The sequence below is a fragment of the Curtobacterium sp. VKM Ac-2884 genome, from assembly GCF_015350945.1.
In the GTDB taxonomy this organism is placed as follows: Bacteria; Actinomycetota; Actinomycetes; order Actinomycetales; family Microbacteriaceae; genus Curtobacterium.
In genome coordinates this window covers 226,351-336,260 of sequence record NZ_JADKSA010000002.1, presented here as the reverse complement: position 1 = coordinate 336,260, position 109,910 = coordinate 226,351, and the positions used below count along the sequence as shown (strand labels likewise).

Below are 109,910 nucleotides of genomic sequence, written 5' to 3'. Positions count from 1 at the left end.
TCCGTTGCGTCGCACCTCGAACGGACGTTCCTGTCGGTACTCCGCGACTTCGAGGCCGTCGTGGGTCCGGAGCGCGGCGACGAGGTCTCGACCGCTCGAGGCCGGATCCACGACGAGGACTCGACGGGTCCCCGACCCCGTTCCAGCGCGATCAGCGGCCAAGACGTGCTCCGATCAGGGAGAACACGACGAGCACGGCCATACCGAACGCCAGAGCCGGCTGGAGGACCCCCGTCATGAACGATTCGCCGACGAGGACGACGGCGGGGAGCATCGAGATGACCAGCGCGGCGTGCACAGGCTCGGCGAGGGTGACGCCCCACTGGAGCAAGAGGATCGGGATGCAGATGCAGGTCACCCCCACGCCGGCAGCGAAGAGGAGTTCGCCCGGTCCGAAACTGCCCCGCACGATGACCGGCAGTCCGATGGCTGCCCCGAGCGCCCATGCCAGGTGGAATCGCACAGCGCTGATCCGCGCCGCGCTGACCCCCCTGCCAGCGATGCGGTGCGAGCTCAGCAGCACACCCGCAGCACAGGCGCCCGCGAGGATGCTCAGCGCCACCCCGAGTACGACTCCGCTCCCGGACGCCTCTTCGTCGTCGTGCAGCGCAATCCAGGCGATGACGATGGCGGCGAGGATGACGAGGCCGGGAACGACGAGCCCGTGCGCCCGTCGTCCGCCGTTGCGGACGAGGATCAGGACGATGATCAGCGGCCCCAGGCCCGTCTCGATCACGCTCGCCGCTGTGGACGGGATCAGCGTGGTCGCGATGTAGAACGCACCGAACGCGCCTGCGGTCACGGCGTTCATGACGAGCGCTTCTCGGAAGGTCGGCCGCTCCCGTGGCCGGAAGCGCCCGTGCTCCCGGGTGACGAGCACCAGGAGCGCGATGCTCGCAGCGCCGAAGAACGCAACGGCCGTGGTGAAGGTCGAGAGTGCCGGCGAGATCGTCGAACCCACGACAGCCGTGCCGATCCCCTGCCAGACCACGGCCACGGCCACGACCATCAGGCCGACTGATGGCCCCGGGCCCCGTCTGATCGCTTGCGCGTCCGTTACGGATGATGCCATGGTCGATGCCCCTTCGACGACAGGCCATCGTCGCTACCGGTGTCAGCGGGGCGGCCCAGGAGCAGCGTACTGCATTGATACTTTACGTGTGAACTTGAGATGTTCCGGACTCGGTGGTGGCGTGCGAATTCGGACGGATCAGCAGAGCGGGACGTTCACCGCGAGCCCACCCATGGCGGTCTCCTTGTACTTCGTCGACATGTCCGCCCCGGTCTGCCGCATCGTCTCGACGACCTGGTCGAGCGACACGTGGTGCACGCCGTCGCCACGCAGGGCCATCCGTGCGGCGTTGATCGCCTTGTTCGCCGCGATCGCGTTCCGCTCGATGCACGGGATCTGCACCAGGCCGCCGATGGGGTCGCAGGTGAGCCCGAGGTTGTGCTCCATCGCGATCTCCGCGGCGTTCTCGACCTGTTCCGGAGTGCCCCCGAGGACCTCGGCGAGCCCGGCGGCCGCCATCGACGCAGCCGAGCCGACCTCGCCCTGGCAACCGACCTCGGCGCCGGAGATCGAAGCGCGCTCCTTGTAGATCGACCCGACGGCACCCGCGGTGAGCAGGAACCGCACGACGGCGTCGTCCCGGTCGGCGGCGGTGATCGCGGGGACGTAGGTGAGCGCGTAGTACAGCACTGCGGGGATGATGCCGGCGGCGCCGTTGGTGGGTGCGGTGACGACCCGGCCGCCGGTGGCGTTCTCCTCGTTGACCGCCATGGCGACGAGGTTCACCCACTCCATGGCGAACAGCGGGTCGTGGTCGGGGTCCTCGCGGGTGAGCTGCTCGTGCCACGTGGCCGCACGACGCCGGACGTCGAGTCCGCCGGGCAGGCATCCGTCACGACGGACGGAGCGGTCGACGCACGAGTCCATGACCGCGTGGATGTCGAGCAGCCCGGTGCGGACGTCGGCGTCGGTCCGGGTGACCGACTCGTTGGCGAGCGCCACTCCGCTGATCGGCAGACCGGAGGCAGCGCAGGCGGCCAGCAGCTCGGCGCCACTCGAGAACGGGTACGGCACGCGGTCGTCGACCGGGATCGCCGCTCCCGCGACGACAGAACCAGCGCCGTCGTCGCGCGCGACGACTGAATCATCGCCGTCGCGCGCGATGAAGCCACCGCCGATCGAGTAGTACGTCTCGTCGGCCAGGTCGGCACCGGCTCCGTCACGGGCTCGCAGCCGCATGGCGTTCGGGTGCCGGGGCAGCATCGTGAGGGGGTGCAGCACGATGTCGGCGATCCGGAACGGCACGGTCACCCCACCGTCGAGCCGGAGCAGGCCGTCACGCTCGAGGGCGTCGAGCGCCGCGGTCATCGCGTCCGGGTCGACGGTCTCGGGGTGGGACCCCATCAGGCCGGCGACCACGGCGCCGAGGGTGCCGTGGCCCTGCCCGGTCGACGCCAGTGAGCCGTACAGGTCGACGGCGACGGAGGCGACGGGCAGCCCGGCCACCAGGGACGCGAACTCGGCGCCGGCCCGCATCGGCCCGACGGTGTGAGAGCTCGAGGGACCGACACCCACGCTGAACAGATCGAACACGGAGACCGGCACGCCGCCACACTAACCCGTCCGGACGGACCGGGCCTCGAGCTGGCCGCGCCGAGTCTCGGGCTGAGCGACAGATCACGGACTCACGAGCGCGAGAACTGTCGCTCACCGCGAAACTCGGCCCCCGGGCCCGGTCCCGTCCGGACGGACCGGGGCTCAGCGGCGGGTGTTGCCCTCCGCCGGCACCACGAACCACAGGACGACGTAGGCGATCCACAGCGGCCCGGGGAACAGGCTCAGGATCACCCAGCCGATGCGGACGAGGGTGCGGGACAGGCCGAAGCGATCGGCGAGGCCGGCGCAGACACCGGCGAGGATGCGGCCGTTGCGGGGACGGGAGAGTGTGCTCATGGGGACGACGCTACGCACCAGCGACGAGCCAGGGCATCCGGGCAGTACCCCGGAGCACGGTGGGGACAACCCCCGAACGACCCCTGAGCGCCCCCGGAACAACCCCCGAACGACCCCGGACGCCCGGGCCCCGACCACCGATGTCCGTCAGGGGATCAGCACGATCTTCCCGCGGGTGTGCCGCTGCTCCAGCTGCTCGTAGGCGTCCTGCACCCGGTCGAGCGGGAAGGTCGCCGCGATCGGCACCTCCACCTCGCCGTTCGCCACCTGCATCGCCAGGGCGCCGAGGATCTCCGGGTCGGCCGTGTCCGCGCTGCCGGAGGCCTTCGCACCGACCTCGGCGGCAGCCTCGAAGGCGATGATCGTCTCGATGCGGTCGACCGGCACACCCAGGGCGATCCCCAGGTGCACGTACTCCGGACCGTACGTGTCGATGACGGCGTCGATGCCGTTGGTGGCGAGCTCGGTGATGCGCTCCTGCAGGCCCTCGCCGTAGGCAACGGGCCGTGCACGCTTCGACCGGAGCCACTCGTGGTTCGCCTCGGACGCGATCGCGATCACGTCGATGCCCTCGTTCGTCAGCAGCTGCGTGACGAACCCGCCGACACCACCGGCGGCACCGGACACGACGACGGTCTCGCCGGGTCGGGGGTCGACGGCACGGACGGCTGCGGCAGCGGTCGTGGCGACGATGTCGAGCCCGCCGGCGACGGCCCAGTCGAGCAGTCGCGGCTTCTGCACGACCTGTTCGGCCGGCACCGAGACGTACTCGGCCTGGCTCGCGCGGTCCCACGACCACCCGAGGACCTCTTCACCCTCGTCGACGCCGTCGACGCCCTCGCCGACGGCCACGACGATGCCGGCGAAGTCGGTGCCCTGACCGGACGGCAGCGCGTCGGAGGACCCGCCGTCGAACAGCCCCTGGCGGATCGCCGACTCGCCCGGGTTGATGCCGGCGGCGCGGACCCGGACGAGCACCCGACCGGCTGTGGCCTCGGGGACGGGGACCTCGGCGACGTGCAGCACGGAGCGGTCACCCCACTCGTGGAAGCGGACGGCGCGCATGGTCTCCGGGATCTCAGTCATCGCGTCCGACGGTACCCCGAGCATGACGAACGGTCCGCGTGGACCGCTCCATCGGTACGACGGTGGGAGACTGGCCCCATGCCCATCCTCAACAAGGACATGCAGGTCTGCATGTCGCTCGCGGCCCGGCCGAGCAACATCGGCACCCGGTTCCACAACTTCCTGTACGACGAGCTCGGGCTCAACTTCCTGTACAAGGCGTTCACCACGACCGACCTGCCCGGCGCCGTGGCCGGCATCCGCGCCCTCGGCATCCGTGGCTGCTCGGTGTCGATGCCCTTCAAGGAGGCGATCATCCCGCTCGTCGACCACGTCGAGGAGTCCGCCGCCGCCATCCAGTCGGTGAACACGGTCGTGAACGACGACGGCGTGCTCACCGCATCGAACACCGACTACGAGGCGATCGCCGCGCTGCTCGGGTCGCACGACGTCGACACCGCGTCCCGGGTGCTGCTCCGCGGCTCCGGCGGCATGGCGAAGGCCGTCACCGCGGCGTTCCGCGGCGCCGGCTTCGACCGCCTGACGGTCGTCGCCCGCAACGACCAGACCGGCCCGGCGCTCGCGTCGCAGTACGGCTACGAGTGGGTCGCCGAGGAGCGCGAGGCGGGGGAGTCCGACCTGGTGGTCAACGTCACGCCGCTCGGCATGCGGGGCGACCAGCAGGACGCGCTCGCCTTCGCGCAGGACCGGATCGAGGCGGCCCACACGGTCTTCGACGTGGTCGCGTTCCCGTCGGAGACCCCGCTGGTCCGTGCGGGGCGGGACACCGGCAAGCACGTCATCACCGGCGCCGAGGTCATCGCGCTGCAGGCAGCGCGCCAGTTCGAGCGCTACACCGGCGTCGCCCTGACGGACGACCAGGTGGCGCGCGCCAGCGAGTTCTCGCGCGCCGAGTAGTCGACGCGACCAGAAGCCGGCCGGGCGGCCCGGGGCGGCGCCCCCCCGGGCCTCCCGTCCGGCTCGTGGGACGTCTCAGGCGTTCGTCGCGCGTCCGGCGGCCACCCACCCGAGGCGGCGCAGCGTCTCGTGGTTCCGGACCCAGATGAGCGGCTGCATGAGGAAGTCGGGGACGTAGGCGCCCGGACCGGCAACCGCGTTCTCGACGATCGTCACCTTGCAGCCCTTGCGGTGCGGCTCCACGGTCAGTTCCACGCGGGCCTCACCGATCGGCCACCCCTTCGGCTGGATCACCATGCGGTGCGGCGGGTCCCACACCAACGAGGTCGTGACGTCATCGATGACGAGCGGCCAGGCACCGAACGAGTGGTGCAGGTGCGTGCCGACCTGCGGCCAACCGGCCTCCTGCTTCCGCATGCGTGAGGCGCCGACCACCCAGGTCGTGTAGAGCCAGCCGTCGCCGAGCACGTCGAAGACGTCCTCGGGAGCACAGTGCAGGATGCGGACGTTCTTCGCCATGGTGATCAGCCTTCCGGGGTGAGGTCGACGTCGTCGGGCAGCCCGAAGGTGTGCCGGAGAGCGCTCTTCGCGGCACGCCAACCGGCCATGCCGTGCACGCCGGGGCCGGGCGCGGACGACTCGGAGCACAGGTACATGCCGCCGCCCATCCGCCACGGGTCGCTGGACAGCACCGGGCGCTTCACGAGCTGCCAGAAGCTCGCGGCACCCGCGGCGATGTCGCCGCCGACGTAGTTCGGGTTGTGGTCCGCCATGTGCGCGGCCGTCCGGCTCGACGTGTGCAGGATCGTGTCGCGGAACCCCGGTGCGAACCGTTCGACCTGGCGCGTGATCGCTTCGGTCTGGTCGACGTCGGACCCCGCCGGCACGTGCGCGTAGGCCCAGAAGACGTGCTTGCCCCGCGGCGCACGGGTCGGGTCGACGACGGTCGGCTCGGAGCCGAGCACGTACGGCCGTTCGGCGTGCTGGCCGCGTGCGACCGAGCCCTCCGCCGCGGCGATCTCGGCTCGTGTCCCGCCGATGTGCACCGTGCCAGCCCGCCGCAGCGCCTCGTTCGTCCACGGCACCGGGTCGGACAGCGCGAAGTCGACCTTCGCGGCCGCGTTGCCGAACCGGAACCGGCGGAGCGCACCGCGCTTCGGCGTGGGGATCTGCGAGCCGGCGATCCGCAGCATGCCGGGGACACTCGTGTCGAAGAGCACCGCCTTCGCCGGGGTGAGGTCACCGAGCGACCGGACCTCGTGCCCGGTGACGATCCGTCCGCCGTGCGCGACGAGGTCGTCGGCGAGCGCGTCGACGATCGCCTGGCTGCCGCCGATCGGCACGGGCCAGCCGCGGGCGTGCGCGTAGGCGCCGAGCGACAGCGCCGCGGCGGCCGTCGACAGCGAGGGCATGTGCTGGATGGAGTGCGCCGCGACCCCGGAGACCATCGCCGGGGCGGCGTCCTGCCGGAAGCGGGCGTTCCAGACGCTGCTGCCCTGCTCGAGTGCGCGCAGGCCGAACCGCAGCACCGTGAGCGGGTGCCGCGGCACGTGCAGGAGGGCGTCGGTGGCGAAGTCGGCGACCTGGTCGGCCGCACGGGCGAGCGGGCCCATCAGGTTCCGGAAGGCCGGGCCGTCCACACCGAGCTCGGCGGCCGTCCGCTCGAGGTCCTGGTACGCGATGCCCGCGCGCCCCCCGTCGAGCGGGTGCCCGTACTGCACCTCGGGCAGACGGAGCTCGATGCGCTGCTCCATCCGGAACAGCCGGAAGAACTCGGACTGCAGCGCCATCGGGTGCACGGCCGAGCAGACGTCGTGCAGGAACCCCGGCAGGGTGAGCTCGGCGGTGCGCGCACCACCGCCGATCGTGTCGTTCCGTTCGACCACCTCGACGGACAGGCCCGCACGGGCGAGCGTCACCGCCGCTGCGAGTCCGTTCGGTCCGGCCCCGATCACCACCGCATCAACCATGGTCCGAGCCTAGGGACTCGTGTCTGCGCGTGGCCCCGGTTCAGGGGCGGGCGACGTCGGGGTCGGCCGGGTCGGAGCCGTCCTCGTCGCCGTCGGCGTCGTCCGGCTCGTCGGCGTCGACCGGGGTCGAGCCGACGGGGTGCTCGGCCAGCAACGTCGCGAAGTCCTCGTCGAGCATTTGCTGCAGGCGGTCGTCACGGCCGATCTCGTAGTCGTCGGCCGGACGCTGGGCCCAGCCGAGGCGCCCGACGACCGTGGTGCCGATGTCGTCCCAGGCTCGGGCGCGGGCGGCGAGCACGATGCCGTCGACGAAGTGCTGGTCGTCACGGCGCTTGTCGAGCATCGTCGCGAGTTGCTCGTACGTCGCCTCGCGCGTGCGCAGCTTGAGGTCGTCACCCCGGCGGTAGTCGTGCTGGTGCCGTGAACGGCCCTTCGACTTGCTCGACGTCGACCGGATCTCCCGCATGCGCGCGGCGTCGCCCCGCTGCTCCTCGGCCATGCGGTGGAGTTCCTCACGCGCGGCCTCGGCGATCAGCGCGTGGTCGAAGTACCCCTGGTCGCGCAGCGCGTTGGTGATGATCCGGTTGCCGACCGCGATCGTGACCGCGGCCTTCGCGATGAGGAACCCCTCGTCGACGGCCCGCTTCAGTTCGACCTGGCTGATGGGTCGATCGCGCACGTCGTGGTTGCGTCGTCCGAACAAGGCCATGCTCCGACGATACCGGCGTCCGGTGACCATCCGTCGGCAGGTGGACCCGGATCACGCCCTGGAGGGACGACACGCCCCGCGTGGTTCCGTAGCGTCGGGTGCATGGTCACGTACACGGAGTCCCCCCGCACCGGTCTCGGCACCGCGAGCCTCGTGCTCGGGATCTGTTCGCTGCTCGCCGGTTGGACGTTCGTCGCGCCGATCGTCGGGCTGTGCCTGGGCGTCGCGTCGCGCAGCCGGGAACCGCTCGCCCGTGGTCGTGCGGGCTGGGGGATCTTCCTGAACCTCATCGCGCTCGCCGTCTGGATCCTGCTGCTCGTGCTGGCGGTCGTCGGCGGTGTGTTCGCGGTCTGGCAGGGGGCGACGCAGGGCTCCTGACGCACGCGCACGGGGGCGGCGGGGAGTCTCGCCTAGAGCAGCAGGCCGTAGACGGCGACGTCGGCGCGGACGGGCCCGAGCGGCAGCGCACCCCGCAGGGTCCCCTCAAGGGCGAACCCGAGCCGTTCGGCGAGCGCGCGGCTGCGGACGTTGTCGACGCCGGTCCGGATCTCGAGCCGTGCGGTGCCGCGTGCCCGCGCGACCTCGACCAGGACCTCGGCGGCTCGCCCCGCGACACCGCGGCCCTCGTGTCCGGCGTCGACCCAGTAGCCGAGTGACGCCTGGCCCAGGTACGGGTCGAAGGTCAGCGACGCGACCCCGACGATGCGGTCGTCGGAGCGGATGACGCAGGGGAGCGCGCGGTCCATCGCGAACTGGCCGAGCAGCCGTTCGGTGTGCAGTCCGATGGTGTCGCGGTCCTGCGGATCCCACGCCCACGGTTCGGCCGCCCGCAGCCGGTCCAGGTTCGCGCGCACGAGTTCCAGCACCGGGTCGACCGTCGTCAGGTCGCGCAGCGTCAGCGTGTACCCGTCGCCGAGGTCCCGCCCGAATGCCGCCACCCGTCAGAGACTATGCACGCCGGGCCCTACTCGTACCGGAGTGCCTCGATCGGGTTCTGCCGCGCGGCGCGGCGTGCGGGGAGGGTGCCGGCGAGGAACGCGATGAACATCACGACGAGGATGATCGTCGCCACCGAACTCGGCGCGAACTGCATGATCTGCAGGCCCGGCAGGTCCTTGAGCAGCGTGCCGGCGAGCACGTTCGAGATGCCGGTCCCGAGCAGGATCGCGACCCCGGCTCCGATGGCGCTGCCGAGGAACCCGATGAAGACCGCCTCGAGCGAGAACAGCGTGTAGACCTTGCCGCCGCCCATGCCCATCGCCTTCATCAGGCCGATCTCGCGAGTGCGTTCCTGCACGCTCATCAGCAGCGTGTTGATGATGCCGAAGCCCGCTGCCACCAGGGCGATGACGGCGAAGGCGTTCAGGACCCCGACGATGCCGCTGATGACGGTCTGGAACTGGCCGAGCTGGTCCTGGATGGTCTGCCCGAGGAACCCGGCGTCCGACAGCGCCTTCTTGACCGTGGTCGCGGAGGCCCCGGAGTCGAGCGTCGCGGTGGCGCTGGCGTACGAGGTCGCGATCGAGTCCGGCTTGCCGATCTCCTGCGCGGCCTGCATCGCGTCGGTGAGCGCGGCGTTCGCCCCGGCACCACCGCCGAACAGCGACTCGTTCTGCACACCGACCACCGTCGCGGTGAGGGTGTGCTCCTTGCCCTGGTAGTCGTCCACCGCGAAGGTGAGTTCCTCGCCGACGGCGGCCTTCGCGCTGCCGAGTCCGAGGTTCTCCAGGTAGTTCGTCGGCAGGATCACCTGGTTCGCGTCGGTGTCGTCGTCGAGCTGCTTCCCGCTCGCCAGGTCGGCGTCGAGCTCACCCGCGTTGGCGGTGAGGGAGACGACGTACTTGCCGTCGTCGCCGTGCTCGGCGTACTTCGGCGCCAGGGCGACCGCCGGACGGATGCTCTTGATGCCGTCGATCGCGCGGATGTCGTCGACGTCGGACTGCGACAGGTACGAGAACGACGCCGGACCGCGGTCGACGCTCTGGCCGGACTCGTCGGGGTCGTACTTGGCCGGGCCGCTGTCGGTCGACGCGGTGTCGACGGCTTTCGTGATGGTCAGGGAACCGGTGTCGCCGATCGACGAGACCTGGGTGTCGATGTAGTTGCTGACCCCCGTGCCGATCGCCGAGGTCAGCGTGATCGTGAAGGCGCCGATGAAGATCGCGATGACGGTCAGGGTCGTGCGCAGCTTCGACCGGAAGGTGTTCGAGACCGCGGTGCGGACCAGGTCGAGGAAGTTCATGCGGAGTGCCTTCCGTGCGTGGCCTGCTGGTCGACCGCGGCACCGGCGGTGGGCGTGCCGTCCGATCCACCGACGATGAGTCCGTCGCGGACGTTGACGCTGCGGTCGCAGCGGGCCGCGAGTTCTTCGTCGTGCGTGACCACGACGAGCGTGATCCCGCGTTCGCGCTGCAGGCCGAAGAGCATGTCCTCGACCACCTGCCCGGTGTTCGTGTCGAGGTTGCCGGTCGGCTCGTCGGCGAAGATGACGCTCGGCTCACCGACCAGCGCGCGTGCGATGACCACGCGCTGCTTCTGCCCGCCGGACAGGTCGTTGGCGTCGTTCTTCGCCTTGTCGGCCAGACCGAGGGAGTCGAGCGCCGCCATGCCGCGGCGCTTCCGTTCGGCTCCGGAGACGCCCGCGATCTTGAGCGGCAGCACGACGTTGTCGAGGACCGAGGTCTTGGGGGTCAGGAAGAACTGCTGGAACACGAACCCGAAGGTGCTGTTGCGCGTGCGGTTCACCTGCCGCGCGCCGAGGGTCGCCGCATCGGTCCCGTCGAGCAGGACCTGCCCGGTCGACGGCTTGTCGAGCAGTGCGAGCAGGTGCATGAGCGTCGACTTGCCCGATCCGGACTTGCCGACGATCGCCAGGCTCTCGCCCTGGTGCACCTGGAGTGACACCCCCTTGAGCGCGTCGAACCGCGTCGGGCCTCGGCCGTAGGTCCTGGCGAGGTCACGGGCCTCGAGCACGGGAGTGGTCATTGCCCCACCGTAGTGTCCGCTGCACGACTGCAAGTTTGCGTTTGCTGTAGATCATGTGACGTTCCGGTTACAGTCGGGCCATGCCCGACACCGCGCCCGCCACCGAGATGGGTCTGCGCGACCGCAAGCGCATCGAGACACGCCACCGCATCGCGGAGGCGGCTCGGTCCCTCGCGCTCGAGCAGGACATCGACCACACCACGATCGAACAGATCGCCGCACGCGCCGAGGTGTCGCCCCGCACGTTCTTCAACTACTTCGAGAGCAAGGAGGACGCGGTCCTCGGGCACACCGAGCTCGACCTGGACGCCGAGACCCTGGCAGCGCACCTCGAGACCGTCGCGGGGGAGCCGGCTGCGCAGGCCGTGGTCGACCTGGCGTTCCTGGTGTTCGGCTCGTCATTCGGCGACGAGCACGAGCGGCTCGCCCGGAAGGAGGTCATCGTGCGCTTCCCGCAGCTCATGCGCCGCCAGGTCAGCCGGATGACGACCGTGGCCGAGGCGATGACGGGTGCGGTGCGCACGATCCTCGAACGCGATCCGGCGTGGGGGCCGGACGCCGCGACCCCGCAGGCCGCCGAGATGCTGCTCGGCATGTGCATGACCGGCCTGCGGAGTTCGGCGCGGCACGAGGGTTCCGACCCGGAAGAGGTCCGTGCCCGCGTCGTCGCGTCGATCCGCGACACGGCTGCGCGCATCGCCGTCACGGCTTCGTGATGAACCCCTCCTTCACCATCCAGTCGAACGCGACGTCGGCCGGCTCGCGCCCCTCAACGTCGACCTGACGGTTCAGCTCCTGCAGCACCGCGTCGGTGAGCTTCGGCGAGATCTGGTCGTAGACGTCTGCGAGCTGCGGGTACTCCTTGAGCGTGGCCGAGTCGAGCACCGGCGCGACGTTGTACGCCGGGAAGAAGCCCTTGTCGTCCTCGAGCACGGTCAGACCGAGCGACTTGATGCGGCCGTCGGTGGTGAAGACCTCGCCGAAGTTGCACTTGCCCCGGTCGGTGGCCGTGTAGACCGTGCCGGTGTCGAGGATGCTGACGTTGTCGCTCGGGATCCCGTTGTCGCCCGAACCGCCGAGCTCCAAGCCGTACTTCTCGAGCATCGGCTTGAACCCGTCGGCACGCGAGTTGAACTCCGACTCCACGCAGAAGGTGCGCTGGTCGACGGGGAGCTTCGCGATGTCGGACAGGGTCGTGATGTCGCCGAGCTCCTTGACCGCCTCGTCCCGCACCGCGAACGCGTAGGTGTTGTTCATCGGCGCCGGGTTCAGCCACGTGAGCCCGTTGCCGGCGTCCTCCTTCTTGACCGCTTCCCACTGCTCGGTCTTGTCCGGGATCCCCTCGGCGTGGCCCATGAAGGTCAGCCAGGCGGTGCCGGTGTACTCGTACGTGAAGTCCGCACCGTGCGAGGTCATCAACTCGCGGACGGCGACGCTGCCCGGCACGTTGGTCTCGTCGGTGACGTCGAACCCGGCGGCCTTCGCGGCGAGCACGGCGATCTTGCCGAGCACGAGCTGCTCGGTGAAGTTCTTCGACGTCACGGTGATGTGGGCACCGTCCGGCAGGTCGTCGATGCGCTCGATGGTGCCTGGGCCGGCCTCGGGGACGAAGGACGTCGCGGGCTGCAGGCCGCAGCCGGCCAGGACGAGCGCAGTGGCACCGGCGAGTGCGACGGCGGCCCCGCGGCGGAGGCGGCGGGTACGGCGGTTCATCGGAGTCCCTTCGGACGTGCGACGGTCTCGACCACGCGGCCGAGCCAGTCGATGGAGAGGGCGAGGAGCGCCACGAGCAGCGCACCGGCGACGAGCACCTTCGGCAGGAACAGCGTCACGCCCGTGGTGATGAGGAGACCGAGGCCGCCGGCACCGACGAAGGTGGCCAGGCTCGCGGTGCCGACGAGCAGCACGAGCGCCGTCCGGATGCCGGAGAGCATGACCGGCACCGCGAGGGGCAGCTCGACGCGCATCAGGACGCTGAACGCGCTCATGCCCATGCCACGGCCGGCCTCGACGAGGCGTGAGTCGACGCTCTGCACGCCGATCATGGTGTTCCGGAGGACCGGCAGGATCGCGTAGAGCACGAGTGCGACCACGGCGGACCAGCTGTTCAGGCCGAGCCACGCGGCGAGCAGCACGATCAGGCCGACAGCGGGGGCCGCCTGCCCGAAGTTCGCGACGGCGAGCACGTACGGGCTCGCCCGGCGGAGGGGACCGCGCGTGAGCACGATGCCGAGCGGGATGCCGATCACGAGCACGAGCACCGTCGCCTGCAGGGTCAGCACGAGGTGCTGCCCGGTCAGGTCGAGGATGTCGGCCGGGTTGAGCGTCGTGCGTTCGGTGGGCGTGAGGTCGGCCGCGGCGAGCCAGACCGCGAACCCGGCGAGCACGACCAGGATCGCGATCGGCTGGAACAGCAGGCCCTTCCAGGACGTGCTGGCGCCGGTGGCGGGTCCGGCGGTGACAGCACTCACAGGTCTTCCCCGGAGGGCGCGATCACGGGCGCGGCCGGCGAGGACGGCAGCGTCTCGATCTGGTTGGTGTTCGTGCCGACCGGCGTGTACGCGCGGTCGTCGGCCGCTGCCGCACGCGACCGGGTGATGGCCTCCATGACTACCTCGACCGTGATGACACCGCGGAACGCCTCGCCCCGACCGGTGACCAGTGCGGCCCCCGCGCTCGAGACGAGCATGGTGTCGAGGGCGTCGTTGAGCGTCGAGGCCTCGCCCACGATGGGCAGCTCCGGGTCGAAGCCGTCCGGAATCCGGTCCAGGCGCTCGAGCTGCCGGCGGGACGGCCAGCCGATCGGCCGCTGCCGACGGTCGACCACGACGGCGTGCCCGTGACCCCCGGCCTCCTGCATGCGCTGCAGGACGGCCTTCGCCTCTTCGCCGGGGGAGCAGGTCACCGCGGAGACGACCTCGACGTCGCGGACGCGGTTCAGGGTGAGCTGCTTCAGCCCGGCGCCCGATCCGATGAAGTTCTCGACGAACTCGTTCGCCGGCTCCGCCAGGATCCGCTCCGGGGTGTCGTACTGCACGATGTGGGCGCCCTCGGTGAAGATGACGATCCAGTCGCCGAGCTTCACGGCCTCGTCAAAGTCGTGGCTGACGATGACGATCGTCTTGTGCAGCTCTTCCTGGATGCGCAGGAGCTCGTCCTGCAGGCGCTGCCGGGTGATCGGGTCGACCGCACCGAACGGCTCGTCCATCAGCAGGACGGGCGGGTCCGCGGCGAGCGCCCGGGCGACGCCGACGCGCTGCTGCTGCCCGCCGGAGAGTTCGCGGGGGTAGCGGTCGCGGTAGGTGGCGGGGTCGAGCGAGACCAGGTCGAGCAGCTCGTCGACGCGCGCCGCGATCTTCTCCTTCGACCAGCCGAGCATCTTCGGCACGATCGCGATGTTCGCTGCGACGGTCATGTGCGGGAAGAGCCCGCCGGCCTGGATCACGTAGCCCATCCGGCGGCGGAGCTCGTCGGCGTCGATGCCGGTCACGTCGTCGTCGCCGACGACGATGCGGCCCTCGGTGGGCTCGATCAGGCGGTTGATCATCTTGAGGGTCGTCGTCTTGCCGCAGCCGGACGGGCCGACGAGCATGACGATCTTGCCGGCCGGGATCTCGAGGGTGATGCCGTCGACGGCGGGCTTCGTCTGTCCGGGGTACCGCTTGGTGACCTCGTCGAGCAGGATGCTGCGGCCGGTGACGTCCCCGTCGGGCGCGGTGGTGGTGGCGGAGTCAGTGCTGGACACGGATACCTCTCGAGATGGTCAGGCGGCCGAGGCCGAGGAGGAGCAGGTCGAGGACGAGGGCGAGCAGGACGACGCCGACCACCCCGACGACCACGGAGTACAGGGCGTTCGCGCCGCCGAGGCGCGAGAGTCCGGAGAAGATGAAGCCGCCGAGCCCGGGGCCGAGCGCGTACGCGGCGATGGCCGCGATGCCCATCACCATCTGGGCGGACACGCGGACGCCGCTCAGGATGATCGGCCAGGCCATCGGCAGTTCGACCTGCACGAGGGTCCGGAACCGGCTCATGCCGATGCCGCGCGCGGACTCGACCACGCTCGGCGGGATCTCGGCGAGGCCGACGACCGCGTTGCGCAGGATCGGGAGCGCGGCGAAGAAGACGACCGTCACGACGGACGGCAGCACGCCGAAGCCGAGCGGGACGATGAGCAGGCCGATGACCGCGAAGGACGGCAGGGTGAGGCCGATGGCGGACACCCCGTTCGCGACGGAGGTCAGGCGGGGACTGCGGTAGACGAGTGTGGCGAGCACCACGGCGATGACCGTGGCGAGCACCGTGCACTGGACCACCAGTGAGAAGTGTTGCCACGACGAGAACCAGATCTGGCTCCATCGCTCCACGACGTACTGGAACACGGGTGGGCGCTCCCCTTCCGGTCGGCCGAACTGCCCACGGGTCGGGGCACAAGCTGCGCCAAAGCTACGCAGGGCACGGACCGGTCGCACGACGAGGCGCAGCGGAGACGATCGATTCCTGTGCAGACAGCCGAGCGAGAACCCCTGGTCAGCGGCCAGTTCGACCGTCGAGCCTGAGAGAACGGTAACGATCGTGAGGGGCCATCGGCTACATGGCCAAGCCCCGGAGGCCGGACCGCTCGGCGATGTCGACGAGCTGCTCGCGCCAGAGGACCCACTCTTCCGGGCTCTTGTCGGCCAGGTTGCCGTCCCCGTCGCCCGCCAGTCCGTCGAGCATCTCGCGGACGATGTCGGCGTGCCCCGCGTGCCGGGCCGTCTCGTACGCCATGTGCACCAGGATGCGGTGGAGCGTCACCTCGCGGAGCTCTTCCGGCCACCAGGGGACGGTGCCGCGGGCGTCGAGGTCGAGCGCTTCGATGGTCGCGTCGGCGTGCGCTGCGCTGCGCTGGTGGAAGGCAACGACGTCGTCCAGGGTCTCGTCGAGCGTCGCGTACATGTCCTCGCCGTCCTCCGATTCGAGCCAGGCGGGCGCGTCGGGCAACGGCCGACCGAAGACCTCACCGAAGTACCCGGCCTGCACACCGGCGACGTGCTTCACCAGCCCGAGCACGTTCGTGCCGGTCGGGGTCACCGGCCAGCGGGCCTGCCGTTCGGCCAGGCCGTCGAGCTTGCCGAGGAGCGCGGCGCGGTGCTTCTGCAGGTACCGGTGCAGCGTCCGCTTCACCGCAGCGGCCGAGGCCAGGGGATCGGTGTCCGACGACGCGCCCTCGTCCGACAGGGCCGAGTTCCCGCTGGACGCGAGGCCGGTGGTCGTCGCGGGGTGGACCTCGGGGACGGCGTCGGTGCTGCTCATGCCCTCGATCGTGCCACCACGACGTCCTGCAGGCGTGCCGATTCCTGCACGGCCACCCGCTCGGCGGTGAGCAGCAGCCCGGCCACCTCGGCCGAGGTGCGCGCAGGGGTGTCGTTCCAGCTCGTCAGGTCGCGCACGCGGCCCATCCGGACGTCGGGCGCCGGACACCAGAGCACCGGCGCGCCCTCGTCCACGGCGAGCGCGTGCCAGACCAGGTCGAGGGAGTGCTGGACCCGCGGCGAGTGCACGGCGTGCGGCCCGCCAGCGGCCGAGACGACCGCGCCGACCAGGCAGGCAGCGACGAGCGGTCGCCCCTGCACGTCCATCGCCGCGGCACTCGTGGCCTTCCGCATCCGGCCGTGCTCGTCGAGGTACGCGAACCAGGCGTGCTGGATCCAGCCGCGTTCGACGACGCCACGTGCGTCGGACAGCAGGTGCTCGAGCTCGCCGAGTTCCTGCAGCCGGGCTTCGACCCGTCGGACGCGTGCGGCGGCGCGGCGCTCGGCGAAGCGGTCGAGGAACCCGCGGAGGCCGGTTCGCTCGGATCGGGTGGGGGCGGGAGAGGCGTCGGTGACGACGTCGTGCTGGACGCGGAACTCGAGGGTCATGAGGGCCCCTCCGATCGGCTGTGCACGGATGGTGCGGTCACGATAGCCCCGCGGGGTCTCAGCCGTCCAGCACCGCGTCGATGCTGCGCCGCGCGACGCTCCGGAAGGCGCGTTCGTCGGACGTCGCGAGCGCGGAGGCGAGCGCGATCGCCCACCCGCGCGCGCGTCCCCAGGTGAGGTCCGGAGCGGCGACCAGCGTCCGGAACGCGTGGCGGGCCTCCCGGTCGAGCGTCAGCCAGGCGGTGGCGAGGTCGACGGCGGGGTCCCCCGAGGTCACGTCGCCGAAGTCGACGACCGCCGACAGGCGTTCGTCGCCGTCCGGCGTGCGGTCCACGAGCAGGTTGAACGGGTGCAGGTCGCCGTGCACCCAGACGGGAGGCCCGGTGTGCGTCGGCAGCGCCGCCGCGGTCCGCCAGACCGCTGCCAGCTCCACGGCCCGGGGCACGTCCTGCGTGGCGAGTCGCGTCAGGACGCCGTCGCTGCGCGTCGCCAACGGCACCGCACGGAACGGGTTCGCCGGAGCATCCGCCGGAGCCGGCACGTGCAGCAGTCGCACGAACTCCGCGAGGGCCTCGGCGACCCGGACACCCGCAGCACGCTCACCGACGGGTGCTCCCGGGAGCCACGGGACGATGCTCCACGACCAGGGGTACCCGAGCGCCGGACGGCCCACGCGCACCGGAGCCGGCACCGGGACGACGGGTGCGACGCGGACGGCGATCTCCGGCAGCCACCGCTGCTCGTGCTCGACCAGGCGTGCCGCGAGCTCCCGACGCGGCAACCGCACGGCGTACTCGTCGCCGAGTCGCACGATGACGTTGTCCCAGCCGTTCGCGACGACCACGAGCCGTCGGTCCGCCAGGTCGGGGTGCTGGGCGCGCAGCAGTGCCCGGACGAGCGGGACGTCGACGTCGACCTCTGCCGGTGGTGTGGGCACCGGCTCAGGCTAGTGGGCCGGTGGACACATGCCCGCGAACGGGGGCGGATGCGGAAACCGACCGCTGGGTATCCTCGTGAAGCGGTGACGTGGGTGTTTCCCTGGGGGGACCCGCGTCATTCCGGCGCGATGATGGCGACGAGTCGCGGGACCTCTGGCCGGAGGCGTTCGGTGACGAGCGCGGCGAGCAGCACCGTCCAGAGTTCCCGCAGGCGTTCGTACAGGTCGGTGCGGTCGGCGAGCACGTCCGACACCGTCTGCACGCCCGTGTACGCGGGGATGACGACGCGTCCGACCATGTCCGGGTCCCACCGCGGGTCCACCTCGCCGGCGTCGATCGCCTGGCGCACGGTCTGTGCGATGAGCGCCATCCAGTCGGTGTACGGGTCCTGACGGGGGACGTCGTGCGTCGCGACCTCGGTCGACAGACGGATGCCGGCGCTCACGACGACCTCGGTGACCATCTGGGTCGCCAGTCCCTGTGACATCCACATGAGGGCTTCGAGCGGCGTCCGGCTCCGGGCGACCGCGGCTTCGCCGTAGCGCCGCGAGACCTCGTGCTGCTGCGCGATCACGGCACCGGCGAGGTCGGCCTTCGACGCGAAGTGGAAGTACAGCGCGCCCTTGGTCAGCCCGATCCGCTCGGCGACCCCGTCCATCGACGCGCCGAGGTACCCGCGCTCGTCGAACTCGGCAGCCGCGGCCCCGATGATCGCCGCGCGGGTCTCGAGCGCCCGCTGCTGCCGGGTGCGTCCGTCCTGGGCCATCACCTGCCGATCGTAGTCCGCTCCGAGGCTGCGCACGGCCCGCGTCCGGGCGGGTGCCCTACGGTTGGCCGCCATGGACGGATGGCGGAACCCCGCGCGGTGGGCGCGGACCGGACGGTGGCTGCTGCTGCCGATCGCGGTGCTCGACTGGGTGGCCCTCGCGCCGCAGACCGTCGTCGTGCTCGCGTTCCTGATCGCCGTCGTCGGCCTCGCCGGGATGGCGGCCGCGCTCGTCGTCCACATGCTCGGGCGCTCCCGCGGGGTGATGGCGCTGCTCGGTGTCGTCCTGCTGCTCGGCGGGCTCGTGGTGTTCGGCCTCGACCCGTTCCCCGGCTCGTTCCCGCTGATCGACGCGTGGTGGCCCGAGTCGATCACGCAGCCGCAGGTGGTCGGCAGTGCCTACTGGCAGCTCGCCGGCCTCGGCATCGAGCTCGCGGGCTTCGGCCTGCTGGCCACGCTGCTCGTCGTCGCGCTCACCGGTGCACCGCGATCACGGCAGGACCGTTTCCGCTCCTGACGGCGGCGCAGCGGCACGTCGTTCAGCGGCGGCGCAGCAGCACGACGGTGACGTCCCGGCGGCTGTCCGCCGGCACGAGCGCGCGGATCCGCTCGACCGCCGCGGTACCGGTCGGCTCGGACCGCACCAGGTCGGCCAGGTCATCGAGGTGCCGGATGCCCTCGAGCGCCAGGACGCCCTCGGTGCACAGCACCAGCCGGTCGCCCGCCGCCAGGTCCAGCGTCGCGGGGGACCGCGGCACGGACTCCGGCTGCAGGCCGAGCGGCAGGTCGAGCGAGTGCAGCGCCCGGCTGGTGCCGTCGGCGCGGACGAGCACCGCGAGGCCGTGGCCGGCGTCCCCGAAGTCGGCGTGCCCCGACGTCGGGTCGAGCCGCAGGTGGAAGAGCGAGCCGACGGCGTCCGCAGCGGACAGGTCGGCGGTGATCTGGGCCTCCAGGTCGCCGACCGCGTCCTGCATGACGGTCTCGGTGCGCGCCACCACGGCACCGCGCACTGCCGAGGCGAGGAGACCCGACGCTCGTCCCGCTGCCGAGACGCCGCCCACGGTGACGTGCAGCACACCGTCGGTGGCGAGCCGCCAGTCGGCGACGTCCCCGCCGCCCGGCTCACGCCGGATCGCGAGGGTGTCCAGGTCGTACCCGGGGACGTCGACCGGTTCGGACACCAGGCCCTCGAGCACACGGTTGACCCGACTGCGGTCGATCGCGTGTCCGAGCTCCCGTTCGGCCCAGCGGGCGAGGTCACGGAGCAGCTCGAGGTCCTCGACCGACAGCTCGCGCGGGGTCGCGTCCATGATGCAGAGCGTGCCGACCCTGGTGCCGTCGTGCATCGTCAGCGGCGCCCCCGCGTAGAAGCGGATCCCGTGCTCCACCACCGCCGCGGTGTGCGCGAACCGGGCGTCGAGCGAGGTGTCGGGGATCACCATCGGCTCCGGACTGAGCACCGTCGTCGCGCAGAACTGCTCGCTCGCGGGCACGCTCGAGCCCTGGTGCCAGCCGAACGTCGACTGCGACGTGACGACGTCACTGTGGACGAGGTTGAGGAAGGTCAGCGGCACGCCGAACGCCTCGTGGGTCATGCGGGTGATGCGGTCGAAACGCTCCTCGGGGCCTGCCCCCAAGACCTCGAGCGCCTCGATCACCGCGGTGCGTCGGTCCGCACCGTCGAGAGGGTTGGTCACACGCCCTGTCTACCCGGTCCGTCCGTCAGGAACCAGTCCCGCGGGTGGGGGTCGGCACTGAGCGTGCGCCGCTCGGACACCGGAGCGGCCCACGCCGCCGCGTTCGACAGCACGCGCTGGATGTCCGGGTGGTGGTAGACGGGGTACTCCTGGTCGCCGGGGGAGAAGTAGAAGACCTTCCCTAGACCGCGGCGGTAGGCGACCCCGGACCGGAAGACCTCGCCGCCGGCGAAGGTCGACAGGAAGACCTCTTCGTCGGGGCGCGGGATGTCGAAGTACTCGCCGTACATCTCCTGGCGCTCGATCACGATCGGGTGCGGCACCCCGGCGGCGATCGGGTGCTCCGGCGCGACCGTCCAGACGAGTTCGCGCTCGCCGTCGTTGCGCCACTTCAGCGAGCAGGTGGTGCCCATCAGGCGCTTGAACGGCTTCGAGTAGTGCCCGGAGTGCAGCACCACCAGGCCCATGCCGGCGTGCACCGCGTCGACGACCAGGTCCACCACGGCGTCGCTGACCTCGTCGTGGGCGGCGTGGCCCCACCAGAACAGGACGTCGGTCGTGGCCAGGCGCTCGGCGGTGATGCCGTGGTCGGGCTCCTGCAGCGTGGCGGTGCTCACGGTGGCGTCGGGGTGGTGCTCGCGGAGCGATGCCGCGATCACGGTGTGCATACCGTCGGGGTAGTGCCCGATGACCGTCGCGTCACCGCGGGTCTCGTGCACGTTCTCGTTCCAGACGACGATGTTCAGGGGACGGTTCTCGGTCGGCACTGACATGGCTCCAACGCTAGCCTCCCCGGGCGTCGAATCGATACGACCACCGGAGTGTCGGGGGTTTCCCGGGACGCGTCCGCGACGATGTGGGCATGACTCCCCGCTCCCTGTTCCGTGCCGCCGCGGTCGCCGAACTCGTGACCTGGACCATGCTCATCGCTGGGATGGTGCTCAAGTACGGCCTGGACGCCGGCGACTGGGGCGTCCGGATCGGCGGCGGGGTGCACGGCTTCGTGTTCCTGGCCTACCTGGTGGTCACGACCGTCGTCGCGGTCAACCAGCGGTGGTCGTTCGGGGCGCTCGTGCTCGGCTGGGCCAGCGCCGTCGTGCCCTACGCCACGGTCCCGTTCGAGGTCGCGGTCGCCCGCCGAGGCATGCTCGAGGGCCCGTGGCGCCGCTCACCCGACGCGCGCTCGGGTTTCTGGGACCGTCTGCTGTTCTTCGTGGTGCGTCGCCCCGCGGTCGCGGTCGTCATCGGGGTCGTGGCGGTCGCTCTGGTGTTCGTGGTGCTGCTGGCGGCGGGGCCGCCCGTCCCGCGCTCCTGAGTCTCGTTCCGGCTCCGGCGTCGCGGGGTCTGGGCGTCGCGAGTTCGTGCCGCCGCGAGGTTCCACGACATGCCGCTCAGGTTCGCCGAGGTTCCGGAGACGGCCCGTTCGCGGGCCGAGATGCCGAGATTTCGGAACCTCACGGGACGCGAGAGAGAGGGCGGGCGCGGGCGACGGACGGGAGGCCCGGTGCCAGCTGGCACCGGGCCTCCCGTCCGTCAGGTGCCTTCGTCTAGAGCGCGGCGAGCGTCGCGTTCAGCGTGGCGGACGGGCGCATGACCGCGCTCGTCTTGGCGTCGTCCGGGCGGTAGTAGCCGCCGATGTCGGCCGGGTGGCCCTGCACGCCGTTCAGCTCCTCGACGATCTGCTGCTCCTGCGCGTCGAGCTTGCCGGCGATCTCGGCGAACGACGCGGCGAGCTCGGTGTCTGTCGTCTGCGCCGCGAGCTCTTCCGCCCAGTACTTGGCCAGGTAGAAGTGGCTGCCGCGGTTGTCGATCGAGCCGAGCTTGCGGCCCGGGGACTTGTCCTGCTCGAGGAAGGTCCCGGTGGCACGGTCGAGCGTCTCACCGAGGATCTTCGCCCGCTCGTTGCCCGTCACGCCGGCGAGGTGCTCGAGGCTGACCGCCAGGGCCAGGAACTCACCGAGGCTGTCCCAGCGCAGGTAGTTCTGCTGCACGAGCTGCTGGACGTGCTTCGGGGCGGAGCCGCCGGCACCGGTCTCGAACAGTCCACCGCCGCCGAGCAGCGGGACGACGGAGAGCATCTTCGCCGAGGTGCCGAGCTCCATGATCGGGAACAGGTCGGTCAGGTAGTCGCGCAGGACGTTGCCCGTGACGGAGATGGTGTCCTCGCCGCGGCGGATGCGCTCGAGCGAGAAGCGCATGGCGTCCTCCGGCGAGAGGATCTCGATCTGCAGGCCCTCGGTGTCGAGCTCGCCCAGGTACTGGCGGACCAGACCGATCAGGTTCGCGTCGTGCGCACGGGTCTCGTCGAGCCAGAACACGGCCGGGGTCTCCGAGGCGCGGGCACGGGTGACGGCGAGCTTGACCCAGTCGCGGATGGCGACGTCCTTGGTCTGGCAGGCGCGCCAGATGTCACCGGGCTCGACGTCGTGCTCGATGACGACGTCGCCGGCGGCGTTCGTCACACGGACGACGCCCGCACCGGGGACCTCGAAGGTCTTGTCGTGCGAGCCGTACTCCTCGGCCTTCAGCGCCATGAGCCCGACGTTCGGGACCGAACCCATCGTCGCCGGGTCGAAGGCACCGTTGACGCGGCAGTCGTCGATCACGGTCTGGTAGATGCCGGCGTAGCTCGAGTCCGGGATCACGGCGAGGGTGTCGTGCTCGTCGCCGTCCGGGCCCCACATGTGGCCGGAGGTGCGGATCATCGCGGGCATCGAGGCGTCCACGATGACGTCGCTCGGGACGTGCAGGTTGGTGATGCCCTTGTCCGAGTCGACCATCGCGAGCTCGGGGCCCGCGGCGATGCCGTCGGTGAAGGCCTGCTTGATCTCCGCGCCGTTCGGCAGGGCGTCGAGCCCCGCGAGGATCGAGCCGAGACCGTCGTTCGGGGTGAGACCGGCGGCGGCCAGGTCGGCACCGAAGCGCTCGAACACCGACGGGAAGAACGCCTTGATGACGTGGCCGAAGATGATCGGGTCGGAGACCTTCATCATCGTCGCCTTGAGGTGCACGGAGAACAGGATGTCCTCGGCCGCGGCGCGCTGGATCTGGTCCTGCAGGAAGGCCTCGAGCGCTGCGACGTGCAGCACGGTGCCGTCGACGACCTCGCCCTGCACGACCGGGATCGACTGCTTGAGGACCTGGGTCTCACCGCCCTCGCCGACGAACGTGATCGTCAGGACGTCGTCGGCGGGGGCGATCCAGGACTTCTCGTTCGAGCGGAAGTCGTCGACGCCCATCGTGACGACGTTCGTCTTCGAGTCGCCGCTCCACGCACCCATGCGGTGCGGGTGCTTCCGGGCGTAGTTCTTGACGGACAGGGGAGCGCGGCGGTCGGAGTTGCCCTCGCGCAGCACGGGGTTGACGGCGCTGCCCTGGACGCGGCCGTAGCGGGCGCGGGTGTCGCGCTCCTCGTCCGTCTTCGGCTCGTCGGGGTAGTCGGGCAGGTCGTAGCCCTGCGACTGCAGCTCCTTGATCGCGACCTTGAGCTGCGGGATCGACGCCGAGATGTTCGGCAGCTTGATGATGTTCGCCTCGGGGGTCTTCGCGAGCTCGCCGAGCTCGGCCAGGGCATCGTCCACGCGCTGCTCGTCGGTGAGCCGCTCCGGGAACTGGGCGATGATCCGGCCGGCGAGCGAGATGTCGCGGGTCTCGACGTCGACACCAGCGGTGCCGGCGAAGGCCTGGATGACCGGGAGGAAGGAGTGGGTGGCGAGGAACGGCGCCTCGTCCGTGAGGGTGTAGATGATCTTGGCCATGCTGGCGGGTACTCCCTTGTTCGACCGTCGGTACGTCCACGCTACTCGTGGTGCGGGATGTCTCGACATCAAGATACATGGTCCGGCCTGCGTCCGGCAGGGACACGGCAGACGTCCTGGAGGCGCACTGTCAGCTCATAGGAACGCTCGGTGGACTGGTCTTCCGCAGTTCCAGAGCCGCAGGAGGGCGATCATGGCGACGACACGTGCGACACCGGAGGACTTCGGGTGGACCGCGGAGGACCTCCGCTCGGCCTACGCCTCGGACGGCAGCGGTCCGTACCGGTACGCGCCGGACGGCTCCGGGCCGTTCTCGTACGACGACGACGGATCCGGTCCGTGGCTCGTCGGGCCGGAACCCCGCCGCGGACTGGCCCGGTTCGCCCCACGCGACCGCGGTGGACGCTCCCGACTCCGCCGCATCGGCACAGCGGTGAGCGCCGGGGCCCTGGCGCTCGTGCTCGCCGTCGGCAGCGTCGCGGTCGTCGCCCACACCGCCCCGCCGCACCCCTCGGTCCAGGCGGGAACAGTCCACAGCGCCGGACCCGACGGGACCTGATCGCGCGCACGGTGCCACGCTGGACCGGTGACCGAACTCCTCGTCGTGGGCGTCATCGCCCTGATCGCCATCGCCGGTGCCGCCGTGCTCGGGCCACGCATCGGGGTCGCGGCACCGCTCGTGCTCGTCGTCGTCGGGATCATCGCGAGCCTGCTGCCGTTCATCCCGGACGCGGAGGTCGAGCCGGAGTGGATCCTCGCCGGGGTCCTGCCGCCGCTGTTGTACTCGTCGGCGGTGTCGATGCCGTCGATGAACTTCCGGCGCGAGTTCGGCGCCATCAGTGGCCTGTCGGTCCTGCTCGTCATCGCGTCGAGCCTGGTGCTCGGCCTGTTCTTCGCCTGGGTGGTGCCGGACCTCGGGTTCTGGTGGGGCATCGCCCTCGGTGCGATCGTCAGTCCCACCGACGCCGTCGCCACCTCGATCGTCAAGCAGACCTCGGTGTCGCGCCGGGCGATCTCGATCCTCGACGGCGAATCGCTGCTCAACGACGCCACCGCGCTGGTGCTCCTGCGCACGGCCATCTTCACCGCTGGTGCATCGTTCTCGTTCTGGGGTGCGCTCGGCGACTTCGCCAAGGCCGTCGCCATCGCCGTGGTCATCGGCTGGTTCGTCGGTTGGTTGAACGTGTTCGTCCGCGCCCGGGTGCCGAACGCCGCGGTGAACACGGCACTGTCCTTCGCGGTGCCGTTCGTCGCCGCCCTGCCGACCGAGCACTTCGGTGGGTCCGGGCTCGTGGCCGCGGTCGTCGCCGGACTGTTCACCGGGATCGTCGGGCCGCGCAAGCTCCCGCCGGGGCACCGCCTGTCGGACGCGCAGAACTGGCAGACCATCGAGCTCGTGCTCGAGGGCGCGGTGTTCCTGACGATGGGGCTCGAACTCGCGAGGATCCTCGGCGACGTGCAGCGGGAGCACGCGGGCATCGGTCCGGCGCTGCTCATCGCGGTCGGCGCCCTCGTGCTCACCGTGCTGGTACGGGCCGCGTACGTCGTCCCGCTGCTGTTCGCGCTGTCGGCGGCCGCCAAGCGCGGCGAGCGGATGCAGGAACGCTTCGCCGAGATGCACGCCGGCGACCGCGACGCGATGAGCGAGGTGATCCGCGAGCACCGGCCGGGCAACCGAGCGCCCTCGGAGCGGGAACTCGACCGGTTCACGACGCGCGTCCGCCGCACCCTGGCGGACATCGCGTACTACACGAAGGCGCCACTGGGCTGGCGCGAGGGCACCGCCGTGGTCTGGGCCGGCATGCGCGGGGCGGTGACCGTCGCCGCCGCGCAGACCCTGCCCGAGGGGACGCCGCAACGATCGCTCCTGGTGTTCATCGCATTCGCGGTGGCCCTGCTCTCGCTCGTGGTCCAGGGCGGCACGATCGGCCCGCTGCTCCGACGGATCGCCGCTCCCGCGCCCGACACATCGGCGCGGGACACCGAGGAGCGCAAGCGGCTGCTCGAGCTCATGCGGACGGCGGCCGAGGACGTCCCCGGGACCCGCGAGGCCGGCCCTCGGGCACGCGAAGAACTCGAGGCAGCCGACCCGGCCGAGCTCCGGGCGTGGATGGGACGCGAGAAGGCGCGACGACTCGCGGTGCTCGAGGCGCAGCGTGCGGCGATCCTCGACGCCCGCGACGACGGTTCCTTCGACGCCGAGGTGCTCGAGTCGATGCTGCAGAACCTCGACGCCGAGCAGATCGCCCTCGAGCTCCGCGGGGCGCCTGCCCGCTGACGACGGCCAGCCGATCAGGCCCGGTCTGGCCGATCAGGTACTGATCGACACCCGGAACACCCGGACGCCGGCGGCCCGGAGTGCTGCGAGCCCGAGCCGCATGCGCATGCTGCGGAACGGCCGCTCGAACCCCGACGGCGCCGATGCGGCGTCGATCTGGTGGAGCACCTCGGACGTCAGGGTGCGCTCGACCTTCGGCGCCAACCGTGTCAGTCCCGAGACCGTCACCACGATCCGGACGGCGTGCGGAACGAGCAGCGGATCGATGAGCTCAGCGGCCGCCTGCGCACGGTGGAACGCGGGGTCGTCACCGGGGCGCCGGATCGCGATGACCGCGAGTTCGGCGTCCCAGGTCTCCTCGGGGTCCGGCAGGTCGTCGACACCGATGACCCGCATGCGTGCGGCGTCGATGCCCGCGCGCACCGCGGCGGCGCGGAGCACGGGCAGGAGTTCCTGGGTGCCGGCGAGCACGACGTCGGCGGTGCCAAGGTCGACCTGCGCGGGCCGCTCTCGCGGCGATCGGGCCATGGTGCGGGTCCTTCCGTCGCTTTCCCACGACGCTACCGATGTCGGACGGCCGGGGGACGTCGGGGCCCCCGGTGATCAGGTGCCTCCCAGCCCCGCGGTAACGAAAAGATCACGGTGGGGCCTGTACAAAGCGACAGAGTCGTGCAGAATGGTGGGCGGCCATGACGACTGCACCCGAACTCGACCAGCACCCGGAGACCCCGGTGGTGCACCTGTCCCGTCGCGCTGCCCTCGAGGCCGAGCGCGCTGCAGCCCGGAAGCCCCAGCGCCGAGCGGACAAGCCGGAGAAGCCGGAGAAGCCCGCCAAGGTCGCGAAGCCCGCCAAGGTCGCGAAGCCGGCCAAGGCCGCGAGCGTGGCGAAGCCGGCGAAGCCCGTCGGCCGCCGCGCCACCGCAGCCCGCGCGACGACCGAGCACGTCGACACCCGCATCACGCGCGTGGTCCGCCGCCCCGCTGCCACCGTGACGAGCGTCGCGACGGCCCCACGGCCCTCCCGGTCCGGTCGTGCCGGACGGATCACCCTGACCAGCGCGGCCGCTGCGATCGCGATGTTCGCCGCCTCGGCGATGCCCGCCCACGCCAGCGCCGGAACCTCGATGGCGACCTCGACCATCGCACCGATCGTGCGCACCCAGGACTACGCGGTCACCCAGGCGGTCACCGCGACCGGGCTCGACCGCGACGGGTTCACCGTCGGCGGCGGCACGACGCGCAAGGTCGTCACCACCGGCGGCACGGCCGACACGAGCGGCATCGCCGGCGAAGCCGTCTCGTACGGCGGCGCGGTCCGCTCGCCGTTCCCCGGCCCCGTGCAGATGAGCTCGGGCTTCGGCTACCGCTCGGCACCGTGCGGCGCGTGCTCCTCGCTGCACCAGGGCCTCGACTTCACACCCGGCATGGGCACGGCCATCGGTGCCGTCGCCGCGGGCACCGTCCGGATCTCGGGCACGTACTTCTCGTACGGCAACGCCGTGATCATCGACCACGAGATCGACGGCCGCCAGGTGTCGACGCTCTACGGGCACATGATCCCCGGGTCGTCGCCGCTCAAGGTCGGCGACCAGGTCGAGGCCGGCGAGTTCATCGGGCTCGTCGGGTCCTCCGGCGTCTCGACCGGCGCGCACCTGCACCTCGAGGTCCTGATGGACGGCGTGACCCCGATCGACCCCGAGGCGTGGCTCGAAGCCCGCATCGGCCGCTCGCTGACGACGTAGCCCCCGACACCACCCACCCCGCACGCACCCCGGACGCACAGCAGACGTCGAGCGCTGGTGGGGTGACGTCCCAGCCGCCCTGTGCAGACTCACAGGCATGGACGATCACCACAGACCGCCCGCCCGTCGTCGATCCGAGGAAGCTGCCCGCTGATGGGCGCCGACACCTGGATCGCCTTCGGGCTCGTCATCCTCTTCGTGCTCGTCGGCGGGGTCTTCGCCGCCGCCGAGATCGCACTCGTCTCGCTCCGTGAGTCGCAGCTGCAGCAACTCGAACGCCGGGGCTCTCGTGGCCTGCGGGTCGCCGAACTCGGGCGTGATCCGAACCGGTTCCTCGCGGCCGTGCAGATCGGTGTGACCGTCGCCGGGTTCTTCTCCGCCGCGTACGGCGCCTCGTCGATCGCGCCGGACGTCGCACCCCTGCTCACCGGGCTCGGACTCGGCCAGGGGGCCGCCGAGACGGTGGCCCTCGTGCTGATGACCCTCGTCATCGCCTACCTGTCGCTCGTGTTCGGTGAACTCGTGCCGAAGCGACTCGCCCTGCAGCGGGCCGAGGGCTTCTCGATGCTCGTCGCGCCGACCCTCGACCGCTTCGCGACCCTGATGCGCCCGGTGATCTGGGTGCTGTCGGCCTCGACGAACCTGGTCGTCCGCGCACTCGGTGGCGACCCGAACGCCCGCAGCGAGTCGATGAGCACCGAGGAGCTCCGCGGCCTCGTCGACGAGCACACCGGCGTCGACGAGCAGGGCCGCCGGATCGCCCGGAGTGCGCTGGACGCCGGTGACCGGATCCTGCGCGAGTCGATGCGCCCCTGGTACGACGTGTCCACGATCGACGCCGCGCTGACCATCGCCGAGGCCACCGACCACGCGATCGAGGTCGGGCACACCCGGTACCTCGTGACCTCCGGCGGACGCGACGAGGTCGACGGCTTCGTGCACCTCCGCGACCTGCTCCGTCCGAGCGACCCGTCCGCGCCGGTGTCGACCCTGGTGCGCCCGGTGCTCGCACTGCCGGAGACGAAGTCGCTGTCGAGCGCGATCGCGGACATGCGGACCGACGGGCACCAGATCGCCCTGGTCGTGGACGAGTACGGCGGCAGCGCGGGCATGGTCACGCTCGAGGCGCTGCTCGAGGACCTCGTCGGCCGCATCCGCGATGAGTACGACGAACCCACCGCCGAGCACGACGGCGTCGACGGGTCCACGGTGCTCGAGGACCTCGTCGCCGACGGCGGCCCGGCGCTGCCCGACGGCGACTACGAGACCGTCGGCGGCCTCGTCCAGGTCCACCTGGACCGCGTGCCGGAGGTCGGCGACGTCGTCGCCGCCGGCGGGCACCGCCTCGAAGTGACCGCCATGGACGGTCACCGGGTGGCCCGCGTGCGGATCACGGCCGACGTCACGCTCTGAACTCCGCGCAGCTGACCTGGAGGCCCGTGGCGGCGCCGCCACGGGCCTCCCGTCCGCCCGGCGGGTACCGCCAGTGCCTGCCGGACGGACAGCGCCGCCACGTACGCTCTCCCCATGGGTATCGACGTGCGCAACGAGATCCGCGACTTCCTGTCCTCCCGGCGAGCGCGGCTCACCCCCGAGCAGGTCGGCATGCCGTCGTTCGGCGGCGGGGTCCGACGCGTCCCCGGGCTGCGGCGGCACGAGGTCGCGATGCTCGCCGGCGTGAGCGTCGACTACTACACGCGCCTCGAGCGTGGATCGCTCAAGGGCGTCTCGGACAGCGTGCTCGAGGGCCTCGCGAGCGCCCTGCAGCTCGACGAGGACGAGCGCGTCCACCTGTGGGACCTCACGCGACTGGCGAACTCCGGCGTCAAGACGATGCACCGCACCGTCCCCACCCGGGTCCGCCCCGGCGTCCAGCGCCTGCTCGACGCCATCACCGGCGCGCCGGCCTGGGTGCGGAACGAACGCGGTGACGTGGTCGCGACGAACGAACTCGGTCGCGCGCTGTACTCGCCGATGTTCGCTGGCCCGGGGCGCCCCGTGAACACCGCACGCTTCACGTTCCTCGACCCCGCGGCCCGAGACTTCTTCCCGGACTGGGCGCAGACCGCGAAGGACGCCGTCGCCGTGCTCCGGGCAGCCGCGGTGTCGAACCCGTGCGAGCCCGGACTCATCACCCTGGTCGGCGAGCTCTCCACGCGCAGCGAGGAGTTCCGCGGTTGGTGGGCCGCGCACGACGTCCGACTGCAGCGCGCCGGCGGGAAGCGCATCGACCACCCGATCGTCGGCGAGCTCCGGTTGTCGTACGAGGCGCTCGACCTGGTCGCCGACCCCGGCCTGACGTTGTTCACGTACTCGGCCGAGCCGGGCAGCGAGTCCGAGCGGTCGCTGGCCCTGCTCGGCACCTGGGCCGCGACGGAACGGTCCGAGCAGTACGCGGCCCTGCGCGCGGCGGAGCCCGAGTCCGAGTCGGTCGACTGAACCACTGGTCGGCCCGGTGCACGGTTCGTAGGCTGGGGACGTGAGGACGACGGACGGATCAGCGGGGGACGCGGACTACGCCCGCATCGGGCAGGACTACCGGCAGTACCGCCGTCCCGAACCGACGTTCGCCCGCGCGATCGTGAAGGCCCTCGGCGACGCCCGCACGGTCCTCAACGTGGGAGCCGGTGCCGGATCCTACGAGCCGACCGATCGCGACGTCACGGCCGTCGAACCCTCGGCGTCGATGCGCGCCCAGCGACCGGACACCCTGTCGACGGCGATCGACGCCACCGCCGAGGACCTGCCCTTCGACGACGACACGTTCGACGCCGCGATGACGACGTTCTCGGTGCACCAGTGGGGCGACCTCGAGCTCGGGCTGGCCGAGCTGCGCCGGGTGACCCGGGGCCCGATCGTGATCCTGACGTGCGACCCGGCCCGCATCGAGGACTTCTGGCTCGCCGAGTACGCACCCGAGGTGATGGCGACCGAGGCCCGGCGCTACCCGGCGCTCGACCGCATCACCGCCGCACTGGGCGACGACACCGTCACGAGCACCCCGCTGCCGATCCCGTTCACCTGCGTCGACGGCTTCTCCGAGGCGTACTACGCCCGGCCGGAGCGCCTGCTCGACCCGGGCGCCCGGAAGGCGAACTCGGCGTGGAGCTTCGTCGACGAGCTCACCGCACGGCGATCGGTGGCCGCCCTCCGTACCGCGCTCGACTCCGGCGAGTGGGACCGGCGGCACGGGGCGCTGCGGATCCGGCCGACCTACGAGGGCGCCCTCGTCCTGGTGACGGCCGTCCCCGCCGCTTGACACGTCGACGTAGGCTGGTCGGGTGAGCTTCCAGGAGGTGGTCGGCGCCCGTGACGCCGGCATCAGGGCGTGAGGCCCCCGGTCGTGCCCGCAGGCACGGCCGCCCTCGTCGAACCCTGACCTCCTCCCGCCCGGTGCGGTGTGCGTCCGCACGCCCCGGGCCCGCTCGAAAGCGATGCACCATGCTCCCCATCACGGAGAAGACCCTCCGCACGTCCTTCGTCAACGCCTCCCGCAAGGAGACGACCGACATCACGCTGCCCGCCGACTTCGAGACGATCGACTGGGACGCCCTCGACTTCCTGGGCTGGCGCGACCCGAAGATCGGTCGGCGTGCGTACGCCGTCGTGCCGACGCTCGAGGGAACGCTCGTCGGCATCGTGTTCCGGCAGGCCGAGGCCTCGTCGCGCTCGCGGGCCCAGTGCTCGTGGTGCCAGGACGTCAAGCTGCCGAACGACGTCGTGTTCTACAGCGCGAAGCGGTCCGGCAAGGCGGGACGGAACGGCGACACCGTCGGCACGCTCGTCTGCCAGGACTTCCAGTGCTCGCGGAACGTCCGGAAGCTGCCGCCGCCCGCCTACGAGGGCTACGACGTCGAGGCCGCGCGCCTGCGGCGCATCGAGGACCTGCAGCTGCGCGCAGCGTCCTTCGCCACGGAGGTCTGAGCCGCCGGCGTCTCGCGTCCGCAACGCGACGGACGACGGACGGGAGGCGCGGGGTGGGGCCGCCACGGGCCTCCCGTCCGGCAGACGCGACCGTTTCAGGGCCGCGGGTCGCGTTGCGGGGGAAATCCTCCGGTAACGCGGGTGAAACGGACGTTCCATAGCCTCGGCACATGGACCTCGGCGACCTCGACGACGCGACCGCCTCCGACGCCGCCGCGGTGATCCGGAGATGGGCCGACGTGCCCGCGTGGGTCGACGCCCTGGTGGCCGCGCGCCCGTTCGGCACGGTGTCGGCGCTGCTCGACCGAGCGCGAGTCGAGTCGGCGTCGTGGGGTGCGCCGGAGCTCGACCACGCCCTGGCGCAGCACCCGCGGATCGGGGAGCGGACGACCGATGCCTCATCGGCCCGCGAACAGTCGTCGATGCGCAGCGCCGCCGACGCGGTGGCCGGCCGGATCGCCGACGGCAACGCCGCGTACGAACAGCGGTTCGGGCGGGTGTTCCTGGTGCGGGCCGCCGGTCGGACCCCCGAGGAGCTGCTGGCCGAGCTCGACCGGCGCCTCGCGGGTGACCCGGTGGTCGAGACGCGCGAGGCCGCCGCTGCCCTGTCCGACATCGCCCTGCACCGCATCCGTGCGACCTTCGCCGTGCCGCACCTGACCACGCACGTGCTCGACGCCACCACCGGCACCCCGGCGGTCGGCGTCGGCCTGACCCTCAGCACCGTCGACGGTGACGTCGTCGCGACCGGCTCGACCGACGCCGACGGCCGCGCCGCGCTCGGCCCCGACGTGCTCGAGCGCATCGACCACGTGCTGCGCTTCGACACCGGCCCGTACTTCGCCGCCGCCGGGGTGCCGACCTTCCACCCGTTCGTGACCGTGGCGTTCCGCGTCACGGGCACCGAGCACCTGCACGTCCCGCTGCTGTTGAGCCCCTTCGCCTACAGCACCTACCGAGGGAGTTGACCGCCATGTCGGAGACCACCGTCCACCTGGGGCCGAACAAGTACGGCAAGGCCGAGAACCGCCTGGTGCGGGTGACCCGGCACGGCGACCGGCACGAGCTCGCCGACCTGACCGTGACGTCGCAGCTCATCGGCGAGGCGTTCGCCGGGTCGTTCACCAGCGGCGACAACTCCCGGATCGTCGCGACGGACACCCAGAAGAACACCGTGTTCGCCCTGGCGAAGGAGCACGGCGTCGGCGCCCCGGAGGACTTCCTCGCGCTGCTCGCCGACCAGTTCACGAGCGAGTTCGACTGGGTCGAGGGCGGGCTCTGGCAGGCCGAGGTGCACCCGTGGGAACGCATCACGGTCGACGGGCAACCGCACGACCACTCGTTCCGCCGCACCGGCACCGGGACCCGTCTGGCGACGGTGCACGTCGAGGGCGGCGAGCGCCACGTCACCGGCGGTGTGAAGGACCTGGTCGTCCTGAAGTCGACCGGGTCCGAGTTCCACGGGTTCCCGCGGTCGCGGTTCACGACCCTGCCGGAGACGACGGACCGCATCATGGCGACCGAGGTCACGGCGCGGTGGCGGTACCTGCCGTCCGCCGTCGCAGCGGGGATCGACTACGACGCCCTGTACGAGGAGGTCGTCGCCGTGATGCTCGAGCAGTTCGCCACCGTGCACTCGCTCGCTCTGCAGCAGACGCTGTGGGAGATGGGGCGGGCGGCGATCGAACTGCGGCCCGAGCTCGCCGAGGTGCGGTTCGCGATGCCGAACAAGCACCACTTCGTCGTGGACCTGTCGCCGTTCGACCTGACGAACGAGAACGAGGTGTTCATCGCGGCCGACCGTCCCTACGGGCTGATCGAGGGGACGGTCGTCCGCGACGGCGTGGCCGAGGAGCCCCGTGCGTGGGAGCACCTGCCCGCCTTCGTCTAGGCCGAGGGCTCCTCGCGCGGCAGCGCGATCGGCGCCGTCGACCGCACCCCGTCGTACGAACCGACCGCCGGGTCCTCGCCGTACCGCTCGGCCACGGCGCGCGAGCCGAGCAGCAGGTTGAGCAGGATCGCCGCGACGGCGCCGGCCGAGATCCCCGAGTCGAAGACCAGCGTGAACCACGTCGGGAACTGCCCGTAGATCTCCGGGGCGACGGTCGGCAGCAGCGCGATGCCGAGCGGCAGCGCCACGACGAGCACGTTCCGGTTGTCGAACCGCACCTTCGACAGCGTCCTGATGCCCGACGCCGCGACCATGCCGAACAGGGCGACACCGGCACCGCCGAGCACCGCGTGCGGGATCGCCTCGACCACCGCGGCCACCTTCGGCACCAGACCGAGCACCACGAGGATGCCGCCGGCCGCCGTCGCCACGTACCGGGAGCGCACGCCGGTCAGTGCGACGAGCCCGACGTTCTGCGCGAACGCCGTGTACGGGAACGTGTTGAACACCCCGCCGACGACGGTGCCGAGTCCGTCCGCGCGCAGGCCGTCGGCGAGCGTGCGCTTCGACACGGGACGCCCGGTGACCTCGCCGACCGCGATCATGTCGCCGGTGGTCTCGGTCATGATCACGAGCCCGACGACGAGCATCGACACGATCGAGGCGAGGTCGAACGTCGGCAGCCCGAAGTGGAACGGCGTGACGAAGGCGAACCAGCCCGCGTCGCCGATGCCCGACCCGTCGACCATGCCGGGGACGAACAGCGCCACGACGGTGCCGAGCAGCAGCCCGAACAGCACCGACACCCGGGCGAGCCCCTGCGGCGCGAACCGTTCGACCAGGACGATCGCGAGCAGCACCCCAGCGGCGAACGCGACGTCGAGCGGGTCGGCAGCACCGTCCTTCCCGCCGTCGGTGACCCAGCCGGCGGCGACGCTCATGAGCGACAGGCCGATGATGAGGATGACCGTGCCGGTGACGATCGGGGGGAACAAGCGGACGAGCTGCGCGAACCACGGTGCGACGACCACCATGAAGACGCCGCACGCGATCGTCGCCCCGTACACGGCGGTGATGCCGTGCTCGGTGCCGATCGCGATCATCGGGCCGACGGCGGCGAACGTGACGCCCTGCACGAGCGGCAGCCGGACCCCGAACCGCCAGAAGCCGACGGACTGCACGATCGTGGCGAGGCCCGCGACGAACAGGTCGGCGCTGATGAGGAACGCCAGGTCAGCGCTGTCGAAGCCGAGGGCGCCACCGACGATGAGCGGGACGGCGATCGCGCCCGCGTACATCGCGAGCACGTGCTGCAGGCCGAGCGGCAGGAGCCTGGCGAGCGGTGGGACGGAGTCGACACCGTCCTCGGTCGGTGTCGCGCGCGGTGTCTTCGTGGTCGTCATGGCGTCCCCTTCGAGCGGTGGTTTCCCTGTGCTCCGGACGCTATGCAGCCCGTGTTTCCCCGGGATGACGGGCGTGGGTCGCGTCGGTCACCGGACCAGCGCCCGAAACGCACGCCGAGACGGCCGGGAGGTCCGTGGCGGATCCGCCACGGGCCTCCCGGCCGTCATCCGGTTGCGTCAGCGACCGATGGTCGACATGTCGGGGTAGCGGTCGCCGGTCGGGACCGGGAGCGCCGACAGGCGCGTGACCTGGTCCGCGGTGAGGGTCAGGTCGGCGGCGCCGACGTTCTCCTCGAGGCGCGACACACGCTTCGTGCCCGGGATCGGCACGACGTCGTCGCCCTGGGCGAGCAGCCAGGCGAGGGAGACCTGAGCCGGGGTCGCGTCGGCCTCGGTCGCGATCGCCTTGACGGCGTCGACGATGCGCATGTTCTGCGCGAACGCCTCTTCCTGGAAGCGCGGGTTCGCCAGGCGGAAGTCGTCGGAGTCCAGGTCGGACGGCTTCGTGATCGCACCGGTCAGGAACCCGCGGCCGAGCGGCGAGTACGGCACCAGGCCGATGCCGAGCTCGCGCAGGGTGTCGAGCACCGCACCCTCGGGGTCGCGCGTCCACAGCGAGTACTCGCTCTGCAGGGCGGTGATCGGGTGGACCGCGTGGGCCTTCCGGATCGTCTCGGGTCCGGCCTCGGACAGGCCGATGTGCCGGATCTTGCCCTCCTGCACGAAGCCCGCAAGCTGCCCGATGACGTCCTCGATCGGGACGGCCGGGTCGACGCGGTGCTGGTAGTACAGGTCGATGTGGTCGGTGCCGAGGCGCCGCAGGGACCCCTCGAGGGCCTCGCGCACGGACTCCGGTGCGGAGCTGATGCCGCGGCCGGTGGCGGGCGTCTCCTCACCGGCGGTGTGGGTGATGAGGCCGAACTTCGTCGCGATCACGACGTCGTCGCGGCGGTCGGCGAGGGCCCGGCGGAGCAGGTCCTCGTTCGTGTAGGGGCCGTACGCCTCGGCCGTGTCGAACAGGGTGACGCCGAGGTCGATCGCACGGTGGATGGTGCGGATCGACTCCGCGTCGTCGGTGCCGGCGCCCGTGTAGAAGGCGCTCATGCCCATGGTGCCGAGGCCGACGGGTCCGACCTCGAGGTCTGCGAGCTTGCGTGTCTGCATGGTGCAGGTCTACTCCGGGTGCGCCGCTCGGAGGAAGGCACTGCCTGTGCCGGTCAGACACGGGCACCGTTCGTGTGGATCCTCCAAGGTCCACGCGGGGCAGCGCGGCCTTCTGGTGTGATCGGGGCGTGAACCTGTACTTCCGGCTGTTCCTGTTGCGCCTGCGTGTCCGGCTCCGCCCGACGACCGGTGGACGGCGGCCGTCGCTCTGGGACGAGGCACGCACACCGTTCCGCGTGACCCTGACCGACCTCGACCCGCTGCGGCACGTGAACAACGGGAAGTACCTGTCGATGCTCGACCTCGGGCGGCTCGACCTGATGGTGCGGTCGGGGTTCTGGAGCGCGATCGCGGAGCGCGGCTGGTACCCGGTCGTCTCGGCGCAGACCATCACGTACAAGCGGTCCCTGACCCTCGGGCAGCGGTTCGAGCTCGTGACCCGGGTGCTCGGCGTCGACGACCGGGCCGTGTACCTGGAGCAGACCTTCGTCCGTCGCGGAGCCGTCGTCGCCCGTGCCGTCGTCCAGGCGCGGTTCCTGCGCCGCGCCGGCGGGACGGTCCCGATGGCGGACCTGCTCGACGCCGTCGGCGGAGCACCGGCCGACCGTGAACTGCCCGCGTGGGTGCACGGGTGGGCTGGTGCCGTTCGGATCAGCAGCGCGGCGTAGACACGGCGGCGGTACGCTCGGGGGACGGGGTGGACGCCCCGGGACGGAAGGGGAACGTCATGGTCGTCATGTGGATCGTCATCGGAGTGGTCGTGGCCATCGCCGCGCTGCTCACCGTGCTCGAGGTGCAGAACCGCCGTCGTGCGAAGCTCCTCGCCCACCTCGAACCCGTCGACCCGACCCTCGGAGCCCGATCCCTCGCCGACGCCGAAGCGGCGCACTCGATGACCGAGGGCCTCGCGAAGTCCGCACACCCCGGCATCACCGGTGCCGGCGGTGGACTCGCCGGGTCGTGACGCACCGCCCGACCAGGCGGATCCTGCTCGCCGGAGGCGTCGGACTCGGGCTCGCCGGGGTGCTGGCAGCGTGCACCCGGCCGAGCCCCGCTCCGTCGGGCTCGCCGCGACCGACCTCCAGCGGCTCCGCACAGCCGACGAGGACGCCTTCGAGCACGCCGACGCCCGGCGGCCCCGACTCGTGGGACGCCCTCGCCGCCGCCGTCTCCGGCACGGTGCTCCGGTCCGGGTCGAACGGCTGGGACAGCGCGCGCGTGCTCGAGAACCCGCGCTACGACGACGCCGACCCGCAGGGCATCCTGCGCGTCGCCGGGGCTCCGGACGTGCAGGCCGGTCTCGCGTTCGCGCGGAACACCCGTACCCCCGTCGCACTGCGAGCGGGCGGGCACTCGTACACGGGCTGGTCGGCCGGCGGCGCACCCGGGACCGACGTCCCGCGGTCGCTCGTGATCAGCACGCAGGACCTCGACGGCATCGAACTGCACGACGACGACACCGTCACGATCGGCCCGGGTGCGCAGCTCGGGGACGTCTACGCCGCGCTGGCGAAGGCCGGACGGGCGATCGGCGCTGGCTCCTGCCCGACCGTCGGCATCGGCGGGCTCACCCTCGGTGGTGGGGTCGGCGTGCTCGTCCGCTCATTCGGGCTGACCTGCGACCAGCTGACCGGCGTCACGCTCGTCACTCCGGACGGCGCCGTGCACGAGGTCTCGACGTCGAGCGAACCCGACCTGTTCTGGGCCTGCCGCGGTGGGGGCGGTGGAACCGTCGGCGTCGTGACCGCACTGACGTACCGGACGCAGGCCGCGCCTCCCGTCCTGCTCTTCAGCATCACGTTCGCGTGGTCGGCCGCCGCTGCCGTGGTGCGCGCCTGGCAGGACTGGGCGCCCACCGCCGACCCGAAGCTGTGGTCGACGCTCAAGCTGCTGAACGGCAGTCGGCACACCGCCCCGACGGTCACCGTGACCGGCGTGTGGACCGGATCGAAGACCGGCGCCGACACCTCCGTCGACGGTTTCATCGCCGCCACCGGTGCGAAGCCCCTCGCCCACACCGGGCGGGTGCTCACCTACGGCGCCGCGATGTCCGCGCTGGCGGGGAAGCCGCAGCGGGTGTCCGAGGCAGCGACGTCGTCGATCGGATCGGCGAAGCTCACCGACGTGCAGATCAACGTGCTCGTCGCCCAGGCTGCTGCAGCGGGCGACGTCGACGGCAACCTCGAGGGCGGGGTCGCGCTCGATGCCCTCGGCGGCGTCGTGGCGGACGTCGGCCGGACCGACTCGGCGTTCCCGTGGCGGTCCGCGCTCATGACCGTGCAGTACACGGCGGTCTTCGCCGACGGCGCGGACCCTGCACCGTTCGACGCGTACGTGCGGGGGTTCCGACGGGCCATGCGGCCAGCGTGGGGCGACGCGGCGTACGCGAACTACTGCGACGCGGCCATCACGGACCCGTCGGCGTACTTCGGGGACAACACCTCGCGCCTGCACCGCATCGCCGAACAGGCGGACCCGACGGGCGTGCTCGACCAGCCAAACTGGGTCTGACGCCGCACGAGTCTCGGCCCGACGCACGCGAGTCTCGGTGTGAGCGACAGTTCTCGCGGCGCGCACCGCGAGAACTGTCGCCCACGCCGAGACTCGGGCAGGAGCCGGGGGCGACCTACGATGACCGCATGGACATCGTCGACCTGGTGCTGCCGGACGTCGCTGCCTGGCGCGCCTGGCTCGACGAGCACGAGGGTGACGCCGACGGGGTGTGGCTCGTGCTCGCGAAGAAGGGCGTCACCGAGCCGACGACCCTGACCTACGACACCGCCCTCGACGAGGCACTGTGCTCGGGCTGGATCGACGGGCAGCGGCGGGGGCGGGACGACACGACCTACCGCCAGCGGTTCACACCCCGCCGGAAGGCGTCACTCTGGTCGCAGCGCAACCTCGGGCTCGTGGCGACACTGATCGCCGACGGCCGGATGCGCGAGCGAGGGCAGGCCGAGATCGACCGGGCGAAGGGCGACGGCCGGTGGGACCGCGCGTACGCCGGGCCGGCGACCGCCACCGTCCCCGAGGACCTGCAGGCCGCGCTCGACGCCTCGCCCGCGGCAGCCGTCCTGTTCGCCGAGCTCGACGCGACGAACCGGTACGCCGTGCTGCACCGGATCACGACCGCGCCGAGTGCGACCTCGCGGACGAACCGGCTCACGAAGCTCGTCGCCGGACTGGCACGCGGTGAGACGCCGCACCCGCGTCCGGACCGGTCGGAGCGCCGGGGGACACCGACTCAGGGACCGGCAACGCCTCCGGCGTAGACCGGGGACATGACCACTGGCACCGACACCACGAACCGCCCGGCCGCCGCCTCCGGCACCTTCCGCATCGGGGGCGACCTCGAGGTCCACCGCCTCGGCTACGGCACCATGCAGCTCACCGGCCCCGGAGTCTGGGGGCCGCCGAAGGACCACGACGAGGCCGTTCGCGTCCTCAAGCGCGCCGTCGAGCTCGGCGTGGACTTCTTCGACACCGCCGACTCGTACGGCCCCCACGTCGCCGAGGAGCTGCTGCACGAGGCGCTCCACCCCTACGGCGACGACGTCGTCATCGCGACGAAGGCCGGACTCACCCGGACCGGCCCGAACGAGTGGCCGCCGGTCGGCCGCCCGGAGTACCTGCGACAGGAGGCCGAGATGAGCCTCCGCCGCCTGGGCCTCGAGCGCATCGACCTGTTCCAGCTGCACCGCATCGACCCGAAGGTCCCGCTCGAGGACCAGGTCGGCGAGCTGAAGAAGCTGCAGGACGAGGGCAAGATCCGGCACATCGGCCTGTCCGAGGTGTCGGTCGACGACGTCAAGGCAGCCCAGGAGATCGCGACGATCGTCTCCGTCCAGAACCTGTACAACCTGCAGAAGCGCGACGCCGAGGAGCTCCTCGACTGGTCGACCGAGCAGGGCATCGCGTTCATCCCGTGGTTCCCGCTCGCGACCGGCGGGCTGACCGGCGAGGACTCCCCGCTCACGGAGATCGCCGAGCGGAAGGGTGCTTCCCCGGCGCAGCTCGCCCTCGCGTGGCTGCTCAAGCGCTCGCCCGTCGTGCTCCCGATCCCCGGCACCTCGAGCGTCTCGCACCTGGAGGACAACCTGCAGGGCGCGACCATCGAGCTGACCGACGGCGAGTTCGAGGAGCTGTCGAAGCTGGGTTCCTGACCCTTCGGTCGCGGACGCGACCGAACGGCGGACGGGCGGCACGGTGCCAGCTGGCACCGTGCCTCCCGTCCGTCTCCCGCGCTCTCCACCACCGCGCTTGCGCATGCATACGCGGTATGGGCATACTCGGTATGTCCATGGTGGACGAGAGACGGGGAAGTGTCATGAGCGTACGGATGGGCGTACTCGCGCTGCTGGTGGGGGGACCCGGGTACGGGTACCAGCTCAGGGGGGAGTTCGAGCACCGCACCGGCGGGAGCTGGCCGCTGAACATCGGCCAGGTCTACACGACGCTCGACCGCCTGGAACGCGACGGCCTCGTGGCCCGCGGCGACACCGACGACGACGGCCACGTCGTCTACACGGTGACCGACGCGGGTCGCGGGGAAGTGGCGCGCTGGTTCAGCGAGCCGGTGCCCGCCAAGCGTGGTCGTGACGAGCTCGCGATCAAGTTCGCCCTGGCCGTGACGGTGCCCGGCGTCGACGTCGCGCGTCTGGTGCAGGTGCAGCGCGGTGCCGCGATCCGGAACCTGCAGGACCTGACCCGGCTCAAGCGCACGACCGATCCCGCGACGGACCTGGCGTGGTCGCTCGTGCTCGAGTCGATGGTGTTCCAGGCCGAGGCCGAGGTGCGGTGGCTCGACCACGTGGAGTCGACCGTGGCGCGGTACCGGCCGGAGGAGCACCCGGCGACTGACGCTGGCGCCTCGTCCCCGACCGCTGACGACACCGCGCGGAGTGCACGGTGAGCGCCGCACCGCTCCTGCAGCTCGACGCCGTCAGCGTGCACTACGGCTCCGGCGCGAAGGCCGTCACGGCGCTGGCCGGCATCGACCTGGCCGTCCAGCGCGGCGAGATGGTCGCCGTCATGGGGACCTCGGGTTCCGGCAAGTCGACGCTGCTCGCCTGCGCCGGCACCCTGCTACCGCCGACGAGCGGCGAAGTGCTGATCGACGGCGAGTTCGTGTCCGACCGACCGGCCAAGGAACTCGCGGCCCTCCGCCGTCGCCTCATCGGGTTCGTGTTCCAGGACTTCAACCTGATCCCCTCGCTCACCGCGGTCGAGAACGTGGCGCTGCCGCTCGAGCTCGACGGTTGGAAGGCCTCGCAGGCCCGCCGCGCCGCGGAGCTGGCACTCGACAACGTCGAACTCGCGCACCGCGGCGACGCCTACCCCGACGACCTGTCCGGTGGGCAGCAGCAGCGCGTCGCGATCGCCAGGGGCGTCGTCGGCGAACGTCGGCTCGTGCTGGCGGACGAACCGACCGGCGCCCTCGACTCGCAGACCGGCGAGGTCGTGCTCCGCATGCTCCGGCGGCACGTCGATGCCGGAGCCGGCGCACTGCTCGTCACCCACGACGCCCGACACGCAGCCTGGGCAGACCGGATCGTCTTCCTGCGCGACGGTCGCGTGGTCGACGAGACCGTGTACTCGGGCGTCGAGCTCACCTTGTCGGACCGGACCGCGTCGTGAGCCGGCGTCGGCGTCCCGGTACCGGCCGGACGCCGTTCGCCCTCCGACCGGCGCTCCGCCTGGGGCGTCGACTGGCCTTCGCGAAGGCCGGTCGGGCGGCGCTCATCATCGCGCTCATCGGCATCCCCACCGCCGGGTTCGCCGCGGTGGCGGTCGTCGTGCAGTCGACGCAGGCGACGGTCACCGAACGGCTCGACTACGACCTGGGGCAGGCGTCCGCGCAGATGCGGGTGTCCGGCCCGGACGTGCCCGGCATGCGGCAGGACCCGGTGGAATGGCAGTACACCGACACGAAGCGGAACAGCCCCGCTTCGAAGGCCGACGAGGACACACCGTTCACGAACGTCCTCGCCCACGTGCCCGACGGCGCGCTGGCGATCCCGGTCGGCAGCACGCCGGTTGTCCTGCAGGGACCGCGGGGTCCGGTGGGGCTCTCCGCCGACGAGGGCAGCGTGTGGGACCCGTCGCTCGAGGGCCACTGGCACGTGCTCGACGGTGCCGTGCCCACCACGCGCAGCGAACTGATGGTCACCCCGGCGACGCTCGAGCGACTCGGCGCGCACATCGGCGACACCGTCGACCTGACGGACCCGGTCACGAAGCGCTTCACGATCACCGGGACGATGCGCGACCTCGGTTCGGCGCCCAGCGAGCAGGGCGTCTTCCTGCCGTGGGGGACGACCCTGTCGACGACCGACACCACCGACGACGCGGGTCTCACCGACGTCACCGTCTACTTGCCGTCGGACGCGCCGACCTGGTCGGAGATCCGGCAGCTCAACGCGCACGGCATCGTCGTGCAGTCCCGCCCGGTCGTGCTCGACCCGCCGGACGCCCGCCTGCCCGGCGGCCAGGTGAACTCGTCGCTCGGCTGGTACCTCGGTGCGATGGCGCTGCTCGGGGTCTTCGCGATGTTCGAGGTCGCGCTGCTCGCCGGGGCCGCGTTCCTGGTCGGCACGAGGGCGGACACCCGTTCGTACGCGATCGTCACGAGCGTCGGCGGGGACAAGCGGTTCGTCCGGACGATCGTCGCCGGGTCCGGCCTCGTGCTCGGGTCCATCGGCGCCGTCCTCGGCGTCGCGGTGGGCACCGGGATCGGCGTCGCGGTGTTCCGCCTGATCGACAACGGCGACGTCGTGTCGTTCCCCGGCTTGCACGTGCCCCCGCTCCTGCTGCTCGTGGTCGCGGCCGCCGGCGTCCTGGCCGGGCTGGTCTCCGCACTCGTCGCTGCTCGGGCCGCCACGCGCATCAACGTGCTCGCGGCGCTGCGGGGTTCACTCCGACCCGCGCCCGTCGACCGTCCCGCTCGTCGTCGGCGACGCATCTGGGGGCCGGTGCTCATCATCGCCGGTGCCGTGATGACGCTGGCGTGCGGCGCCGGGGTGCTCATGCTCAACGACCGCCGGGTGCAGGACGACCACTGGGCCTGGGTGGCCGGTGCCGGGGTCGCGCTCGGGCCGTGCCTGATGCAGCTCGGCATCGCGATCTGCTCGCCGTGGCTCCTCGCCCTGGTGTCCCGGATGTCCGCACGCCTGGGCCTGTCGGCTCGGTTGGCCGCCCGCGATGCCCGGCGCAACCCGGTCCGGACGGTGCCGGTGCTCGCCAGTGTGATGAGCGTCGTGTTCGTCGCGTCGGTCGTGATCACGTGGAGTGCATCGAGCCACGCGCAGTACGTCCGCGGGTACGAGTACACGACGGCGGTCGGGGTCGCGACGTCCGAGGTGCAGCTGTCCAGCAAGGACGGTGCCGCCAGCGGGCACGACGCGGCGTTGACGGCGCACGCGGCGAAGGTCGTGGCGCGGGTCCTCGACCACGACCGGATCCGGGTGCTCGGCGTGGCCGAGGGCTGGGCGGGCGACACCCCGTCGTCCGTGACGATGCCGCACCGGTGGACGGACTTCGACTGCGACGGCTACGACTCCACGTCGTGCTCGTACTACCTCGACACCGCTGACGCGACCGTCCCGCACATCTGGACCGGCACCGTCGACGACTACGCCGTGCTCACCGGCCACCGCCCCTCGGCCGCGGTCCGGGACGCGCTCGAGGGCGGCGAAGCCGTGTCGCTCTGGCCGGAGTACGCCCACGACGGCGCGGTCCGCATCGACACGTTCCACGACCGCACGTGGGAGAGCCCGACGATCACGTCGACGACGAAGCCGGACGCCAGCGTGTCGATCCCGGCCGTGCTCGACGTGCAGTCGCCGCGGATCCAGGTCGGCGTCTTCATGACGAAGGCGACCGCTGCGCACTACGGGGTGCGCGCCGTCGACGGCATGCTCGTGACGACGCTGCCCGGGGACATCGCGCCCGAGCAGTGGGACGAGCTGAGCTCCGCCTGGCAGAGCTTCGGCGGCGCGGACCGAGCCCGGTGGGACGGCCCGCAGTTCGCGTACGAGGCCGGGCCCGTCGACAACGGCGCACTGATCCGGGCGATCGTGCTCGCGCTGGCCGCGGCGGTGACGATCGGTGCGACGGCGGTGGCCATCGGGCTCGCGCGGTCCGACGGGCGCCGCGACGACGAGGTGCTCGACGCGATCGGTGCCGCACCACGACTGCGACGGCGGGTGTCGACCTGGCAGGCAGCGATCCTGGCCTCGGTGGGCGCGGTGATCGGCACCCTGTTGGGGCTGCTGCCGATGCGGGCACTCACCCTGCGGTTCACGGAACCAGCTGTCGGGTCGAACCACATGCCGTTCGTGCCGGACTGGTCGATGCTGGCCCTGCTCGCGATCGGTCTGCCGCTGCTGGTGACGGCCGGGGCATGGCTCACCGCGCACGGCCGACGCCGGGTGGCGGTGCGCCGGGCGCACTGAGGTGTGGGGCGGCGCTGCACGCGGCGCCGTCCCGGTGCAGTCCCGGTCAGGTGCCGGGCTGCACCACCATGAGCACGGCCACGACGACCCACACCACGTTGAACAGGCCGACCAGGGCAGCGAGCTTCCGCGGCGAGCGCTCGGTCCCGTTGCCGCGCAGGACCTCGCGCTGCTCCGGCAGGACCCCGAGCGCGAGGATCCCCGCAGCCACCGCGGTCAGACCGATCGAGACGAGCAGCCACGCCTCGTCGAGCGCCCCGACCTCGAACGCCAGGGCCGTGCCGAAGGTCGGAACCGCGAGCGAGATGATCGAGTACACGTGACAGATCCGGTGCAGGACCCTGGCGACCGCTCGGGCCCCCTCGTCGTCCGGATCGGCGACGAGCGCACGGGCCGGCTTCGGGAACATGCTCCCGGCGACCGCGACGGGCCCGAGGGTGAGCAGCGCCGCCACGACGTGCACGGTGAGGAGGACGCTGGACATCGCTTCCAGCCTAGGGCGCGGTACTTCGTGAGCAGAAATGGTCGGGTCGCCGTTGGCGGACTCGACCGTTTCTGCTCACGAAGTGGTCGTCGTTCGCACCGATCGCTCACCGCCGGGCGATGGGCACCTCGGCCAGCACGACCTCGTCGTCCATCGGGATCGGACCCCGCACCCGCGGGACCCCGTCGACCCACTCGACCGTCACCCCCGCGGCCGCGAGCCCTGCGACGCTCAGGTCGATCCGGAGCAGGGGCAGCGCGAGGTCGCCGTACCGCTCGGCGACGACCCCGGACACCCGGTCGGGTGTGGTGACGCGGACGTACCCGCCTGGCTCGAGCGGCACCCCTCGGGTCGACACCTCGTACTCGCCGAACCCGCGGCTCATCTCCCAGTCGTCGGCGATCGCCACGTGACAGACCACATCGGTCATGGACCCTCCTCGGTAATGAAACGGGAGCGTATCATTACCGCTAGGATGGGTCCGTGAACAAGCGCGGACGTCCGACCACCGACGAGCGGGTCGCTCGGGACGAGCGGATCCTCGACGTCGCGACCGACCTGTTCCTGGAGCACGGGTTCGCGGGCGTCGCGCTCGACCGCGTCGCCGCCGAGGCCGGGGTCACGAAGCGCACGCTCTACACGGCGTTCGGCGACAAGCCCGCGATCCTCCGAGCGGTCGTCCGGCGGCAGCACCCGTACGCCGCCCAGCCCGCCGCGGACCTCCTGTCCACGGCCGCAGCGATCGGCAGCGCGTTGCTCTCGGACCGTGCGGTCGCCCTGCACCGACTCGTGATCGCGGAGTCGACGCGGTCGCCCGAGCTCGCCCGCGAGTTCCACGAGGCCGGCCCGCTCGCCGCCCAGCAGGCCCTGGTCCGCGCCGGAGCGACTCCGGACACCGCCGCCGAGCTCTTCACCCTGCTGCTCGGGGAACTCCACCGCCAGCGCCTGCTCGGCTTGGCTCCGGCCCCGACGGCGGCGGCGGTCGCCGCACGCGCCGCGCGTGCCGTCGCGCTGCTCTCGACCTGACCCCAGGGCGGACGGGAGGCCCGGTGCCAGCTGGCACCGGGCCTCCCGTCCGCCACATGGTGAGCAGAAATGGTCGGGTGGCCGCCGCGGACCCGACCATTCCTGCTCACGAAGCGGCGAGCGGCGCGGCGCGAACCGGGCTCAAGCGGGGTCGGGCAGCGCCTCCGCGTACGTGCGGAACTCGCCGCGCTCCGAGTGGATCGCCCACAGACGATCCGCGATGGACTCGCCGGAGTGCTCCGGCTGCCCGTCGTCGATGCCGAACGGGATGATGAGCTGACCGACGTGGACCTGCTCGTCGCGCACGGCGTCGTGCAGGAGCTGGGCGTAGGCGCTCTCGGCCGCGAAGGCGACCGAGGTGCCGGTGACCCGGGCGCCGGGACGCACCGCACTGGCGCCGTTCACGAACAGGATCGTGCCGTGGCCGATCGCGCGCATGCCGGGCAACACCTGGCGGACCGCGTTGACCGAACCGTAGACCGAGAACTCGATCGGGCCGACCAGGTCGTCCGCGGTGGTCTCGAGTACCGGACGCATGTACTCCTTGGCGGGGAGCGGGCTGTACTGCAGCACCTCGATGGGGCCGAGCTGCTCGGTCGCACGCTCGAGGGCGCTGCGGAGCGAATCGCCGTCACGGACGTTCGCGGCGAACCCGGCGGCCGTGATGCCCTGCTCGCGCAGCGACGCGGCGAGGCCGTCCAGGCGGTCCTGGTTGCGGGAGACGAGGGCGATCGAGAAGCCCTCGCGGCCGAAGCGTTCGGCGACGGCGAGACCGAGGCCCTTGCCGGCCCCGATGATTGCGATGGTGGTCATGCGGAGTACTCCTCGTCGGTGACGTGCTCGAGCCAGGTGGTGGTGGTCGCCGGGTCGTCGGCGAGGTCGAGCATCGCGAGGTGCTCCATGTAATCCGTCGGGGTCGCACCGTGCCAGTGCTCCTCCCCCGCAGGCGTGTAGACGGTCTGGCCCGGCTGGACCTCGATCACGCCGCCGTCACGGGTACCCATGCGCGCGACACCCTCGGTGACGTGCAGGGTCTGGCCGTTGGCGTGCGAGTGCCAGGCGGTGCGGGCGCCGGGCAGGAACCGGACCTTCGCGACGGTCATCGACTGGCCGGCTTCCCTCGGGCTGGCGATGGCGTCGAGGTACACGTCGCCGGTGAACTGCGCGGCCGGGTTCTTGACGGTCGGCTGCTTCGGTTGGATCTCCATGGCCCCGACGGTAGGCCGATGTGCGCACCGGAGGGAGGTGCCGGTCGTACCCCTCAGCCGTTTCCCGAACACGGCGTGTGTGATCGACGGACGATCCGGGAGGACCACCGTGGACAGCAGCGAACACCCGACCCAGCAGCCGAGCCCGACCCGCACCCGACGCGCCTGGTCCGCAGCGGGCATCGCCGCCGTGGCCGCCCTCGCCCTGAGCGGCTGCGCGGATGCCGCGCCGGACGACGACCGCGGCTCGTCGGCGAGCACCCGTGCCACCGCCCCCGCCGACCTGCCCACCGGACAGGTCGCGCTCGACGGCGACACCAGTGACGTGGTCACCGGGCTCGAGGCACCGTGGTCGGTCGTCCGCACCGGCGACGACGGCGACGCCCTGGTCAGCGAACGCGACTCCGCGAAGGTCCTCGAGCTGCGGGACGACGGCTCCACGCGCGAGGTGGGCACCGTCGACGGCGTCAGCCACGGCGGCGAGGGCGGGCTGCTCGGGCTGGCCCTGCACGACGACGACCTGTTCGTGTACTCGACGGCCGACGACGGCAACCGGATCCAGCGGTTCGAACTGACGGGCAGCGCCGGGTCGTGGGCGCTCGGCGACGCCACGACCATCATCGACGGGCTGCCGTCGAACACGTTCCACGACGGCGGCCGCATCGCTTTCGGCCCCGACGACATGCTCTACGCCAGCGTCGGGGACGCCGGCACGAGCAGTGACGCGCAGGACGAGGACTCGCTCGCGGGCAAGATCCTGCGGCTCACCCCGGACGGCGACGTACCGGACGACAACCCGTTCGACGGGTCCCCCGTCTGGAGCCTCGGGCACCGCAACGTGCAGGGCCTGGGGTGGTCCTCCGACGGCACGATGTTCGCGTCGGAGTTCGGCGAGAACACCCTCGACGAGCTGAACGTGATCGAGGCGGGCGAGAACTACGGCTGGCCCGAGGTCGAGGGCAAGGGCGGCGAGGACCAGGGCTTCGTCGACCCGGTGCAGCAGTGGTCGACGGACGAGGCGTCCCCGAGCGGCCTGACGGTCGTCGACGACACCGTGTTCGTGGCCAACCTGCGCGGCGAGGTGCTCCGGGCGATCCCGGCGGACGACCCGGGGACCTCGACCGAGTACTTCCCGGGCGACTTCGGCCGGATCCGGACCGTGCTCGAGGGGCCGGCGGACACCCTCTGGTTCGTCACGAACAACACCGACGGCCGTGGTGACCCCGCAGCGGGGGACGATCGCATCGTCTCGGTCCCGCTCACGCGGTCGTGACGACCCCACAGGGGTTCCGGCAGCCCCTCGCTCGCACGCTGTCCAGCCGGTTACCGTGACGGCATGAACCACCGCGACGAAGCCCGCGACTTCCTGTCCAGCCGTCGCGCCCGCATCACCCCCGAGCAAGCCGGGGTCGAGACGTTCGGCACCCGCCGTCGGGTCACCGGGCTCCGGCGCGAAGAGGTCGCACGGCTGGCAGGCGTCAGCATCGACTACTACACGCGGCTGGAGCGGGGGAACCTGCAGGGCGTCTCGGACAGCGTGCTTGAGGCCGTCGCCGGCGCACTGCAGCTCGACGCCGCCGAGCTCGAGCACCTGCGCGACCTGTCCCGGCACCAGAACGCGACACCGCGGCGCGCGGGCAAGGTGGTGCCGGTGGCCGCCGTCCGCCCGGAACTGCAGTACCTGCTCGACGTCATCACCGATGCGCCGGCGATGATCATCAACAACCGGCAGGACATCGTCGCCGCCAACGCGCTCGGCTACGCGATGCACTCGGACCTGGTCGCGGCACCGGCACGGCCGATGAACTTCTCGCGCTTCATCTTCCTCGACCCGCAGGCCCGGAACTTCTACCAGGACTGGCAGCGGGCGGCGCACACGAACGTCGCGATCCTGCGGCGCGAGGCCGGGCGTACACCGAACGACCGTGACCTCGCAGCCCTCATCGGCGAACTGTCGATGCGGAGCGACGACTTCCGCGCCCTCTGGGCCGCGCACGACGTCCGCCGCCACTACGCCGGCGTGAAGTCCTTCCGGCACGCCGTGGTCGGTCCGCTCGAACTGCACTTCCAGACGCTCGAACTCGCCGAGGACCCCGGGCTCGCGCTCACGATCTATCCGGCGACCCCGGGCAGCCCGACCGCTGACGCGCTCCGCCTGCTCGCATCGTGGGCGGCGACGGAGCAGATCGCGGAACGCGCTCGCGCATCCGCCTGACGGGTACCAGCAACCCCTTCTTCCCCGCGCGGCACCGTCCTACCGTGGACGCATGGACACCAGAAGCGAAGTGCGCGACTTCCTCCGCACCCGCCGCGAGCGCGTCACGCCGCAGCAGGTCGGGCTGCCCGACTTCGGTGGCGCCCGACGGGTCAAGGGTCTCCGCCGCGAGGAGCTCGCGCTCATCGCCGGCATGAGCGTCGACTACTACATCCGCCTCGAGCGCGGGAACCTCACCGGCGTCTCGGAGAGCGTGCTCGAGTCGCTGTCGCGCGCGTTGCGCCTCGACGACGCCGAGCACGCGCACCTGTTCGACCTGGCCCGCGTGCAGAACGCCTCGGCGACCACGCGGCGGAAGCCCCCGACGTCGAAGGTCCGACCGAACGTGCAGCGCATGCTCGACGGCATGACCATGCCCGCGTGGGTGCGCAACGGCCGCTCGGACTTCCTGGCCGGCAACGCCCTGGCACGTGCGCTGTACTCGCCGCTGTTCCTCGACCCCGCCGGCACCCCGAACACCGCCCGCTTCGCGTTCCTCGACCCGCGCGGTCAGGAGTTCTGGCGCGACTGGGACGTCGTCGCGAGCGACATGGTGGCCGTGCTCCGTGCCGAGGCCGCCCGGTCGCCGTACGACAAGGGACTGACCGACCTGATCGGCGAGCTCTCCACCCGCAGCGAGGAGTTCCGGCAGCGCTGGGCCGCGCACGGCGTCATGCGGCACCTGAACGGCTCGAAGCGGGTGCACCACCCCGAGGTCGGCGACCTCGACCTGACGTACGAGACGATGGAGCTCGCGACCGACACCGGTCTGACGCTCATCGCCTACGGCACCAAGCCGGGCTCACCGTCCGAGGAACGCCTGCAGCTGCTCGCGAACCTCGTCGCCACGACGGCCGCGGCCGTCCCGGAACCGGAACCGGAGGACGCATGAGCGAGACCGAGTCCGTCCCGACGACCGCAGCCGCTGCACCGCTCGGGTTCCTCGGCCGGTTGCGGTTCCGCTGGCGCGCGGAGCAGGAGATCCACGACCTGACCCGCGACCGTGCGCTCGAGGAGCGCGTGCGTGCCGAGGCCGCCGTGCGCCTCGCGCCCGGCCCGTGGCACCTCGGCGAGCTGTTCCGACGTCGCTGACGTCGTGCGCGTGCCCAGATGGCGGACGGGAGGCCCGTGGCCAGCTGGCCACGGGCCTCCCGTCCGTCAGTCGGTCGCGTTCACCGGCGACGTGCGGCGGGTACCAGGGTGTGCTGCCCGTAGCTGTTGTCGTCGGGGTTGATCGTGACGCCCGGTGCGACGAGCTCGTCGATGCGGTCCAGGACCTCGTCGCTGAGCACGCGGTCGGCGGCGGGGAGCTGCGACTCGAGTTGCTCCATGGTGCGCGGGCCGATGATCGCGCTCGTGACGCCGGGGTGCCGGATCACCCACGCCAGCGACATCTCGATGAGGGACATGTCCTGCGCCTCGGCCAGGAGTGCGAGTTCCTCGACGATGTCGAGCTTCCGCTGGTTCGCGGGCGTCGACATGTCGAACCGGGCCGCGGGGCGGTGCTTCGCCGTCGGGGTGCCGGGAGCGTCCTTGCGCCAGCGGCCACTGAGCCAGCCGCCGCCGAGCGGGCTGTAGACGAGGGTGCCCATGCCGTAGCGCTGCGTGGTCGGCAGGACGTCCTCCTCGATGCCGCGCACCAGGATCGAGTACGGCGGCTGCTCGGTGCGGAAGCGCTCGAGCCCACGACGCTCCGAGGTCCACTGGGCCTCGACGATCTCGGCGCCCGAGTACGACGACGATCCGATGTTCCGGACCTTGCCCTGGCGGACCAGGTCGGTCAGTGCGCCCAGGGTCTCCTCGACGTCCGTCGTCGGGGACGGACGGTGCACCTGGTACAGGTCGATGTGGTCCGTGCCGAGGCGGCGCAGGGAGTTCTCGACTTCCTGCACGATCCAGCGGCGTGAGCCTCCGGAGCGGTTCGGGCCCTCGCCCATCGGCATGAAGAACTTCGTGGCGAGCACGACGTCGTCACGGCGGTCCTTGATGGCCTTGCCGACGATCTCCTCGGAGACGCCATCCGAGTAGGCGTCGGCGGTGTCGACGAAGTTGATGCCCGCGTCGAGGGCGCGGTGGATGATCCGGATCGAGTCGTCGACGTCGGCGTTCGCCCACGGACCGAACATCATGGTGCCCAGAGCGAGTGGGCTCACCTCGACGCCGGTGCGTCCGAGCTGGCGGTACTCCATGGTTTCCTCTCCGTGCCCGCGGGTCTCGCCGGGCACGGCTGCCACGCTAGGCCGGTCGCCCACGGCGAAAGGGGGGAGGCCCTTACCTCCCTCGGTCGGCGGGGCGGTCGTAGCGTCGAGGGCATGACGTTCGCCGAGACCGACCCCGAGTTCGCCCAGTACCACGCCGACTTCGTGGACGAGACGCTGCAGCACGCGTCGCTCAGCAGCCACCACCGCGCGGTTGTGCAACTCGGCGCGATGATCGCCGCCGGCGCGCAGACCGCCTTCCGACAGCTGCTCGGCACCGCGCTCGACGAGTCACTGACCCCGGTCGAGGCGAAGGAGATCGGCTACCAGGCCGTCGCCTACGTCGGGTCCGCGCGCGCCTCGGACTTCCTCACGATCACCAACGACGTGTTGATCGCGCGCGGTGTCGAGCTGCCGCTCCCGGGCCAGTCGACGACCACCCCCGGCGACCGACTCGAACGGGGCCGTGCGGTCCAGAGCGCCGTCGTCGGCGCCGGACGTGTCGACGCGATGTACGAGAACGCCGCCGACGACACCGTGCACTTCCAGCGGTTCCTGTCCGGCAACTGCTTCGGCGACACCGTCGGACGGGACGGGCTCGACCTGCCGACGCGTGAGCTGCTGACGTTCGCGGTCCTCGTCGCACTCGGCGGTGCGGACGCGCAGGTCACGGGACACGTCGCGGGCAACCTGCACGTCGGGAACACCCGGCAGCAGCTGCTCGACGTGCTCACCGTCCTGGTGCCCGTGATCGGTTACCCGCGGACGCTCAACGGGCTCGCCGCCGTGAACGAGGGCGCGCCTGCCGACTGAGGTCGCGGCCGGTCTGTCAGACGACGAGGGGGCCGGCGACCTCGAGCTGATCGTGGTCGACCTGCCAGCGGACGGCGTCGAGCACCGTCTGTTCGGCGGTGAACCCGGGCGCGTAACCGAGCAGACGGCGGGCCTTCTCGACGCTGAACACCTGGCTGCGTGACAGGTGCTCCCAGCTCGCGCCAGCGTGCTCTGGAGCCGTGGTCTCGCGGAACCGGTCCCAGCTGACGGACTCGAGCCGGGCCTCCTGGCCGAACCACGACGCTGCCAGGTGGGCGTACCCACGCGCGGTGAGCGCCGTCGGGGCCGTGACGAAGAAGTCCTCGCCGACCGCCGCCCCGCGGTGTTCGACGGCGAGCTGGAAGGCCTGCGCGACGTCGTCCGCGTGCACGTGGGCCATGGTCTCGGCACCGAGGCCGGGGACCTCGATCGCGTCGCCGGCGGACAGCCTCGTCAGCACCGACGGGTCGAGGTTACCGAGCGGACCGATCGGCACCCAGCCCGGACCGCTGATGTGACCCGGGTGCAGCGTCGTCGTCGCCAAACCCCCTGACGCGGTTTCTTTCTTGAGCATCCGGGCGATCGCGTCCTTCTGCACGCCGTAGTCGCCGAAGGGCGGCGTGAAGTCGTCCTCGGTGATCGGCAGCACACGGGATGCACCCGCGCGCCAGATCGATCCGCAGTGCACGAGGTGCGTTTCCGTGTCGCGGAGCGCTTCGACGAGAGCGGCGGCGGACGACTCGGTGAAGCAGACGAGGTCGACGACGGCGGCGGCGCCGAGCGCGGCGATCCGCGCTCCGAACGTGCCGTCGCGGTCCTCCTGCTCGCGGTCCGCGGTGACGCGTTCGACCTGCTGCCACTCGGGGGAGTCGGCGTAGGGGGTGCTGGTGCCGCGACTGATGGCGACGACCTCGTGACCGGCGCGGACGAGGCGGGGGACGAGGAACGTGCCGATGTGACCGGTGGCTCCGATGACGACGATGCGCATCAGTCGGCGGTGATGACCTTCACGGAGCCGGCGATGGTCGCGGCGTCCTCGGCGAGCGCCACGACCGGGTCGGGCAGGCGGGTGGTGGCACCGACGAGCTTGCGGGCACCCCACCCGACGAACGACCCGACGATCGCACCGACGCCGCCGAGGATCGCGCCCTCGATGCGCAGGTCGCGCTTGCCGGTCGTGCCGAGTGCTGCGCCGACGAGCGCACCGGACCCGATGCGGCCGATCAGGCCGGCGGGGGAGATGCGGTTCGGGGTCATCGGCAGCTTGTCGCCGATGAGTTCACCGACGGCCGAGGCGACGAGGAGTCCGCGGCCGAGCGGGGTGCTGAAGACCTTCCAGTCTTGCCACGACCCCTTCAACGAGGACCGGTCGTGGTTCAGCGCCAGTACCGCGAGTGGGGTGGCACTGCGGCCGCCGCTCAGGATACCGAGCACCAGGGTGCGGACCAGGGTGTGCTGCTCGTGCTGCGTGCTCATCGTGTCTCCAGACGTGGTCAGGTCCGACCGTACGCACGCAGGCCGCGAGCGCTCCGAGGGTCCTCACGGACTGGGTACTGAGCTGGCCCGAGTAGCGTCCGCCGCATGAGCAACGTCATCGTCTTCGGCGGCCACGGCAAGGTCGCACTCCTCACCACCCGCATCCTCAGCGACCGCGGCCACACCGTCACCTCGGTCATCCGCGACGCGGACCAGTCCGACGAGATCCGTGCCCACGGCGGCGAACCCCGGGTCGCGGACATCCAGCAGCAGTCCCTGACCGACTTCGCGGAGCTCGTCCACGGGCACGACGCCGTCGTGTGGTCCGCCGGTGCCGGCGGCGGGTCCGCCGACCGCACGTGGGCGATCGACCGCGACGCCGCGATCCTGTCGGTGCAGGGCGCGAAGCAGGCCGGCGTCGACCGCTACGTCATGGTGTCGTGGTCCGGGTCGCAGCTCGACCACGGGGTACCGCAGGACAACGACTTCTTCGCCTACGCGCAGTCGAAGGCGGTCGCCGACGCCGTGGTGCGCGACTCCGGTCTGCAGTGGACCATCGTGGCGCCGAGCACCCTGACGGACGACGAGGCCACCGGCTCGGTCGACTGGGCGGGCTCGTCGAGCGACGTGCCGCGCGGCGACGTCGCACACGTGATCGCCGACGTGCTCGAGACCCCCGGCACGGCGGGCAACACCATCCGGTTCAACTCGGGATCGACCCCGATCGCGGACTTCCTTCGGGCCGACGCCGTCTGACGACGGGGCGCGGTCTGACGACGGGGCGCGGCCCGCAGCCGCGCCTCAGTAGATCGCCGCGATGCCGGTCATGTCGCCGAACCCGAGCGTGCGTGAGCCGGTGTCGCAGTAGCCGCCGGACGGCTCCATGACCTGATCGGTGCCGGTCTGCACGTGGCCGAGTCCGTACAGGTGTCCCCACTCGTGGGTGGCGACCGCCTGGGTGTCGAACCGTGCGCCCGAGCAGGTGGCCGTCGAGCTCCAGTTGTAGCTCGTGGCGTACCGCTGGTCGGACTCCTTCGCGATGCCGTTGCCGTCGTACCAGACGCACGTCACCCCGAGGGTGCCGGAGGGCAGCTTTCCCCAGCCGACCACGCTGTAGCCGTTGCTCGCCGTGCACCCGCCCTTGTCGGTCAGCCCGGGGGCCTGGGTCGCCAGGCGGACGTAGGAGTTGCGCGCCGACGAGGTCACCGAGCGGCCGCACGACGCGATCGTGCCGGTCCAGGCGTTCGCCGCCTTGCGCAGGGCGTCCTTGGCGTACGTCGACCGCTGGCCGGACTCGTTGTAGTACCACTTCACGGTGCTCGACCAGCGGTACCCGTTCCGTGCGTTGGCCGTGCTGGTGCACTTGGTGGTGGCCGCGGTCGTGGCGGCCGGCGCTGCGGGTGCGCTGGCTGCCGCGCTCCTCGCTTGCTCGCGGCGCACGGCGGGCGCCGAACCGCTCCATGCCTCGTCGATGCGGACCGCGACACCGCCGGAGCCGGTGTTCGCGATGACGACCTCCGCCAGCTCCGGAGCACCCGGCGCCGACGAGCTGCTGGCCATGACGCTCTCACCGGGCGCCGGCACGGAGAACGTGCGTCCGTCCGGTAACGCGACCGTGCCCGACGAGACCGTGCACCCGGACCGGAGCGTCTGCACCGAGAGCGTCTGCGCTGCGCACCGGGTACCGTCCGTCGGCGCCGATGTCCCCGGCGTCGTCGCCTGCGCGGGTGCCGCCGTCGCGGTGAGGCCGACGACGAGTGCGATGACCGCCCCGGTGGTGAGCGTGTTCCTGACAGGACGCATGGTTGCCCTTCCCGCGGTGGGCCCCTGTGCCCGCCGTCCCTGATCGGGTCCATGCTCGCCGATGAGCCCCCGTCAGGTCCAGGGCTGCGCCAACAGGACAGGAAGCGCCCAGCCGTCGCGGTCGGTCAGCGCAGCCGCTCCACCATCGGACACGCGAACGGGTCGCGAGCCGCCAGGCCGACCTCATTGAGGTACCGGACCACGATGACGTAGGAGTGCACCAGCGTCGTCTCGGTGTACGGCACGCCCTGGTCGGCGCAGTACTTCCGGACCATGTCCCGGGCGGCCCGCAGGTTCGGTCGGGCCATACTCGGGAACAGGTGGTGCTCGACCTGGTGGTTCAGACCGCCCATGAAGTACTCGACCCAGGCGCCGCCGCCGATGTCGCGCGAGGTCAGGACCTGGCGTGAGAAGAAGTCCACGCGGCGACCGGGTTCGATGACGGGCATGCCCTTGTGGTTCGGCGCGAACGCGATCCCCATGAGGAACCCGAACACGGCGAGCTGCACACCGAGGAACGCGAAGGCGATGCCGACCGGCAGGAACCAGAACACGACCCCCAGGTAGAGCACGAACCGGCCGACGAAGACGGACCCCTCGGCCCACCGCCGCTTCACCGGGCCACGGCTCGTGTACGTGCGGATCGACTGCCAGTGCAGGTTCACGCCCTCGACCAGGAGCATCGGGAAGAACGCGTACCCCTGCACGCGGACGAGCACGCGCAGGAACCCGGTCCGGCTGGCAGCGTCCTCGGGCCGGAACGAGATCGCGTCGAACGAGATGTCGGGGTCCTTGCCGACGGTGTTCGGGTTGGCGTGGTGCCGGGTGTGCTTGTTCATCCACCACGCGTAGCTGATGCCCGTCAGGAACGTGCCGGCGTACCGGGCCGCCCGGTCGTTCCAGTGGTGCGACGCGAACACCTGTCGGTGGGCGGCCTCGTGCGACAGGAACGCGAACTGCGTGAACAGGGCGCCCAGCACCCCGGCCACGATCAACTGGTACCAGGAGCCGCCGAGCACGGCGAACGCCCCGCCGGTGACGCCGAGCAGCGCGGCGAGCACCGCGATGAGGCCCCAGTACCAGCCCGTGCGGCGACCGAGCAGCCCAGCGGTGCGGACCTGCGCGAGCAGCGCGGTGTAGGTCGAGGTGGTGTCGGTACGAGCCGACCGTCGTTCGGTCTTCCGGTAGCCCGTCGGTACGACCAGTTCGTCGCCCATGGTTTCCTCCTGGATCCAGTGCTGCGCCTGCAACCGGGGTCCGGGGCTACGACTTGCTCGTGATCGTACGCCGGCCCGGACCGGGGACACACGGGATCAGGCGGGCAGGACCAGGCGGCGTTCGACGATGGCTCGGGCGACGTCGGCGAGGCGCTCCTGGTTCGACCGCGCGTACTGCCGCAGCAGTTCGAACGCCGCCTCGGTGTCGACCGAGTGCGTGTACGCCACGAACCCCTTGGCCTGCTCGATCACGACCCGGCTGTCGAGGGCTCGCTGCAACTGCGCCTGCGTCAGCGCCGCGTGCTGCAGGGTCCGCTGCTGCAGGATGCTGATGGTCGCGACGTCGGTCAGGGCCTGTGCTGCCAGGGCGTCGTCGCGGTTCAGCGCCCCCTCGGTCTCGCGGAACAGGTTGAGCGAACCGAGCGTGGTGTCCCGCAACCGCATCGGGATCGCGTGCACCGACGCGTACCCCGACTCGGCGGACGCTGCGGCGAAGATCGGCCACCGGCGTTGCATCTCCGCCTGGTCGCTGACGGACACCGGACGCCCGGTCGCGAAGCACTCCACGCACGGCCCTTCGCCGGCGTCGAGCTGCAGGAGTCCGACGAAGCTGGACCGCTCACTGGTCGACGCCACGACCTCGAGTTCCTGGTGCTGGTTGGCCAGCAGGATGCCGGCCGCCGAGGCGTCGAAGATGTCGACGACGCTGTCGACCAGGTTCTGCAGGAGGTCGACGACGTCGTACTCGTCGACGAGGGTGTCGGTCAGCGTGACGAAGGTGTCGATGAGCCGGCGCTCGCGGGTCGGTGCCATGGTGCGTGCTCCTCAGTTCTCGGAACCGTACGGCCGGGCGAGGTCGATGCGGCGAGCGATGACGTCGTTCGAGACGTCGCGGACGGTGCGTTCGGTGGCGAAGGCGTGCGCCTGCAACACGAGGAGGGCGTCGGTGACGTCCACCCCGAGCTGTGCTGCGACCATGCCGGTCGCCTGGTGCACCTCTCGTCGGGAGTAGCGGCTGGTGCCCATGTCGGCACGGCCGTCGGCGGCCGCGGCGAGCAGGGCACCACGGAGCACCCGACGGGCTGCGACCTCGGTGAGCTCCACGGCGCCGCGGATCTGCCCCACGGTCAGGGTGCGCTCGCTGTCCACGGACAGGTCGACGGCGCCGACCGGGATCGTCCCGATGCGCATCGGGAACGAGAACACCGCCCCGACCCCGGCGCGGAGGAGTTCCTCGAGCGCGAGCGGCCAGTCGGTGTTCGTCGTGCCGGACAGGTCGGACTCCAGGACCGGGCGGCGGGTCGTCAGCGCCTGCCAGCACGGGCCCTCGCCGAGGTCGAACTGGATCTCGTCGATCCGCGCGGCGCGCGCGTCGCTCGCGCACACCGTCGCCGACCCGAGTGGGTTGCCGAGGGTGGAGATGCCGACCCCGGTCACGGGCAGCGTCGTCAGGAACGGCGGGCACATGTCGGTGCCGTCGGGTGCGGCCTGCAGTGCGGAGACTGCCGTCGTGAAGTCGTTCATCGCGAGGAAACCGTCCGGGTCCGTGAACGCGGGGCTGATCCGGTCCCCGCGTTGTGCAACGCTAGCGCAGTGCCCCGCGGGCGTCGCCCGCCGGGCACGTCGACCCGCGCGGACACGGTCAGCCCGCGCTGACGTGCGACGGCTCCGGCACGAAGTGGATCCGCTCCGCCGCCCGCGTGACCTCGCGGGCCCGTGCGGTGCGGTCGTCGAACTCGATGCGGGCTGCGTCTCGGACCTGCTCCTTGTCGAACAGCGACGCCCGGCTCACGACGTCGACGATCGTCGCGACCACCGTGGCGAGACCGCGTTCGAGCTGTCCGAGGTTCGTGTTGCCGATGACGAGACGACGGTCCTGCACGTCGAGCGTGACGTCGGGGTAGCCGGCCGTCACGAGCTGCGCGTGTCCGTCGGCACCGCGCAGGCCGGCCATCTCGGCTGCGTCGGGTCGGCGGTTGAACACCGCCGGGACGTCGTAGTACTTCGCCGCCGTGGGCTTGCCGAGCTCGGTGGGCAGGCCGGAGGCCACCACACTCGTGAGCGCGAGCGGCGTCGAGGCCGCCTCGGACTGGTCCGTCATGATGACTCCCTTGGCGGCTCCCCGCGGGAGCTCGAGAGGATCTCGGACTCGGTACGGCGACACCGTGGCGTCAGTGTGGGACCCGCGGATGTGAGCACTCCCAGCCGCGGCCCGACGCCGGGGCTCCACCACGCCCCGGCGTCACCTCGCTCAGGCGAACTGCGCGTAGAACGTCGACGGGTCCTGCGACAGCGACGCCTTCACCGCGCTGCTCCACTCGTCGACGACGACCTCGGCCGCACCCTGCTCGACACCGTCCAGCGCGGCCCGCGCCACGTCGGCCGGGTCGACCTTCGGCCCCTCGTAGCCGTCCATCATGTCCGTGTCCGCCGCCCCGAGGTGCAGCCCCTGCACGCTGATCCCCTTGCCGGCGAGCTCCAGCCGCACCGCGTTCGTCAGGTTCCACTCGGCGGCCTTCGCCGCCGCGTACGCGCCGGATCCCGGGTAGACGAACCAGGACAGTGCGGACAGGACGTTCACGATGCCGCCGCCGCCGTTCCGCTCGATCACCGGTGCGAACGCCCGGATCATCGCGAGGTTCCCCCAGTAGTGCGTGTCCATCTCGCGGCGCGCGTCGGTCAGGTCGTCGGTGAGCAGCGAGCCCGTGGTCGAGATGCCCGCGTTGTTCACGAGCAGGGTGACGTCGCCGGCGGCTGCGGCCGCCGCCTCGACCGACGCCTGGTCGGTGATGTCGAGCGGCAGCGCCACGACGCCCTCGATGTCCACGAGCTCGGGTCGGCGTGCGGTCGCGTAGACCTTGGTGGCGCCGCGCTCCAGCAACTGCAGGGCGAAGCGGCGTCCGATGCCCCGGTTCGAGCCGGTGACGAGTGCGACCGATCCAGCGATGTCCATGGTGTCTCCTCCTGCCGCGCGGGTGTCTCCCGCAGCGGCTCGGTTACGCTAAGACCTCACATCCATGTCAGGGGCAAGCCCCGGATCGGAGACGACGTGCGGATCGGCGACCTCGCCGCGGAGACGGGCGCCAGCGTGCGCTCGCTGCGGTACTACGAAGAGCAGGGACTGCTCACCGCGTCGCGGACCAGCAGCGGGCAGCGCGTCTACGACGCCCCGGCGGTCGAACGCGTCCAGCTCGTGCAGCAGCTGTTCGCCGCCGGTCTGCCGAGCCGCACCATCGTGCAGCTGTTGCCCTGCGTGGACAGCGGGCACGCGACGCCGGAGTCGTTCGCGCTGCTCGTCGCCGAGCGCGACCGGATCACGGCGCAGATGGCGGAGCTCGAGGCCGCGCGTGGCCGGCTCGACGAGGTCATCGCCATCAGCGAGCACCCGACTGCCGAGCACTGCCCGGCGCTGCGCGAGCCGGCAGACGGAGCGGTCGCGGCCTGAGACGGAACGCCAGAACGGACGGGAGGCACGGTGCGCGCCCGCACCGTGCCTCCCGTCCGCCACCTGGTCACGACCAGGGCAGCAGGTGCGGCGTCAGGGCTGGAACACCTGGATCTGGTCCAGTTCCGCGAACCCCGTGCCCTTCGTGAAGGTCAGCGTGTTCGCACCGGCCTTCAGGGTGACGGTCTTCTGCGCCCACCCGAAGCGCCCCCAGTTGACGGTCGGCGCGTAGCTGACCGTCCCGGCCGACGTTCCGTTGACGGCGAGCGCGTGCGTGCTCGTCGCCCCGGTCCCGTTGTCGTACCGCACGTTGACGGTGTAGGTCCCCGCGGTCGCCGCCTGCACCGTGAACTGCACGGAGCTGGTCGCGTTGTTGATGTTCCCGACCTTCGCGCCGCCGACGGCGTCGGCCTGGGTGACCGTGCTCGTGTCGCTCCGCACCGCCGACTCGGCCTCGTACCGCAGCGCGTTGATCGGGATCGACCCGACCCGCACGTCGTTGTAGGTCGTCGTCGGGTTCTCGACGTTCGTCGCCTGGTAGAGCGTCTTTCCGTCCGCGCTCGAGTCGAAGCCCTGGGCGAAGCCGCTGAACGTGCCACCTTCGGCGTCGCGGGCGTCGTACGTGACCGCGTAGGGCAGCTGCTCCCACGAGCCGGAGCCCTGGTTGCGGTTGACGACGAAGTTCTGCCCGCCGTCGATGTTGCCGGCGCTGTCGAGCGACCACTTCGACGACACCACGATCATGCCGTTCGCGTTGCCCGTCGTCGGGACCCAGCGGACTTCGGGCGAGGAACCGACCCCGCGGCCGTCGGGCAGTGCGATCTTCGTGCCGATGCTCGTCTCCGGGCTCCAGGTGAGTCCGTCGGGCGAGGTCTTGAAGTACACCGGCGCCGTGTTGTTCGTCTGGCTCGGTCGGTTGACGACCTCGAACGTCGCCACGTAGTTGCCGTTCGGGATCCGGGTGACCGTGATCATGCCGGGCCGGTCACTCTTGTTCGTCGGCGCCGAGACGTTCACCAGGCCACCCCAGGTGAGACCGCCGTCCGTCGACCGTCGGTAACTGACGGCCTGCAGGACGTTGTTCGCCTTCTGCCGCTCGTCGGAGAAGTACGTCACGAGGCCGCCGTTGGCGTCGACCGCGACGGACGGCTCCCAGACCGTCGAGGTGGTGGACGTCGGACTCGGGTCGTAGGTGGCGGGACCGCCGGTGTCGACGGTGCTCACGAACGACCAGGTGAGACCGTGGTCGAGGCTCTTGTACATGACCAGCCGGCTGCTCGACCGGTCGGTCGGCATGATCATGCCGCTCAGCAGCAGGGTGCCGGCGGGCATGGTGCCGAGCTGGATCGGGGTCTCGTACAGCGAGGGCTGGGCGGTGCGGGTGAGCGTCGGGAACTGCGTGCTCGGCTTCACGGTGGCGACGCGGCTCCACGAGGTGCCGTTGTCGGTGCTGCGGTAGATCGGGTAGACCTGCACGCCGTTCTCGAGCACGAGCTGGTCGAAGGTGACGAACTGCTGGCCGTTCGCCGATCCGCTGTTCTTCAGGACGATGTTCTTGGCGTAGGTCGTGCCGGCAGCACGTCCGCCCTCGGGGTTGAAGGCGGTGCCCGCTGCCGGCGAGTACACGAGGGCTCCGTTGCCGGTCGTGACCGCCTGGGCGGGAGCGGGGCCGGTGACACCGGCGACGAGGGCCGCCGCAGCAGCGGCAGCGGTGACGACGAGCGCGAGCGTTCGGCGTCGACGAGGCGCCGGAGCGGCGCCGAGGCGGAGGGACATGGTGCTCCGTTCGGTGGATTGTGCAGTGGAGGTGGTGCGGGACGGACTGGAGGCGCGGGACCGACCCGACCCGACCTCCTGTCCCTCAGGTGGTCGCCGACAGGGCCGCTGCCACGGCTCGTTCCTGCCGCGCATGCGCGGCGAAGGCGTCGGCGACCGGGTTGCGACGGCGGTCGAGCCCGCCGTCGCCGTCTTCGACGAGGTCGAAGAGGCCCATCGTGAGCAGGTGCTCCTGGCGGGGTGCGTCCGTGTGCCGCCAGGTCCACTCGTACATGTCGAACAGCGGCCACCAGGTGTACCCGACCACCGGGACGCCCTCGGCGCGGAGCTCGTGCACGGCGGCCACGGAGTCGTCGAGCCAGCCGATGCGTTCGTCGACCGACCCGGTGACGCACGTCTCGGTCAGCATGACCGGGGCGCCGTACCGCTCGGCGTACGTCGTCAGCACGTCGCGGAGCCCCTCGGCCCCCGTGTCCCGGTACGGACGCGGGTCGGCGAAGCCGCCGCCGTGGTGGACGCCGGCCTCGAAGACCTCGGTGGAGTGCAGCGGGTAGTAGTTGACGCCCATGACGTCCGGCCGCACCGCGTGCTGGCGGAACCAGTCGAGGTCCGCGTCGGTGACCCCGCCGGAGCGCAGCCGTCCGAGGAGCGGATGGTGGTCGTCGACCCCGCCGGTCACGAGGTCCTCGACCAGGAACGTCTGGGCGCGGAGCCGCGCCACGGTGTCGCGGTGCTCGGGGGCATCGACGTCGCCGACGTACCGGATGCCGGCGTCGACGTGCACGAAGGTGGCGGCGTCACCGAGTTCGCGGGCGATCGCAAGCTGGGTGGAGACGAACCCCTTCGCCAGCGCCGAGGCGATCCGGGCCGAGCCCTCGGCACCGGTCAGGTACGGAGGCCAGTACCCGTACTCGCCGGAGAACAGGGCGTGGATGACGGGCTCGTTGACGGGCGTGTAGTCGGTCGCGACGTCGCCGTACCGTGCGGCGAACCGGGCGGCGTACTCGGCGACGTGCGCCGGGTAGTCGGGGTTCGCGAACTGACCGTCGAGCCAGAGCGGTGTTCCGTAGTGGAGCAGGTCGATGACGGGCCGCAGACCGGTGTCGCGGAACCGCTGCATGACGCCGTCGACCCACGACCAGTCCCACACGCCGGGTTCCGGGGTGACCCGGTACCAGGGCACGCCCCAGCGGAGCAGCTCGGCACCGACGTCGACCGCCAGGCCCAGGTCGGCGGCGTACTGCCGGTAGTGGTCGGTGAGTTCGTACTCGTCGATGGGGCGCTCACCCGGCCGGGCCTGCGGGACGAAGGTGTCCTCGATGCCCAGGGCGAAGTGCAGCCGCCCGTCGTCGGACCAGTGCATGGTGTCTCGTTTCGTGGTGGGCGCTCCCCCGAGGGGACCGCGCGGTGTCGTCGTCACTTGAGCCCGGTGCTGGCGACGCTCTCGATGAAGCGGCGTTGCACGAGCAGGAACATGACGGCGAGGGGCAGCACGGCGATCAGGGCGCCGGCCATCATCACGCCCTGCGGGATGATGCCGCCGGGTCCGGTCAGCAGGGTCAGCCCCGAGGTGATGGTCCCCATGTCCTGGTCCGTGGTGAACACCAGCGGCCAGAGCAGGTCGTTCCAGTTGTTGACGAAGGTGAAGATGCCGAGGGTGAGCAGTGCCGGTACGGCGTTCGGCAGGATGATGCTCCGGAAGATCCGCCACTCGGACGCCCCGTCGATCCGCGCCGCGTTGTCGAGGTCGCGGGGGAGCGACACGAAGAACTGCCGGAGGAAGAAGATCCCGAAGGCGTCCGCCGCCCGTGGTGCGATGAGGCCGGCGAAGGTGTTCACCCACCCGAGGTCGGACACGAGCTGGTAGATCGGGATCAGGGTGGCCTGGAACGGGATCATCAGGCTGGCGATGATCACGATGAGCAGGACCTTGCTGCCCCGGAAGTCGAGCCGGGCCAGCGCGTAGGCGGCGAGCGCGTCGAACGCCAGCGCGAACACCGTCACCCCGCCGGCGAAGGCGAAGCTGTTCAGGATGAGCCGGCCGAACGGCAGCTGTGTGAAGATCGCCCGGAAGTTGTCGAGCGTCCACGTGTGCGGGAACAGCGTCGGCGGGTAGGCGTTCACCTCGCTCGCCGGCTTGAACGCCGTGAACACGATGACGAGCACGGGGAGCAGCACCGCGAGGGTGACGATGAGCACCGCGGCGAAGCCGAGCCAGCGCATCGACGGTGGGCGCCGGGCCACGGTCCTGCGCCGGACCGCGGTGGCCGGACGGGGGAGTGCGGTCATGATGCGGTGTCCTCTCCGCGCTTGCCGAAGAACAGGAACTGCACGAGGCTCAGCAGCAGGGTCGCGATGAGCAGCACGTACGCCAGCGCGGACGCGAAGCCGAGGTCGAGGTCCTTGAACCCGGACTGGTAGATCTGCATGACGATCGTCTCGGTGGACCGGTACGGCCCGCCGCCGGTCAGGACGTAGATCTGGTCGAACGCCTGCAGTGCGGCGATGAGCGCGACGATGACGACGAACGCCATGGTGTTGCTGAGCATCGGGAACGTCACGTTCGCGAACCGCTGGCGGCCGTTCGCGCCGTCCAGCTGCGCCGCCTCGTACAGGCTGGTCGGGATCTCCTGCAGCCCCGCCAGGAAGATGACCATGTAGAAACCGAAGTTCTTCCAGACCGCGACGAGCACCACGGTCGGCATGGCGAGCGTCGGGTCCTGCAGGACGTTGCCGAGCCGGATGCCGCCCACCTGGAGCCAGTGGTTCAGCAGGCCGATCTGCGGGTCGAGCAGGTACGACCACGCGAACGCGGCGACCGCCAGGGACACGATGAACGGCAGGAACAGCGCCGAGCGGAAGAACCCGCGGAACGGCAGTGCCGGGTGGTTGAGCGCCAACGCCAGCACCAGCGCCACGGCGATCGCGACCGGGGTGAACAGCACCGAGTACAGCGCCGTGTTGCCGATCGAGCGGACCACGTCCGGGTCGGTGAAGACCCGGACGTAGTTCGCGAAGCCGACCCAGCTCGGGTCGCCGAAGCCGCTGGCGTCCGTGAAGGACAGCCGCAGTGCCGAGAGCATCGGCCAGAGGACGAACGCCCCGAGGATGACGATCGCGGGTGCGAGGAAGCCGACGACGGTCGCACGGCGGCGGAAGGTCCCGTTCAGGGGCGTCCGGCCGCCGAGTTGCCCCGGGGGACGGTACCGACGGCGTCGGCCGAGTTGCTGCGTGGTCATCGTGGTCCTCTACTTCAGGGCGGACTGCACGTCGGTGTCGGCGGTGCCGAGGAGCGACTCCGGGTCGCCGCCCGCGATCGACTTCTGCGTCGCGGTGTCGAGGGCGGTGAGCACGTCACCGCTGTTCACGACGCCCGGGAGGAGCGGGATCGTCGTGCCGGGCAGACCGGTCAGCGCCGCGACGGTGGGGTTCGCGTCGACGTCGGCGGCGGTCACGTCGGTGCGCAGGGACGGCCAACCCGACCCGAGCGCCCACTTGGTCGCGACGTTCTTCTCGTTGAAGTACCGCAGGAAGTCCTCGGCAGCGGCCTGCTTCGGGTCGTCGGTCTGTGCGGTCACGCCGAGCGAGATGCCGATGGCGGAGGCCACCTGCGCCTTCGGCCCGGCCGGGATCGCGGCGATCCCGTAGTCGATGTCGGACGCCTTCGCGACGCCGGCCATCCACGGGCCGCCGATCTCCATGGCGGTCTTGCCGGCGGTGAAGAGCTTGTCGGCCGCGATGCCGTCGACCCCGGTCGGCGAGATCTTGTCCTGCCGGATCGCCTTCGCCCAGTACTCGAGCGTCTCGACGTTCGCAGCGGAGTCGATGGTCGACTTGGTCCCGGCGTCGTTCGTGATCGAGCCGCCGTTGCCGGCGAACAGGCTCGGCCAGATGCCGTTGCCGACCGTCTGGTGGTCCGGCAGCACGAGCCCGTACTGCTCCGGGGTGCCGTCGCCGTTCTCGTCCTTCGTCAGCTTCTTCGCGTCGGCGACCCACTCGTCCCACGTCGTCGGGAACGCGTCGATGCCGGCCTCGGCGAAGAGTTTCTTGTTGTAGATCACGGACAGGGGCACGAAGCCACTCGGGACGCCGTACTCCTTGCCGTCGACCTGCTCCATCGCGACGGCCTGCTCCTTGAGCTCGCCGGTGTTGCTGGTGTCGTCGTCGTAGAAGTCGCTCAGGTCGACGAGGGCCTTCTTCTCGGCGTAGACGGGCAGTCGGTCCGAGGTCATCGCGACGATGTCCGGGCCCTTCTTCGCCGTCAGCGCGGGGAGCATCGTGTCGTCGATGACCGCCCACGTCTTCGTCTGGGTCGTGATCGTGACCTTGTCCTGCGACTCGTTGAAGTCCTTGACGATGCCCTCCAGGACCTTGCCGTCGGCCTCGGTGTACCCGTGCCAGAACGTCAGGTCGACGTGGGCGTTCGCGGACGATCCGGGGGAGCCGGCGCACCCGGCCAGGGAGATCGCCGCCGCTGTTGCGAGCGCGACGACCGCGATGTGCTTCTTCATCGAAAACCTGCCATCCGTCCCGCACGTCGGTGTGCGGGACCTCGTCCATGCCGGATTTACACCGGTGTAAATCTGGACAGTAGTCCGTGCTCGACGGGCAGGTCAAGACCTCAGGCGGAGACCGTGCGTTCCACGGCGACGGGCGCCGACGACGCCCGCACGACCAGGGCATGCGGCGAGCGCAGCACGCCCGGACCGACGGCCGCGTCCTCCTCGAGCTGCTCGACGAGGACCCCGACCGCCGTCGCCGCGACCCGGTCCAGGTCGGCCGACACCGTGGTCAGCGCGGGCGTCGCGTACGCCGACTCCTCGATGTCGTCGAAGCCGACGACCGCGACGTCGTCCGGCACGGTCCGACCAGCGAGCTGCAACGCGCTCATCGCCCCGAGCGCCAGGGCGTCGTTGCAGCAGACGATCCCGTCGACCTCGACGCCGGACTCGAGCAGTGCCCGCGCCGCCGCTGCCCCCTCGGCCCGGTGCCAGAGCGCCGTGGGTACGACGAGTTCGGGTCGGAACGCCACGCCGTGCTCGGCGAGCGCCTCGCGGTACCCGCGGAGCCGCTCCTGCGCCGTCCGTACCGGCCCCGACGGTTCGGAACCGATGAAGGCGATCGAACGACGGCCCGCGTCGAGCAGGTGCGCCGTCGCGTCGAGCAGCGCGTCCGCGTTCGACATCGTGATGAACGTGACCGGGCTGTCCGGGATCGGCTCGCCGAGCACCACGAGGGGGAACTTCACCTCGAGCGCAGGAGCATCGCTCGACCGCACCGTCAGCGGGCTGTAGATGATGCCGTCGATCGAGTGTTCACGCATCCGGGTGATCGCGTCCGCCTCGCGCACACCGCTCGCGGTCTGCTCGATGAGCACCGTGTAGCCCACGGCACCGGCGGCGCGGATGACGGCGTCGGCGAGCTCGGCGAAGTACGCCTGCCGCAGCTCCGGCACCGCCAGGCCGATGACCTTCGACCGCCCGGCGCGGAAGTTCCGGGCCGAGACGTTGAGCTCGTAGCCGAGTTCGTCCACCGCAGCCATCACGCGGTCGTGGGTGCGGGCCGAGACGTGCTCGTAGCCCGACAGGACGTTCGAGACGGTCTTCTTCGAGACGCCCGCGACGGCTGCGACGTCGCTCATCGTGGGGGGCGAGCGGTGTCCCTGGGCCATCCGCGCTCCCCTCTCGCGTCCGGAATGCGTTGGGCAGGAACCTACCGCACCGGCGTCGTGCGGCCCGGACGAGGGGCCCGTGGCGGCCTGGTCACGTCCTCCTCCGCAGGCTCACGCCGACCGGGCAGTGCGGGTGCGGTGGTCCTCGCGCGCGGCACTCACGACCCCGGCCACGGCGAGCACGATCAGGATCGTCTGCACCGTGGCGAGCACCGGTGCCGCCGGAGCATCGGCGGGCTGGACGAGGGAATCCGTCGGGCGCGACGGGCCGGACGCCAGGTAGAGCACGAAGTCGGTCAGCACGTGGACGAGCATCGCCACCCACAGCCGGCCGCTGACCCGACGGACCCAGTAGTACAGGCTGCCGTTCATCGCCAGGAACGACACCTGGAACAGGATCGCCGCCGGTGGCACCCCCGCCCACACGCTCCCGACGACGTGCGCGAGACCGAACACCACCGACGTGACGAGCAGGGTGACGAGTTCGCCGTGCCTGCCGCGGACGGCCTCGACGAGGATGCCGCGCAGGAAGAGCTCCTCACCGAAACCGACCATGAGCGTCCCGAGCAGGACGATCAGCACCGTGCCGAACGTCCGACCAGCCCCGATCGAGTCGCCGAGCTGAGCGAACGCCAGCACGAGCATGAGCACCGGGATGGCGATCAGCCACAGCCGGCGCGGCCGGAGGGTCGGGGTCGGCGGTTCCGACCACACCCGTCGACCCCACCCGGACCGACGCAGGAACACGAGGCCGAACACGATGGCGATCGGCAACGGGATGAAGTGCGACAGGACGAACTCAGCGGTGTCGTCGTCGCCCGCCAGGTCACCGAGCACGTTGCCGAGGACGGCAGCGAAGAGAACGTAGACGACCACGGCGGCCAGGCCGACCCAGGTCGTCCGGGCGATCGGCGCGCGGGTCGGGGCGGTGGTCGTCATCGCGATCGCGTCGCCGTCGACGTGAGCTGCGCCCGCGGTCCGAGCCGTTCGTCAGCACCGCGGATCACGAACCCGACCGACACCAGGGCCAGGGCGCCGACGACGAACACGAACGCCTGCGCGAACGGCGCTGCCGCACCCGGCGTGCCGTTGCCCGAGATGAACTGCGCGAAGTCCCACAAGCCGTGCAGGATCATCGCGGGGATCAACGACCCGGTGCACCGGCGGACGATGTAGAACGACGTCCCGACCAGGAAGGCGAAGCCCACCTGCGGGAGGGTCGCCGACAACGGTTGCCCGAGCAGCGAGTTGCTGAGGTGCATCACGCCGAACAGCACGGACGTGATCAACCACACCCAGAACTCGGACAGTCGACTGCGCAGTGCGACGAGCAGCAGGCCCCTGGCGACGATCTCCTCGGTGAAGCCCACGAGCACCAGCACGAGTGCGGCGACGAGGAACGCTCCGCTGACCGCCTTCCAGTCCGATGCCACGAGGACGACGACAGCGATCACCGCGAGCAGGATCGGGGCGATCAGCGGCCACCGGTGCCGAGCACGGTGCCGCTCGCGCAGCGCCGGTCCCCACCAGCCGAGCAGCGTCGTGACGATCGCGAGCACGACGGTCGCCACGATGAGGGAGAGCCCGGCGCCGAGGAACAGGTTCCGCGCGGAGTCACCCCAGCGCGTGTAGTCGATGCCCGTCGCCGCTTGGATCCCGACCACCAGAGCGGCGTAGCCGACGAAGACCACCACACCGATCCACACCTTCGGCGCAACGCGCATACCGTCCCCGTCCGCTCAGTGGGACGCCCGGTCGTCCCCGGACCCATTGTGCAGGCGGCACGACGGACGTGTTCGGTCAACCCAGGTGCGCGTAGTCGGGCAGGTCGATCGCGTCCGCCGGTGGCGTGAAGAACCGGTCCCCGAGCCGACCGATGAACGGGGTGGAGGCGACCCGGACCGCAGCACCGAACGCAGCGATCCCGAGTCGGCTCTTCGGGTTCGCGACCCGCGGCACCCCCGGCGGCAGCTGCTGCGCCTGGTCGACGTACGGCCGCATGATGCGCTCGTAGCCACGGAAGGCGTCGCGGTGGTCGACGTGGGCCGCGAGCTCGCCGGCCAACACGTACGCCCCGGTGAGCGACAGGCTCGTGCCCATGCCACTGACCGGTGAGGCGCAGTAGGCGGCGTCGCCCACGAGCGCGACCCGACCCTCGGACCACCGCGGCGCGCGGACCTGCCCGATCGACTCGGAGTACAGGTCGTCGGCAGCGTCGATGCCCGCGAGCACACGACGTGCTTCCCAGCCGGCGCCCGCGAACACCTCGTGCAGTCGTCGGCGCTGCTCCTCGATCGATCGTCGCTCGGATCCGGCGCGCTCCCGTGTCCGGTCGGTCACGAACGACAGTGTCGCCCGGATCGTGCCGTGCGGGTCCGGGCGCAGCGTGACCGATCGGCCACCCGGTGCGTTGTACCAGCGCCACCAGTCGTCGTCGGCGTCGGTGCGGGGGATCGTCGCGTAGGACGTCTCGAGGCCGAGGGACCGGATCTCGGGCTCGTCGCCGAAGACCAGTCGCCGGGTGCTCGACCCGATGCCGTCCGCCGCCACCACCAGGTCGAACCGCTCGTCGGAGGCGTGCTCGAACTGCACGGTCACGCCGTCGCCGGCGCCGCCGTCGTTGTCCGCGATGCCGGTGATGCGGTCGCCGAACCGGTACTCGGTGGTGTCGGTGGTCCGGCTGACGAGCAGCTGCGCGAGGTCACCGCGCAGGATCTCGAGCTCCGCCGTGGCGCCGCCCGAGTCCGTGGTTCCGGCCGGGAACTCCGCGATGACCGAACCGGAGCGGCCGATGAACCGCGTGCCGATCTCACCGGTCGTGGCGACACGGAGGTCGTCTTCGATCCCCATCCGCCGCGAGACCTCGCGCCCGGCGCCCCGCACGTCGACGTTCTGGCCGCCGGTCCGGAGTTCCGGCGCGCGCTCGACGATCGTCGTGTCGTACCCGTACCGGTGCAGCCAGTAGGCCAGGGCGGGTCCGGCGATGCTCGCACCGGAGATGAGGACGCGCTTGCGGTCGGTCGACATGTTGCCTCGAATCTTGATTACCAATGAGATTGGCAATCTACACGACTACCATCGACTTCGTGCCGCACGACGAACCGACAGCGCCCACCGACGGACGACGAGACCGCGACGACCGGAGCGACCGCGAAGCCGCCCGTCGGGACGGACGACCGCTGCCCGACGACGACATCCGCGCACGGGTGCAGCAGGTCGGGGTGCGGCAGCAGCGGTTCGAGCGACACCTCGCCCGGGCACTCGACGTCGACGCGGCCGGGCTCGAGGCGATGGACCACCTCATCACCCACGGACGGTCCACCCCGACCGAGCTCGCGCGGCGACTGGAGATCTCCACCGCCGCCATGACCCTCGTGCTCAACCGACTCGAGTCCGCCGGCCACCTCACACGCGAGCGGCACCCCAGCGACGGCCGGAAGCTCGTGGTCACCGCAGCCGAGCGGTCGTCCGATCGTGCGTACGACCTGGTGCTCCCGTTGATCGAGGGCATCGAGGACGTCGTCGCCGACATGGACGACAACGAACGCGCCACGGTGCAGGCGTTCCTGGACCGTCTGATCGGGATCTACGACGACGCGATGGACTGATCAGTCAGCCAGCACGGGCGACCACGGCCGCCCGCCGAGGTTCCACCGCGTCCACGACTCGAGCTGCGCCTTCGCGCTCTCCAAGCTGGTGTGCTCGCCGATGACCTCGCCGGAACGCAGGCGCACCTCGTAGCGGGCGGTGAACTCGACGGTGCCGATGTGGAACGGGCCGGCGTGGGCTTCCCAGAGTTCGCCGTCGAGGGCCGTCCAGCTCGTCGACTCGTGCAGGGACGCACCAGTGGGGGCTGGTGGGACGTTCAACTGCGAGGAGGACATGGCCTGTTCCGGTCGGCATCGGACGAAGAGATCGTGCCGGCAGCCGGGGGCCTGGGTCACCTGCGGTCGACGGTAGTCCTTCTTCGTGCGGGTGGCTCAGGGTCGACGGGTTGACACCAATTAGTGAGTGCACTCAGAATTGAGTCTTCTCATCGAATCGACTCCGGGAGCACCACCATGCGCGCCTTCGCGTTCGACCAGTACAAGCAGCCCCTCCGCGAGACCGAGGTCCCCGAACCGGTCGTCGGTGACCACGACGTCCTCGTCGCCGTCGCCGCCGCCGGCCTGAACCAGCTCGACGAGAAGATCCGCCAGGGCGAGTTCAAGCTGATCCTGCCGTACAAGACCCCGCTCGTCCTCGGCCACGACGTCGCCGGCACCGTGATCGCGGTCGGCGCAGGCGTCCGACGGATCAAGCCCGGCGACGAGGTCTTCGCCCGCCCCCGTGACCACCGCATCGGCACGTTCGCCGAGCGCATCGCCGTCGACGAAGCCGACGTCGCCCGCGCGCCGTCGAACGTGAGCGCAGCCGAGGCTGCCTCGATGCCGCTCGTCGCCCTGACCGCGTGGCAGGCGCTCGTCGAGAAGGGCAGGGTCGGACCGGGCACGAAGGTGCTCGTCCACGCGGGCTCCGGTGGCGTGGGGACGATCGCGATCCAGCTCGCCAAGCACCTCGGTGCCCACGTCGCCACCACGGTGTCGGCCGCCAACGCCGACTTCGTCCGCGAACTCGGTGCCGACGTGGTGGTCGACCACCGAACCCAGGACTTCGAGCAGGAACTGTCCGACTACGACTTCGTCCTCGACAGCCTGGGCGGCGAGAACCTCGAGAAGTCCCTGCGCGTGCTGCGCCCCGGCGGCAAGATCGTGAGCATCAACGGCACACCGGACCCCGCGTTCGCGAAGGAGGCCGGGCTGGGCCCGGTGATCCGCCTGGTCATCGCCGGCATCAGCCGGACGGTCCGCGCGCAGGCGAAACGCCTCGGGGTCACCTACGAGTTCCTGTTCATGCGCGCGGACGGCGGGCAGTTGCAGCAGATCGCCGACCTCGTGCAGGCCGGCGCGATCCGCCCGGTGGTCGGCACCACGTTCGCCTTCGACCAGACCCCCGAAGCGCTCGCGTCGATCGGGACGAGCCGCGTGCGCGGCAAGACCGTCGTCACCGTCGCCTGACGGGAGTCCGGCTCAGTGCGGCAGGACCGCCTCGAGCTGCGCCCGGATCGACTCGACGACGCTCGCCACGCTGGTCTCGGGGTCGACGTGCGACACCATGGTGACGAACACCACCGCCGAGACCACGTGCGCGAGCGTCGCGGCCCGTGCGTCGTCGAGACGTCCGCGGTCGATCAGGATCTCCGCGATCGCCTGCTCGGTCATCCCAGCGATCGCGAGCGCTCGCGCATGGTGCGGCTCGCCCGGGTCCCCGAAGGCCATCTCCCGCAGGTAGGTCCGCCCGTTGGACACCTGCACCCGGTTGCAGGCGACGATCGGCGTCACGAGCGCGAGCACCGCATCGAGCACGTCGTCGGTCGCCTCAGCAGCTCGACAGCCCTGCGCGAGGGCCTCGTCGTACTTCGCGTTCTGCACCAGCAGCAGCAACTCGCCCTTGGTCTTCGCGTACAGGAAGAGCGTGCCGGCTCCGATGTCCGCGCGCTCCGCGATCTGCTGGGTCGTCACGTCGTCGACGCCGTGCTCGGCGAACAACTCGCCGGCAGCAGCCGTGATCCGGTCGAGCTTGTCCTGCCGGTTCCGCTCACGCCGACCTGGGACCTGTGTCACGTGCACACTCCGGATCTGGTCGGCGATGGGGTCGACCCATCCTGCCATCCGCAGGAGACCCCCGGGACCCGGCCGTCGGTCGTCGACGTGGCGCGCAGTGCCGACGGGAGGCCCGTGGCGGCCTGGCACCGCGCCTCCCTTTCGCACGTCGGTGCGATCAGTGCCCCCAGCGGTCAGCGCGCCGCCCGCGTGAACGTGCGGTGCACGACGCCCGACGGCGACGCGACCGTCTCGACGGCGAAGCGCTCCTCGATCCCCTCGAGTCCGTCCCAGAGCCGCTCGCCCCGGCCGAGCACGATCGGCACCTCGACCAGGTGCAGGTGATCGACGAGGTCGGCCTGCAGGAACTCGCGGACGGTCTCGACCCCGCCGCCGATCCGGACGTCGCGGCCCGGTGCGGCCTGGCGGGCGAGCTCGAGCGCTTCCGCCGGGGTCGCGTCGATGAAGTGGAAGGTCGTCCCGCCCGCCATCTCGAGGGGCTCGCGCGGGTGGTGCGTGAGCACGAACACGGGCGTGTGGAACGGTGGTTCGTCGCCCCACCACCCGGTCCAGCCGTCGTCGGGCCACGGTCCGCGCTGGGGTCCGAACTTGTTCCGCCCCATGATCTCGACACCGATCTCCGGCCCCCAGGCGCGGGCGAACTCGTCGTCGACATCGGTGGTCCCGCCGGACGCGCCCTGCATCGCACGGAAGGTGGCGGTGGCGGCGAACCACCCCATGAGTCGACCGTCGGCGTGCCCGAACGGCCGGTCGACCGACTGGTCGGCTCCGGCGCCGTACCCGTCGAGCGAGATCGCGAAGTTGTGGACCCTGACCGTCGACATGGTGCTCCTGTCCTGCTTCAGAGGGTGATGCCCGTCGCCGTCGCCAGGGCGTCGACGAGTTGGCGGCGGAACTGCGGGTCAGCGACCGCCTGGTGCGGCTCCTGCCGCTGTCCGTGGAACCAGTAACCGCCGCTGGTGGTTGCGTCGGGGTCGGTCACGAGGGCCTCCTGCGTGCGGTGCCCGAGCTCGAGGTCGTCCGACGCCCCCGCGCCGCCCATCTTGGTCGGGACCCAGCCCGGGTCGACGGCGTTGCTCAGGACGCCGGGCCGGCGCGCCGCGACCTCGGCTGCGAGCGCGGTCACGAAGAGCTTGGTGTCCGAGTACGTGTTCGTCTCCGCGGTGCCGTCCCAGTCGACGCCGTCCAGTCGGGGCCGGCCGCCGCGGTGCATCCCACTGCTCAGGTACACGTGCCGGGTCGGCGCGTGGAGCAGCGCGGTGAACAGGTACGGCGCGACGACGTTGACCGGGATCAGCGCACGGCCGGAGATCACGCCGGCGTTGTGCACGACCGCGTCGATCGGGTCGTCGGCGTCGAGGTCGCGCGCGGCGGCGATCACGGCGTCGCGGTCGGACAGGTCGGCGACGACGAGCGTGGCACCACGGTCGAGCAGGTCGGCGACCGCGTCCGCACGTGCCGTGCTCCGGGCGTGCACGACGACGTCGTGGCCGTCGCGGAGCAGGGTGTCGGCGGTCGCTCGCCCGAGGCCGTCGGTCGAGCCGGTGACGAGGATGCGGGACATGCGTTCATCATGCGCCGGGTGGCGGAGGCGTGTGCGGCGCGACACCGCCGACCTCAGCCGATGACGCCCGTGTGCTCGAGCACGATGTTCACGCCGATCAGGATGAGCACCACACCGCCGGCGATCTCGGCCGGCTTGCCGAACCGGGCTCCGACACGGCGCCCGACGAGCACGCCGGCAAATGACAGCACCGCCGTCGTCACACCGATGAGCAGCACCGCGCCGCCGATCGACACCGGCAGGAACGCCAGCGTGACCCCGACCGCGAGGGCGTCGATGCTCGTGGCGACCGCCAGGACCAGGAGCTCACGGATCGGCAGGCGGTCGGTGTCCTGCGCGGTGTCCTCGTGCTTCGAGAACGCCTCCCACAGCATCTTGCCGCCGATCAGCGCGAGCAGCCCGAACGCGATCCAGTGGTCGAAGTCCGCGATGGAGCGGGCGAACGCCGACCCGAGCAGCCAGCCCAGCAGGGGCATGAGCGCCTGGAACGCACCGAACGTCAGCGCGATGACGAGGGCGTGCCGCACGTCGAAGCGCTTCATGTGCAGGCCCTTGCCGAGGGCGACGGCGAAGGCGTCTGCGGAGACGCCGAGCGCGATGAGGAAGAGGGCCCAGAACGACATGGGGGCGGCGCCTTTCGAGACGGTCGGACGGAGACGCCGACGTCTCAGGACCTGTCGATACTGGCACGGTACCTCGTATGAAAAGGCCTGATCAGCGGTATTCGTCGCGCCGAATCCGGGGGTTGGTGCGCCCGCCCCGGTTCCTGACGGAAGGCTCGCGGCGGCGTTGGGCAGCCCGAGGTTCCACGACACCCCGCCCGCGTTCCGCCGAGGTTCCGATCGGGGCGCTGCGCGCCGGCGAGGTTCCGAGATCTCGGAACCTCACGCGGCGGGGTGGGCGCGACCGCGGGCGCGTCAGCGACCGGCTGCTGCGTGGGCGGCGACCTGGGCGGCGGACAGTTCCGTCCCGTAGACGGCCGCGTACCGCATGGACCCGGTGAAGTAGGCGTTGGCGGGCGAACCCGGCCATCCGCCGATGGTGTCGTAGCCGATCCGGAACCAGCCGGTGTAGTTCTCCGGCGTCTTGTACGTCGCGTTCGACGCGACCAGCGTGCCGTCGACGTACAGGCGCATGCCGTTGGCCGGTGACATCGTCGTCACGGCGTGGTGCCACGCGCCGTCGGTGTAGGCCTTCGGCGACGAGACGACCTGGGTCGTGCCGCTGTACGTCCCGAACGCGAGCTGCCCGCTCGTATTGAGGTAGAGCTTGCGGTCGTGCTGCCCGGATCCGCCGGTCTGACTGCTGCCGAAGCCGATGAGCTGTCCACCGGCGACCGTGGTCTTGAACCAGACCTCTTCGCTGAAGGTGGTCGGGTTGGCGTACGAGCGCGAGGTGGAGACGTAGCTCGTCGAGCCGTTCAGCACGTAGGCGCTGCCGGTGTCGCGCGGGCAGGCGTTCGGGTCGGGAGTGACCGCCGTCATCGCGCCCTGGTAGGTGCCGTTCACGCCGCGGCCCGACCAGTCCGTGGCGGTCTTCGCGTTCGTCGACTCGGTGAGCCGGTACGCGAACAGGGCGTTCGCGGTGTCGGCTCCGACGGCGCCCGTGCAGGTGAAGTAGGGGGCGGTCGCGGCGGTGTTCGTGTCGTTCCGCACGGTGGCGCTGTAGGCGGAGCGCGTCGGGGCGAACTGGTTCAGCAGGACGACGACGGCCAGGGCGACCACGAGCAGGAGGGCGACGACACGGCCGTCACGCAGGCGACGGAGGATCACGATGCGCGCACCGCCTCGACGCGACCGACGGCCAGGCAGGCGACGAGCGGCACCAGGCACACGGCGATCAGCGCCACCCACCCGAGCGGGTCGAGGTCGATGTTCGAGGTCAGCTGGTAGTGCCCGTTCTTCGTGAGTTCGTGGATGACCACGCGGCCGACCTCACCGTCGACCAGGTGCACGGTGTTGCCGCCGTGGGCGTCGATGCGCACCGGGAAGATGCCGGACGAGATGACGGTGGCCTCGACGCCCGTCGGGCTCGAGGTGTTCGTGATGGTCGTCACGTTGACGAACGGCTTGAGCACGAACGCGGCGTACGAGACCGTCAGGGCGGAGCCGGCGATCCGCAGGCACGTGCGGGTGACCCGGTCGGTGAAGGCACTGGTCAGGGTCAGGATCAGCAGCGTGCCGATGAGCAGGATCGGGGCGGCGCGGAACAGCCAGCCAAGGTGGGGGACCAGGAGCGCCGGGGTGCCGATCACGTCGGCCTGCGACAGCGTCCACGGGTCGACCGCGCCGTTCACGTCACCCCGGGTGCGCAGACCGCCGTCGGCGTCGATCGCGATGATGCGGTGCGTGTAGACGACGTCCGGGTTGGCGGAGGTCTCGAAGGAGACGACATCGCCGACGTGCAGGGTGGCGACGTCCACCGGCAGGTCGAGCACGAGGGTGCCGACCGGGGCTGCCTCGCCCATCGAGGGCGTCTCGACGACGAACCAGCGGCCGCCGGCGGACAGGAACAGCACCGCGGCGGTGAGCAGCACGGCGGCGACCAGGGCGAGCAGCCAGGCGAGCGTCGACTCGGAGCGGGTGACCGCGCGACCCCGGAGGGCCGGACGGTCGAGCGTGCCGCTGAGCGGGATCGCTGCGGTCTGGCTCATGTCGTGCTCCTGCGGCTCGGTGGGGTGCGGCTCAGCGCTTGCTGCGCTTGGTGGAACGGGGGTGGCGACGCTCGGCCGGAGGGGGGTCGGTCGAGCGTCGCCGGTCTGGGGTCACGGGCTCGTCACGGGGCGGCTGGGGGCACCGACCCGGGGCGGGATCAGGCCGTGAACGTCCAGGTCATGGGGACCGAGGCCGCGAGGCCCTGGTAGGTGTTGCCCGCGGAGGAGTCGAGGGTCACCGCGAAGTTGAACGGGACGCTGGCACCGGCGGCCGGGGCCTGGGGCATCGTGAAGGCCGACGCTGCGGCGCCCTTGAAGCTGGCGAGCGTGCCGCTGAAGACCGTGGTCGAACCCGAGGTGATGACGAGGTTCATCTTGGCGCAGAGGTCGGTCGCGGTGCCGTTGGCCGAGCCGTTCGCCGACTGGGTGCAGGTGGCGCCCGGGTTCAGCGTGAAGGTGCTGGCGGCCGCGGTTCCGGTGTTCTTGATCGAGATCGCGGTGTTCACCGTGTTGCCAGGCGTCATGGTCGTGCTGCCGCCGAACTTGTTGATCGTCGAGCAGGTCGCGGAGTTCGTCGAGACCGAGCCGCCGTCGGTGCTGAGGCAGGTGACCGTTGCGCCGGCGTTCTGCTCCTGCATGATCAGCGTGCCGCTGCCGGCGGTGTTGCTGCTGTTCGTGATGCTCGCCGCGAACCCGGACAGGGTGCCGGTGAGCGAGAGGGAGAGGAGCACGGCGGCGAAGATGCCGGCGAGGAGCGCCACGGGGGCGAAACGGATCCGCTTCAGCGCGGAGGTGCGGAGCTTGGTGGACACGGTGTACCTCATCGGTTCGGTGGTTCGCAGTGGTTGGGGGAAGCAAGTCATTCGGGCTGATTTGCTTCAATCATTAAGATAGTCATTGCTTGACTAAGTTAGCCACTCGCGCACCTACCCCAGTGCGGGGGACGCTCGTGTCCCCTGGGTTCCCGACATGGAAGGATTCCCCCGTGACCCCCGCCGCACACGATGACGACGCCGCCGACCTGATGGCCGCGTTCACCGCTGTCGTGCGCGCGAACGCGAGCCTGGTGAACCAGCTCAGTGCACGAGCCGGGGTGCACGAGAACGCCCTGCGAGCACTCGTGCTCATCAGCGACACCGGCTACTCGACACCGACGGAGGTCGCCGGGTACCTCGGCCTGACCTCGGGCGCGGTGACGAACATGATCGACCGGATGAGCACCGCCGGACTGCTCGAGCGCGCGCCGAACCCGAACGACCGTCGTGGGTCGTTGCTGCGGCTGCTGCCGACCGGCGATGACGTCGTCGCGGACTACCGGCAGCGCTACGCCGCCATGCTCCGAGCGGTCGACGGCGCACACGGCGGCGAGCTGCACGAGGTGCTCAACGACCTGGCCACGAGCCTGTACCAGCAGGCCGCGGCGGCGGGGGAGTAAGCGCTCGTCAGACCGGCTGGAGCGCCTGCTGCTCGCCGATGGGGAGCTCGACCCGGATGCGGTCACCCGTGCGGACGACGCCACCGGTCACGACGACGCTCATCACGCCGCCCTTCCGCACCACCGCACCGTCCTCGTCCCGCCCGAGCACCTCACGCAACAGACCCGGTTCGAACCCGTTGATCTGCTGGCACGGGTTCCGCAGGCCCGTCACACGGACGCGGGCCTGGTCACCGAGGTGCAGCACCGTCCCGGTCGGCAGGCCGAGCAGGTCGACGCCACGGGTCGTGACGTTCTCACCCATCTGGCCCGGCTCGAGGTGGTACCCGGCGTCGGCGACCTCGTCGAACACCTCGGCGTGGAGCAGGTGGACCTGCCGCAGGTTCGGCTGCGAGGGATCCCGCGCGACACGAGACCGGTGCTGCACGGTCGTCCCGGCGTGGGCGTCACCCTCGATGCCCCAGCCCTCGACCAGGGTCACCTCGTCGACGACGGGCTTGCTGAACCGGTGGGCACTGTCGCGGCTCACGGCGATCACGCGCGGCTGGTCGTCACGGTTCTCGGTCATGGTGCGATCCTTGCGCAGGTTCGGTTTCGACGCAGCCCCCGGTCAGTGTCCGAGCTCGACGAGGAAGACCCCGGCGATGATCAGTGCGATCCCGCCGAGCATGAGCGCCGTCAAGGGTTCGCGGAAGAGCACCCGGCCCAGGATCGCCGTCAGTGCGACACCGGTCGCGGCCCAGATCCCGTAGGCGACACCGATCGGCAGGCCGAGCGTCAGCGCCACGGCGAGCAGGCTGAACGCGACGAGGTACCCCAGGACGACGGGCACGAAGAACACCTTCTTGCCGTCGGTGGCGAGCTTGAGGCTGATCGTGGCACCGACCTCGGAGACGATCGCGACGGCGAGCAGGACCCAGGCCATCAGAACGGCTCGCGCTCTGGCGTCTGGCGCTTCCGTGCGGCGAGCGCTCGCTGCGAACCGATCTCGACCAGCAGCACCCCGGCAGCGATGAGCACGATGCCGGCGACCATGGTGAGCGTGAGTGCCTGCCCGAACAGCACGGCCGCGAGCACCGCGGTCAGGGCGACGCCGGAGGCTCCCCAGATGCCGTAGGCGACCCCGACCGCCATCCCCGCGCGCAGCACCAGGATCAGCATCGCGAACGCGGCGACGTAGCCCGCGACGACGAGCGCGTACCACCCGGGCTGGTCGACGGCGGCCTGCATCGAGAGCGCTCCGGTGACCTCGGCGACGATCGCGGTCCCGAGGAACAGCCACTTCATGCGTCGCTCCTGTCCGCCAGGGCCGCGATCGCCCGTGCCGCGACCCGGACGGTGGCCTGTGCGGCTGTGTCGTCCCGGTCGGCGAGCCACGTCGAGCTGATGCCGTCGGCGGTCGCGATGAGCAGCCGGACGACCTGCTCGACCGGCACTGCCCAGCGGATGCCGTCCTCGGCGGTCCACTCGTCGACCTGCTCGCGGACGGCGTCGAGGTACGCGTGCTGCTCCCACGCGGCGAGGTCTTGCAGGTCGGGGTCGCGTCGTGAGTAGGTGACCAGCTCGACGACGGCGAGTGCGGTCGCTGGGTCGTCGCGCGTCTGCGCGAGGTGGGCCGACAGGCCGGAGGCGATCCGGGCCTCCAGGTCGAGCCGCGTGACCGGCGGTGCGAACGCGACCGCCATGGCCGTGCGGAGCTGGCGTTCGAGCACTGCGCGGAAGAGCGGCGCCTTCGATGCGAAGCAGTAGTGGAAGGCGCCGTGCGGCAGGCCAGCGCGGGCGGTGACCGCGCGGGTGGTCACGGCACTGATGCCGCCGTCTCGCAGGACGGCGATCGCGGCGTCGACGAGCTGCTCGCGTCGTTCCTCGACGCTGCGGTGCTCTTGCTGGAGGGTCATGGTCCGACCGTACCGCCGTACTTGGCCATGTGGCCAAGTACGGCGGTGAACTCTCAGCGTGGGACAGGTTCGCCCCAGCACCCCGGTCCTCAGGAGAACGACCCTCGGCCAACCGGCTGAGGGTCGTTCTGTGGTGCGACGCGCCTACTTGTGGCTGGAGCGCTGCGTGAACTTGGCGTTCACGACGCCGTAGAGCACCCAGACGACGACCACGACGAGGGCAACCGTGCCGACGGTTGCCGGCAGCATCCCTTGCGCGAGGAACGGGACGAGCAAGAGGCTGGCCACGCCGAGGACGGCGAGGGTGATCTTGTAGCTGCGAGGAGACATCAGACCGTCCTTACTTGCACTAGTTGCACTGGCTGGCACTCTTGTCGAGAACGAACGGGTTCCAACCCGAGAGCGGAGTCCCGGGGACTCCGTACCCGACGATACCGAGGCAGTTGTCGTTGGCGTTCGCGCCCTGCGCGAAGGCGGTGATCGCACCGCTGACGAGGGCGCAGACACCGCCGACGACGGGAGTGCCGATGAGGGCGCACCCTGCCGTCAGCGCAGCCGTCCCGGCAGGTCCGCCCGCTGCGATCACCTTCGTCTCGGCGCGGTTGAAGTACACCGAGCACCATCCGACGCCGCACCCCGTCGACGGGTCGGCGGTCACCGGGAACGCCGCCCCGGTCGTGTCGACGTGCTGGGTGACGATGTTCGAGCCGGGTACGACCGTGTACGAGGTCGGGAGCTGCTTGCCGTCAGCGTCGTGCGCCCACGGCGTCTCGAGGTAGTTGACGACGTCGCCGCTGGCGTTCTTCACCTGCACCTTGCCGCCGTCCACGAGGGTGAGCGTGTCGGTCTCGGAGCCGATCTCGAACTCGTAGTCGGTCGGCGCCGACGAGTTGTTGATCACGATGAAGCTGGCGTTCGTGCCGTTCGTCCCGGTGCCCGTGACCGTCCCGAAGTCGGCTCCGCGGTAGACGTCCGAACCGGTGGCGGCATCGGCCGTCGCAGCCCCTGGGACGACCGGCGTGACTGCGACGTGCGATGCAGAGTCCACCTGGACCCTCGACTGGACAGCTGCTCCGGTCGGTGCGGAATCGCTCGTACCGAGCAGGCCCTGCTGCTGGATGACCGCGAGCGGATCGTCGGACGCCGCAGCGTTCGCCGGTGCTGCGACGAGTGAGCCAGCGAGCACAGCCGCCGCGATGGCGCCCCCTGCGGTCATCTGGCGGATTCGTGAGTGGTTCATACTTCGGTCCCCTGTCTCCGACGCTGAGGTCGGTCCCGTTGTAGTCAGCAACGTTGCTGACGAACCGACCCTACGACCCCCCGTTGGAGGGGTAGACCCATCGTTACACTTCCGTGACTCCGGTCGGAGGGACTCTTCGCGCAGTGAGCGCTCCTACCTCGCCCCGATCCGGCGCCGAAGGCTGCGTCTCGGAACTCTGATGTGTGGCCGGTGGACCAGTCACCTGGCGGACGACACCCGCCCTACTGCGGCATGTCCACGAACCGCGAGAACATCCCGTGGAACGCCACGGTGATCGTGTCCGTCGGGCCGTTACGGTGCTTCGCCACGATCAGGTCGGCCTCACCCTGCCGCGGGTTGTCCTTCTCGTACGCCGACTCGCGGTGCAGCAGGATGACCATGTCGGCGTCCTGCTCGATCGACCCGGACTCACGCAGGTCGGAGATCGCCGGCTTCTTGTCGGCACGCTGCTCGGGACCACGGTTCAGCTGGGACAGCGCGATGACGGGGACCTGGAGCTCCTTCGCCATCAGCTTCAGGGCACGCGAGAACTCGGAGACCTCTTGCTGGCGGCTCTCGACCTTCTTGCCCGAGGTCATCAGCTGCAGGTAGTCGATGACGACGAGCTTGAGGTTGTGCTGCTGCTTGAGCCGACGGCACTTGGCGCGGATCTCGACCAGCGTCATGTTGGGGGAGTCGTCGATGAAGAACGGGGCGTCGTTGATGCGCCCGCGGGTCTGCGCGATGGTGGTCCAGTCGCGGGAGTCCACGGTGCCCTTGCGCATGTTCTGCAGCGGCACGCTGGTCTCGGCGGACAGCAGACGCATCGCGATCTCGGCGCGACCCATCTCGAGCGAGAAGAAGGCGGCGGTCTGGTCGTGCTTGATCGCGGCGGCGCGGCACAGGTCGAGCGCAAGGGTGGACTTACCGAGGGCGGGTCGAGCCGCGACGATGATCAGCTGCCCGGGGTGGAAGCCGTTCGTCAGGCCGTCGAGCTGCGCGAACCCGGTCGGCACGCCGGTCATCTGGCCGTCGCGGCCCTTGGCGGCCTCGATCTCGTCGAGCGCGGCGGAGATGGCGTCGGTCAGGGGGACGTAGTCCTCGGTCTGCACGCCGCCGGCGACGTTGTAGACCTCGGCCTGGGCGCTGTTGACGAGGTCGGTGACCTCACCCTCGGACGCGTAGCCCATCTGCACGATGCGGGTACCGGCGTCGACGAGGCGACGGAGCACGGCCTTCTCGGCGACGATGCCGGCGTAGTACCCCGCGTTGGCCGCGGTCGGCACCATGCTCGTCACGCTGTGCAGGTACTCGGCGCCACCACCGCGGGACAGCAGACCGGTCTTGGTCAGCTCGTCGGTGACGGCGATGACGTCGGTGGGCTCGCCGTGCGAGTAGAGCGACAGGATCGCGTCGAAGATGACCTCGTGCTTGGGGACGTAGAAGTCCACGCCACGAGCGGTCTCGATGACGTCGGCGACGGCGTCCTTCGACAGGAGCATGCCGCCGATGGTCGACTGCTCGGCCAGCAGGTCGTGCGGCGGGGTGCGTTCCATGCCGCGCTCCGCGTACTCCTGCGGTGCGGGCTCAAGATGCGCGATCGACACACTCTCTCCTCTGTTGAACGACGCGGGACCGGACACGATGGTCGGACACCCGCAACGACTTTCTAACCCCAGCGACCGACATCCCCGAGTCGCTGGGCCAAGCTACGGCCGCAGAGTTATCCCCAACAAACGGCCCTGTGGATAACTCTGTGGACGGATTGCGGAACACGCCGGAATGCTGTGTGGAGAACTGTGGACGAGCCTGTGGAAACATGGCCATGGGAACACACTTTCGACCACTTGAACAGGGGTTTTCATGTTCACACGGTGTGTGGAAAAGTGGGGTTCAAGTACGACTTGAAGGTTCCGATTTGACACGTTTCTGCTGTGTAAAACGACTTGACAAGCACCCCTCCTGTGGGAAGTGTTCTCGGGCCGTTCCCAGCAAGCCGGACCGTGCCTGAGAGGTAACCAGCCAGCCAAGCCGAGCCCGCCAACGCAACGACGGGCGGGCCTCCCGGAGGAGACCCGCCCGTCGTGGAGCGGAACGTCAGTGCTACTTGGCAGCGACGACCTTGAGCGAGATCACGGCAGTGATGTCCTCGCGCAGACGCACGGTGGCCTCGTGGTCACCGACGGTCTTGATGGTCGCGGGGACCTCGACCTTGCGCTTGTCGAGCGAGCCGACGCCCTGCGCCTGGACGGCGTCAGCGACGTCGCCCGGACGGACGGAGCCGAACAGACGACCGTCCTTGCCGGCCTTGACCGCCAGGGAGATGGTCGCGTTCTCGAGCTTCATCTTGAGGTCCTGTGCCTCTTCGATGGTGGCGAGCTCACGCGCGGTGCGCGCGGCACGGATCGACTCGACCTGCTTCTCGCCGCCCTTGGACCACGCAACAGCGAAGCCCTGGGGGATGAGGTAGTTGCGGGCGTAGCCGTTCTTGACGTCGACGACGTCACCAGCGGAACCGAGGCCGGAGACCTCGTGGGTGAGGATGAGCTTCGACATGTGTCGACCTCCGATCAGCGGCCGGAGCCGGCGTAGGGGAGGAGCGCCATCTCACGGGCGTTCTTCACGGCACGGGCGATGAGGCGCTGCTCCTGGACGGAGACGCCGGTGATGCGACGGGCGCGGATCTTTCCACGCTCCGAGATGAACTTGCGAAGGGTCGCAACGTCCTTGTAGTCGATGACGCCGACCTTGATCGACTTCGCGGGAGCGGCGTTCTTGCCGCCCTTGCCGCGAGGCTTCCGGCGGTCGCCGGTGCTCTTTCCAGCCATAGTGATTTGTCCTTAGAAGAAAAGTTGTGTGTCCGTCGGAACCGAGAGGATCAGAACGGGGTCTCGTCGTCGAAGTTGCCGCCGGGGGTGCTCCACACGTCGTTCGACTGTGCGTTGCCGCCGCCCTGCTGGCCACCCTGCGGGGACCACGGCTCGTCGGACTGGCCACCAGCGGAGGCGTTGCCGCCACCGTTGTTGTTCCAGCCGCCGTTGCCGCTGCCCTGCTGACCGCCACCGTTGCCGCCGCCGACCTGGCCACGACCGCCGCCGCCACCCGCTGCGCGGGTGATCTGTGCGGTCGCGTACCGGAGCGACGGGCCGATCTCGTCGACCTCGAGCTCGATGCTCGTGCGCTGCTGACCCTCGCGGTCCTGGTAGGAACGCTGACGCAGACGACCCTGCGCGATGACGCGCGAGCCCTTCGTCAGCGACCCCGCCACGTGCTCGGCGAACTCCCGCCACACACTCGCGCGGAGGAACAGCGCGTCGCCGTCCTTCCACTCGTTCGCCTGACGGTCGAACGTGCGAGGCGTGGAGGCGATGGTGAAGTTCGCCACTGCGAGCCCGTTCTGCGTGTACCGCAGCTCGGGGTCCGCGGTGAGGTTGCCCACCACCGTGATGACGGTTTCGCCGGCCACGGGTTACTCGGCGCTCGCGGTCGCGGTTGCGGAGGCGTTGGCAGCCTTGCGGGCTGCGCGTGCCTCGTCGCGCTGCTTCTGGGCGGCGACCTGCGCGATGCCCTCTTCGGCGCGGAGGACCTTCGTGCGGAGCACGGCCTCGGAGAGACCGAGCTGACGGTCGAGCTCCTTGGCGGCCTCGGGCGAGGACGTGAAGTCGACGACGGCGTAGATGCCCTCGGACTTCTTGGCGATCTCGTAAGCGAGCCGGCGACGGCCCCAGACGTCCACGTTGTCGACGGTGCCACCGTCGTTGCGGATGACAGCGAGGAACTTGTCCAGGCTGGGAGCGACGGTGCGCTCATCGATCTCGGGGTCGAGGATCGCCATCAGTTCGTACTGGTGCATGCGGAACCCACCTCCTCTGGTCTCATCGGCCCCGGGCAGTTCCCGGGGCAGGAGGGTTGATGCATGTGCCACAGCGCGCAGACACGCGCCGGGCAACCTGCACAGACTACCCGACGGCCTGGAGGCGCGCCACCGGTCTGTGCAGGACCGTCGCGTCCGTCAGGCGGTCGCGTCTCGGGCGTCGGTGTCGCGTCAGGAGCTGGTCGCGTCCCGCGCGGCCCACCAGTCGCGCAGGCGCGCCTCGGCTGCGTCGGCGCCGAGGGGTCCGTCGTCCATCCGCGCCTCGAGCAGGAAGCGGTAGGCCTCGCCCACGGCACGCCCCGGCGGGATGTCGAGGATCCGCATGATCTCGTCGCCGGTCAGGTCGGGCCGGATCGAGTCCAGTTCCTCTTGCTCGGCCAGGACGCGGATCCGCTCCTCGAGGTCGTCGTACGCGAACGCCAGGCGGTCGGCCTTGCGGCGGTTCCGCGTGGTGACGTCCGAGCGGGTCAGCTCGTGCAGCCGTTCGAGCTGCGGGCCGGCGTCGCGGACGTAGCGCCGGACGGCCGAGTCGGTCCAGGCACCGTCGGTGTACCCGAAGAACCGCAGGTGCAGCTCGATCAGGCGGGACACCGCGGCGATCGTGTCGTTGTCGAAGCGCAGGGCACGGAGCCGCTTCTTCGCGAGCTTCGACCCGACCAGGTCGTGGTGGTGGAAGCTGACGGCGCCGCCCGGCTCGAGCTTGCGGGTGGCGGGCTTGCCGATGTCGTGCAGCAGCGCCGCGAGCCGGAGCACGGTGTCCGGCGGGTCGCCCGCGTGCCGCTCGGCCTCGTAGCCGATCGCCTGTTCGAGCACGGTCAGGGAGTGCTCGTAGACGTCCTTGTGGTGGTGGTGCTCGTCGATCTCGAGCTGCATCTCGGGCAGCTCGGGCAGGAACCGCTGCGCCAGCCCGGTGTCCACGAGCAGGCGGATGCCCGGCACGGGGTCGCCCGTGTTGAGCAGCTTGACGAGTTCGTCGCGCACCCGCTCGGCGGACACGATGTCGATGGAGTCGACCAGGTCCTGCATGGCGGCACGGACGTCGTCGTCGACGGTGAACCCGAGCTGCGACGTGAACCGCGCCGCCCGCATCATCCGGAGCGGGTCGTCGCGGAACGACACCACGGCGGCCTGCGGGGTGCGGAGGCGGGCGGCCAGCAGGTCCTCGACGCCGCCGTGCACGTCGACGAGCTCACGGGCCGGCAGCCGGAGCGCCATCGCGTTGACGGTGAAGTCGCGGCGGAGCAGGTCGTCCTCGATGGTGTCGCCGAACGCGACCTCGGGCTTGCGGGTCTCGCCGTCGTACACGTCACTGCGGTAGGTGGTGATCTCGACCTGCTCGCCGCCGACCCGCGCGGCGATGGTGCCGAACTGGCGGCCGACGTCCCACGTGGCGCTCGCGATCGGTTCGACGATGCGCAGGATGTCGTCCGGACGGGCGCTCGTCGTGAAATCGAGGTCGGTGACGGGACGACCGAGGAAGGCGTCCCGCACGGGTCCGCCGACCAGGGCCAGCTCGTGTCCGGCGTCGGCGAAGGCCCGAGCGAGGAGGTCGACGGGCTCGGTGGTGGCGAGTGCGTCGAGTCGTTCGACGGCCTGGGCAACGGACTGCATGACGGTGCTCATCCTCCCAGATCGAAGCCCCGAGTTCTCCACAACCCCGCGCGCACGGGACCTGTTCATGGTCGCGCCTCATACACTCGTGCTCGGCCCGAACCGACCCCGTGGCCCGCTTCCGTATGCACATCCTCCGCACCACGCTCGCCGCAGCCGCGTCGACCCTCGTCGCGCTCGGCCTGGTCGTCGCGCCCGTCAGCGCCCCGCACGCCGATGCCGCGACGGTCTCGTCGGCCAAGACCCACCTCGCCGATCCGGCTGCTGCCGATGCGGGCAAGGCCACGATCTCGGTCGCTCCCGCGCACCGTGGGATCGTCCAGCGCGACCAGGACCTCACCCTCTCGGTGACCGTCACGAACGACACCGACACTGCACTGCCCGCCGGCAGCGCGGAGTTCGACATCTTCCGCTCCGTGAGCACGCGGGACGTCCTGGACGACTGGCTTGCCGACACCACCACGACCGGTTACCTCGGCGCCCCGATGGACTCTGTGGACATCCCGGAGGTCCCGGCGCACCGTTCGGTCACCATCGACGCGGTCGAGATCGTCTCGGGCAACGTGGCACTCGGCGGGTACTCGTCGTTCGGTGCGCGGCGCATCGCGGCCGAGTACACGGCCGGTGACACCTTCGCCGTGGCCCGCTCCGCGATCACCTGGTACCCGGACTTCGAGCAGGTGCCGGTCAGCGTCTCGGTGGCGATGCCGGTGACGGTCCCGAAGTCCACCGACGGGATCCTCACCGCGGCCGTCCTGGCCTCCGCCACCTCGGTCGACGGCACCCTGACCCAGCAGCTCGACGCGGCCGAGGACCACAACGTCGCCGTCGCCGTCGACCCGCGGATCATCGCCTCGATCCGGATCCTCGGCGAGAACGCGCCGTCCACCGCGACCGCGTGGCTCCAACGCCTCGAGTCCCTGCGCAACGAGACCTTCTCGTTGTCCTACGCGGACGCCGACGTCACCGGGCTGCGCCAGGCCGGGTCGGACGGCATCCTCGCGCCGATCTCGCTCGACCAGTCCGTCAAGTCCGAGAACTTCCCCGGCGCCGAGACCCCCGCGCCGACCCCGACCGCGACCCCCGGCCAGACGACGACCCCGAGCAGCTCCGCGTCCCCGAGCGACGACGCCACCACCGATGCCGGCTCCGGCTCCGGCTCCGACACGGGCGAGACCACGGACACGCTGCCCACGACCGCGCAGCTGCTGGACTTCCCCTACTCGATGGACTCGATCTCCTGGCCGACCGAGGGCACCGTGTCGTCGTCGGACCTCGAGGCACTCGAGCGGGCGGGCACGAAGACCACGATCGTCTCGAGCGGGAACACCTCTGCTGGCGCGAACGCCACGATCTCGGCGTCGGAGAAGATCGGTGACGACCACGTCCTCGTGTCGGACCAGTCGATGTCGTCCCTGCTGCGCAAGGCCGCAACCGCACCGGACCGCCAGAGCTGGTCGTCGGCGATGTCCGAACTCACCGCGACGCTCGCCACCTCGGCGCGCGACGGCACCGCCACGGGGCCGATCCTGCTGACCCTCGGTCGCGACTGGCCCTCGGACTCCGCGCGCCTCAGCCAGACCCTCGACGCCCTCGAGAGCACCGCCTGGGTGGCGCCCGCCGACCTCTCAACGGCGTCGAACGCCGTCGCCGGGTCACTCACGCTCAACAGCGCGTCCACCGGGGCCGGCCGCATCGCACAGCTCAAGCGCCTGGTGCAGGGCGAACAGGGGCTCTCCGCGTTCGCCACGATCCTCGACACCCCCGCCGAACTGACCGCACCCGCACGCCTCCGACTGCTCGCCATCGCGTCGAACGCGTGGCGGGGGGACAACGACGGGCTGACGGCCGCCGTCGACGCCCGCACGGCCGCCTGGGCGAAGCAGACCACCGAGGTCGGGATCGTCGACTCGAGCAGCCTGACCCTGCTCGGCGACCGGTCCTCGCTGCCGGTCTCCATCCGCAACAGCTCCGACTACCCGGTGACGGTGCACCTGGCCGTCCAGCCGTCGAACTCCGCCCTCCGGGTCGTCCGCAACGACATCGTGGTCGAGATCCAACCGGACTCGTCGACCCGAGCGACCGTCCCCGTGCAGTCCGTCGCGAACGGCAAGGTCGAGCTGACCATGTCGCTGTCGAGCCCGACCGGCGTCGCGATCGCCCAGCCGGCCACCGTCGAGCTCAACGTCCAGGCGCAGTGGGAGACGGTCATCACCGCTGCCGCAGCGGTCGCCCTGATCGCGATCTTCGGCTTCGGCATCTTCCGCAGCATCCGGAAGCGCATCCGCCGTCGCAACGGCGAACTCGACGACGAGGACGACGACGACCCCAACCGCCCGCTCGCCGTGCAGCCGGGTGCGCCCGGTGCGCCCGCCTCGCCCGCGGGATCGGTCGTCGGACCGGGAGGCCCGGATCACCGCGCCGAGGCACCCACCGCGTTCGCCGTGGCCGGTTCCGGTACGGCCGCTGTCGCGGCTCCTGGTGGCGACCGCCTGCAGGGCGCGATCGCCCGAGCCGGAGTCGAACCGGGCCTCCCGTCCGACGCCCGTACCAGCCCTGTCGCGGACGCCCGCGACCCCGAGGAGCCGACCATCAGCGCCACCCAGCCCCAGCCCGACGTCGATGCGGAACCGGTCGCCGAGCGCAGCCTGGGGCGTGCGAGTGCGATGCTCGCGGCGGGGACGATGGTGAGCCGGATCCTCGGCTTCGCGAAGACGTTTGTCCTCGCCTACGCCATCGGGCAGAACGCGAGCCCCTCGGCGAACGCGTTCGCCGTCGCGAACCAGCTGCCGAACAACATCTACGCGCTCATCGCGGGTGGCCTGCTGTCGGCCGTGCTCATCCCGCAGATCGTCCGCGCCATGAAGAACGGCACGGACGGCGGGCAGGCGTACGTCAACAAGATCGTGACGCTCGGCGGTTCGGTCTTCATCGTCATCACCATCGTGGCGACGGCACTGGCACCGCTCCTGGTCCGCCTGTACACGACGTCCTCGGACACCCGGGGTCCTGCTGCGACCGACCTCGCCGTCGCCTTCGCGTTCTGGTGCTTGCCGCAGATCCTCTTCTACGCGATGTACTCGCTGCTCGGTGAGGTTCTCAACGCCAAGCAGGTCTTCGGGCCGTTCACCTGGGCGCCGCTGCTCAACAACGTCATCGCGATCGGCGGCCTCGTCGTCTTCATCGCCTTGTACGGCAGTGGCGGAAGCGCCGTCGGCGATTGGACACCCGCAAAGATCGCGCTCCTCGCCGGCAGCGCCTCACTCGGTGTGTTCGCCCAGGCTGCATTCCTGCCGTTCTTCTGGAAGCGTGCGGGGCTCTCGTTCCGCCCGGACTTCCGGTGGCGTGGTGTCGGCCTGAAGTCCACGGGGACCGCGGCCGGATGGCTGTTCGCGATGATCCTGGTGACGCAGGTGGCCGGCATCGTGCAGTCCTCCGTCGCGTGGAAGGGTCAGGACGACGGGCCCGGCAACGCTGTGCTCGGCAACGCGTGGCTCATCTTCATGCTGCCGCACTCGATCATCACGGTGTCCATCGCGACCGCGTACTTCACCCGGATGAGCCACGACGCCGAGCGCGGCGACCTGGCATCGGTCCGACGGAACCTGTCGCTGTCCCTGCGCATCGTCGGGCTCTTCACGGTCTTCGCGTCGGTGGCGCTGGTCGTCGTCGCGGTGCCGTTCGGCCGGCTGTACGAGGGCACGTTCGAGAGCGCCCTGCAGGTCGGTGCCGTCCTGGTCGCCTACATGCCGGGCCTGGTGCTGTTCAGCATGTTGTTCATCATCCAGCGCGTGTTCTGGGCCATGCACGACCACCGGACCCCGTTCCTGATGCAGTGCATCCAGTCCGTCCTGTTCGTCATCGGTGCCCTCGCGGTGTCGACGTTCCCGACCTCCGTGATCGGCATCGGTGTGGCCGCGTGCACGACCCTCGCCGGGACCGCACAGACGATCGTCGCCCTCGTCCTGGTGCGCCGCAAGCTCGGCAGCATCGAGGGACCGGTCGTGACCCGCTCGCACGTGCAGTTCGTCATCGCGGCGCTGATCGCCGGCGTGGTCGGCCTGTTGGTCGTGAACTTCTTCGGGGCGTTCTCCGCAGCCGGGTTCGCGATGTCGGACCGCACCGGGGCACTCATCACCATCGTCCTGACCGGCGCCGTCATGGTCCTCGTGTACTTCGGGGCGCTCGTCGTCGCCAAGAACGGCGAGATCAAGAACGCCGTCGGCATGGTGAAGAGCAAGCTCGGTCGCTGACCGCACGCTTCCCGGACGTCGCGGAATGCCGCGCCGGTACCATGTGTTGACCCGGTCAGCACGCAACGGAAGGGCAGTCAGGCATGCGCCAGCTCATCATCATCGGTTCCGGTCCGGCCGGGTTCACCGCCGGCATCTACGCCGCGCGCGCAGAGCTCAAGCCGCTCATCGTCGCGTCCAGCGTCGAGACGGGCGGGGAACTCACCAAGACGACCGAGGTCGAGAACTTCCCGGGCTTCCCCGAGGGGATCCAGGGTCCCGACCTCATGATCAAGATGCAGGAGCAGGCCGAGAAGTTCGGCGCTGAGGTCCTGTACGACGACGCCGTCTCCGTCGACCTCACCGGCGACGTGAAGAAGGTCACCGTCGGCTCCGGCGAGACCTACGAAGCCCTCGCGGTCATCTACGCGACCGGTTCGGCGTACCGCCACCTCGGCATCGCCGACGAAGAGCGCCTCTCGGGCCACGGTGTCTCGTGGTGCGCGACCTGCGACGGCTTCTTCTTCCGCCAGAAGAACATCGCCGTGGTCGGCGGCGGTGACTCCGCGATGGAAGAAGCGACGTTCCTCACCCGCTTCGCCGACAAGGTCACCGTGATCCACCGCAAGGACACCCTCCGTGCGTCGAAGATCATGCAGGACCGTGCCCACAACGACCCGAAGATCGAGTTCGCGTGGAACAAGGAGGTCATCGGCATCCAGGGTGACTCCGCCGTGACGGGCGTGACGCTCAAGGACACCGTGGACGGCACCGAGAGCGAACTCGCCCTCGACGGTCTGTTCATCGCGATCGGCAACGACCCCCGCGTGCACCTCGTGCACGGTCAGCTCGAGCTCGCTCCCGAGGGCACCATCGCCGTCGAGGGCCGCACGTCCAAGGCGGTCGGCGTCCCCGGGGTCTTCGTCGCGGGCGACGTGCTCGACCACACCTACCGCCAGGCCATCACGGCCGCCGGTTCCGGTGCGGTCGCCGCGCTCGACGCCGAGAAGTACCTCGCCGACCTCGAGGACACGCTGACCGACGCTGCTGCGGGCGAGACCCCGGTCGAGCCGGTCACCATCTCCGCCTGACCCGTACGGCCCCCGGAATGCCGGGGGCCCGTCCGCGGTTCCACACCCAGTACCGACTTCTCACGAAAGGACACCCATGTCCAACGCAAAGGCTGTCACCGACGCCACCTTCTCGGACGAGGTCCTCAAGTCCGACAAGACGATCCTGGTCGACTTCTGGGCCGAGTGGTGCGGCCCGTGTCGCGCCGTCTCGCCGATCCTCGACCAGATCGCCGAAGAGCACGCCGGCAAGATCGAGATCGTGAAGCTCAACGTGGACGACAACCCCCAGTCGGCCATGAACTACCAGATCACCTCGATCCCGGCGATGAAGGTCTTCAAGGGCGGCGAGGTCGTCAAGACCGTCATCGGCGCCAAGCCGAAGCCCGCGCTCGAGGCCGACCTCGCCGAGTTCCTCGCGTAGGTCGCACCAGCACCACCGAACGCCCCGTCCTCGTCCTGCTCAGCAGGCGTCGGCGGGGCGTTCGCATGCCACCCGTTGCGGATCGGCCTCCGCCGCGGAGCCCGGGTTTCCGGGGTCGATGTCGTAGTGTGGCGGGAATGTCTCACTGATCGGAGCACGGTATGACGAACGGCAACAGCCTCGACCCCTGGTACGACTCCTACGCCCAGCGCACCGCCGGGCTGAGCGCCTCCGAGGTCCGAGCCCTGTTCGCCGTCGCCTCGCGCCCCGAGGTGGTCTCGCTGGCCGGTGGCATGCCGTTCGTCTCCGCGCTGCCGAGAGAGCTCGTCACGGGCTCCCTGGACCGCGTGATGAACGAGCACGCGGCCATGGCGCTGCAGTACGGCGGCGGACAGGGTCTGCGGTCCCTCCGCGAGCACATCGTGGACGTCATGAGCCTCGAGGGCATCCGTGCCAGTGCCGAGGACGTCGTCGTGACGACGGGCTCGCAGCACGCGCTCGACCTCGTCACGCGTCTGTTCATCGATCCGGGCGACGTCGTCCTCGCCGAGTCCCCGTCCTACGTCGGCGCGATCGGTGTGTTCCGGTCGTACCAGGCCGAGACCGTCCACGTGACGACTGACGAACTCGGTCTGGTGCCCGAGGCGCTGCGCGAGGCGATCGCGAACCTCCGGACGCAGGGCAAGCGGATCAAGTTCCTCTACACGATCCCGAACTTCCACAACCCGGCCGGCGTCACCATGAGCCGGGAGCGCCGCATCGAGGTGCTCGACATCTGCCGGTCGAACAACATCCTGGTGCTCGAGGACAACCCCTACGGACTCCTCTGGTTCGACGAGCCGGCACCGCAGGCGATCCGTTCCATCGACGAAGAGGGCGTCGTGTACCTGGGGTCCTTCTCGAAGACCCTCGCACCCGGTTTCCGCGTCGGCTGGGCGCTCGCACCGCACGCCATCCGCGAGAAGCTCGTGCTCGCCAACGAGTCCGCCGTCCTCGCGCCGAACTCCTTCGGTCAGTACGTCGTGAACGCCTACCTGGACGCCGCGGACTGGAAGGGCCAGGTCGACACCTTCCGAGGCATCTACGCAGAGCGCCGTGACGCCATGCTGTCCGCCCTGGGGGAGTTCCTACCGGACCTGTCCTGGACGAAGCCCAACGGTGGCTTCTTCGTCTGGCTGACGCTCCCCAAGTCACTCGACTCGAAGGGCATGCTGCCGCGCGCCGTGAAGGAGCTCGTCGCCTACACGCCGGGGACCGCCTTCTACGCCGACGGTCGCGGCGGCGGGCACATCCGTCTGTCGTTCTGCTACCCGACCCCCGAGCAGATCCGCGTCGGCGTGAAGCGGCTCGCCAACGTCGTCAACGACGAACTCGAGCTGATCGAGACGTTCGGCCCGACGACTCGGCCGAACAGCGTCGTCCGCGAGACGTCCTCGGTCAGCGCTCCGCCGCCGAACATCTCCTGATCAGCGCTTTTCCGCGGTGCGTGGCCCACCAGCACCGTCGTTCCACACCGGAGGACCCCCATGGCTGAGCTCACCCGTCGTCACGTCGTCGTCGTCGCCGGAGGGATCTCGCACGAGCGTGACGTCTCCCTGCGCTCCGGTCGGCGGGTCGCCGACTCGCTGACCGGGTACGGCTGGCAGGTCGACCTCCGCGACGCCGACGCGCTGCTGCTGCCGGCTCTCTCCGAGTCCCGCCCGGATGTCGTGTGGCCGGCTCTGCACGGCGCCTCCGGTGAAGACGGGGCCCTGCGGGGCATCCTGGAGGCGGTGGACATCCCGTTCGTCGGCTCACGTTCCACGTCGGCCCGGTTGGCATGGGACAAGCCCACGGCGTCAGCGCTGGTCGCGCGGGCGGGCGTTCGTACCCCTCGATCCGTCACGCTGTCCCACGACGTGTTCCGCGAGCTCGGTGCCGTCGGGGTGCTCAAGGCCATCGCGGGGGAGCACCCGGTCCCGCTCGCTGTGAAGCCGGCACGCGGCGGGAGTGCGCAGGGAGTGACCCTCGTCGACGACGTCAACGACCTGCCACGAGCCATGGTCACGGCCTACACGTACTGCGACGACGTCGTGGTCGAGCAGCTCATCCGCGGCACCGAGGTCGCGGTCGGCATCATCGACACGGGCGACGGGCCGGTGGCACTCTCCGCGGTGGAGATCGTCCCACGGAACGGCATCTACGGCTTCGAGGCGCGGTACAACGCGGGGGAGACGACGTTCTACACCCCCGCTCGACTGTCCGCCGAGTTCGCGACCGCTGCAGCCGACGCCGCCGTCGCGGCACACGCGGCACTCGGCCTCCGCCACCTGTCCCGTGTGGACCTCATCGTCGACGGCGCCGGTACGCCCTGGTTCCTCGAGGCCAACGTGCTCCCGGGCCTGACCGAGACGTCGCTGCTGCCGCAAGCACTCTCCGCGTCCGGTTTCGATCTCGGGTGGACGTACGCAGAGCTCGCCGAACAGGCGATCCGCGACCACCACGCCTGATCCGCACGCTCCCACGGTCCGCGTTCCACGTGGAACACGGGCGTTCGCAAGCGTCGATGTTCCACGTGGAACGTCGGCACCCGCGGTTCGCTGCTGAGAGCTGATCTGCTCTGAGCAGCATCGCATGCGTCTGGTCATCTGCCGGCGCACGGTGGACGCATGACCGATTCACCACCCCCCGCAGCCTTCACGACCGAGTGCCGGCGAGCCCTTCTCGACCAACGCGTGCTCGTACTCGACGGCCCCCTCGACGACGACAACGGCACCGTCCTCATGACGCAGCTGGTACAGCTCGCGACGGCGGACCCCTGGAACGACATCGCGCTCTGGATCCATTCGCCCGGAGGCTCGGTCCCGGCGATGCTCGCACTCCGGGACCTCATGCGGGTGATCCCCAACGACGTCAGCACGCTCGCGTTCGGGATCGCCTGCAGTGCGGGGCAGTTCCTCCTGTCCTCGGGTACTCCTGGCAAACGGCGAGCACTGCCACACAGCCGGATCCTGATGCACCAGGGATCCGCAGGGATCGGGGGGAGTGCGGTGGACGTGGCGCTGCAGGCAGACCACCTCCGCAACACCCGCGACACCGTGCTCGGACTCATCGCAGCGGACACCGGCCAGCCGGTCGACCGAATCTTCGAGGACTCGCTGCACGACCACTGGTACTCCGCGCAGGAGGCCCTCGACTACGGGTTCGTCGACGTGATCGTCGACGACTTCTCGGTGATCCGGCCCCAGCAGCCCCGCTCCACGGTGACGGGCTTCGGCGGAACTGCGGCAGGGGAGGGAGACCGTTGAGCGCCTACACAATCCCGAACGTCATCGCGCGGGACGCCCGCGGCGATCGGGTCCTGGACGTCTACTCGCACCTGCTCACTGAGCGGATCATCTACATCGGTACCGCGATCGATGCTGGCGTCGCGAATGCCCTCATCGCGCAACTCCTCTTCCTGGAGTCAGACAACCCGGACTCGGACGTCCAGCTCTACGTCAACTGCGACGGCGGCGACCCGAGTGCCATGCTCGCCGTCTACGACACCATGCGGTTCATCCGCCCCGCCGTCGCGACCACCTGTGTTGGCCAGGCAATCGGTGTCGGAGCCGTGCTGCTCGCCGCAGGCGCCGAAGGAAAGCGATCGGCCCTGCCGCACGCTCGGGTGGTGCTCCACCAGCCCGCTGCTCAGGGACAGGGGGCAATTCCCGAGCTCATCCTGCAGGCCGACGAAGTCGTTCGAATCCGGTCCGAGATCGAGGACTTACTCACCCAGTACAGCGGCCAGAGTGTCGGCCGACTCCGAGCCGACACGGATCACGATCGCGTCTTCACGGCCCGTCAGGCCAAGCAGTACGGGCTCGTGGACCACGTGATCACTCGACGCTGACCGTCGGCGCTGACCGGCGAAGCGTCACGCTGCGAGGACGAACGCGCTCCGCACTTGTTCGCCACCAGTACCCGTCGAACGTGCCCGCTCGCGAAGCTGTTCTGCCGCCGCTGCGGTCAGGTCCAGCAACGAGCTCTCGAGTGCGCCCGCCACCGCTGCCAGCATCTCGCTCGAAGGCTCCTTCCGCCCCCGTTCCATCTCCGACAAGTACTGCGGCGACACCCCTGCACGACGAGCAACGTCGTGCAGGGTGTCCCCGCGGCCACGGCGACGAGCGCGGAGCTCTTGTCCCACGACGTCACGCCAGAGCGGCTCGGGATTGCGGGATCTCATGATGCGAGCCTGGCAGTGTTCCACGTGAAACGTTCGGACTTGCCGTTCGCTGATCGTGAACGGCAATCAGCTGAACGGCTCCGCGCCCCGTATCGGGCCGAATCCCCTCTCGCTGACCCCAACACCCGTACCGGGCCTGCGAAGCCCGCTACGGGCCGCACAGCACCGTCGGCGAGCCGTCAGGACGAGATGTCCCTGATCCCGAGCTCGGACAGGATGCGATTGAGGTCCTCGCCGTTCGCGAAGTCGATGGTCACGGAGCTCTTCCGCGCCCCCACCGCGATCTTGACCCGGGTGTTCAGCCGGTCGCCGATGCGCTCGGCAAGGTCGTTGAAGTGTGCTTGGTTCTTCGAGGGCTGCGGGGCCGTCTTCGGCGGAGTCTTCGTCGCCAACTGCTGCGCGATCGCTTCGGCAGCGCGCACCGACAGGTCCTCGTTGACGATCTTCTCGGCGAGGTACTCCATGGCTTCGGCGTCCGGGGCAGCAAGGATCGCGCGAGCGTGGCCGGCTGACAGCACACCGGCAGCGACCCGGCGCTGCACGGGGGAGGGGAGCCGGAGCAGACGGATCGTGTTGGTGATCTGCGGACGCGAACGGCCGATGCGCTGACCGAGCTGTTCCTGCGTGATCCCGAAGTCCGCCAAGAGCTGCTGGTACGCCGAAGCTTCTTCGAGCGGGTTGAGCTGCGCCCGGTGCAGGTTCTCGAGCAGGGCGTCCCGGAGCATCGCGTCGTCCGGCGTCTCCTTGACGATCGCCGGAATCGTCGTGAGCCCGAGCTCCTTGGTCGCCCGGAGGCGACGCTCACCCATGATCAGCTCGTACTGCGGCTCCGTCCCCGCAGCCCCGGGGATCGGGCGGACGACGATGGGCTGCAGCACGCCGATCTCACGGATGGAGTGGACGAGCTCCTGCAACTCCTCTTCGCGGAACTCCTTACGCGGCTGCTGCCCGTTCGGGATCACGTCCAGCGGGTTGAGGTTCGCGAGTCGGGCTCCCGGAACCGCGACGAGTTCGTCCGCGGTGGGTGCGGACGCCGGTGACCCACCGGTCGGGAAGAACACGTCGACCGGGCGGTCCTGCTGGTCCGTCGCCGTCGGGATGAGCGCGCCGATGCCGCGTCCGAGTCCGGTTCGCTTGGGTGCCATCAGTCTTACGCTCCTCGTGCTGCGATCTCGGCGGCCGCTTCCAAGTAGGAGAGCGACCCGGTGGAGTTCACGTCGTACGCGACGACGCTCTGTCCGTAACTCGGCGCTTCACTCACCCGGACGGATCGGGGGATCATCGCCTTCAAGACCTGGTCACCGAAGTGCTCGCGCACGTCGTTCGCCACCTGGTTCGCCAGGTTGGTCCGACCGTCGTACATGGTGAGCAGGATCGTCGAGACCCGGAGGTTCGGGTTGAGGTGCCGCTCGATGAGCTCGATGTTGCGCAACAGCTGGCTGAGTCCCTCGAGCGCGTAGTACTCGCACTGGATGGGGATCAGGACTTCCTGCGCCGCCACGAAAGCGTTGATCGTGAGCAGGCCAAGGGACGGCGGGCAGTCGATGAACACGTAGTGGTACGGCTCGTCCAGCGACTGGAGGTACAGATCGAGCGCCGTGCGCAGCCGCTGCTCTCGAGCGACCAAGGAGACGAGCTCGATCTCAGCACCCGCGAGGTGGATCGTCGCCGGGACACACCAGAGGGTGTCCGACTCGGGGGACCGCTGCACAGTGTCGGCCATCGCGGCCTCGTCGACGATGACGTCGTAGATGCTCGCGACTTCAGCCTGGTGGTCGACGCCCAGGGCCGTTGACGCGTTGCCCTGTGGGTCGAGGTCGATCACGAGCACCCGTGCGCCACCGTGGGCGAGCCCGGCGGCCAAGTTGACGGTCGTCGTGGTCTTTCCGACACCGCCCTTTTGGTTCGACACGGTGATGATCCGCGTCTTCGGGGGCAACGGGAACTGCTGCGTCGCGATCGCACGGCGCCGGCGGTTCAGGTCGGCGATCTCGCGAGCAAGCGGAGTCGACGCGTCGTAATCGGTCGATGAGCTCAACGAGTGCCTCTTCCCCGGTTCGATGTTTCACGTGAAACGTGGAGCAGCATGGGATCAGTTGTCCCGATCCGAGCCGCAGGGTCAGTCAACTGTAGCCCGGAAGACGCGCGTGGTCTCTGCGACCACACCGTCCCCGAGCTCGAGGACCTCGACGTCCGAGAGGTGCTGGCGCAGGATCACCTTGCGTGCCTTCTCGATCTCGTCGTCGACTCGCGCACCCTTCATCAGGATGAGCTGCCCACCCGAACGGACAAGCGGAACCGTCATCGGGATGAGCTTCGACAACGCACTGACTGCTCGCGCCGTGACCTGGTCGACCACGATGTCGTCGGAGACGTCCTCGGCGCGGCCACGGACCACTGTCACGTTCGACAGGGCGAGCCGGCTCGCCTCGCTGGTGAGCCAGTCCACTCGACGCTCCATCGGCTCGATGAGCGTGAAGTGCACGTCCGGACGGGCGATCGCGAGCACGAGGCCGGGCAATCCTGCACCCGAGCCGACGTCGGCAACCCGGCCACGGGCCTCCAGGAGGGGCGCCAGCAATGCAGAGTTGAGGATGTGTCGCGTCCAGAGTCGAGGCAACTCGAGCGGGCCGATCAGGCCCAGCTCCTCGCCCCGGCGAGCCAGCTCGTTCGTGAACAATCGAGCCGTTTCGATCTGATCGCCGAAGAGCGCGGACGCAGCTGCAGGCTCAGCCTCGAGCACCGGAGCAGCGTCCGAAGGTGCGGGAGCGGTGTCCGCGGACACCGACTCGTCCGTCATCGGGTGACGACCGTGTGGCGGTCCCGACCCTCACCCTCGGACTCCGAGTGGAAGCCCTTCTCAGCGACAAGGTCGTGGACCAGCTTGCGCTCGTACGACGACATCGGGGGGAGTGCTGCGGACGACGATCCACCCTCGATGCGCTCGACGGCGGTGTCGACCAGTCGCTGCAGCTCGTCCGCACGAGCGTCGCGTGAGCCGCCGACGTCGAGGATGAGCCGGCTGAACTCGCCCGTCTCCGCCTGGACGGCGATGCGGGTGAGTTCCTGCAGCGCCGTGACGGTGTCCGGCTTCGAGAGGACGCGGAGCGCCTCGCCGTCGTCGGTGACCGACAGGTAGACGCGACCGGCGCGCTCCTCGATCTCGATGTCTCCGTCGAGGTCGCAGATGTCGAGGAGTTCCTCGATGTAGTCCGCAGCGATGTCGGCCTCGTCACGGGCGTCCTCGTCCGGGGCCTCGGTGGTGTCGACGGCTGCGGCGGTGTCCTGCTCGGTCACTTACTTCTTCCCGTTCTTCTTCGAGCGCTGCTTGCCGACCGGCTGCGAACGCTGGGTGGTGACGCGCACGGCCTCGATCTCGGCAGCACCAGCACCGGCACCGGCCTCGGCGAGCAGCGGGTTGGCGATCCCACGACGCTGGGCCTTCTTGGCCAGGCGTGCCTCTCGTGCCAGGGCCGCCTCGGAACCGGGCGTCGGCATGCTGCGGATGACGAAGTACTGCTGCGCCATCGTCCAGACGTTGGAGGCGAGCCAGTAGAACATGACGCCGAGGGGGAAGCTCAGACCCGAGATCACGAAGACCAGCGGGAGGATGTACAGCATCATCTTCTGCTGGCGGTACATCGGCGACGCCTTGGTCTCCGGCGACATGTTCTTGGCGACGAGCTGCAGCTGCGTGATGAACTGCGAGGCCGTCATGACGACGATCATGAAGCCGGCGATCGCACGCACTTCCCACCCGGAAGCGTTCGTGAACGTCTCGTGCAGGGGGGCACCGAACAGGGCCGCGTTGCCGAACGACGCCGCGAGGTCGTTCGTGAGCAGGCCGATACCGGTCTTGTTGATCTGCGCTTCGTGCAGCACTGAGTACAGCGAGAAGAAGATCGGCATCTGCAGCAGCAGCGGCAGGCAGGAGCTCAGCGGGTTGGTACCCGTCTCCTTGTAGAGCGCCATGGTCTCGCGGCTCATGGCCTCACGCGAGAACTGGTCCTTCTTGCCCTTGTACTTGTCCTGGATCTTCTTCAGCTGCGGCGCGACCTCGAGCATGCGGCGCTGCGACTTGATCTGCCGCACGAAGATCGGGATCAGTGCGGCGCGGACCACGAAGGTCAGGAAGATGATGGAGAGGACCCAGGTGATACCCGCGCCCGGGTCCATGCCGATGCTCTCGAAGATCCAGTGGAAGCCGACGAGGATGGCGGAGACCACCCATTTGAGCGGCCAGAGGATCGTACCGATGATGTCCATGGGGACGGCTACGCCTTTCGAGTGCGCTGGGGGAGCAGGACCGGCCGGGCCGTTCCGACCGCGGGGTGCGGCTGCTGCGGGATCGGCGCGAGGACGAACCCGAACCGGTTGACGACGAACGGGCGACGACGTTCCGTGACGTCGTCGATCCCGCCTGCAGCCCAGGGGTTACAGCGAGCGATGCGCCAGGCGCCCATCGCGGATCCGCGGACGACGCCGTACTGCTGGATCGCTTCGAGGGCGTACCGGGAGCACGACGGGTGGTACCGGCAGACGTTGCCGTACAACGGGGAGATCACTGCACGGTAGGCGCGGAGCACGACGACGCACACGTTGCGTGGGAGCAACGCGGCGACCCAGGCCAGCCGGGTCCACAGGGTGCGGTTCATGCTGCCTTCTCCACCCCGCGCGCGAAGGAGCGCACGACGTCTTCGAGCAGGGTAGGCCATCCGGCCTGCGATGCGGCTGGCAGTGCGCGCACCACCACGTCGTACCCCACGGGGGAGTCGTCGAGGATGCCGTGCGCGATCGCCTTGAGCCGCCGCCTGATCAGGTTCCGGGTCACGGCGTTGCCCACCGTCTTCGCGACGATGAAGCCGAACCGTGACGGTCCGGTGGGGTCCGTCGAACGACGGACCACGGACACGACGACGTGCGCCGTGGCGCTCTTGCGACCACGACGCACGACGTTCCGGTAGTCGTCCCCGCGGACGATGCGGTTGGCGCTGGCCAACACTGCGATGCCGGGGTCAGACCGAGGACCGGATCAGGCGGTGAGCCTGATCAGGCCGAGAGCTCGGTGCGGCCCTTGGCGCGACGCGCCGACAGGATGGCGCGGCCGGCACGCGTCCGCATGCGGAGGCGGAAGCCGTGCTTCTTGGCGCGGCGACGGTTGTTCGGCTGGAAGGTGCGCTTGCTCATGATCTCTCCACACGGCTGCTCGCGGCGAGCCGTCACGTATGTATGTGTCATCGCTCGGTGTCGAACGACGCAGATGGGCGCGACCAATCGGCCGCAGTCAACTGGTTAACGGTACGTGACAGCAGCGAGCAGGTCAAACGCCGGTCGGGCCGGCCTCGGTGCCGGAGGCGTCGAGGACACCGCTGCGGTCCATTCTCCACATTGGGGACAACTTCCGTTCGGTGCCACCCGGCCCGGTCCTTTACAGTGGGGTCATCGATCGGCCCCGCGCCCCGGTACGACAGGGAAGTACTCCTGTCCGACGGATCCGGGCGGTCGTGGACAACACTGTGGACAACCCTGTGGGAACACGCGCGGTACGAGGCGTCGACGAAGCCCCCGAGACCCCGACGAACCGCCGGCGCACGACACGGTCCGCTGAGTGCCACACCCCGCGGCACTCCGGCACGTCCGACCCAGCAGGACGCACCCCGGTCCGGCACCGAACGCACGACACACACCTGGAGACGAGCGCGACATGACGATGCCGGCCGACCCCGTCGAGGACCTCTGGTCATCCGTACTCGGAATCCTCAGCGAAGACCCCCGCATCACGCCGCAGCTCCACGGGTTCCTCAACCTGGTCGAACCGAAGGGCGTCCTCGCCGGCACCCTGTACCTCGAGGTCCCCAACGACCTGACCCGCGGCATGCTCGAGCAGCGGATCCGCATCCCGATCACCGAGGCCGTCGCCCGCATCGGTGACGACTCGGTCGCGAACTTCGCCATCACGGTGAACCCGGACATGGCGTCCGAGCCGCGCGTCGACCCGAACGTGCCGGAGTACGCCGAGCCCGTGCAGGAAGCGGTGGAGCAGAGCGCTGCACCCCGCCAGTACATCGAGGCCCCCTTCGTGCCGAGCCAGATCGACTCCCCGGGCACGAGCGGCCGGCCCGAGTCGCGGCTGAACCCGAAGTACAACTTCGACAACTTCGTCATCGGCTCGTCGAACCGCTTCGCCCACGCCGCAGCGGTCGCTGTGGCCGAGGCTCCGGCGAAGGCCTACAACCCGCTCTTCATCTACGGCGACTCCGGACTGGGCAAGACCCACCTGCTCCACGCCATCGGGCACTACGCCGAGAGCCTCTACCCGGGGATCCGCGTCCGGTACGTGTCGAGCGAGGAGTTCACCAACGACTTCATCAACTCGATCGCGAACAACCGTTCGAACCAGTTCCAGCAGCGTTACCGCGACATCGACATCCTGCTGATCGACGACATCCAGTTCCTGCAGGGGAAGGACTCCACGCAGGAGGCCTTCTTCCACACCTTCAACACGCTGCACGACCACAACAAGCAGGTCGTCATCACGTCCGACGTCGCACCGAAGCACCTGACCGGCTTCGAGGACCGCATGCGCTCCCGCTTCGAGTGGGGTCTGATCACCGACGTGCAGGCGCCCGAGCTCGAGACACGCATCGCGATCCTCCGCAAGAAGGCGCAGTCCGACCACCTGCAGGTGCCGGACGACATCCTCGAGTTCATGGCGTCGAAGGTGTCGAGCAACATCCGCGAGCTGGAGGGGACGCTCATCCGCGTCACGGCGTTCGCGAGCCTGAACCGGACGGCCGTCGACATGGCCCTGGTGCAGACCGTCCTCAAGGACCTGATCACCCTCGACGAGGACAACGTCGTCGCGCCGACGGACATCATCAACCACACCGCGGAGTACTTCAAGCTCTCCGTCGACGACCTGTACGGCTCGTCCCGTTCGCAGGCGATCGCCACCGCGCGACAGATCGCGATGTACCTGTGCCGCGAGCTCACGAGCCTGTCGCTCCCGAAGATCGGGCAGCTGTTCGGCAACCGCGACCACACCACGGTCATGTACGCGAACAAGAAGATCACCGAGCTCATGAAGGAACGCCGGTCGATCTACAACCAGGTCACCGAGCTCACGAGCCGCATCAAGCAGGACCGCCGCTACCGCTGAGATCGGTACGTCTCCGGGCGCATCCACCATCTGAGACGGTTCCATGGGCCGGAGTTCTCACAGTGTGGATAGCCTGTGGATAACTGTGGAGGACACGCCGCCCGGTTGTTCACAGCGAGGGGGCCTCCTGTGGAAACTGGGGATGGAAGTGGATAGATGAGATTCATTCATCCCGACGTCGCCCACAGACCGCCCACAAGTCACAACCGTGTAGTTCCCTACGGCCGAGCGGCATGCACAGGGTTATCCACAGTGTGCACAGGCGTTAACACCATTACTCCTGGTTAACGATCCATCTCCGCGGGACAACCTTGTGGACGGCGGGATGACAAGAAATCCGGCCCACGTCCGCCTGTGCCAGAATGGGGCGGCCGGACAGTCCAAGCCGATCGACAGGGGTTCCAGCTGTGAAGTTCGAGGTCAACCGGGACGTCTTCTCCGAAGCCGTCTCCTTCGCGGTGAAACTCCTCCCACAGCGCACGACCCTCCCGATCCTGTCGGGCGTCCTGATCCACGCCGACGGCGATCGTCTGACGCTCTCGTCGTTCGACTACGAGGTCTCGGCGCAGACGTCCATCTCGGCGCAGATCGACGACCCGGGCACGGTCCTGGTCAGCGGTCGCCTGCTGAACGACATCGCGAGCCGACTGCCGAACGCCCCCGTGACCTTCACGACCGAGGACTCCAAGATCTCGGTCTCCTGCGGATCGGCGCACTTCACGCTGCTGTCCATGCCGGTCGAGGAGTACCCGACGCTGCCCGAGATCGGTCCGCAGACCGGTGTCATCCCCGGCGATGCCTTCTCCGAGGCCGTGTCGCAGGTCGCCGTCGCCGCGAGCCGCGACGACGTCACCCCGGTCATCACCGGCGTCCAGCTCGAGGTCGGCGACAACGACCTGTCGCTCATCGCCACGGACCGGTACCGCGTGGCCGTCCGCACCATCGCGTGGGACTCCGGCCGCGTCGGCTCGGACCCGCTGCACGCCCTCGTCCCCGCCCGCACCCTGCAGGAGGTCGGACGCACCTTCGGGTCGGCGTCCACCGTCTCCGTCTCGATCAGCGGCAACTCGGACCGCGAGCTCATCGCGTTCCACGCCGACGACAAGACGGTCACCTCCCTGCTCATCAAGGGCAACTACCCGCCGGTCCGCCGGCTCTTCCCCGAGAACGTCAACGACCACGCGGTGATCAACACCGCGGAACTGGTCGAAGCCGTCCGACGGGTCTCACTCGTCCTGGAGCGCGAAGCAGCGCTCCGGTTCTCCTTCACGGTCGACGGGCTCACGCTCGAGGCGATCGGATCCGAACAAGCGCAGGCGTCAGAGTCGATCAGTGCGTTGCTGACCGGAGAGGAAACGGTGGTCTCGCTGAAGCCCGCCTTCCTCCTCGACGGACTGAACGCGGTGCACTCCGAGTTCGTCCGCATCTCCTTCACCAAGACGGAGAACCCCAACAAGCCGGGCCCGGTGCTGATCACCGGCCAGACTTCGCAAGAGGCTGCCGCGACCGATGGATACCGGTACCTGCTGCAGCCCAACCTGCTGCTGCGATAGGCGCAACAGGAACACTGCGCTGACGCACCAGCTGCGGCCTCAGCGCGACGACGAAACAGAAGAGGAAATCATGCACATCGGTCTTGTCGGCCTTGGTCGCATGGGCAACAACATGCGTGCCCGTCTCCGCAACGCAGGGATCGAGGTCACCGGTTACGACGCGAACCCCGCCGTCTCCGACGTCGCGAGCCTCGCAGACCTGGCGGGCGCCCTGCCCGAGGGTCAGCGACTCGTCTGGGTGATGGTGCCGCACGGCAAGATCACCGACGACGTCATCACCGAGCTCGCCGGCGTCCTGAACGAGGGCGACCTCGTCATCGACGGTGGCAACTCGAAGTGGCTCGACGACACCACGCACGCCGAGCAGCTCGGTGCGCGCGGCATCCGCTACATGGACGCCGGTGTCTCCGGCGGCGTGTGGGGCAAGGACAACGGCTACGGCCTCATGGTCGGCGGTGACGTCAAGGACGTCGAGTTCGCGATGCCGGTCTTCGACGCACTGCGCCCCGAGGGCCCCCGCGAAGAGGGCTTCTCGCACGCCGGTCCGATCGGCGCGGGGCACTACGCCAAGATGGTCCACAACGGCATCGAGTACGCGATCATGCAGGCCTACGGCGAGGGCTACGAGCTCCTCGAGGCCAAGGACCTGATCACCGACGTCCCCGCCGTGTTCGCCGGGTGGCAGCGCGGGACGGTCGTCCGTTCCTGGCTGCTCGACCTCATGGTCCTGGCCCTCAACGAAGACCCGAAGCTCGACGAGCTCGAGGGCTACGTCGAGGACTCGGGCGAGGGCCGTTGGACGCTGGAAGAGGGCATCGAGCTCGCCGTGCCGATGCCGGCGCTCTCGGCGTCGATCTTCGCCCGCTTCGTCTCGCGTCAGGGCAGCGCGTCCCCGACGATGAAGGCCGTCGCGGCGCTCCGCAACCAGTTCGGCGGTCACGCCGTCAAGAAGTCCTAGGACCACCCGGGGAAACCCGGACTCGGCCCGCGTGCACGTCGACCATCTCCAACTCACCGACTTCCGGAACTACCGGGAGGCGGACGTCGACCTCGCACGCGGGCCGAACCTGTTCGTCGGGCGGAACGGACAGGGCAAGACCAACCTGGTCGAGGCGATCGGGTACCTGTCGACGCTCGGTTCGCACCGGGTCCCGACGGATGCCGCGCTCGTCCGTCAGGGCTGCGACGCCGCGATCGTCCGGGCCCGCCTGGCGCACGAGGACCGCAGCATCCTCGCCGAGGTGCAGATCAACCGCACCGGAGCGAACCGTGCGCAGGTGAACCGGTCGGCGATCAAGCCCCGAGAACTCCCGCGCTACTGCACCTCGGTCCTCTTCGCTCCCGAGGACCTCGCCCTGGTCCGTGGCGAACCGGCCGGTCGGCGACGCATGCTCGACGAGCTGCTCGGCCAGATCGCACCGCGGATGCAAGGGGTGCTGGCCGACTACGACCGCACACTCCGCCAGCGGAACACCCTGCTCAAGTCGGCCCGTGCCACCGGCGCCAAGGCCAACGCCCTGTCGACGCTCGACGTCTGGGACGACCGCCTCGTCGGACTCGGTGCCGAGATCGTCGCCGCGCGCGACCACCTGACCCGCCGGCTCGCACCGTTCGTCGCCGAGGCGTACGCCACCGTCGCGGGCGAAGACCACGATGCCTCCATCGCCGGTGTGCTCTCGATCCGTGGCGGCGACCCGGAGGCCGCCGCGGCGACGGACCCGGTCCTCGGTACCCCCGACGAGCCGGTGAGCGTGACCGCCGCAGCCGAGGCGTTCGCGGCTGCCCTCGAGCGGCGTCGTCGCGACGAGCTCGACCGCGGGTTGACCCTCGTCGGGCCGCACCGGGACGACGTTCTGTTCCAGCTCAACGGGTTACCTGCCCGCGGGTACGCCAGTCACGGAGAGTCCTGGTCGTTCGCGCTCGCGATCCAGCTGGCGAGCGCGTCGATCCTGCGGGCCGAGTCGAACCTCGGTGACCCGATCATCATCCTCGACGACGTGTTCGCCGAACTCGACGAGTCTCGACGTGAGCGCCTCGGGAACGCCGTGGCCGACTACGAGCAGGTCCTCATCACGGCAGCGGTGTTCGGCGACGTCCCCTCGCAGCTGGCCGCGCACACGGTGCGGATCGAGGCGGGCACGATCGTGACCGACGAGGCGGACGCCAGCCGGGCCTCCAGGTCGACCACGGACGAAACCGACGCGACCGACGAAACCGACGCGATGGACCACACCGACGCGACCCCGCCGGAAGCCGACGCCTGATGCCCCGGCCGTGGAAGCCGACCGAGCCGTCGCGGCTGTACCGGCACCTCCGAGCCGTCTTCGGCGACCCGTCGAAGCGCGGGGTCGACGCCCGCCGCCGTCGCTCCCGCGAGTTCGACGCCGACACCGTCCCGTACGGCCGCGGCCGCGAACCCCGAGGGCTCGGCGACGTGGTCGGATCCCTGGCCAACGAGCTCGGGTGGACCGAACCCCTGGCCCGCTCGGAGCTGTTCGTGGACTGGCCGAGCGTCGTCGGTGAGGAGCTCGCGAAGCACTCCACGCCGGTCACCATCGACGACGGTGCGCTGGTCATCCGGTGCGACTCGACGGCCTGGGCGACGCAGCTCCGACTCATGCGTGCCAGCGTCACGACGACCATCGCCGAGCGGCACCCGGAAGCCGGGGTCGAGTCGATCCGGGTTTCAGGGCCGGACGTCCCCACCTGGAAACGCGGCCCCAGGACGGTCCAGGGGCGCGGTCCTCGCGACACCTACGGTTGAGCCGACGAAATCATCCTGTGGTGCCAAAAAAGCCCGCCTGTGGGCCGGATGAGCCCTCGAAAGAGGGGCCTCTGCGGTAGACTGGGAGGTGCAGTGCGCGGGCGTTCCGCGCGCAGGCAGGAGCACGCTCGACATGGCATCAGAATCTGAAGACGACCCGCAGAACCCGCTCGACGCGGAGACCCCGCAGAGCGAACCGTCCTACGGAGCAGACCAGATTCAGGTGCTCGAGGGGCTCGAGGCGGTCCGCAAGCGTCCCGGTATGTACATCGGTTCGACGGGGCCCCGCGGTCTGCACCACCTGGTCCAGGAGATCGTCGACAACTCCGTCGACGAAGCCCTCGCCGGGTACTGCGACACCATCGACGTCACCATCCGTGAAGACGGCGGTGTCCGCGTGGTCGACAACGGCCGTGGCATCCCGGTCGGCATCCACGCGGCCGAGGGCGTCTCGACCGTCCAGGTCGTCCTGACCGTCCTGCACGCCGGCGGGAAGTTCGGCGGCGGCGCGTACGCGGTGTCCGGTGGTCTGCACGGTGTCGGTTCCTCCGTCGTGAACGCGCTGAGCTCCGAGCTCGACGTCGAGGTCCGACAGCAGGGCCACGTCTGGCGCCAGAGCTACACCGACGGCGTCCCGGTCGCACCGCTGACCAAGGACGAACCGTCCGA

Annotated in this window: 122 protein-coding genes and 1 pseudogene (2 of these 123 only partly in view); 47 read left to right on the top strand and 76 right to left on the bottom strand. The window is 70.4% G+C overall.

Going from position 1 to position 109,910, the window contains the following annotated elements; genetic code table 11:
* From ITJ60_RS06055 to ITJ60_RS06035, 5 genes are all read right to left on the bottom strand, one after another.
* Window positions 1–111, bottom strand: the 5' portion of a protein-coding gene (locus ITJ60_RS06055; RefSeq protein WP_194647305.1) for an ATP-grasp domain-containing protein. 759 nt of this gene lie to the left of the window's left edge; 111 of the gene's 870 nt are visible here — the first part of the coding sequence; the start codon lies at window positions 109–111; the stop codon falls past the left edge of the window.
* A gap of 40 nt (window positions 112–151) precedes the next feature.
* Complete coding sequence (locus ITJ60_RS06050; protein ID WP_194647304.1) at window positions 152–1,009, bottom strand: hypothetical protein; 858 nt, start codon at window positions 1,007–1,009, stop codon at window positions 152–154.
* 201 nt (window positions 1,010–1,210) lie between these two features.
* Window positions 1,211–2,617 (bottom strand): L-serine ammonia-lyase, encoded by a 1,407-nt coding sequence (locus tag ITJ60_RS06045; RefSeq protein ID WP_194647303.1) that lies wholly within the window; start codon window positions 2,615–2,617, stop codon window positions 1,211–1,213.
* Window positions 2,618–2,770: 153 nt separating this feature from the next.
* The gene (locus ITJ60_RS06040) at window positions 2,771–2,965 is read right to left on the bottom strand and encodes a PspC domain-containing protein (protein ID WP_111083567.1); all 195 of its coding nucleotides are present in this window, start codon (window positions 2,963–2,965) and stop codon (window positions 2,771–2,773) included.
* 147 nt (window positions 2,966–3,112) lie between these two features.
* The gene (locus tag ITJ60_RS06035; RefSeq protein ID WP_228509875.1) at window positions 3,113–4,051 is read right to left on the bottom strand and encodes an NADP-dependent oxidoreductase; all 939 of its coding nucleotides are present in this window, start codon (window positions 4,049–4,051) and stop codon (window positions 3,113–3,115) included.
* 78 nt (window positions 4,052–4,129) lie between these two features.
* Here ITJ60_RS06035 and ITJ60_RS06030 point away from each other — a divergent pair, with 78 nt between their 5' ends.
* The gene (locus tag ITJ60_RS06030) at window positions 4,130–4,948 is read left to right on the top strand and encodes a shikimate 5-dehydrogenase (RefSeq protein WP_194647302.1); all 819 of its coding nucleotides are present in this window, start codon (window positions 4,130–4,132) and stop codon (window positions 4,946–4,948) included.
* A 75-nt stretch (window positions 4,949–5,023) separates the two neighbouring features.
* On the opposite strand, the gene ITJ60_RS06025 is transcribed toward ITJ60_RS06030, so the two are convergent.
* Genes ITJ60_RS06025 through ITJ60_RS06015 form a run of 3 tightly spaced genes read right to left on the bottom strand, consistent with a single transcriptional unit; the run spans window position 5,024 to window position 7,627 of the window.
* On the bottom strand, window positions 5,024–5,467 hold the full coding sequence (locus ITJ60_RS06025) for an SRPBCC family protein (RefSeq protein WP_194647301.1): 444 nt from the start codon (window positions 5,465–5,467) through the stop codon (window positions 5,024–5,026).
* A gap of 5 nt (window positions 5,468–5,472) precedes the next feature.
* Window positions 5,473–6,918, bottom strand: coding sequence for a phytoene desaturase family protein (locus tag ITJ60_RS06020; RefSeq protein WP_194647300.1), 1,446 nt, complete (start codon window positions 6,916–6,918; stop codon window positions 5,473–5,475).
* Between the two features lie 40 nt (window positions 6,919–6,958).
* The gene (locus tag ITJ60_RS06015) at window positions 6,959–7,627 is read right to left on the bottom strand and encodes a hypothetical protein (RefSeq protein ID WP_111083572.1); all 669 of its coding nucleotides are present in this window, start codon (window positions 7,625–7,627) and stop codon (window positions 6,959–6,961) included.
* 102 nt (window positions 7,628–7,729) lie between these two features.
* Between ITJ60_RS06015 and ITJ60_RS06010 the strand changes: the two genes are divergently transcribed.
* A complete protein-coding gene (locus ITJ60_RS06010; protein ID WP_123339397.1) occupies window positions 7,730–8,005 on the top strand; it encodes a hypothetical protein in 276 nt (91 codons plus the stop codon).
* Between the two features lie 32 nt (window positions 8,006–8,037).
* On the opposite strand, the gene ITJ60_RS06005 is transcribed toward ITJ60_RS06010, so the two are convergent.
* Genes ITJ60_RS06005 through ITJ60_RS05995 form a run of 3 tightly spaced genes read right to left on the bottom strand, consistent with a single transcriptional unit; the run spans window position 8,038 to window position 10,612 of the window.
* Window positions 8,038–8,565 carry a GNAT family N-acetyltransferase gene (locus ITJ60_RS06005; RefSeq protein ID WP_194647299.1) on the bottom strand — a complete coding sequence of 176 codons (528 nt, stop codon included), beginning with the start codon at window positions 8,563–8,565 and terminating at the stop codon, window positions 8,038–8,040.
* A 26-nt stretch (window positions 8,566–8,591) separates the two neighbouring features.
* Window positions 8,592–9,869 carry an ABC transporter permease gene (locus tag ITJ60_RS06000; RefSeq protein ID WP_194647298.1) on the bottom strand — a complete coding sequence of 426 codons (1,278 nt, stop codon included), beginning with the start codon at window positions 9,867–9,869 and terminating at the stop codon, window positions 8,592–8,594.
* On the bottom strand, window positions 9,866–10,612 hold the full coding sequence (locus ITJ60_RS05995; RefSeq protein ID WP_111083576.1) for an ABC transporter ATP-binding protein: 747 nt from the start codon (window positions 10,610–10,612) through the stop codon (window positions 9,866–9,868). The genes ITJ60_RS06000 and ITJ60_RS05995 overlap by 4 nt, the downstream gene beginning before the upstream one ends.
* A gap of 80 nt (window positions 10,613–10,692) precedes the next feature.
* Here ITJ60_RS05995 and ITJ60_RS05990 point away from each other — a divergent pair, with 80 nt between their 5' ends.
* Window positions 10,693–11,328, top strand: coding sequence for a TetR/AcrR family transcriptional regulator (locus tag ITJ60_RS05990; RefSeq protein ID WP_194647297.1), 636 nt, complete (start codon window positions 10,693–10,695; stop codon window positions 11,326–11,328).
* On the opposite strand, the gene ITJ60_RS05985 is transcribed toward ITJ60_RS05990, so the two are convergent.
* From ITJ60_RS05985 to ITJ60_RS05950, 8 genes are all read right to left on the bottom strand, one after another.
* Window positions 11,315–12,325: a glycine betaine ABC transporter substrate-binding protein gene (locus ITJ60_RS05985; RefSeq protein ID WP_123671359.1), complete on the bottom strand. Its 1,011-nt coding sequence runs from the start codon at window positions 12,323–12,325 to the stop codon at window positions 11,315–11,317. The two genes, ITJ60_RS05990 and ITJ60_RS05985, sit on opposite strands and share 14 nt — an antisense overlap.
* Complete coding sequence (locus ITJ60_RS05980; protein ID WP_194647296.1) at window positions 12,322–13,083, bottom strand: ABC transporter permease; 762 nt, start codon at window positions 13,081–13,083, stop codon at window positions 12,322–12,324. Before ITJ60_RS05980 ends, ITJ60_RS05985 begins: the two co-directional genes overlap by 4 nt.
* Complete coding sequence (locus tag ITJ60_RS05975) at window positions 13,080–14,357, bottom strand: ABC transporter ATP-binding protein (RefSeq protein WP_194647295.1); 1,278 nt, start codon at window positions 14,355–14,357, stop codon at window positions 13,080–13,082. The genes ITJ60_RS05980 and ITJ60_RS05975 overlap by 4 nt, the downstream gene beginning before the upstream one ends.
* Window positions 14,344–14,991, bottom strand: a complete 648-nt coding sequence (locus ITJ60_RS05970; protein WP_111083581.1) for an ABC transporter permease — start codon at window positions 14,989–14,991, stop codon at window positions 14,344–14,346. The genes ITJ60_RS05975 and ITJ60_RS05970 overlap by 14 nt, the downstream gene beginning before the upstream one ends.
* 208 nt (window positions 14,992–15,199) lie before the next feature.
* Complete coding sequence (locus ITJ60_RS05965; protein WP_194647294.1) at window positions 15,200–15,904, bottom strand: DinB family protein; 705 nt, start codon at window positions 15,902–15,904, stop codon at window positions 15,200–15,202.
* Window positions 15,901–16,512, bottom strand: coding sequence for a hypothetical protein (locus ITJ60_RS05960; protein WP_194647293.1), 612 nt, complete (start codon window positions 16,510–16,512; stop codon window positions 15,901–15,903). Before ITJ60_RS05960 ends, ITJ60_RS05965 begins: the two co-directional genes overlap by 4 nt.
* A gap of 58 nt (window positions 16,513–16,570) precedes the next feature.
* Window positions 16,571–17,449 (bottom strand): aminoglycoside phosphotransferase family protein, encoded by an 879-nt coding sequence (locus ITJ60_RS05955; protein WP_194647292.1) that lies wholly within the window; start codon window positions 17,447–17,449, stop codon window positions 16,571–16,573.
* A 116-nt stretch (window positions 17,450–17,565) separates the two neighbouring features.
* Window positions 17,566–18,216 (bottom strand): ScbR family autoregulator-binding transcription factor, encoded by a 651-nt coding sequence (locus ITJ60_RS05950; protein ID WP_185040723.1) that lies wholly within the window; start codon window positions 18,214–18,216, stop codon window positions 17,566–17,568.
* A 73-nt stretch (window positions 18,217–18,289) separates the two neighbouring features.
* Here ITJ60_RS05950 and ITJ60_RS05945 point away from each other — a divergent pair, with 73 nt between their 5' ends.
* Window positions 18,290–18,733 carry a hypothetical protein gene (locus ITJ60_RS05945; protein WP_194647291.1) on the top strand — a complete coding sequence of 148 codons (444 nt, stop codon included), beginning with the start codon at window positions 18,290–18,292 and terminating at the stop codon, window positions 18,731–18,733.
* Between the two features lie 22 nt (window positions 18,734–18,755).
* Here the strand turns inward: ITJ60_RS05945 and ITJ60_RS05940 are convergent, their stop codons facing one another.
* The gene (locus ITJ60_RS05940; RefSeq protein ID WP_194647290.1) at window positions 18,756–19,913 is read right to left on the bottom strand and encodes a PP2C family protein-serine/threonine phosphatase; all 1,158 of its coding nucleotides are present in this window, start codon (window positions 19,911–19,913) and stop codon (window positions 18,756–18,758) included.
* Window positions 19,910–20,686, bottom strand: coding sequence for a ThuA domain-containing protein (locus ITJ60_RS05935; protein WP_228509874.1), 777 nt, complete (start codon window positions 20,684–20,686; stop codon window positions 19,910–19,912). Before ITJ60_RS05935 ends, ITJ60_RS05940 begins: the two co-directional genes overlap by 4 nt.
* Before the next feature lie 89 nt (window positions 20,687–20,775).
* Here ITJ60_RS05935 and ITJ60_RS05930 point away from each other — a divergent pair, with 89 nt between their 5' ends.
* Window positions 20,776–21,228 carry a DUF3817 domain-containing protein gene (locus ITJ60_RS05930; protein WP_123339384.1) on the top strand — a complete coding sequence of 151 codons (453 nt, stop codon included), beginning with the start codon at window positions 20,776–20,778 and terminating at the stop codon, window positions 21,226–21,228.
* Window positions 21,229–21,460: 232 nt separating this feature from the next.
* On the opposite strand, the gene ITJ60_RS05925 is transcribed toward ITJ60_RS05930, so the two are convergent.
* The gene (locus ITJ60_RS05925; protein ID WP_194647289.1) at window positions 21,461–23,671 is read right to left on the bottom strand and encodes an NADP-dependent isocitrate dehydrogenase; all 2,211 of its coding nucleotides are present in this window, start codon (window positions 23,669–23,671) and stop codon (window positions 21,461–21,463) included.
* Window positions 23,672–23,864: 193 nt separating this feature from the next.
* Between ITJ60_RS05925 and ITJ60_RS05920 the strand changes: the two genes are divergently transcribed.
* Complete coding sequence (locus ITJ60_RS05920; RefSeq protein WP_194647288.1) at window positions 23,865–24,230, top strand: hypothetical protein; 366 nt, start codon at window positions 23,865–23,867, stop codon at window positions 24,228–24,230.
* Between the two features lie 27 nt (window positions 24,231–24,257).
* Entirely contained in the window at window positions 24,258–25,949 is a 1,692-nt protein-coding gene (locus tag ITJ60_RS05915; protein ID WP_194647287.1) for a cation:proton antiporter, read from the top strand.
* Window positions 25,950–25,982: 33 nt separating this feature from the next.
* On the opposite strand, the gene ITJ60_RS05910 is transcribed toward ITJ60_RS05915, so the two are convergent.
* Window positions 25,983–26,477 (bottom strand): hypothetical protein, encoded by a 495-nt coding sequence (locus ITJ60_RS05910; protein ID WP_194647286.1) that lies wholly within the window; start codon window positions 26,475–26,477, stop codon window positions 25,983–25,985.
* Between the two features lie 161 nt (window positions 26,478–26,638).
* Between ITJ60_RS05910 and ITJ60_RS05905 the strand changes: the two genes are divergently transcribed.
* The 8 genes and pseudogenes from ITJ60_RS05905 (at window position 26,639) to pucL (ending at window position 33,506) form a co-directional block, all read left to right on the top strand.
* The gene (locus tag ITJ60_RS05905) at window positions 26,639–27,691 is read left to right on the top strand and encodes a M23 family metallopeptidase (protein ID WP_194647285.1); all 1,053 of its coding nucleotides are present in this window, start codon (window positions 26,639–26,641) and stop codon (window positions 27,689–27,691) included.
* 153 nt (window positions 27,692–27,844) lie between these two features.
* Window positions 27,845–29,104: a hemolysin family protein gene (locus ITJ60_RS05900; protein WP_194647284.1), complete on the top strand. Its 1,260-nt coding sequence runs from the start codon at window positions 27,845–27,847 to the stop codon at window positions 29,102–29,104.
* A gap of 114 nt (window positions 29,105–29,218) precedes the next feature.
* Window positions 29,219–30,130: a helix-turn-helix transcriptional regulator gene (locus ITJ60_RS05895; RefSeq protein ID WP_194647283.1), complete on the top strand. Its 912-nt coding sequence runs from the start codon at window positions 29,219–29,221 to the stop codon at window positions 30,128–30,130.
* Between the two features lie 40 nt (window positions 30,131–30,170).
* Window positions 30,171–30,950, top strand: coding sequence for a class I SAM-dependent methyltransferase (locus ITJ60_RS05890; protein WP_194647282.1), 780 nt, complete (start codon window positions 30,171–30,173; stop codon window positions 30,948–30,950).
* 182 nt (window positions 30,951–31,132) lie between these two features.
* Window positions 31,133–31,615, top strand: a complete 483-nt coding sequence (locus ITJ60_RS05885) for an FBP domain-containing protein (protein WP_123293001.1) — start codon at window positions 31,133–31,135, stop codon at window positions 31,613–31,615.
* 170 nt (window positions 31,616–31,785) lie between these two features.
* A pseudogene (gene uraD / locus ITJ60_RS05880) lies at window positions 31,786–32,244 on the top strand (2-oxo-4-hydroxy-4-carboxy-5-ureidoimidazoline decarboxylase); the annotation flags it as partial.
* A gap of 18 nt (window positions 32,245–32,262) precedes the next feature.
* The gene (gene uraH / locus ITJ60_RS05875; protein WP_194647603.1) at window positions 32,263–32,583 is read left to right on the top strand and encodes a hydroxyisourate hydrolase; all 321 of its coding nucleotides are present in this window, start codon (window positions 32,263–32,265) and stop codon (window positions 32,581–32,583) included.
* Window positions 32,584–32,588: 5 nt separating this feature from the next.
* Window positions 32,589–33,506, top strand: a complete 918-nt coding sequence (pucL, locus tag ITJ60_RS05870; RefSeq protein ID WP_194647281.1) for a factor-independent urate hydroxylase — start codon at window positions 32,589–32,591, stop codon at window positions 33,504–33,506.
* Here pucL and ITJ60_RS05865 read toward each other — a convergent pair.
* Both ITJ60_RS05865 and ITJ60_RS05860 read right to left on the bottom strand, forming a co-directional pair.
* Window positions 33,503–34,909 carry a nucleobase:cation symporter-2 family protein gene (locus ITJ60_RS05865; protein ID WP_228509873.1) on the bottom strand — a complete coding sequence of 469 codons (1,407 nt, stop codon included), beginning with the start codon at window positions 34,907–34,909 and terminating at the stop codon, window positions 33,503–33,505. The two genes, pucL and ITJ60_RS05865, sit on opposite strands and share 4 nt — an antisense overlap.
* Before the next feature lie 177 nt (window positions 34,910–35,086).
* Entirely contained in the window at window positions 35,087–36,073 is a 987-nt protein-coding gene (locus ITJ60_RS05860; RefSeq protein ID WP_194647280.1) for an aldo/keto reductase, read from the bottom strand.
* Between the two features lie 128 nt (window positions 36,074–36,201).
* On the opposite strand from ITJ60_RS05860, the gene ITJ60_RS05855 reads away from it, so the two are divergent.
* The 8 genes from ITJ60_RS05855 to ITJ60_RS05820 all read left to right on the top strand — a co-directional run bounded on the left by ITJ60_RS05855 (window position 36,202) and on the right by ITJ60_RS05820 (window position 44,526).
* Window positions 36,202–36,741 carry an acyl-CoA thioesterase gene (locus tag ITJ60_RS05855; protein ID WP_194647279.1) on the top strand — a complete coding sequence of 180 codons (540 nt, stop codon included), beginning with the start codon at window positions 36,202–36,204 and terminating at the stop codon, window positions 36,739–36,741.
* A 59-nt stretch (window positions 36,742–36,800) separates the two neighbouring features.
* A complete protein-coding gene (locus ITJ60_RS05850) occupies window positions 36,801–37,037 on the top strand; it encodes a hypothetical protein (protein WP_194647278.1) in 237 nt (78 codons plus the stop codon).
* On the top strand, window positions 37,034–38,584 hold the full coding sequence (locus ITJ60_RS05845) for an FAD-binding oxidoreductase (protein ID WP_194647277.1): 1,551 nt from the start codon (window positions 37,034–37,036) through the stop codon (window positions 38,582–38,584). Before ITJ60_RS05850 ends, ITJ60_RS05845 begins: the two co-directional genes overlap by 4 nt.
* 128 nt (window positions 38,585–38,712) lie before the next feature.
* Window positions 38,713–39,345, top strand: coding sequence for a YdeI/OmpD-associated family protein (locus ITJ60_RS05840; protein WP_194647276.1), 633 nt, complete (start codon window positions 38,713–38,715; stop codon window positions 39,343–39,345).
* A 9-nt stretch (window positions 39,346–39,354) separates the two neighbouring features.
* Complete coding sequence (locus tag ITJ60_RS05835) at window positions 39,355–40,236, top strand: aldo/keto reductase (RefSeq protein ID WP_194647275.1); 882 nt, start codon at window positions 39,355–39,357, stop codon at window positions 40,234–40,236.
* 164 nt (window positions 40,237–40,400) lie between these two features.
* Window positions 40,401–40,985: a PadR family transcriptional regulator gene (locus tag ITJ60_RS05830; RefSeq protein ID WP_228509872.1), complete on the top strand. Its 585-nt coding sequence runs from the start codon at window positions 40,401–40,403 to the stop codon at window positions 40,983–40,985.
* Window positions 40,982–41,710, top strand: coding sequence for an ABC transporter ATP-binding protein (locus ITJ60_RS05825; protein WP_123339369.1), 729 nt, complete (start codon window positions 40,982–40,984; stop codon window positions 41,708–41,710). The genes ITJ60_RS05830 and ITJ60_RS05825 overlap by 4 nt, the downstream gene beginning before the upstream one ends.
* Window positions 41,707–44,526: an ABC transporter permease gene (locus ITJ60_RS05820; RefSeq protein WP_194647274.1), complete on the top strand. Its 2,820-nt coding sequence runs from the start codon at window positions 41,707–41,709 to the stop codon at window positions 44,524–44,526. The genes ITJ60_RS05825 and ITJ60_RS05820 overlap by 4 nt, the downstream gene beginning before the upstream one ends.
* Window positions 44,527–44,572: 46 nt before the next feature.
* On the opposite strand, the gene ITJ60_RS05815 is transcribed toward ITJ60_RS05820, so the two are convergent.
* Together ITJ60_RS05815 and ITJ60_RS05810 are read right to left on the bottom strand one after the other, a co-directional pair.
* The gene (locus tag ITJ60_RS05815) at window positions 44,573–45,010 is read right to left on the bottom strand and encodes a hypothetical protein (RefSeq protein ID WP_194647273.1); all 438 of its coding nucleotides are present in this window, start codon (window positions 45,008–45,010) and stop codon (window positions 44,573–44,575) included.
* 106 nt (window positions 45,011–45,116) lie between these two features.
* Window positions 45,117–45,440 carry a DUF952 domain-containing protein gene (locus ITJ60_RS05810; RefSeq protein WP_194647272.1) on the bottom strand — a complete coding sequence of 108 codons (324 nt, stop codon included), beginning with the start codon at window positions 45,438–45,440 and terminating at the stop codon, window positions 45,117–45,119.
* A gap of 53 nt (window positions 45,441–45,493) precedes the next feature.
* Between ITJ60_RS05810 and ITJ60_RS19260 the strand changes: the two genes are divergently transcribed.
* Window positions 45,494–46,036 carry a TetR/AcrR family transcriptional regulator gene (locus tag ITJ60_RS19260; protein WP_194647271.1) on the top strand — a complete coding sequence of 181 codons (543 nt, stop codon included), beginning with the start codon at window positions 45,494–45,496 and terminating at the stop codon, window positions 46,034–46,036.
* 141 nt (window positions 46,037–46,177) lie between these two features.
* On the opposite strand, the gene ITJ60_RS05800 is transcribed toward ITJ60_RS19260, so the two are convergent.
* On the bottom strand, window positions 46,178–46,849 hold the full coding sequence (locus tag ITJ60_RS05800; RefSeq protein WP_194647270.1) for an SDR family NAD(P)-dependent oxidoreductase: 672 nt from the start codon (window positions 46,847–46,849) through the stop codon (window positions 46,178–46,180).
* Complete coding sequence (locus tag ITJ60_RS05795; RefSeq protein ID WP_123339363.1) at window positions 46,846–47,244, bottom strand: cupin domain-containing protein; 399 nt, start codon at window positions 47,242–47,244, stop codon at window positions 46,846–46,848. The genes ITJ60_RS05800 and ITJ60_RS05795 overlap by 4 nt, the downstream gene beginning before the upstream one ends.
* A 109-nt stretch (window positions 47,245–47,353) precedes the next feature.
* On the opposite strand from ITJ60_RS05795, the gene ITJ60_RS05790 reads away from it, so the two are divergent.
* The 4 genes from ITJ60_RS05790 (at window position 47,354) to ITJ60_RS05775 (ending at window position 50,590) form a co-directional block, all read left to right on the top strand.
* The gene (locus tag ITJ60_RS05790; RefSeq protein WP_323749112.1) at window positions 47,354–48,517 is read left to right on the top strand and encodes a PQQ-dependent sugar dehydrogenase; all 1,164 of its coding nucleotides are present in this window, start codon (window positions 47,354–47,356) and stop codon (window positions 48,515–48,517) included.
* A gap of 63 nt (window positions 48,518–48,580) precedes the next feature.
* The gene (locus ITJ60_RS05785; protein ID WP_123339361.1) at window positions 48,581–49,459 is read left to right on the top strand and encodes a helix-turn-helix transcriptional regulator; all 879 of its coding nucleotides are present in this window, start codon (window positions 48,581–48,583) and stop codon (window positions 49,457–49,459) included.
* 52 nt (window positions 49,460–49,511) lie between these two features.
* Window positions 49,512–50,390 carry a helix-turn-helix domain-containing protein gene (locus ITJ60_RS05780; protein ID WP_194647268.1) on the top strand — a complete coding sequence of 293 codons (879 nt, stop codon included), beginning with the start codon at window positions 49,512–49,514 and terminating at the stop codon, window positions 50,388–50,390.
* A complete protein-coding gene (locus ITJ60_RS05775; protein WP_123671333.1) occupies window positions 50,387–50,590 on the top strand; it encodes a hypothetical protein in 204 nt (67 codons plus the stop codon). Before ITJ60_RS05780 ends, ITJ60_RS05775 begins: the two co-directional genes overlap by 4 nt.
* Before the next feature lie 80 nt (window positions 50,591–50,670).
* On the opposite strand, the gene ITJ60_RS05770 is transcribed toward ITJ60_RS05775, so the two are convergent.
* Window positions 50,671–51,687, bottom strand: coding sequence for an aldo/keto reductase (locus tag ITJ60_RS05770; protein ID WP_194647601.1), 1,017 nt, complete (start codon window positions 51,685–51,687; stop codon window positions 50,671–50,673).
* 123 nt (window positions 51,688–51,810) lie between these two features.
* Here ITJ60_RS05770 and ITJ60_RS05765 point away from each other — a divergent pair, with 123 nt between their 5' ends.
* Window positions 51,811–52,509, top strand: a complete 699-nt coding sequence (locus ITJ60_RS05765; RefSeq protein ID WP_194647267.1) for a carboxymuconolactone decarboxylase family protein — start codon at window positions 51,811–51,813, stop codon at window positions 52,507–52,509.
* 16 nt (window positions 52,510–52,525) lie between these two features.
* Here ITJ60_RS05765 and ITJ60_RS05760 read toward each other — a convergent pair whose 3' ends face one another.
* A complete protein-coding gene (locus ITJ60_RS05760) occupies window positions 52,526–53,497 on the bottom strand; it encodes an NAD-dependent epimerase/dehydratase family protein (protein WP_194647266.1) in 972 nt (323 codons plus the stop codon).
* On the bottom strand, window positions 53,497–53,985 hold the full coding sequence (locus ITJ60_RS05755; RefSeq protein ID WP_123671330.1) for a DUF4126 family protein: 489 nt from the start codon (window positions 53,983–53,985) through the stop codon (window positions 53,497–53,499). Before ITJ60_RS05755 ends, ITJ60_RS05760 begins: the two co-directional genes overlap by 1 nt.
* 105 nt (window positions 53,986–54,090) lie before the next feature.
* Between ITJ60_RS05755 and ITJ60_RS05750 the strand changes: the two genes are divergently transcribed.
* Window positions 54,091–54,741: an SDR family oxidoreductase gene (locus ITJ60_RS05750; protein ID WP_123339355.1), complete on the top strand. Its 651-nt coding sequence runs from the start codon at window positions 54,091–54,093 to the stop codon at window positions 54,739–54,741.
* Window positions 54,742–54,786: 45 nt separating this feature from the next.
* Here ITJ60_RS05750 and ITJ60_RS05745 read toward each other — a convergent pair whose 3' ends face one another.
* From ITJ60_RS05745 to ITJ60_RS05720, 6 genes are all read right to left on the bottom strand, one after another.
* Window positions 54,787–55,788, bottom strand: a complete 1,002-nt coding sequence (locus tag ITJ60_RS05745) for a matrixin family metalloprotease (RefSeq protein ID WP_194647265.1) — start codon at window positions 55,786–55,788, stop codon at window positions 54,787–54,789.
* A gap of 125 nt (window positions 55,789–55,913) precedes the next feature.
* Complete coding sequence (locus ITJ60_RS05740; RefSeq protein WP_123339544.1) at window positions 55,914–57,005, bottom strand: fatty acid desaturase family protein; 1,092 nt, start codon at window positions 57,003–57,005, stop codon at window positions 55,914–55,916.
* A gap of 96 nt (window positions 57,006–57,101) precedes the next feature.
* Window positions 57,102–57,818 carry an ANTAR domain-containing protein gene (locus ITJ60_RS05735; RefSeq protein WP_194647264.1) on the bottom strand — a complete coding sequence of 239 codons (717 nt, stop codon included), beginning with the start codon at window positions 57,816–57,818 and terminating at the stop codon, window positions 57,102–57,104.
* A gap of 12 nt (window positions 57,819–57,830) precedes the next feature.
* Complete coding sequence (locus ITJ60_RS05730) at window positions 57,831–58,529, bottom strand: GAF and ANTAR domain-containing protein (RefSeq protein ID WP_123671327.1); 699 nt, start codon at window positions 58,527–58,529, stop codon at window positions 57,831–57,833.
* A 118-nt stretch (window positions 58,530–58,647) separates the two neighbouring features.
* On the bottom strand, window positions 58,648–59,106 hold the full coding sequence (locus ITJ60_RS05725; protein ID WP_131845126.1) for a hypothetical protein: 459 nt from the start codon (window positions 59,104–59,106) through the stop codon (window positions 58,648–58,650).
* Between the two features lie 150 nt (window positions 59,107–59,256).
* Window positions 59,257–59,958: an SDR family oxidoreductase gene (locus tag ITJ60_RS05720; protein WP_194647263.1), complete on the bottom strand. Its 702-nt coding sequence runs from the start codon at window positions 59,956–59,958 to the stop codon at window positions 59,257–59,259.
* 96 nt (window positions 59,959–60,054) lie between these two features.
* Here ITJ60_RS05720 and ITJ60_RS19115 point away from each other — a divergent pair, with 96 nt between their 5' ends.
* Window positions 60,055–60,450, top strand: coding sequence for a MerR family transcriptional regulator (locus ITJ60_RS19115; protein ID WP_123671325.1), 396 nt, complete (start codon window positions 60,055–60,057; stop codon window positions 60,448–60,450).
* 93 nt (window positions 60,451–60,543) lie between these two features.
* Here ITJ60_RS19115 and ITJ60_RS05710 read toward each other — a convergent pair whose 3' ends face one another.
* The 9 genes from ITJ60_RS05710 to ITJ60_RS05670 form a co-directional block, all read right to left on the bottom strand.
* Window positions 60,544–62,226, bottom strand: coding sequence for a CBM35 domain-containing protein (locus ITJ60_RS05710; RefSeq protein WP_194647262.1), 1,683 nt, complete (start codon window positions 62,224–62,226; stop codon window positions 60,544–60,546).
* Window positions 62,227–62,311: 85 nt separating this feature from the next.
* Window positions 62,312–63,589 (bottom strand): family 1 glycosylhydrolase, encoded by a 1,278-nt coding sequence (locus ITJ60_RS05705; protein ID WP_194647261.1) that lies wholly within the window; start codon window positions 63,587–63,589, stop codon window positions 62,312–62,314.
* Window positions 63,590–63,642: 53 nt separating this feature from the next.
* Complete coding sequence (locus tag ITJ60_RS05700) at window positions 63,643–64,515, bottom strand: carbohydrate ABC transporter permease (RefSeq protein ID WP_123937084.1); 873 nt, start codon at window positions 64,513–64,515, stop codon at window positions 63,643–63,645.
* A complete protein-coding gene (locus ITJ60_RS05695) occupies window positions 64,512–65,465 on the bottom strand; it encodes a carbohydrate ABC transporter permease (RefSeq protein WP_111083634.1) in 954 nt (317 codons plus the stop codon). Before ITJ60_RS05695 ends, ITJ60_RS05700 begins: the two co-directional genes overlap by 4 nt.
* Window positions 65,466–65,474: 9 nt before the next feature.
* A complete protein-coding gene (locus ITJ60_RS05690) occupies window positions 65,475–66,737 on the bottom strand; it encodes an ABC transporter substrate-binding protein (RefSeq protein WP_194647260.1) in 1,263 nt (420 codons plus the stop codon).
* A 110-nt stretch (window positions 66,738–66,847) separates the two neighbouring features.
* Window positions 66,848–67,867, bottom strand: a complete 1,020-nt coding sequence (locus tag ITJ60_RS05685; protein ID WP_194647259.1) for a LacI family DNA-binding transcriptional regulator — start codon at window positions 67,865–67,867, stop codon at window positions 66,848–66,850.
* Window positions 67,868–68,008: 141 nt separating this feature from the next.
* The gene (locus ITJ60_RS05680; RefSeq protein WP_194647258.1) at window positions 68,009–68,836 is read right to left on the bottom strand and encodes a CPBP family intramembrane glutamic endopeptidase; all 828 of its coding nucleotides are present in this window, start codon (window positions 68,834–68,836) and stop codon (window positions 68,009–68,011) included.
* Window positions 68,833–69,621 carry a CPBP family intramembrane glutamic endopeptidase gene (locus ITJ60_RS05675; protein WP_194647257.1) on the bottom strand — a complete coding sequence of 263 codons (789 nt, stop codon included), beginning with the start codon at window positions 69,619–69,621 and terminating at the stop codon, window positions 68,833–68,835. Before ITJ60_RS05675 ends, ITJ60_RS05680 begins: the two co-directional genes overlap by 4 nt.
* 76 nt (window positions 69,622–69,697) lie before the next feature.
* Window positions 69,698–70,924: an FAD-dependent monooxygenase gene (locus tag ITJ60_RS05670; RefSeq protein ID WP_194647256.1), complete on the bottom strand. Its 1,227-nt coding sequence runs from the start codon at window positions 70,922–70,924 to the stop codon at window positions 69,698–69,700.
* Window positions 70,925–70,983: 59 nt separating this feature from the next.
* Here ITJ60_RS05670 and ITJ60_RS19255 point away from each other — a divergent pair, with 59 nt between their 5' ends.
* Window positions 70,984–71,505: a MarR family winged helix-turn-helix transcriptional regulator gene (locus ITJ60_RS19255; RefSeq protein ID WP_323749111.1), complete on the top strand. Its 522-nt coding sequence runs from the start codon at window positions 70,984–70,986 to the stop codon at window positions 71,503–71,505.
* Here the strand turns inward: ITJ60_RS19255 and ITJ60_RS05660 are convergent, their stop codons facing one another.
* Window positions 71,506–71,781: a hypothetical protein gene (locus tag ITJ60_RS05660; RefSeq protein ID WP_185002942.1), complete on the bottom strand. Its 276-nt coding sequence runs from the start codon at window positions 71,779–71,781 to the stop codon at window positions 71,506–71,508. It abuts the gene before it with no gap.
* Window positions 71,782–71,958: 177 nt separating this feature from the next.
* Between ITJ60_RS05660 and ITJ60_RS05655 the strand changes: the two genes are divergently transcribed.
* Window positions 71,959–72,954, top strand: a complete 996-nt coding sequence (locus ITJ60_RS05655; protein WP_194647254.1) for an NADP-dependent oxidoreductase — start codon at window positions 71,959–71,961, stop codon at window positions 72,952–72,954.
* A gap of 12 nt (window positions 72,955–72,966) precedes the next feature.
* Here the strand turns inward: ITJ60_RS05655 and ITJ60_RS05650 are convergent, their stop codons facing one another.
* The 7 genes from ITJ60_RS05650 to ITJ60_RS05620 form a co-directional block, all read right to left on the bottom strand.
* Window positions 72,967–73,566, bottom strand: coding sequence for a TetR/AcrR family transcriptional regulator (locus tag ITJ60_RS05650; protein WP_323749128.1), 600 nt, complete (start codon window positions 73,564–73,566; stop codon window positions 72,967–72,969).
* A 167-nt stretch (window positions 73,567–73,733) separates the two neighbouring features.
* Window positions 73,734–74,384, bottom strand: a complete 651-nt coding sequence (locus tag ITJ60_RS05645) for a dihydrofolate reductase family protein (RefSeq protein ID WP_123339344.1) — start codon at window positions 74,382–74,384, stop codon at window positions 73,734–73,736.
* A 17-nt stretch (window positions 74,385–74,401) separates the two neighbouring features.
* Window positions 74,402–75,124 carry an SDR family NAD(P)-dependent oxidoreductase gene (locus ITJ60_RS05640; protein ID WP_194647252.1) on the bottom strand — a complete coding sequence of 241 codons (723 nt, stop codon included), beginning with the start codon at window positions 75,122–75,124 and terminating at the stop codon, window positions 74,402–74,404.
* A 53-nt stretch (window positions 75,125–75,177) separates the two neighbouring features.
* On the bottom strand, window positions 75,178–75,747 hold the full coding sequence (locus ITJ60_RS05635) for a manganese efflux pump MntP family protein (protein WP_194647251.1): 570 nt from the start codon (window positions 75,745–75,747) through the stop codon (window positions 75,178–75,180).
* Between the two features lie 294 nt (window positions 75,748–76,041).
* Window positions 76,042–76,896: a LamG domain-containing protein gene (locus tag ITJ60_RS05630; protein ID WP_194647250.1), complete on the bottom strand. Its 855-nt coding sequence runs from the start codon at window positions 76,894–76,896 to the stop codon at window positions 76,042–76,044.
* Window positions 76,893–77,777 carry a S26 family signal peptidase gene (locus ITJ60_RS05625; protein ID WP_194647249.1) on the bottom strand — a complete coding sequence of 295 codons (885 nt, stop codon included), beginning with the start codon at window positions 77,775–77,777 and terminating at the stop codon, window positions 76,893–76,895. Before ITJ60_RS05625 ends, ITJ60_RS05630 begins: the two co-directional genes overlap by 4 nt.
* Window positions 77,778–77,935: 158 nt before the next feature.
* Window positions 77,936–78,589: a hypothetical protein gene (locus ITJ60_RS05620; RefSeq protein ID WP_123311379.1), complete on the bottom strand. Its 654-nt coding sequence runs from the start codon at window positions 78,587–78,589 to the stop codon at window positions 77,936–77,938.
* A gap of 173 nt (window positions 78,590–78,762) precedes the next feature.
* Between ITJ60_RS05620 and ITJ60_RS05615 the strand changes: the two genes are divergently transcribed.
* Window positions 78,763–79,212 carry a MarR family winged helix-turn-helix transcriptional regulator gene (locus ITJ60_RS05615; protein ID WP_194647248.1) on the top strand — a complete coding sequence of 150 codons (450 nt, stop codon included), beginning with the start codon at window positions 78,763–78,765 and terminating at the stop codon, window positions 79,210–79,212.
* Between the two features lie 7 nt (window positions 79,213–79,219).
* Here the strand turns inward: ITJ60_RS05615 and ITJ60_RS05610 are convergent, their stop codons facing one another.
* The 12 genes from ITJ60_RS05610 to ITJ60_RS05555 form a co-directional block, all read right to left on the bottom strand.
* On the bottom strand, window positions 79,220–79,780 hold the full coding sequence (locus tag ITJ60_RS05610) for an MOSC domain-containing protein (RefSeq protein ID WP_194647247.1): 561 nt from the start codon (window positions 79,778–79,780) through the stop codon (window positions 79,220–79,222).
* A gap of 42 nt (window positions 79,781–79,822) precedes the next feature.
* The gene (locus ITJ60_RS05605; protein ID WP_123339337.1) at window positions 79,823–80,137 is read right to left on the bottom strand and encodes a DMT family transporter; all 315 of its coding nucleotides are present in this window, start codon (window positions 80,135–80,137) and stop codon (window positions 79,823–79,825) included.
* The gene (locus ITJ60_RS05600) at window positions 80,137–80,499 is read right to left on the bottom strand and encodes a DMT family transporter (RefSeq protein ID WP_194647246.1); all 363 of its coding nucleotides are present in this window, start codon (window positions 80,497–80,499) and stop codon (window positions 80,137–80,139) included. Before ITJ60_RS05600 ends, ITJ60_RS05605 begins: the two co-directional genes overlap by 1 nt.
* Complete coding sequence (locus ITJ60_RS05595) at window positions 80,496–81,110, bottom strand: TetR/AcrR family transcriptional regulator (protein WP_194647245.1); 615 nt, start codon at window positions 81,108–81,110, stop codon at window positions 80,496–80,498. Before ITJ60_RS05595 ends, ITJ60_RS05600 begins: the two co-directional genes overlap by 4 nt.
* A 144-nt stretch (window positions 81,111–81,254) precedes the next feature.
* Window positions 81,255–81,440: a hypothetical protein gene (locus tag ITJ60_RS05590; protein ID WP_194647244.1), complete on the bottom strand. Its 186-nt coding sequence runs from the start codon at window positions 81,438–81,440 to the stop codon at window positions 81,255–81,257.
* A 19-nt stretch (window positions 81,441–81,459) separates the two neighbouring features.
* A complete protein-coding gene (locus tag ITJ60_RS05585; protein ID WP_194647243.1) occupies window positions 81,460–82,350 on the bottom strand; it encodes a hypothetical protein in 891 nt (296 codons plus the stop codon).
* Window positions 82,351–82,592: 242 nt separating this feature from the next.
* Window positions 82,593–83,957 (bottom strand): replicative DNA helicase, encoded by a 1,365-nt coding sequence (gene dnaB / locus ITJ60_RS05580; protein WP_111083664.1) that lies wholly within the window; start codon window positions 83,955–83,957, stop codon window positions 82,593–82,595.
* A gap of 496 nt (window positions 83,958–84,453) precedes the next feature.
* Window positions 84,454–84,906, bottom strand: coding sequence for a 50S ribosomal protein L9 (gene rplI / locus ITJ60_RS05575; RefSeq protein WP_111083665.1), 453 nt, complete (start codon window positions 84,904–84,906; stop codon window positions 84,454–84,456).
* Window positions 84,907–84,920: 14 nt separating this feature from the next.
* A complete protein-coding gene (gene rpsR / locus ITJ60_RS05570) occupies window positions 84,921–85,178 on the bottom strand; it encodes a 30S ribosomal protein S18 (RefSeq protein WP_017887834.1) in 258 nt (85 codons plus the stop codon).
* Between the two features lie 50 nt (window positions 85,179–85,228).
* The gene (locus ITJ60_RS05565; RefSeq protein WP_194647242.1) at window positions 85,229–85,816 is read right to left on the bottom strand and encodes a single-stranded DNA-binding protein; all 588 of its coding nucleotides are present in this window, start codon (window positions 85,814–85,816) and stop codon (window positions 85,229–85,231) included.
* A 3-nt stretch (window positions 85,817–85,819) separates the two neighbouring features.
* Window positions 85,820–86,203: a 30S ribosomal protein S6 gene (gene rpsF, locus ITJ60_RS05560; RefSeq protein ID WP_111083667.1), complete on the bottom strand. Its 384-nt coding sequence runs from the start codon at window positions 86,201–86,203 to the stop codon at window positions 85,820–85,822.
* Window positions 86,204–86,395: 192 nt separating this feature from the next.
* Entirely contained in the window at window positions 86,396–87,835 is a 1,440-nt protein-coding gene (locus ITJ60_RS05555; protein WP_194647600.1) for a CCA tRNA nucleotidyltransferase, read from the bottom strand.
* A 110-nt stretch (window positions 87,836–87,945) separates the two neighbouring features.
* Between ITJ60_RS05555 and ITJ60_RS18780 the strand changes: the two genes are divergently transcribed.
* From ITJ60_RS18780 to ITJ60_RS05520, 7 genes are all read left to right on the top strand, one after another.
* Window positions 87,946–92,088, top strand: coding sequence for a DUF6049 family protein (locus ITJ60_RS18780; RefSeq protein ID WP_323749110.1), 4,143 nt, complete (start codon window positions 87,946–87,948; stop codon window positions 92,086–92,088).
* An 83-nt stretch (window positions 92,089–92,171) separates the two neighbouring features.
* On the top strand, window positions 92,172–93,158 hold the full coding sequence (gene trxB, locus ITJ60_RS05545) for a thioredoxin-disulfide reductase (RefSeq protein ID WP_111083668.1): 987 nt from the start codon (window positions 92,172–92,174) through the stop codon (window positions 93,156–93,158).
* 76 nt (window positions 93,159–93,234) lie between these two features.
* Window positions 93,235–93,561, top strand: coding sequence for a thioredoxin (trxA, locus tag ITJ60_RS05540; protein WP_017887828.1), 327 nt, complete (start codon window positions 93,235–93,237; stop codon window positions 93,559–93,561).
* 161 nt (window positions 93,562–93,722) lie between these two features.
* Window positions 93,723–95,027, top strand: coding sequence for a PLP-dependent aminotransferase family protein (locus ITJ60_RS05535; RefSeq protein ID WP_194647241.1), 1,305 nt, complete (start codon window positions 93,723–93,725; stop codon window positions 95,025–95,027).
* 60 nt (window positions 95,028–95,087) lie between these two features.
* Window positions 95,088–96,050, top strand: a complete 963-nt coding sequence (locus ITJ60_RS05530) for a D-alanine--D-alanine ligase family protein (RefSeq protein ID WP_194647240.1) — start codon at window positions 95,088–95,090, stop codon at window positions 96,048–96,050.
* A 159-nt stretch (window positions 96,051–96,209) separates the two neighbouring features.
* Window positions 96,210–96,848 carry a ClpP family protease gene (locus ITJ60_RS05525; protein WP_194647239.1) on the top strand — a complete coding sequence of 213 codons (639 nt, stop codon included), beginning with the start codon at window positions 96,210–96,212 and terminating at the stop codon, window positions 96,846–96,848.
* A complete protein-coding gene (locus ITJ60_RS05520) occupies window positions 96,845–97,432 on the top strand; it encodes a ClpP family protease (RefSeq protein ID WP_194647238.1) in 588 nt (195 codons plus the stop codon). The genes ITJ60_RS05525 and ITJ60_RS05520 overlap by 4 nt, the downstream gene beginning before the upstream one ends.
* 24 nt (window positions 97,433–97,456) lie before the next feature.
* Here ITJ60_RS05520 and ITJ60_RS05515 read toward each other — a convergent pair whose 3' ends face one another.
* The 9 genes from ITJ60_RS05515 to rpmH all read right to left on the bottom strand — a co-directional run bounded on the left by ITJ60_RS05515 (window position 97,457) and on the right by rpmH (window position 102,952).
* Complete coding sequence (locus tag ITJ60_RS05515) at window positions 97,457–97,765, bottom strand: helix-turn-helix domain-containing protein (protein WP_123339541.1); 309 nt, start codon at window positions 97,763–97,765, stop codon at window positions 97,457–97,459.
* 179 nt (window positions 97,766–97,944) lie between these two features.
* On the bottom strand, window positions 97,945–98,910 hold the full coding sequence (locus ITJ60_RS05510; RefSeq protein ID WP_194647237.1) for a ParB/RepB/Spo0J family partition protein: 966 nt from the start codon (window positions 98,908–98,910) through the stop codon (window positions 97,945–97,947).
* A 5-nt stretch (window positions 98,911–98,915) separates the two neighbouring features.
* Complete coding sequence (locus tag ITJ60_RS05505) at window positions 98,916–99,803, bottom strand: ParA family protein (RefSeq protein WP_131845076.1); 888 nt, start codon at window positions 99,801–99,803, stop codon at window positions 98,916–98,918.
* Window positions 99,804–99,884: 81 nt separating this feature from the next.
* Window positions 99,885–100,565: a 16S rRNA (guanine(527)-N(7))-methyltransferase RsmG gene (gene rsmG / locus ITJ60_RS05500; protein WP_194647236.1), complete on the bottom strand. Its 681-nt coding sequence runs from the start codon at window positions 100,563–100,565 to the stop codon at window positions 99,885–99,887.
* Window positions 100,562–101,062 carry a protein jag gene (locus ITJ60_RS05495; RefSeq protein WP_194647235.1) on the bottom strand — a complete coding sequence of 167 codons (501 nt, stop codon included), beginning with the start codon at window positions 101,060–101,062 and terminating at the stop codon, window positions 100,562–100,564. Before ITJ60_RS05495 ends, rsmG begins: the two co-directional genes overlap by 4 nt.
* Entirely contained in the window at window positions 101,063–102,031 is a 969-nt protein-coding gene (gene yidC, locus ITJ60_RS05490; RefSeq protein WP_194647234.1) for a membrane protein insertase YidC, read from the bottom strand.
* An 8-nt stretch (window positions 102,032–102,039) separates the two neighbouring features.
* A complete protein-coding gene (yidD, locus tag ITJ60_RS05485) occupies window positions 102,040–102,420 on the bottom strand; it encodes a membrane protein insertion efficiency factor YidD (RefSeq protein ID WP_194647233.1) in 381 nt (126 codons plus the stop codon).
* Window positions 102,417–102,767, bottom strand: coding sequence for a ribonuclease P protein component (gene rnpA, locus ITJ60_RS05480; RefSeq protein WP_123339324.1), 351 nt, complete (start codon window positions 102,765–102,767; stop codon window positions 102,417–102,419). Before rnpA ends, yidD begins: the two co-directional genes overlap by 4 nt.
* A gap of 47 nt (window positions 102,768–102,814) precedes the next feature.
* Window positions 102,815–102,952: a 50S ribosomal protein L34 gene (gene rpmH, locus ITJ60_RS05475; protein ID WP_022889115.1), complete on the bottom strand. Its 138-nt coding sequence runs from the start codon at window positions 102,950–102,952 to the stop codon at window positions 102,815–102,817.
* 517 nt (window positions 102,953–103,469) lie between these two features.
* Between rpmH and dnaA the strand changes: the two genes are divergently transcribed.
* From dnaA to gyrB, 6 genes are all read left to right on the top strand, one after another.
* Window positions 103,470–104,924: a chromosomal replication initiator protein DnaA gene (gene dnaA, locus ITJ60_RS05470; protein ID WP_111083682.1), complete on the top strand. Its 1,455-nt coding sequence runs from the start codon at window positions 103,470–103,472 to the stop codon at window positions 104,922–104,924.
* Between the two features lie 407 nt (window positions 104,925–105,331).
* On the top strand, window positions 105,332–106,477 hold the full coding sequence (gene dnaN, locus ITJ60_RS05465) for a DNA polymerase III subunit beta (RefSeq protein WP_111083683.1): 1,146 nt from the start codon (window positions 105,332–105,334) through the stop codon (window positions 106,475–106,477).
* Between the two features lie 70 nt (window positions 106,478–106,547).
* Window positions 106,548–107,435 (top strand): phosphogluconate dehydrogenase (NAD(+)-dependent, decarboxylating), encoded by an 888-nt coding sequence (gnd, locus tag ITJ60_RS05460; RefSeq protein WP_123292939.1) that lies wholly within the window; start codon window positions 106,548–106,550, stop codon window positions 107,433–107,435.
* Between the two features lie 31 nt (window positions 107,436–107,466).
* Complete coding sequence (gene recF, locus ITJ60_RS05455) at window positions 107,467–108,741, top strand: DNA replication/repair protein RecF (RefSeq protein WP_194647232.1); 1,275 nt, start codon at window positions 107,467–107,469, stop codon at window positions 108,739–108,741.
* Window positions 108,741–109,241, top strand: a complete 501-nt coding sequence (locus ITJ60_RS05450) for a DUF721 domain-containing protein (RefSeq protein ID WP_111083686.1) — start codon at window positions 108,741–108,743, stop codon at window positions 109,239–109,241. The genes recF and ITJ60_RS05450 overlap by 1 nt, the downstream gene beginning before the upstream one ends.
* A gap of 133 nt (window positions 109,242–109,374) precedes the next feature.
* Window positions 109,375–109,910 carry the beginning of a DNA topoisomerase (ATP-hydrolyzing) subunit B gene (gene gyrB, locus ITJ60_RS05445; protein ID WP_123292937.1) on the top strand. The gene runs 1,468 nt beyond the window's last position, so 536 of the gene's 2,004 nt are visible here — the first part of the coding sequence; it begins with the start codon at window positions 109,375–109,377; its stop codon lies beyond the right edge, outside the window.

Coding starts and splice junctions, on each gene's coding strand:
- ITJ60_RS05590 (WP_194647244.1), bottom strand. CDS start 81,440: ATGTCTCCTCGCAGCTACAAGATCACCCTCGCCGTCCTCGGCGTGGCC.
- ITJ60_RS05815 (WP_194647273.1), bottom strand. CDS start 45,010: ATGTCCAGCGTCCTCCTCACCGTGCACGTCGTGGCGGCGCTGCTCACC.
- ITJ60_RS06000 (WP_194647298.1), bottom strand. CDS start 9,869: ATGAACTTCCTCGACCTGGTCCGCACCGCGGTCTCGAACACCTTCCGG.
- rplI (WP_111083665.1), bottom strand. CDS start 84,906: ATGTCGAAGCTCATCCTCACCCACGAGGTCTCCGGCCTCGGTTCCGCT.
- ITJ60_RS05450 (WP_111083686.1), top strand. CDS start 108,741: ATGCCCCGGCCGTGGAAGCCGACCGAGCCGTCGCGGCTGTACCGGCAC.
- ITJ60_RS05670 (WP_194647256.1), bottom strand. CDS start 70,924: ATGTCGACCGACCGCAAGCGCGTCCTCATCTCCGGTGCGAGCATCGCC.
- ITJ60_RS05695 (WP_111083634.1), bottom strand. CDS start 65,465: ATGACCACGCAGCAACTCGGCCGACGCCGTCGGTACCGTCCCCCGGGG.
- ITJ60_RS05645 (WP_123339344.1), bottom strand. CDS start 74,384: ATGTCGACGGTCAGGGTCCACAACTTCGCGATCTCGCTCGACGGGTAC.
- ITJ60_RS05925 (WP_194647289.1), bottom strand. CDS start 23,671: ATGGCCAAGATCATCTACACCCTCACGGACGAGGCGCCGTTCCTCGCC.
- ITJ60_RS05810 (WP_194647272.1), bottom strand. CDS start 45,440: ATGACCGATGTGGTCTGTCACGTGGCGATCGCCGACGACTGGGAGATG.
- ITJ60_RS05755 (WP_123671330.1), bottom strand. CDS start 53,985: ATGAGCACGCAGCACGAGCAGCACACCCTGGTCCGCACCCTGGTGCTC.
- ITJ60_RS05720 (WP_194647263.1), bottom strand. CDS start 59,958: ATGGACATCGCTGGATCGGTCGCACTCGTCACCGGCTCGAACCGGGGC.
- ITJ60_RS05965 (WP_194647294.1), bottom strand. CDS start 15,904: ATGAGCAGCACCGACGCCGTCCCCGAGGTCCACCCCGCGACGACCACC.
- ITJ60_RS05525 (WP_194647239.1), top strand. CDS start 96,210: ATGACCGATTCACCACCCCCCGCAGCCTTCACGACCGAGTGCCGGCGA.
- ITJ60_RS05510 (WP_194647237.1), bottom strand. CDS start 98,910: ATGGCACCCAAGCGAACCGGACTCGGACGCGGCATCGGCGCGCTCATC.
- ITJ60_RS05725 (WP_131845126.1), bottom strand. CDS start 59,106: ATGACGGACCAGTCCGAGGCGGCCTCGACGCCGCTCGCGCTCACGAGT.
- ITJ60_RS05795 (WP_123339363.1), bottom strand. CDS start 47,244: ATGGAGATCCAACCGAAGCAGCCGACCGTCAAGAACCCGGCCGCGCAG.
- ITJ60_RS05785 (WP_123339361.1), top strand. CDS start 48,581: ATGAACCACCGCGACGAAGCCCGCGACTTCCTGTCCAGCCGTCGCGCC.
- ITJ60_RS06030 (WP_194647302.1), top strand. CDS start 4,130: ATGCCCATCCTCAACAAGGACATGCAGGTCTGCATGTCGCTCGCGGCC.
- ITJ60_RS06010 (WP_123339397.1), top strand. CDS start 7,730: ATGGTCACGTACACGGAGTCCCCCCGCACCGGTCTCGGCACCGCGAGC.
- ITJ60_RS05635 (WP_194647251.1), bottom strand. CDS start 75,747: ATGTCGTTCTGGGCCCTCTTCCTCATCGCGCTCGGCGTCTCCGCAGAC.
- ITJ60_RS05860 (WP_194647280.1), bottom strand. CDS start 36,073: ATGCAGACACGCAAGCTCGCAGACCTCGAGGTCGGACCCGTCGGCCTC.
- ITJ60_RS05685 (WP_194647259.1), bottom strand. CDS start 67,867: ATGAGCGACGTCGCAGCCGTCGCGGGCGTCTCGAAGAAGACCGTCTCG.
- ITJ60_RS05930 (WP_123339384.1), top strand. CDS start 20,776: ATGACTCCCCGCTCCCTGTTCCGTGCCGCCGCGGTCGCCGAACTCGTG.
- ITJ60_RS05885 (WP_123293001.1), top strand. CDS start 31,133: ATGCTCCCCATCACGGAGAAGACCCTCCGCACGTCCTTCGTCAACGCC.
- ITJ60_RS05960 (WP_194647293.1), bottom strand. CDS start 16,512: ATGACCCTCGAGTTCCGCGTCCAGCACGACGTCGTCACCGACGCCTCT.
- ITJ60_RS05585 (WP_194647243.1), bottom strand. CDS start 82,350: ATGAACCACTCACGAATCCGCCAGATGACCGCAGGGGGCGCCATCGCG.
- ITJ60_RS05625 (WP_194647249.1), bottom strand. CDS start 77,777: ATGAGCCAGACCGCAGCGATCCCGCTCAGCGGCACGCTCGACCGTCCG.
- ITJ60_RS05830 (WP_228509872.1), top strand. CDS start 40,401: ATGAGCGTACGGATGGGCGTACTCGCGCTGCTGGTGGGGGGACCCGGG.
- ITJ60_RS05535 (WP_194647241.1), top strand. CDS start 93,723: ATGACGAACGGCAACAGCCTCGACCCCTGGTACGACTCCTACGCCCAG.
- ITJ60_RS05730 (WP_123671327.1), bottom strand. CDS start 58,529: ATGAACGACTTCACGACGGCAGTCTCCGCACTGCAGGCCGCACCCGAC.
- ITJ60_RS05600 (WP_194647246.1), bottom strand. CDS start 80,499: ATGAAGTGGCTGTTCCTCGGGACCGCGATCGTCGCCGAGGTCACCGGA.
- ITJ60_RS05950 (WP_185040723.1), bottom strand. CDS start 18,216: ATGGCCCAGGACGGACGCACCCGGCAGCAGCGGGCGCTCGAGACCCGC.
- ITJ60_RS05710 (WP_194647262.1), bottom strand. CDS start 62,226: ATGTCCCTCCGCCTCGGCGCCGCTCCGGCGCCTCGTCGACGCCGAACG.
- ITJ60_RS05920 (WP_194647288.1), top strand. CDS start 23,865: ATGGCGACGACACGTGCGACACCGGAGGACTTCGGGTGGACCGCGGAG.
- ITJ60_RS05640 (WP_194647252.1), bottom strand. CDS start 75,124: ATGTCCCGCATCCTCGTCACCGGCTCGACCGACGGCCTCGGGCGAGCG.
- ITJ60_RS05690 (WP_194647260.1), bottom strand. CDS start 66,737: ATGAAGAAGCACATCGCGGTCGTCGCGCTCGCAACAGCGGCGGCGATC.
- ITJ60_RS05770 (WP_194647601.1), bottom strand. CDS start 51,687: ATGGAGTACCGCCAGCTCGGACGCACCGGCGTCGAGGTGAGCCCACTC.
- gnd (WP_123292939.1), top strand. CDS start 106,548: ATGCACATCGGTCTTGTCGGCCTTGGTCGCATGGGCAACAACATGCGT.
- ITJ60_RS05705 (WP_194647261.1), bottom strand. CDS start 63,589: ATGCACTGGTCCGACGACGGGCGGCTGCACTTCGCCCTGGGCATCGAG.
- trxA (WP_017887828.1), top strand. CDS start 93,235: ATGTCCAACGCAAAGGCTGTCACCGACGCCACCTTCTCGGACGAGGTC.
- ITJ60_RS06020 (WP_194647300.1), bottom strand. CDS start 6,918: ATGGTTGATGCGGTGGTGATCGGGGCCGGACCGAACGGACTCGCAGCG.
- ITJ60_RS05515 (WP_123339541.1), bottom strand. CDS start 97,765: ATGAGATCCCGCAATCCCGAGCCGCTCTGGCGTGACGTCGTGGGACAA.
- ITJ60_RS05680 (WP_194647258.1), bottom strand. CDS start 68,836: ATGACGACCACCGCCCCGACCCGCGCGCCGATCGCCCGGACGACCTGG.
- ITJ60_RS05780 (WP_194647268.1), top strand. CDS start 49,512: ATGGACACCAGAAGCGAAGTGCGCGACTTCCTCCGCACCCGCCGCGAG.
- ITJ60_RS05865 (WP_228509873.1), bottom strand. CDS start 34,909: ATGACGACCACGAAGACACCGCGCGCGACACCGACCGAGGACGGTGTC.
- rsmG (WP_194647236.1), bottom strand. CDS start 100,565: ATGACGGACGAGTCGGTGTCCGCGGACACCGCTCCCGCACCTTCGGAC.
- yidD (WP_194647233.1), bottom strand. CDS start 102,420: ATGAACCGCACCCTGTGGACCCGGCTGGCCTGGGTCGCCGCGTTGCTC.
- ITJ60_RS05775 (WP_123671333.1), top strand. CDS start 50,387: ATGAGCGAGACCGAGTCCGTCCCGACGACCGCAGCCGCTGCACCGCTC.
- ITJ60_RS05760 (WP_194647266.1), bottom strand. CDS start 53,497: ATGCGCATCGTCGTCATCGGAGCCACCGGTCACATCGGCACGTTCCTC.
- ITJ60_RS05700 (WP_123937084.1), bottom strand. CDS start 64,515: ATGACCGCACTCCCCCGTCCGGCCACCGCGGTCCGGCGCAGGACCGTG.
- ITJ60_RS05530 (WP_194647240.1), top strand. CDS start 95,088: ATGGCTGAGCTCACCCGTCGTCACGTCGTCGTCGTCGCCGGAGGGATC.
- ITJ60_RS06040 (WP_111083567.1), bottom strand. CDS start 2,965: ATGAGCACACTCTCCCGTCCCCGCAACGGCCGCATCCTCGCCGGTGTC.
- pucL (WP_194647281.1), top strand. CDS start 32,589: ATGTCGGAGACCACCGTCCACCTGGGGCCGAACAAGTACGGCAAGGCC.
- ITJ60_RS05740 (WP_123339544.1), bottom strand. CDS start 57,005: ATGGGCGACGAACTGGTCGTACCGACGGGCTACCGGAAGACCGAACGA.
- rpmH (WP_022889115.1), bottom strand. CDS start 102,952: ATGAGCAAGCGCACCTTCCAGCCGAACAACCGTCGCCGCGCCAAGAAG.
- ITJ60_RS06025 (WP_194647301.1), bottom strand. CDS start 5,467: ATGGCGAAGAACGTCCGCATCCTGCACTGTGCTCCCGAGGACGTCTTC.
- ITJ60_RS05900 (WP_194647284.1), top strand. CDS start 27,845: ATGGGCGCCGACACCTGGATCGCCTTCGGGCTCGTCATCCTCTTCGTG.
- ITJ60_RS05750 (WP_123339355.1), top strand. CDS start 54,091: ATGAGCAACGTCATCGTCTTCGGCGGCCACGGCAAGGTCGCACTCCTC.
- ITJ60_RS05945 (WP_194647291.1), top strand. CDS start 18,290: ATGGACGGATGGCGGAACCCCGCGCGGTGGGCGCGGACCGGACGGTGG.
- ITJ60_RS05985 (WP_123671359.1), bottom strand. CDS start 12,325: ATGAACCGCCGTACCCGCCGCCTCCGCCGCGGGGCCGCCGTCGCACTC.
- ITJ60_RS06050 (WP_194647304.1), bottom strand. CDS start 1,009: ATGGTCGTGGCCGTGGCCGTGGTCTGGCAGGGGATCGGCACGGCTGTC.
- ITJ60_RS05850 (WP_194647278.1), top strand. CDS start 36,801: ATGGTCGTCATGTGGATCGTCATCGGAGTGGTCGTGGCCATCGCCGCG.
- ITJ60_RS05905 (WP_194647285.1), top strand. CDS start 26,639: ATGACGACTGCACCCGAACTCGACCAGCACCCGGAGACCCCGGTGGTG.
- ITJ60_RS05895 (WP_194647283.1), top strand. CDS start 29,219: ATGGGTATCGACGTGCGCAACGAGATCCGCGACTTCCTGTCCTCCCGG.
- ITJ60_RS05990 (WP_194647297.1), top strand. CDS start 10,693: ATGCCCGACACCGCGCCCGCCACCGAGATGGGTCTGCGCGACCGCAAG.
- ITJ60_RS05660 (WP_185002942.1), bottom strand. CDS start 71,781: ATGTCCTCCTCGCAGTTGAACGTCCCACCAGCCCCCACTGGTGCGTCC.
- ITJ60_RS05610 (WP_194647247.1), bottom strand. CDS start 79,780: ATGACCGAGAACCGTGACGACCAGCCGCGCGTGATCGCCGTGAGCCGC.
- ITJ60_RS05935 (WP_228509874.1), bottom strand. CDS start 20,686: ATGTCAGTGCCGACCGAGAACCGTCCCCTGAACATCGTCGTCTGGAAC.
- ITJ60_RS05745 (WP_194647265.1), bottom strand. CDS start 55,788: ATGCGTCCTGTCAGGAACACGCTCACCACCGGGGCGGTCATCGCACTC.
- ITJ60_RS05735 (WP_194647264.1), bottom strand. CDS start 57,818: ATGGCACCGACCCGCGAGCGCCGGCTCATCGACACCTTCGTCACGCTG.
- trxB (WP_111083668.1), top strand. CDS start 92,172: ATGCGCCAGCTCATCATCATCGGTTCCGGTCCGGCCGGGTTCACCGCC.
- ITJ60_RS05655 (WP_194647254.1), top strand. CDS start 71,959: ATGCGCGCCTTCGCGTTCGACCAGTACAAGCAGCCCCTCCGCGAGACC.
- ITJ60_RS05765 (WP_194647267.1), top strand. CDS start 51,811: ATGACGTTCGCCGAGACCGACCCCGAGTTCGCCCAGTACCACGCCGAC.
- ITJ60_RS05840 (WP_194647276.1), top strand. CDS start 38,713: ATGGACATCGTCGACCTGGTGCTGCCGGACGTCGCTGCCTGGCGCGCC.
- ITJ60_RS05800 (WP_194647270.1), bottom strand. CDS start 46,849: ATGACCACCATCGCAATCATCGGGGCCGGCAAGGGCCTCGGTCTCGCC.
- ITJ60_RS06035 (WP_228509875.1), bottom strand. CDS start 4,051: ATGACTGAGATCCCGGAGACCATGCGCGCCGTCCGCTTCCACGAGTGG.
- ITJ60_RS05910 (WP_194647286.1), bottom strand. CDS start 26,477: ATGGCCCGATCGCCGCGAGAGCGGCCCGCGCAGGTCGACCTTGGCACC.
- ITJ60_RS05555 (WP_194647600.1), bottom strand. CDS start 87,835: ATGCAGTCCGTTGCCCAGGCCGTCGAACGACTCGACGCACTCGCCACC.
- ITJ60_RS06015 (WP_111083572.1), bottom strand. CDS start 7,627: ATGGCCTTGTTCGGACGACGCAACCACGACGTGCGCGATCGACCCATC.
- yidC (WP_194647234.1), bottom strand. CDS start 102,031: ATGGACATCATCGGTACGATCCTCTGGCCGCTCAAATGGGTGGTCTCC.
- ITJ60_RS05605 (WP_123339337.1), bottom strand. CDS start 80,137: ATGGCCTGGGTCCTGCTCGCCGTCGCGATCGTCTCCGAGGTCGGTGCC.
- ITJ60_RS05595 (WP_194647245.1), bottom strand. CDS start 81,110: ATGACCCTCCAGCAAGAGCACCGCAGCGTCGAGGAACGACGCGAGCAG.
- ITJ60_RS05995 (WP_111083576.1), bottom strand. CDS start 10,612: ATGACCACTCCCGTGCTCGAGGCCCGTGACCTCGCCAGGACCTACGGC.
- rpsF (WP_111083667.1), bottom strand. CDS start 86,203: ATGCACCAGTACGAACTGATGGCGATCCTCGACCCCGAGATCGATGAG.
- ITJ60_RS05835 (WP_194647275.1), top strand. CDS start 39,355: ATGACCACTGGCACCGACACCACGAACCGCCCGGCCGCCGCCTCCGGC.
- ITJ60_RS05675 (WP_194647257.1), bottom strand. CDS start 69,621: ATGCGCGTTGCGCCGAAGGTGTGGATCGGTGTGGTGGTCTTCGTCGGC.
- dnaA (WP_111083682.1), top strand. CDS start 103,470: ATGACGATGCCGGCCGACCCCGTCGAGGACCTCTGGTCATCCGTACTC.
- rpsR (WP_017887834.1), bottom strand. CDS start 85,178: ATGGCTGGAAAGAGCACCGGCGACCGCCGGAAGCCTCGCGGCAAGGGC.